Source organism: Shewanella sp. WE21, from assembly GCF_002966515.1.
GTDB lineage: Bacteria > Pseudomonadota > Gammaproteobacteria > Enterobacterales > Shewanellaceae > Shewanella > Shewanella oncorhynchi.
Genome location: NZ_CP023019.1, coordinates 4,670,727 through 4,786,069, shown reverse-complemented (window position 1 = coordinate 4,786,069; position 115,343 = coordinate 4,670,727). Strand labels below are relative to the sequence as shown.

The following is a 115,343-nucleotide window of genomic DNA, read 5'->3' as shown; positions in this document are numbered from 1 at the left end:
ATTACCTACATGGATCACACGAGCGATGAGTTCGGCTAGTGTGCCAGCTGGGATAGGCTTTTTAAAATCAATTCTATCGGAACTCACTGTGACTAAGGTTTTACGGCAGAAACGAGTTGCCGCAATAAAGGCTGTTTCATCCATCCACGCTAAAGCTTCGCCACCAAATAACGTATTGTGATGATTGGTGATTGAGGGGAATACTGCTTTAATCACGCGCGCTTCTGAGGAATCAATTCGAGTTTGAATCGCGTCAGGAAAGGGTGTTTCAGCGGCTTCGATTCGTGAGGTATTTTCGGTGTTTGTGGACATGGGGGTAAGCGACATACAGCAACCTAAGGTAATGCAGCAAAATAAGCTCGAATTATAAAGATTTATGGTGGTTAAAGATAGAAAACTACAGGCTTTAAGGTGCAGTAGGCATATGACTGAGGATAATGTCATGCTTCCAATAAAAAAACCGAAATGAGATCGGTTTTTTATTGGACGATTTATTTTACTTCAGATTTATTTGGTTAACAGTGCTTTTCTTTCGCGGGAAGCCGCTGCGAGCTTACGTAGCAGAATTTCAGAGTCGTCCCAATGTAAGCAGGCGTCTGTGATACTTTGGCCATAACAGAGTGGCTGGCCTTCAACGACTTTTTGATTACCTTCTTGTAAGAAGCTTTCAGCCATAATACCTGCGATGGCAGTGCTGCCAGCACGCATTTGAGTCATAATTTCATCGGCGACCATCAGCTGTTTGAGATGGTTCTTCTCACTGTTTCCGTGGCTGAAATCGATAACCATACGTTGAGTTACCCCAACAGATGCAAGCTGTTGACGCGCTTCTTCGATATCTTGTGCGTGATAATTAGGTTTTTTACCACCACGTAGGATGATATGGCCAAACGGGTTACCGTGGGTGCGATAGACCGCCATAGCGCCATCTTTATCTGGTGAATAGAAAACATGTGGCACTTGTGCGGCACGCACTGCATCAACGGCAATATTGATGTTCCCATCAGTACCATTTTTAAAACCAACCGGGCAGGACAGTGCTGAAGCCATTTCACGGTGGACTTGGCTTTCCGTAGTACGCGCACCAATCGCACCCCAAGTAATGAGATCCGCTATGTACTGACCGTTCACCATATCTAAAAATTCGGTGGCGATAGGCAATTTTAATTCAGTGATTTGTTGCAGCAACTCGCGGGCAATGCGTAAACCTTTGTTTGGTTCGAAACTGCCATCGAGATCGGGATCTGAAATTAATCCTTTCCAACCGACAATTGTGCGGGGTTTTTCAAAATAGACGCGCATTAAGATACACAAGTCATCTTTCAATTCCTGGTGTAACGCGGCTAAGCGTTGAGCATAATCTAATGCCGCTTTAGTATCGTGGATTGAACATGGGCCTATGATCACTAATAGACGTTGGTCTTCACCCATAATGATGGCTTCGACTTCACGACGTTGCTGAACCAGATAATCGGCTGCATCTTGAGTTAATGGGAACTCAGATGCCAGTTGCGCAGGTGAGATGACTTTTGCTAATAAGGAAGTGCGTAGTTCGTCTGTTTTTATGGTCATTCAAAATACCGAGCTTGCGTGCGGCGCTTTTCGCCAGATTGCCTCGGATTATAACGAATCGAACCGAGTTGCACAGTGCCAATTGCGTTAATTGTCGGCAACTGTGCAATGAATTTGATTTAAGTTAGTTTCTTTTAGACTAAATTCACTCGGTTTCTTTTGCTGATTTTGGCTTATTAGGCTTAGAACATATGCCGTTCTAGGCCCGTGACATCTAATATTTTAGTGGCAATTTCTTCCACGGAATGATTAGTGGTGTCTATGTAAGGAATGCGTTCGCGTTTAAACAGCATTTCCACTTCTTTGACTTCTAAGCGGCACTGTTTGAGCGATGAATAGCGGCTATTCTCCATTCGACTCTGACGGATTTCATGTAAACGCACGGGATCAATCGTTAAACCAAACAGTTTTTTCTTATTGCGTTTCAGCGCTTCAGGTAACTTAAGGTTATCCATATCATCTTCGGTGAAAGGGTAGTTTGCCGCTTTTATACCGAACTGCATTGATAAATACAGGCTCGATGGCGTTTTGCCACAGCGAGAGACCCCAAGTAAAACCAGATCGGCTTGATCCATATGTTTCATGGTCTGGCCATCATCGTTATCCATGGCGAAATTAATGGCATCAATACGCGCTTCATAGCCGTGATTCGCTTTTCCATGGGTTCTATGTACAACTGGAGAGGCAGAAACACCTAAATGTTGTTCGAGTGGGGCCACAAAAGTATTCAAAAAATCATAATCAACCCCTTCACTCGAGTAGATGATGTCGCGGATCTCGGCTTTTACGATGGAATGGAATACTAACGGCCGCTCACCTGTTGTAATAAAACAATCATTAATTTGTCGCTTAACTTGCTCCGCTTTCGTCAGAGTTTCGACAAATGGAATCGTAAGTGACTCAAATTCTAATGGAAATTGCGAGAGAACCGCATGACCAAAAACTTCAGCTGTGATCGCTGTCCCGTCGGAGATATAGAATACTTTTGGTGCCATACTGACCTCTTGTAGTAATAAAATTACAAATAAAATTATAGATTTACGCGTGTTCGACAGGAGTGTAAAATGCCGCTGCCCTCGTGTGAAGGGGCCACTGAAATAAACTTGCGGAGATAGAACTGTGCAGCAATACGTACTCTGGTATCAAGAATTAGGCATGGGTGACGTCAACTTGGTTGGCGGTAAAAATGCTTCTCTAGGCGAGATGATCAGCAATCTGGCCAATGCCGGTGTTCAAGTACCTGGCGGATTTGCGACAACTTCCCATGCGTTCAACGAGTTCCTTGAACAAAGCGGAGTTAACCAGAAGATTTATGACATTCTAGCCACACTGGATGTAGATGATGTCAATGCGCTGGCTAAAGTAGGTGCACAGATCAGACAGTGGGTTATCGACACTCCATTTCAACCAGCATTAGAGCAAGCGATTCGTGAAGCTTACGATAAACTTGCCGCTGAAACTAGCGAAGCGTCATTCGCGGTACGTTCTTCTGCAACAGCTGAAGATATGCCAGATGCCTCTTTTGCGGGTCAGCAAGAAACCTTCTTAAACGTGAAAGGATTTGAATCCGTACTGACAGCGATCAAGCATGTGTACGCTTCACTCTTTAACGATCGCGCTATTTCCTACCGTGTGCATCAAGGTTATGAGCACCACGGTGTTGCCTTGTCTGCTGGCGTACAACGCATGGTTCGTTCAGATAAAGCGGCTTCAGGTGTGATGTTCACTATGGACACTGAATCTGGCAATAACGATGTGGTGTTTATCACTTCATCTTTTGGTCTGGGTGAAATGGTTGTTCAAGGCGCGGTAAACCCAGATGAATTTTATGTTCATAAACCTATTTTAGCCTTAGGTCACAAGGCTGTTGTGCGCCGTAATATCGGTAGCAAGCTCATCCAAATGGTGTATTCAGATGATGCTGCTCACGGCAAACAAGTCAAAATTGAAGACGTGACTGCTGACAAACGTCGTCAATTCTCTATCAATGACGCTGAAGTCGAAGAATTAGCCAAACAAGCCATGGTGATCGAAAAACATTACGGTCGTCCAATGGACATCGAATGGGCAAAAGACGGCAACGATGGCAAATTGTATATCGTTCAAGCGCGTCCAGAAACGGTTCGTAGCCGTGAAGATGTGCAATTGATTGAACGTTATCACTTAAAGAGCCGTGGCGCTGTGATCTGTGAAGGTCGCGCTATTGGCCATAAAGTGGGTACTGGCGTAGCCAAAGTATTAACGTCAATCGCCGATATGGATCAAATCCAACCTGGTGATGTGTTAGTGACAGACATGACAGATCCTGATTGGGAACCTATCATGAAGCGCGCAAGTGCTATCGTCACAAACCGTGGCGGTCGTACCTGTCATGCGGCGATTATCGCCCGCGAATTAGGTGTGCCAGCGGTGGTGGGTTGTGGTGACGTGACTGACCGTATCAAGAATGGTCAAATCGTGACTGTTTCTTGCGCCGAAGGTGACACTGGCTTTATCTACGAAGGTAAACAAGAGTTTGAAGTGATTTCAAACCGTGTTGACTCTCTGCCTGCATTGCCAATGAAAATCATGATGAACGTGGGTAACCCTGATCGTGCATTTGATTTTGCCCGTTTGCCAAACGAAGGTGTGGGTCTAGCGCGTTTAGAATTCATCATCAACCGTATGATCGGCATCCATCCAAAGGCACTGCTCGAATTCAATCAACAGGATGCAGCGCTGCAAACTGAAATCAACGAAATGATTGCTGGTTACGAATCACCCGTTGAGTTCTACATTGCCCGTCTGGTTGAAGGTATTGCGACTATCGGTTCAGCTTTCTATCCGAAGAAAGTGATCGTACGTATGTCAGACTTTAAGTCTAACGAATACGCAAACTTGGTTGGTGGTGACCGATACGAGCCAGAAGAAGAGAACCCAATGCTGGGCTTCCGCGGTGCGAGCCGTTATATCTCTGAATCCTTCCGTGACTGTTTTGCCCTTGAGTGTGAAGCGATTAAACGCGTTCGTAATGACATGGGTCTGAAAAACGTTGAAGTCATGATCCCATTCGTTCGCACAGTGAAAGAAGCTGAGCAAGTGGTCGGCTTGCTCAAAGAGCAAGGTTTAGAGCGTGGTAAAGACGGTTTACGTGTCATCATGATGTGTGAAGTGCCTTCAAACGCCCTGTTAGCAGACCAATTCCTTGAGCATTTCGATGGCTTCTCTATCGGCTCAAACGATTTAACTCAGCTGACACTTGGGCTTGACCGTGACTCAGGTATCATTAGCCATTTATTCGATGAGCGTGATGAAGCCGTTAAAATGCTACTTTCATTAGCCATTAAAGCGGCTAAAGCGAAGGGCGCTTACATAGGTATTTGTGGTCAAGGTCCTTCAGATCACGCTGATTTTGCAGCTTGGTTGGTAGAACAAGGCATAGATACAGTGTCATTAAACCCTGATACTGTGATTGATACTTGGTTGTATTTAGCCGAAGCGCACGGTTGATCTAGATAGTAATTTTATAAACTTGTTAAAAAAGCCGCTTTTTAGCGGCTTTTTTTTGTTTATAATGGCGCCATAACGATAATTGACAGAAGCCATCTATGCTACCCCTGCTATCACATCAACAAACATTAGAGCCAGTGTATTTGGCATACCTTGATGCACTGGAGCAAAGTGAGTATTCCGGTGATATAGACAAACGTTACAGCGCCCGTTTAGTGCAAGCAACGGACAACTCTGTATATCAATTTTTGCCTCAAGCTGTGTTATATCCTAAAAATCAGCAGGATATCCAAATTGTATTGACGCTGGCTGCCACGGACGCATTTCGCAGCGTGACCTTCAGTGCGCGGGGCGGTGGTACGGGCACCAACGGACAATCACTGACCCATGGTTTGATTTTGGATGTGTCGCGTTACATGAACCGTGTGCTCGAAGTGAATGCTGAGCAAGGTTGGGTTCGAGTCGAAGCTGGCGTGATTAAAGATGCGCTTAACGATGCATTGCGTCCCCATGGATTCTTTTTTAGTCCCGATTTATCCACTTCAAACCGCGCCACGATTGGCGGCATGATCAATACCGATGCCTCGGGTGCGGGCTCACTGGTCTATGGTAAGACGTCAGATCACGTGCTGGCGCTGCGCAGTGTGCTGATCGATGGCAGTGTGCTGGATACGCATCCCCTAGATGCGGGACTACTGTGTAACCCCGATAATGTCAGTGATAATCCGCTGGGGCAGAAATTGATTTCTGCTGTGGCGGCGGTCTGCCGTGAAAAGCGTACTCAGATTGAAAACCAATTTCCTAAGCTCAATCGTTTCCTCACTGGCTATGACTTAAAACACGTGTGGAACGACAACCTGACGCAATTCGATTTATCACGAATTCTGACGGGCTCAGAGGGCACGCTTGCGGTGATAACCGAAGCCAAACTTAATCTCACCCCGCTGCCGACTGAGCGCGCTATGGTAAACATTAAGTACGATTCGTTCCAATCGGCATTGCGTCATGCGCCATCCTTAGTTGCCGCGCGGGCGACTGTGGTCGAAACCGTCGATTCAAAAGTGCTTAACTTAGCCCGTGAAGATATTGTCTGGCATTCGGTGGCTGATCTTATCCAAGAAGTGCCAGGTAAAATTATTGATGGCCTCAATATGGTCGAATTTGCAGGTGACACGGTCGAAGTTGAGCAAAAGCTCGCGAGTCTGGAAGCTGTGTTAACTGAGCAGATCAGCAAAGGCGAGTGCGGTGTATTGGGTTACCAAGTGACGCAAGATAAGCCGAGTATCGAAAAAATTTACGGCATGCGTAAAAAAGCCGTTGGCTTACTCGGCGCCACTAAAGGTCGCCGCAAACCCATCGCCTTTGCAGAAGATACCGCGGTACCGCCCGAAAAACTCGCCGATTACATTATGGAGTTTCGCGCCTTACTCGACGGGCATAATCTGCAATACGGTATGTTCGGCCATGTGGATGCGGGCGTGTTGCATGTTCGTCCAGCGCTCGATATGTGCGATGTTGAAGATGAAAAATTACTACGAGTCATTTCTGATCAAGTCGCGGCACTGACGCTTAAATACGGCGGCCTAATGTGGGGCGAGCACGGTAAAGGCGTGCGCGGTGAATACGGTCCAGCTGTCTTTGGTGATGAACTTTTCGGTGTATTGCAAGATATCAAAGGTTTGTTCGACCCTGATAACCGACTAAACCCCGGCAAGCTGGTGGCGCCTAAAGATACAGGTGCCCTCTATTACGATGTTGACAGTGCTAAGCGCGGTAAGTTTGATCGACAAATCCCCGTTGATGTGCGTGATGAGTTCCCCGATGTGATGAATTGTAACGGTAATGGCCTGTGTTTTAATTACAGTAGCTATTCGCCCATGTGCCCATCGTTTAAGGTGACGGGTGACAGAGTGCAGTCGCCTAAGGGGCGTGCAGGGCTCATGAGAGAGTGGCTAAGGCTGCTTGAGGCTGAAGGGGTTGATGTTAATGCCCTCGCAAAAGCGAAACCTTTTGGTATATTGCAGCGCATACAAAATACCATCAATGCCAAACGTGATTATGATTACTCCCACGAGGTGATGGAATCGCTCAAGGGCTGTTTGGCCTGTAAAGCCTGCTCTGGACAATGTCCGGTAAAAGTGGATGTGCCTAAGTTTAGGGCGCAGTTCTTCAATATATACTATCAACGCTATTTAAGACCCGCGAAAGACTATCTCGTTGCAGGGATTGAAGATAGCTTGCCATTGATGGCCGCGGCACCGCGTCTCACTAACTTTGTCGCACAAAATCCATTGAGCCAATGGGTGATTAAACAGGCGATTGGTTATGTGGATGCGCCTGCGTTATCTGTGCCGACTTTGAAGCAAAGACTCGATGGTCATGCAAGCCGCGGTTACGACTTAGCTGCGTTGCAAGCGATTCCAGAAGAGAAGCGCTCGCAGTTTGTGTTGGTGGTACAAGATCCCTTTAACAGTTTCTATGACTCAGGTCTTGTGTTGCGCTTTATCCAATTAATTGAAAAACTCGGCTTAAAGCCGGTGTTATTGCCCTATAAACCCAATGGTAAGCCAACACATATCAAGGGATTTTTAGATAAGTTTGCTAAAACGGCGCAGTCGAGTGCGGACTTTCTGAACCAAGTCCATAAACTGGGCATGCCCATGGTCGGTATCGATCCTGCCTTAGTCTTGTGTTATCGCGATGAATACCGTGAAGTCTTAGGGGCTAATCGCGGTAATTTTGAGGTCAAGTTAGCCAACGAATGGCTACTGAATGTCATCAAAGATTTACCTGCAAAAGCTGCGCAAGATAAGCAATATACTTGGTTTAGTCATTGTACCGAATCGACTGCCAAGCCAAATACCGCCAATGAGTGGACTAAAATCTTTGCCCATTTTGGCGCTAAGTTAACCGCAGTCAATTTAGGTTGTTGTGGTATGGCGGGAACTTATGGTCATGAGGCGGAAAACCTCGAGAGATCTAAGGCCTTGTTCGACATGTCTTGGCAGCAAACGTTAGCAAAAATTGAGCAGCCGCAAGTGTTAGTGTCTGGCTATTCGTGCCGTAGCCAGGTAAAACGTTTTGCTGGTTACAAGCCAAAGCATCCACTTGAGGCCTTACTCGAGTTAGCAAATATCTAGTGGTGTTTATATCGTTTTGATTGCGTTAGTCAGATCGTAATTATCCTCACTGGTATATCCAAGTGTTGAATGTCACACTAAAGCCAGCCGCAAGGCTGGTTTTTTTATGGATGATGGAGGCCTAGATGGAAAAGATGACTGACAGTATTCAGCACACACTCAAACAATTCGCCGCCGATAGTAAGCTAACCTCGGTTGCGCCATTGTGCAGTGAAGCCCCATTGTTTGACATTAACGCCTTGGGTGATTGGACCTATCTAGGCACATCGCTGCCAGCAAAGTTTGCTAAGTTGTTCGCCAGTATTTTACATTGCATTGATGATGAGTATTTCTTAATTACCCCAGTGGAGAAGGTGCGAGTGCGGGTTGAAGATGCTCCCTTACTGATTGTCGATTTCGAGCGAGCGCAACCCCATTCGCTGCTCAATGTAAGAACCAGTATTGAAACACAGCACCATAAAGTCGATATAAAACAGATGAAGCTCACCGATGACAGTGTTTATTTGCCGCTTGAGCGCGGTTTATGGGGCAAATTAGGTCGGGCCTGTTACTATAATTTTGTGAATGAATTCAATTTATCTGATCTAGATGAGGAATGAGCTCGTAGGTTAATCACATAATTTGCTGTGGTCTAAGCTAGTTTATTATGGGTTAAGTGGTAGTATTAAAACTAACTCTGGGTTCCTATGATGGCGTGCAGAGTAAGTGAAAACGCGTTAAACCTTTGCTGTAGGAGGTGCTGTTTGAATCGTTATGAAAGCTTAGGCTATCTTGTATCCCACTTAAATATCGAGCTGCAAAATGAGCTTGATCTGCATCTTAAGCGATATCAACTCGATATAAAACTGTGGCCTGTGCTGTTTGCTTTGTGGCAAGAAGAGGGCATAAGCCAAACTGAATTGTCTAAGCGTTGCGATGTGGCAAATTACACTATGACGCGCTTACTCGATCAGTTGCAGGTGCAAGGTCTTATTACTCGCCATCAAGAAGTCGATAATCGGCGTGCCTTCCAAATCTTTTTGACCGATGAAGCCAAAGCATTAGAGCAAGATCTTATTTGCGAAGCTGAGCGGGTCAATGAAAAATTCCTGTCAAATCTAAGTGAAGATGAACAACAGACATTCATTTTACTATTAAATAAAATCAACCGTTTGGCTTGAAATTTTGAATCTAATGGGTATGGCGGAAAACTGTGGTTTAGCCGTTTTTACTTCTATCTGTATGTGGTTATCTCAATTCATTTTCCCAGTTTAATCCCACCCACTATGCCTCACTTTGCGGGATTAAACTGGTTTGATTAATTCAAGTAAAGTGCAAAGACGCAAAGCAGACTTACGGCTATCACTGAGTGCTGTAAATAACGCCGGCTAGCTAATAAATTTTCTTTACCTTGTTTTAGGCTAGCGACGAGTCTATGTTGCTTATAAATTCGGCACATGAGCTCATCGGTTTGGGGATCGATAAGTAGTTCAAACTTGCAAGGCGCGCCGTCTTTAAGCTGAATGGTATGTTCGCTTTGAGGCTTAAAGTTAAGCTTGTGCGACACCATCTGGCCATTCACGAAGACCCGCTCTAAACCACTCCAATTGCTGGCTTGCAGTTCTACCACATCTTGGTTGAGATCATATTTGAAACGGATCATAGCGCTATCCTGTGCTGGGACCTGATGGACTAATTCAAGCAGACAAATATGACGTTTTCCAGCGTGATTAAATGAATATTCTGTGTCGAAATTAAAAGCGCGGTTAAACCATGAGCTTAGTGATAGATTAAATTTTAGATAACAAAAAAGCGACCAGAGGTCGCTTTTTTCAATATTTGACGGGCATAAAAAATAATAAACGCGTAGAAAAATTACTGCTTAGCGGCTTCGATAATGGCTTTCGCCATTTCATCAGCCACGGCGCCGGTTGTACGGTTCTGCGCATCGGCTTGGCTGAATATTTTCAGCAGCGTGTTGTAAATTTCTTCTACTTTAGCCGTCGATTTTGCTGCGTCGTAATCTTTTTCGAACGACACGTTGATAATGCCGCCTGCGTTAATCACATAGTCTGGCGCGTACAGTATGCCCATTTCTTTCAGTTGTTCACCGTGGCGTACTTCGGCTAATTGGTTGTTGGCACAGCCAGCAACAATTTTGGCTTTCAGTTGCGGTAAGGTTGCATCGTTTAAGGTTGCGCCAAGGGCACAAGGGGCATACACATCCACATCTTGCGCGTAGATTTCTTGAGGCGCGACAACAATGGCACCAAAGTCGGTAGCGACTTTGTCTAATGAGGCTTGATGAATGTCAGTAACAATCAGTTCTGCGCCTTCGTTATGCAAGTGTTTGCACAGGTAATAGCCAACGTGACCGACGCCTTGAACGGCGATTTTAAGGCCTTTAAGGCTGTCTAAACCAAGTCTATGTTTAACCGCAGCTTTGATGCCTAAATAAGTGCCAAGGGCTGTGAACGGTGATGGATCGCCACTTTTACCTTCAAGACCCGCCATATAAGGGGTTTCTTCATGGGCGATCATAATATCAGCCGTAGTAGTGCCAACATCTTCCGCTGAATAGTATCGGCCACCTAGGCTGTTAATCAAACGGCCAAAGGCGCGGAATAGGGCTTCGCGATCTTGTCTTTTCGGATCGGCAATGATCACGGATTTACCACCGCCCATGGTTAAACCTGCTAGGGCATTTTTATAAGTCATGCCACGAGAAAGGCGTAATACGTCAGTCAGGGCTTCATCATCCGATTGGTAGTTCCACATCCTACATCCACCCACGGCAGGACCAAGGTTAGTGTTATGGATGGCGACAATGGCCTTTAAGCCACTTTCTTTATCATGACAGAATACAACCTGTTCATGTTCGTCAAAGGATACATGATTAAATACAGCCACGTGAATTTCTCCGCTATACACAATGAAAAAGCCGACGAGGTGAGCCTCTATCGACTGCTTGTTATATTTATTGCAGAACCATAGCATTTAGCGATACTCTCAACCATGCATAATGACCGAATAAATACATTATTTGTGGCAATTTAGCTTTCCACTTTACGTAAACGTAAGCTTTGCGATTAAGAATGGATTGTACTGAATTTAACGTAACGAATAGAATGAATCGCGCACTGATCCCAAGAATTAGGCTCGCGTTATAACAATAAGATAGGACGGAAGTATGACTGAACAAGCTGTCGACCAAACTCAACAAAATTTATCAGCTGAAGAAATAGACAAGCTGCGTCAAGAGTGGGTCAGAACTCAATTTCAAAAAGCCAATCGTTTTCTCGCTGAAAAAGGCGTGATCCCAAGCAAAGTCCTAGCCGATGAAAGCCGTTATCTTGCGCCTTATATGGCGATTTGGAAGATGGAATCAAAGCGTCCAAGCAACAAAACCTATTGGGTGATGTCAGGTGATTTACCGTCGGATTTTGTCGATGTGAAAGTGGCGGCTACGGCCCGTGATGCCGTGCGTCATTTCTCTATGATGTGGCAAATGCAGGCGGAAAACTTAGTGCGTTCGGGTGCAACCCGTGATGCCACTCAGGCTAAATTTGCTCAACTATTAGTATCGCGTGCCGAGAGTTTATATCGTATGCACAACGACGATAAACTGTGGAATGCTTAAACTCAAATGAGTTGAGGATTGTATTTAGATAGTATTGAGTTAATACAGTCACTTGTGTTGATTGATACTGATAATTGAAATAACAATAAGGCACTCAGTTGAGTGCCTTTTTTATTGTCATCCCAAAACCACCGCCTCTGGCGGTGGTGATTGTTCCTTGAGGCTATAGCCTGAATTACGCCCATGCTAAAAGAGACTTCTTATTCACCACAAGTAAGAGGAAACGAAAAGCATGGGCGATTATAGAAGTTCATCACATGTTTATTGGCGTTGCAAATATCATATTGTTTGGACTCCGAAGTACCGTTTTAAAATATTAAAAGGAAACCTTGGTAAGGAGTTATACAGGTCAATTTATATCCTTTGCAATATGAAGGGTTGTGAGGTTTTAGAATTAAACGTTCAGATAGACCACGTTCACTTGGTAGTCATAATCCCGCCGAAGCTGTCAGTATCAACGCTGATGGGAGTATTGAAAGGAAGAAGTGCGATAAGGCTATTCAATAAATTCCCTCATGTACGTAAAAAGCTATGGGGCAATAGCTTTTGGGCCAGAGGTTATTTTGTAGATACAGTAGGTGTTAATGAAGAAATCATTAGACGATATGTGCGCCATCAAGATAAACAAGATCAGGAACATGAGGCTCAATTGTCGTTGCATATGATGTAGGTTCTTGGAATAGCCCCTTCCAGGGGCAAGTCAAAGCCGCCTTCTAAGAAGGCGGATTCTTTACTTTTATGTTGATTTCCTATGTTAAGAACAAGGTCATCGAACAAAGTCGATAGGGCTTATTCTTCGCTGTCGCTCAAGTAGTAGAAACCTTGATTGATGAGTTTCAACAGTAAGGCTTGGACTTCTTCATGCTGACATATTTCAGTCGCTTCATCGGCGCTTAAGCTCACGTTATCGCTCAACTGTGCGATAACGTCTGCGGGTGTTTGGGGTAGTTCGTGCACATCACCATTGATGAATAATCGCGGCGTGGTGTCATTTTCAAGGCGCAATACTTTCAAACCGCCGATACGGCTGACGCCAGCACCTTGGGCGAAGGCATCTTGCAAATCTTCAATGCTGTAAGCTTCTTCGCCTTCACACAAATCAAGTTCGAAACGGTTTTGACTGAGCAGTTTACCTAACACGATTTGGTAGCTATTAGGATCTTGGCTCAGCTGGCTCAAGAGTGACATGATGCCCACTTGATGGTCTTGGCTGACGATACCGGCTGAACTCGGCTCAGTTTGCGACGTGAAACGCTGCTGACCTAAGTTATTGTCGAGCAAATAATCGGCGACTTCACTGACCAATTCTTGCTGGCTAGGAGCGCGGAAACCAATCGAGTAACTCATTGCCACAGTTAGGGTTTCGCCGCAATGCGGGTAACCAGGTGGAATATAAAGCATGTCGCCTTTTTCTAACACTACATCGATAATGGGCGTAAAGTCTTCAACCAGCGGCGAGTTGGGATTGCCACCACGGCGTTGTTGCGGGGTATTGTCACCCACAGTCCAGCGACGCTCACCTTCGCCTTGAATGATAAACACATCGTAGTTATCGACGTGCGGGCCGACACCGCCACTTGGGGTTGCAAATGAGGCCATCAAGTCATCGAAGCGCCAGTCAGGTAAAAAGCGCAGCGCTTCAACTAACGGCTGTGAATCGGGATACCAGTGGTTGACTGCTTGCACTAATAGCTGCCAATGGGTTTCGCCATAGCTGTCGTAATCTTCAAACGGACCTTGCACTACTTCCCAATCATTGTCTTTGGTGACGACGATGCGTGAAGAGATTTCTTCTTCACAGGCAAGGCCTGCTAATTCATCGGCGCTGATAGGATCTTCAAATTGCGGAAATGCTTTTTTGATCAATAGGGGTTTCTTTTGCCAGTATTCACTAAGAAACTGGGCGATATCGAGATTGAGTGTATACATAGTGTTAAAAAAGGCGACCACATCACGGTGATGTGGGTCGCCTTAATCCTTATTTCTGTTTAAGAAAGAGTATTGTCCGTCGCCAACTTCAGTTAATAACTAATTTCAGTCAATAGCTTAATATTAGTTAATCGCCAATTTTAATTAATAACTTACTTCAGTTCGTCGACAAACGTTTCGGCACGACCAATGTAGTTGGCTGGCGTCATTTTCTTCAGTTCAGCTTTCACTGAGTCTGGTAATTCAAGTCCGTCAATAAACACTGACAGTTGCTGCGCGTCGATACGTTTACCGCGCGTCAGTTCTTTTAATTTTTCGTATGGCTTTTCAATACCATAACGACGCATTACCGTTTGTACGGGTTCTGCTAACACTTCCCAGTTGTGATCTAACTCATCACGCAGATGCGCTTCGTTAACTTCTAACTTGCTGATGCCTTTTAAGGTCGCTTGATACGCGATCAACGCATGGGCAATACCCACACCTAAGTTACGCAGTACAGTCGAGTCAGTTAAGTCACGTTGCCATCTTGATAACGGTAGTTTAGACGCTAAATGTTGCATCAGTGCGTTAGCGATACCTAAGTTACCTTCAGAGTTTTCAAAATCGATGGGGTTAACTTTGTGCGGCATAGTCGATGAACCGATTTCACCGGCGATAGTGCGTTGTTTGAAGTGACCTAGGGCGATGTAACCCCAAATATCACGGTCAAAGTCAATCAGCACAGTGTTGAAACGGGCAACCGCATCAAACAATTCGGCAATGTAATCGTGTGGCTCGATTTGCGTCGTGTAGGCATTCCAGTGCAAGCCAAGGCTAGTCACAAAACGCTCAGACAGCTCATGCCAATTAACTTCAGGATAGGCTGACAAGTGAGCATTGTAGTTACCAACGGCACCATTCAGTTTACCCATGATTTCAACATTGGCGATTTGTTTGATTTGACGTTCAAGGCGCACTGCGACGTTCGCCATTTCTTTACCGAGCGTCGAAGGTGACGCGGGTTGGCCATGGGTACGTGACATTAATGGCACAGAGCGATATTCAATCGCCAGCTTTTTAATTGCCGTCAGCAACTCATTGCAGTAGGGCAGTAAAACATGCTCACGGGCTTCAGTCAGCATTAAACCGTGGCTTAAGTTGTTGATATCTTCAGAAGTACAAGCAAAGTGAACAAACTCACCCACAGCGGCTAATTCGCTATTGCCTGCGATTTTTTCTTTAATGAAGTATTCAACCGCTTTTACATCGTGGTTAGTGGTGCTTTCGATAGCCTTAACACGCAGCGCATCTTGTTCGTTGAAATTGTCTTTAATGCCATCGAGTACGGCGATAGCTGACGCGCTCAATGTTGGCACTTCGCTAATGTCTAGACAGTCGGCTAACAGTTTTAGCCAATTGATTTCAACCTGAACACGGTACTTGGTAAGACCGAACTCGCTGAAAATCCCTCTCAATGACGCGGTTTTACTACCATAACGACCGTCTACCGGAGAGATAGCAGTTAGTGCGGAAAGATCCATGTGTAGCTCCTTGATGAACGCTAATTTTATTATAGGGTAAGACTTTTCTTGGCTGTATCGACGATGGCTTTGCGGGCGAAGACTAAGTGTCGACGTTTACCGCCCAACTGACGCCACAGTACTGCGCTGCGTATAGCGGCAAGCAGCAGAGCACGAATTTTATGTTGTACAATAGGGCGCTGCAAACACACAGGATTACCCGATATTTGGATTTTTGGCCCTAAATTACTGATGATGTCACTGTAAATGCTGGCAAGATTGGCAACAACTTGCTCATCTGTGATGGCAAAATGATGTAGCTGGCGATTCACTTGATTAATACGTTCAGCCAACATGCCTAAGCCACTGTTAGAGCGCACGAGTTTACGCTCTAGGGCAAGCACGCCCACTAAATAGCGGGTGATTTCAACATCTTTTTGGCTGCTGTCACCGAGCTGGTTCAGGATCAGCTTATAGCCTTTTTGCAATACGATTTTATCTTGGTAGACATCGGGCGTATTGTCAGGATTGGTGACGAGAATGGTGTTTAAGCTCGCTGCGAGCTCGGCATTATCCAATTCGCCATGGCGCGCTAAATGTTGAACTTGGGCAATGGCTTGCAGTATGCCTGCAAACGCCATCGTCCGATTAATGAGTTGCTCGTTCACGCTTTACCCTCGGATTAATTGATCTATGATGCCGCCACCTAGGCAGACCTCACCATCATAAAATACCGCAGACTGTCCAGGCGTCACCGCCGCAACAGGTTCATCGAAGACCACGCGCAAGGTGTGTTCATCTGTGTAGGTTAATGTACAAGGCACATCTTGTTGGCGATAACGGGTTTTCACTGCGATATGACAACCATCGACAGGCCCAGTTCTATCTATCCAATGCAGTTGGTTAACTGTCATGCCGGTCGACATCAAACGGGGATGGTGTCCGCCTTGACCCACGATCAATACGTTACGCTCAAGATCTTTATCGACCACATACCAAGGATCGTCATTGCTGTTTTTCATGCCGCCAATGCCTAAGCCTTTACGTTGGCCTAAGGTGTGGTACATGAGTCCTTGGTGCGTGCCTATGACTTCACCTTCTGGGGTTTCAATATTGCCAGGCTGCGCCGGTAAATAAGTCCCTAGAAATTCAGTGAACTTGCGCTCACCGATAAAGCAGATGCCAGTACTGTCTTTTTTGTCATGAGTGATTAAGCCCATTTCTTTCGCAATTTCACGAACTTGATGTTTTTCGAGCTCACCGACAGGGAACAGGCTTCGGGCTACTTGCTCATGGCTAAGGGTGTAGAGGAAATAACTTTGATCTTTATTGCCATCAACGCCACGGAGCATTTGCGTACTGCCGTCGCTGTTATCGCGACGGCGAACATAGTGGCCCATTGCGATGTAATCGGCGTCGAGGATTTCGTCGGCAAATTCTAAAAATGCCTTAAATTTGATTTCTTTGTTGCACATGATATCGGGATTTGGCGTGCGGCCCGCTTTGTATTCGGCGAGGAAATACTCAAATACATTGTCCCAATATTCGGCAGCAAAGTTGACTGTATGTAGCTTGATCCCAAGCTTGTCGCACACGGCTTGGGCATCTTTTAAATCTTCTGCGGCCGCGCAGTACTCGTTGTTGTCATCTTCTTCCCAGTTCTTCATGAAAAGGCCTTCAACCTGATAGCCTTGCTGCATAAGCAAATAGGCTGAAACAGATGAATCTACACCGCCGGACATGCCGACAATGACTTTTTTTCCTGTATGAGTGGGTTCGATTGATGTCATAAATCCTAAAAACCATTGAGTATGTGTGTTGGCTAGGTGGATGAATTTAAGCCGCGACATTGAGCGCGTAACAAAAATACCTAACCTAACTAAAAATATGGGCTAACTAAAAATCCAAGCTAACTTTAAATTCAAGCTAACTTTACATCTAGGTGCTGTGCTGCTGATTGCTAAATCAAACTTTGCCAGCGCTATCAAATAAAATGAGTCCGCAAACTGTCTGTAAACCTCGCATTTACGGCCAACTATTTATTTGCTGTACAAGGCCTCTGCAGTAGCACACGCATTAAGCTTAGCCAGCCGTTTATGCGGGGCGGTATTCTATCACGCCTTGCTCGCTTGGGCTATCGTGAGGCGGTCACTATTGAGTAGGCTAAGGGGATAAGTTTGGCCATTTTGTGCCTGATTGAGATAGTCTTTTAAGCAATCGAGTACTAAGGGACTGCGCAGTAAAGAGGACTTGGCTTCTATCTGCGCAAGACTTAACCAATGCGCACTATGGATCGCTTTGTCCTGCGGCGCAGGTGAGGGCATATCATCTAACTGCACGAAAAAAGTAAAGCGCACAAAGGCTAAGTCTTCACTGGCGCTGAGTTGATAAATACCGACGAGTCCTTGGGCTTTGAGTGATAACCCCGTTTCTTCAAACACTTCGCGCTCACAGGCTTGGATCAAGCTTTCATTCGCTTCTAAGTGACCCGCGGGTTGATTAAAGCGTTGCTCGCCTTCAATCCACTCTTCTACCATCAGATATTTGTCCTGTGAAGTTGCATGAACAATACAAGCGACGGTCACATGGGGTTTATATCTTTGACTCATTGAGCCTCCTTTGAGTGGATTGGAACGCAAAAATTAGGCTGAAATTTAGACTTCATCACCGAGACGGATGCATTTGTGCTCACCCGATGGCAAATTATCTAGACTCCATTGGCCTATTTTATAACGGATTAATCTTAAGGTCGGAAAACCGATATGCGCTGTCATGCGTCTGACTTGGCGGTTGCGGCCTTCATGAATTTGGATTTCTAGCCAAGTTGTTGGGATATTTTTGCGCTCTCTCACCGGTGGATTACGTGGCCAAATGTCGGGTGAATCCATGATTTTGACTTTAGCAGGCAGCGTTATACCATCATTTAATTCAACACCTTGGCGCAGTTTTGTCAGTACATCTTCCGTCGGAACGCCTTCTACTTGCACCCAATAGGTTTTAAAGGTTTTCTTTTTTGGCTCTGTCAGCCTTGCCTGTAATTGACCGTCATTAGTCAGCAACAACAAGCCCTCACTGTCTCTGTCTAAGCGGCCTGCGGCATACACGTCAGCAATGGGAATGTAGTCTTTTAGGGTTTTACGACCTTGTTCATCGGTAAACTGGCAAAGTACATCAAAAGGCTTATTAAACAGCACGATAATTGGTGCGAGCGTTTGACTCTGCACCGGTTTTGCCGCCGCAATTGCGCGTCGATTAGGATTTTTAAAGGGTTCTTTCTTTAAACTGCCATTGGCATTTCGTGCTGGCGCCACTTTGCTATCTACGGCGGTAGCGCGGTTGGCAGGGCCTCTGCTGGCGGGCTTAGCGGGTTTAATCGGGCTCTTGGCTGGGGAACTTGCGCTGGCATTGGCACCTTTAGGTTGAAACTTGTTTTTGTTCATACTTTTGCTAACAGGAGGTTGAGACACGCTTACCTGACTTGATTGAGTCGTTAATGTGGTCATAGTGTACTTGGCATTCGCCGTTAGTGGAATTTGAATATTATTGCGAATGCTCTATGATGTCGGCCAGAAAATGTGATCTGTGCCTAAATGTTTATTAGGTTTTAATGAGTCGTTGTAACAAATTTTAGCTTGCGCGCAAAGACAGAAGGGCATTGAGAATTTGAAAGATGAGGGCGTGGTCGATTGCCTTGATTGATATTTTCCCTGTGCTCAGATTTGTTCGCCATGCTATAAAATTATTATAAAAAATATTAAATTTTACAATAATGTAGGATGTAACATGAAAGATAACTCATCAACAATTATTTACACTGAAACAGACGAAGCGCCAGCACTGGCCACCCTCTCACTCTTACCTATTATCAGAACGTTTACCGACGCCGCGGGCGTTGCGGTTGAAACCCGTGATATCTCGTTATCGGGCCGTATTATTGCCAGTTTCCCTGAGCAACTGACCGAAGCACAAAAGATTGGCGACCATCTGACAGAGCTTGGCGAGTTAGCGAATCAGCCAGAAGCGAACATCATCAAGTTACCGAATATCAGTGCTTCGATCCCACAATTAAAAGCCTGTATCCTTGAACTGCAGCAAAAAGGTTACGACATCCCTAATTATCCGGATGAGCCAAAAACCGACGCTGAAAAGTCAATTAAAACCCGTTACGACAAGATCAAAGGTAGTGCGGTAAACCCAGTACTGCGTGAAGGTAACTCAGATCGCCGTGCCCCATTATCGGTGAAAAACTTCGCCAAGAAAAACCCGCATTCCATGGGGAAATGGGCCAAAGATTCCAAGTCACACGTTGCTCACATGACTGACGGCGATTTCTACGGCAGCGAGCAGTCTGTCACTTTATCTGATGCGGGCAGCGTGAATATCGTGCTGACCCAAAAAGATGGTCAAGAAGTGGTGCTCAAATCGGGTCTTAAGCTGCTGGCTGGCGAAATCATCGATGCTGCGGTGTTGAGTAAAAAAGCCTTAGTGAGCTTCTATGAGCGTGAAATCGAAAACGCCAAAGCAGAAGATGTGCTGTTATCGCTGCATCTGAAAGCCACTATGATGAAAGTGTCTGATCCTATTATGTTTGGTCACGCTGTGAAGGTATTCTTCAAGCCAGTATTTGACAAACATGCGGCGCTTTTCGCTGAATTAGGCGTAGATGTTAACAACGGTTTTGGTGATGTTTATGCCAAAATAGCGACATTACCTGCTGATAGCCGCGCCGAAGTCGAAGCCGATATCGCCGCCGTTTACGCTGCGCGTCCCGCATTGGCTATGGTTGATTCTGACAAAGGTATCACCAACTTACACGTGCCAAGCGACATCATTATCGATGCGTCTATGCCTGCTGCGATTCGTTCATCTGGCCAAATGTGGGGACCAGACGGTCAACTGCATGACACTAAAGCCATGATCCCAGATCGTTGTTATGCCGGTATCTACCAAGAAACGATTGCTTTCTGTAAAGAGCACGGCGCTTTTGATCCTAAAACCATGGGCAGCGTGCCAAACGTGGGCTTGATGGCGCAAAAAGCCGAAGAGTACGGCAGCCACGATAAGACCTTTGAAATTCCTGCTGACGGTGTGGTCAACGTTGTTGATGCCAGCGGTAAGGTATTGATGAGCCATAACGTCGAAGCGGGCGATATCTGGAGAATGTGTCAAGTTAAAGACGCACCTATCCGTGATTGGGTCAAACTGGCCGTGCGCCGTGCCCGTTTAAGCAATACTCCAGCGGTATTCTGGTTAGATAGCAAACGTGCCCACGATGCGCAAATCATTGCAAAAGTGCAGCAGTATCTGCCAGAGCATGATACTGATGGCTTAGACATCAGCATTATGTCTCCAGAAGATGCTACGCGTTTGTCTTTGGCTCGCATCAAAGAAGGCAAAGATACCATTTCAGTTACGGGTAACGTTCTACGTGACTACCTGACTGACTTGTTCCCCATCCTCGAGCTAGGCACCAGTGCCAAAATGCTGTCAATCGTTCCATTAATGAACGGCGGCGGTCTATTTGAAACAGGTGCTGGCGGTAGTGCACCTAAACACGTGCAACAGCTTGAGAAAGAAGGTCACTTACGTTGGGATTCGCTCGGTGAATTCTTGGCTCTGGCAGCGTCTCTTGAGCATTTAAGCCAAACCGTGGGCAATCCAAAAGCCCAAGTGTTAGCCGATACGTTAGATCAAGCCATTGGCCAATTCTTAGATAGCAATAAATCGCCATCAAGAAGAGTCGGTGAGCTGGATAACCGTGGCAGTCATTTCTACTTAGCCATGTACTGGGCACAAGCCTTAGCAGCGCAAACGGGCGATGAGCAGTTACAAGCTCACTTCATTCCGTTAGCGCATGCGCTAGCGGCGAATGAGCAAGTGATTGTGGCTGAATTAGCGACGGCACAAGGTGCACCAGTCGATTTAGGCGGTTACTACCGTTTAGATGCGGCTAAGGCTGAAAAAGCCATGCGCCCAAGCGAGACGTTGAACAAGCTGTTGATTGCTTAATCCCGCTCGTTATCACTTTTAGATGGCGTGCGCGTCAGTGTGGCCATCTAAGTTGATGTAAAGTTGTAAGTCATTAGACTGATTTTAAAAAAGGGTCTGCATTGCAGATCCTTTTTTATACCCTAAATTTGCTGTCGAGACCGATGATAAAATCTTTTTGCTGGGATGCAATGGGTGATGTGCGGCGATTGAACTTGAATTAAATTCATGCGAAATGATGATGAGCGATGCAGTATTAAGTGGTGAGAATTGATGAAACACGCAGCAATAAAAAGGCAGGGACAAGTCCCTGCCTTTTTGATCATTGGCCTCACCAAACGTTATTTTGTTGGTGAAATGGCTGAAGCGTGCATCCCTTTTGGACCGGCTTCTACTTCAAATTGAACGGGTTGGCCTGCTTTTAGAGTTCGATAGCCTTCCATTTCAATGGTAGAATAGTGTGCAAAAACGTCCTCACCACCTTGATCAGGGCAAATAAACCCGAATCCTTTGGCGTTGTTGAACCATTTAACAGTTCCGCTTGCCATACTTCCACTTCCTTCTGTTGTCTACTTACCAGTAAGATAGTAAAACCTGTATAGACGGGTATTCGTTCACCGTCTGCACAACAGAATGTAAGGAGTAAATGCGGAAGTCAAGCTAAAATTAACAAAGGGGTAACAACTGATTAATTTGAACGGATCAATTGGAAGAGGCCAACACGAGAGGCTAGTATTAAAAAATGGCAAAGATAGGAAATATTGAACACGTTGAAGAACGGATTGAATCAGAGTTAATGCCGCCTTCGATGTATAAGGTGGTACTCAATAATGATGATTACACCCCAATGGATTTTGTGATTGAAGTTTTGCAGGTTTTCTTTCGCAAGAACGAGCAGGAAGCGACCGATATCATGTTGACGATCCATCACCAAGGAAAAGGGATTTGCGGTATTTTCCCGTTTGGGATTGCAGAAACTAAGGTGATACAAGTAAATCAATTTGCAAGACAAAACCAACATCCGTTACTGTGTTCGTTAGAGAAAGCATAAAACCGCTTTACTCTGTAGTCTGTTGTTAATTTTGGGGGTGCTTATGCTGAACAAAGATCTGGAAGTCACCTTAAATCTGGCGTTTCAGCAAGCCAGAGACGCGCGTCACGAGTATATGACAGTGGAACATCTGTTATTAGCTCTGATCGACAATCCTGCGGCTCAAGAAGCGTTAATCGCCTGTGGAGCGAATCTAGATAAACTCAGAGATGAAGTGGCAAGCTTTATCCAACAAACAACCCCAATCATTGCCGATATTGATGATGACAAAGAAACTCAGCCGACGCTTGGGTTCCAGCGAGTGCTGCAACGGGCAGTATTCCATGTGCAGTCATCGGGTCGCAATGAAGTGAACGGCGCTAACGTGTTAGTCGCCATTTTCAGTGAGCAAGAATCCCAAGCTGTGTATTTACTGCGCCGCTGCGACATTAGTCGCCTAGACGTAGTGAATTTTATTTCCCATGGTTTCGCCAAAAATGATGATGCTGAGTCACATCAAGATCAAGAACGTGTTGAAGATCAGGGCGAAGGCAGCGAAGAGCGCAGTATGTTGTCGCAATTTGCGTCCAACTTAAATCAACTTGCAAAGCAAGGGATCATCGACCCACTGATTGGTCGCGACCAAGAAATTGAGCGCGCGATTCAAACCCTGTGCCGTCGCCGTAAAAATAATCCACTGTTAGTGGGTGAGGCGGGTGTAGGTAAAACGGCGATTGCCGAAGGGTTGGCGTATCGCATTGTCAATAAACAAGTACCCGATGTAATGCTTGAAGCGACAGTGTATTCCTTAGATTTAGGTTCACTGCTGGCGGGAACTAAGTATCGCGGTGACTTTGAAAAACGCTTTAAGAACCTGTTAAAAGAACTGGCGGCGGATAAGCATGCCATCCTATTCATCGATGAGATCCACACCATTATCGGTGCGGGCGCGGCCTCTGGCGGCGTAATGGATGCCTCTAATCTACTGAAACCTTTGCTATCTAGCGGTAACTTGCGCTGCATGGGCTCGACAACTTTCCAAGAATATCAAAGTATTTTTGAGAAAGACCGCGCACTTGCACGTCGTTTCCAAAAGGTGGATATTAATGAGCCTTCAGTGGAAGAAACCACTAAGATTTTGATGGGGCTTAAGTCTAAATACGAAGAATATCATGGGGTTCGTTATACTCAGGCCGCGATCAGCTGCGCTGCAGTATTGTCGGCCAAGCACATCAACGACAGGCATTTACCCGATAAAGCCATCGATGTGATTGATGAAGCGGGTGCGCGTATGGTGATGCTGCCTATGAGTAAACGTAAAAAGACCATAGGCCAAGCCGAGATTGAGTCGATTGTGGCGAAAATGGCACGTATCCCTGAGAAGTCGGTATCCGCTACTGATAAGGACTTACTGCGTAACCTTGAGCGTAACCTTAAGATGGTGGTCTTTGGCCAAGATAAGGCCATTGAGAGTCTGAGTTCGGCCATTCGCTTATCGCGCAGTGGCTTAGGTGCTGACCGAAAACCTGTGGGGAGCTTCTTATTCGCGGGTCCCACCGGTGTGGGTAAAACCGAAGTCACTAACCAACTGGCTAACTGCTTGGGGATGAAACTGGTGCGCTTTGACATGTCTGAGTACATGGAAAGCCATACAGTGTCACGCCTGATTGGTGCGCCTCCTGGTTATGTGGGTTATGACCAAGGTGGCTTGCTCACCGATGCTGTGATTAAAAATCCGCACTGTGTCGTGCTATTGGATGAAATTGAGAAGGCCCACCGTGATGTCTATAACCTGCTGTTGCAGGTGATGGATCACGGTACTTTGACCGATAACAATGGTCGTAAGGCTGACTTCAGACATGTGACTTTGGTGATGACCACTAACGCGGGTGTACAGGAGACTATTCGTAAGTCTATTGGCTTTACCCAGCAAGATCACACCCAAGATGCATTATCTGAAATTAATCGAGTATTTTCGCCAGAATTTCGAAATCGTCTCGATTCCATCATTTGGTTCAATCATTTGGATATGACGATTATCGCCAAAGTGGTCGATAAATTCTTGGTGGAATTGCAGGCTCAATTGGATGCAAAACACGTGACTTTGGAAGTCAGCGACGAAGCCAGAACCTTGTTGGCAGAGAAAGGCTACGACAAGAACATGGGCGCACGTCCAATGGCTCGGGTCGTGACCGAATTGATCAAACGTCCATTGGCAGACGAGATCTTATTTGGTGTCTTAGAGTCCGGCGGTGTTGCGTATGTGGATGTGAAGGAGGGCGAGATTGTCATTCGTACCGAACGTCACGAAAAAGCGACAACAAAAGCTTAACGCTTGATTATCCATTAGTTTTAGACATAAAAATGGCTGCAATTGCAGCCATTTTTTTCATCTTTCGCAAACAAAAAAACCCGGCCTTGCCGGGTTTTTAAATCTAAGAGGCTATATCAGCGTGCGCGGAAGACAATGCGACCTTTGGTCAGATCATAAGGAGTCAGCTGGACGGTAACTTTATCGCCAGTGAGGATCCGGATGTAATTTTTACGCATTTTGCCTGAAATGTGGGCTATCACCACATGACCATTTTCAAGCTCTACACGAAACATTGTGTTTGGCAAGGTTTCAAGGATAGTGCCTTGCATTTCAATGTTGTCTTCTTTCGCCATTAATTAATTATCCCATTAGCCTTCGAATATAAAAAACGGGCGTATCATGCCCCAAATTCCCCCCGCTGTAAAGGGGAAGTACTTAGCAAACTTGGGAATACTCCCAGCCCGTCGGTGTCAGAATTTGATAAGGGCGATACAAACGCTTGTAAGACATCTTACGGTTTTCATCTATTTGATATCCGAGATAAACAAATTCTTTATTCATGAGTTTCGCCAGTCGACACTGAATTAAAATTAACAGTGCGCCGAGGGAGCGATGTTCTTCGTCGGGGTCAAAATAGCTGTAAATTGCCGAAAGACTATTGGGCAAACTATCAGTGACCGCAACTGCCAATAATTTATTTCCATCATAGACTTCGACAAACGTTGGCGGTAACCAATGGCAAAAAAGAAAGTGATTATATTGATCTTCACTCGGGGGAAACATGGGGCCGTCAAAATGTCGCCCACGAATGTAATGTTCATACAGGGCATATTGTTCGGCGGTTTGCTCCGATGTTATACGCCAGGTCAGATCTTGGTTTTTTGCTAAAGTGCGTTTTTGGCGTTTCGATGGGACAAATTCATGCGTTGGCACACGGATTGGTTGGCATGCACTGCATCTAGGGCAGCGAGGTTTGTAGATAGAGCTACCACTGCGGCGAAAACCCACCGCGAGCAAACGCTCAAATAAAATGGGATCGAGCGTATCTTCTTGGATGACGAGTAGCTGCTCCTGCTGGCCATCAAGGTAGCTGCAGGGAAATATTTGACTGATACCGATAGCGATCGACGCTTTACTCGAGTTCAAGGATGACCTCTTTAGTGGCCCAAGTATTTGGGTCCACGGGATTGTTTCTCAGTTCGCTCAGTAACGTTATAAAATCAATGCGTTTAATAGCTTTAGCTCCCAAACTTTCTAGGTGGGGATTCATCACTTGTGCGTCGATGAGTTTGAATCCCATCTTGAGTAAATGTTGTTGCAGTGCGGCAACGGCGGCCTTGGACGCATTGGTTTTACGGTGAAACATGGATTCGCCGCAAAATACTTGGCCGATCGCTAAGCCGTAAAGCCCACCGATTAAACGTTCACCTTCCCACACTTCAATGGAGTGGGCATGACCTGTGTGATGCAATTCGCGATAGGCCATTTGAATTTCTTGGGTGATCCAAGTGCCGCTCTGTTTTTCTCTTGGCTGCGCACATCCCGCCATCACATCGGTGAAAGCGTGATTGATTGTGATCCGCCAAGGTTGTTTTTTTAAGTATTTACGCAGGCTGGTGCTGATGTGAATTTCACCTAGAATAAACACGGCGCGGGGATCCGGTGACCACCATAGGATGGGATCGTCAGAATTAAACCAAGGAAAAATACCGTTGTAGTAAGCAGAGAGTAAACGTTCAGGACGTAAGTCGCCGCCGATAGCCAATAAACCATTAGGATCGGTCAAGGCGAGCTCGGGCGAAGGAAAAGCGTCAAATTCGTGATTCAGGAAAGACAGTGACTTCACAATTGAGTATGATTTAGTTATAGACCTTATTATTAAGTTAGCGGAAATTCAGATATGTGGAAACCTACTCTAGCAAGCTTTATGTTTATTTTTGCTTTTATCATCAGCCCCGCTAATGCTGGCTATGATCGCAATCAAGCCGTGCCAGTTGAGAAAGTACTCTATGGCGATATCACTTCGGTACGTAATATCACCGAAACCCAGTTAATTGAAGACCGTAATCAAGGTTGGAAAACCTTCGGTGGCGCCTTAGCGGGTGGGGTGATTGGTAATCAGTTTGGTGGCGGGTCGGGTCGAGATGTGGCGACGATTTTAGGTGCCTTGATTGGTGGGGGTATCGGTAACCGTTATGGTAGCGGTACTAGCGTGCAATCGCTTAAGCTGGTGGAACTGATGATCAATCAAGAAGATGGTACTCAGGTCATGGTGATCCAAGATTACGATGCTGGCATGACGTTTAACGCGGGTGACAGAGTTCGAGTTGTGTACCTGCAAGGTGGCGTGCGTGTTGATATCGCGATGTAAGCGATTGTCTCATCTTGAATAAGTGCTCATCTTCAGTAACGGACGGTAATGCAATGACACGGACAGAACTAAGCCAATATTTAGCCGATTTTTTACATGTGTCGGCCTTTAAGGATTACGCACCCAATGGGCTGCAGGTAGAAGGCAAGAATGAGATCCACACCTTAGTCACGGGCGTGACAGCGTGTCAGGCCTTGATCGATGAAGCGATTCGATTAAACGCCGATGCGATATTGGTTCATCACGGCTTTTTTTGGAAGAATGAACCTGAAGTGATCACAGGCATGAAACAACGCCGAATTAAGGCGCTGCTCAAGCATGATATTAGCTTGTTTGGGTATCATTTACCCTTAGATGCCCACCCAATGCTCGGTAATAACGCGACTTTGGGGAGACAGCTTGGGATCGTCGACGCAGAAGCCATCGAAGAGGTGGCTCAGGGGCTACTGTGGCGTGGAAAACTTGATCTTGCAGTCAGTGCTAGCGAATTTTCTCACACTCTTGAGAATGCGTTAGGCAGAGCCCCACTGCACATTGGTGATCGCGATGCTAAGATCCAACATGTAGCTTGGTGTACTGGTGGCGCACAGGATTATATCGATGTTGCGGCGAGTTTAGGTGTGGATGCGTTTATCAGTGGTGAAGTGTCCGAGCGAACGTTCCATAGTGCGGTAGAGCAGGGCATACATTATTTTGCGGCGGGGCACCATGCGACAGAACGTTTTGGCATTCAAGCCTTAGGCCGTCACCTCGCCCGCGAGTTTGATCTCGTGCACCATTTTGTGGATATCACCAATCCGGTCTAATCCATTCATAAAGCGGCTTATGATGACCATCTAACTGTTTTATTCCTAAACGAAAGGCGAGCATGGCTCGCCTTTTTTATTGTGGTTTATTATTACTTATAGTCACTCAAATCCGTTTCTCTAGCGTTTGTGCAATCAGCTCTTAGCCTTTAGCTGCTAGATCAGCCCAAAAGTGGACAATACAAAGATGCCTAAGGTGCACGTGATCAGCGAGCAGACTGTGGTTAGCGCAATAATATTGGCCGCAAGGGGCGCATTGCCACCCATGGCGCGCGCCATCACATAGCTTGCGGCTGCGGTGGGTGCAGAACTCATTAAAAAGACCATTGCTAACTCAATCCCTCGATAACCCAACATCAAGGCCCCAATAGTGATAAAAAGCGGGGCAAAGATCAGTTTCAATGCGGTCGAGAACCAAGTTGTATGCTTTTCATGTTTGAGTGAACCAATATCGAGCGAGCCGCCGGTACACAGTAGCGCTAATGGCAGGGTCATATTGGCAAAGTATTGTCCCGCATCGAGCACCATTTTCGGTACTGGAATAGCAAGCAAATAGAAAAAGATGCCGGCCATAATGGCAATGATCAACGGATTTTTGGTGATGGTCTTGATGATCACGCCAAATGCACGTTGGCTGGATTCTTCACCTTTAGGGCTTAGGCAAATAACCGCTTGAATGTTATACAGCAGCGTCATCGAGGCAACATAGACTGCGGCTAAGGCAACACCAGAACTCCCATAGGCGTTGGAAACGTAAGCTAAGCCAATAATCGCGGTATTGGCCCTAAAACCCCCTTGAATGATCACACCTTGGTCTTTGTGCTTGGGAAATAGCCGCCCAGTTGCATAGGTGGAGAGTATAAAAAACAGGAAATTGGCCGCTAAACCATAGCCAATCAAGGGCGCACTGGAGGCGAGATCGTGATTGGAGCTAATGATGCTAAGGAACAGCAAGGCTGGCAGCGTCACGTTAAAGACTAATCTTGATGCGACATCAATAAAGTTTTCATTGATGATTTGGGTGCGTTTTAGGATCACACCGAGCGCTAACATCAAACAGATGGGGCCCGTAATCGAGGCCGAAAACAGCAACTGCTCAACGATATTTCCCATAACGACTCCTCGAGTTATTCATTTAGCACTGCGTCGATTTTAGACTTGTCACTGATATGAATGTCACATTGCCGTGAATATCTTGTCGATAGAAATACGAGTTTTAACTCGGTCTCTTAAACCACTCAGTTAAAATTAAATGGCTTAAACTCAGTCTTTTAAAAGACTGCGTGACACTTGCGACCACGAATCGGCTCAAACAATCGATATCAACAAATAAGGCCACATAAAATGCGGCCTTATTGATTTTTCGAGCACTATCTAGCTAGCGCTGATTACTTAACCCGCATGCCAGGCTGTGCGCCTTCATGGGGTTCTAAAATCCACAGGTCGCTGCCACCAGGGCCAGCGGCCAAAACCATGCCTTCTGACATACCAAAACGCATCTTACGTGGCGCTAAGTTAGCCACCATCACAGTTAGTTTGCCTTCAAGGTCTTCTGGCGAATATGCCGATTTGATCCCTGCAAACACTTGGCGTGTTTCGCCACCGATGTCGAGCTGCAACTTCAGTAACTTGTCAGCGTCAGCAACATGCTCGGCTTTCACGATACGAGCGATACGCAGGTCGATTTTCGCAAAATCATCAAAGTTGATGGTTTCACTAATAGGATCGTTAACCAGAGGCTCACTGCTGACATTAGATGATTCAACCGTTTTTTCAGGCGCAGCCGTCTTTGGTGCATCGGCCGTGACTTGCAGGTTATCCTTGGAGTCGGCAACCATAGCATTGACTTTATCCAGCTCAACACGTTGCATCATGGCTTTGAATGGCGCGATTTCATGACCCGCTAAATCTTGGTTCAATGCACTCCAAGTGAGCGGTAGTTGGAAAAAGGCTTCCACATCTTGGGCTAAACGTGGCAATACAGGTTTGAGATACGTCACTAGAATACGGAACAGATTCAAGGCATTTGAACACACTTGATGGGCCGCTTCCTGTTGATCATCGTGTTTTACCATTTGCCAAGGCGCAGCATCGGCTACAAAACCGTTAGCAATATCCGCCAGTGCCATGATTTCGCGCATTGCTTTGCCGTATTCGCGCGACTCGTAAAATTCGGCAATCACCTCTTGCTTGGCTAGAAACGCCTCAGTCAGTGTGGTGTCGTTAATTTTCGCTAGCTTGCCATCGAAACGTTTAGTGATAAAACCTGCGGTGCGCGAGGCTAAGTTCACTAGCTTACCGACTAAGTCTGAATTCACGCGCTGGGCGAAATCTTCGAGATTTAAATCTAAATCGTCGATACGGCTGCTGAGTTTGGCGGCGTAGTAGTAACGTAAATATTCAGGATCTAAATGATCTAAATAAGTTCGCGCTTTGATGAAAGTGCCTTTGGATTTTGACATCTTAGCGCCGTTGACCGTCACATAGCCGTGGGCATAGACGCTGTTTGGCTGGCGGTAACCAGAGCCGTGTAACATGGCTGGCCAAAACAGACTGTGGAAGTAGACTATGTCTTTACCGATGAAGTGATAAACCTCGGCGGTTGAATCTTTGCCCCAGAATTCCTCAAAGCTCAGCTCAGGGCGTTTGTCACAGAGGTTTTTGAACGAACCCATATAACCGATAGGCGCATCTAGCCAAACGTAGAAATACTTGCCTGGCGCATCGGGAATTTCGAAACCAAAATACGGTGCATCACGGGTGATATCCCATTGCTGCAGACCTTGCTCGAACCATTCGTCGAGTTTATTGGCCATTTCGACTTGCAGGGCACCAGAGCGAGTCCACTCTTTTAGCATGCCTTCGAAGGCGGGCAGGTCGAAGAAAAAGTGCTCAGTGTCTTTCATCACTGGTGTCGCACCCGATACTGCTGATTTTGGATTGATGAGCTCAGTTGGGCTGTAAGTCGCGCCGCAGGCATCACAGTTATCGCCGTATTGATCCGGTGACTTACACTTAGGACAAGTGCCTTTTACGAAGCGGTCTGGCAGGAACATGGATTTCTCAGGATCGAACAGCTGAGAAATACTCTTGCTCTTGATATAGCCATTCGCACGTAGCTTGAGATAAATATCACTCGCCAGTACGCGGTTTTCATCGCTGTGGGTGCTGTGATAGTTATCGAAGGCGATATTGAAATCGGCAAAATCCTGCTGATGTTCTTTGTTCACTTGGGCAATCATGTCTTCTGGCGCTATGCCTAATTGCTGTGCTTTAAGCATGATTGGCGTGCCATGGGCGTCATCGGCACAAATATAGTGGCACTCATGTCCACGAAGCTTTTGATAACGCGACCAGATATCTGTCTGTATGTATTCCAGCATGTGACCTAAATGTATCGGTCCGTTTGCATAGGGAAGTGCGCTGGTCACGAGAATTTTACGTTGTGAAGTTGCCATCTTGTCTCAAATATCGTGGTGGGCCAAAAATATTGGTAGAGATACTAACCGATTACAGGATGATTTTCATCAAAACCTGAGCCAATTGAGCTAAATCTGCGCTAATGTTTTCTGCATTATCTGGTACACTTGGGCAAATTTATTGGTGGGGGTAATTCTTTTGTCTTCAACTCAAACTGATTATCGTCTGAATGACGATCTTCTCGGGCCAGTTCTGGCTATTCTCGATTCATTTGTTGACCCGTATCTCGCGAAAGGGTTAGTGAGCGCAGGATGCGTAAATAAGCTGGCATTGGAAGGTAAGCGTTTGCAGCTTGGCTTAGTCTATCCATACCCTTGTATGACTCAGTATCGCGACACTGTCATGGCGCTGACGAATAAGTTAGCGGTGCTCGATGCTATTGATGAAGTCGAGTGTGAAATCGATTTTCAACCTAAAGCCTACTCAGCGTTATCTTCTATTGCGCCGATTGCCAATGTGAAGCAAGTGATTGCCGTAGCCTCAGGTAAGGGCGGCGTGGGTAAGTCAACCACAGCGGTGAACTTAGCTTTGGCATTAGCGGCCGAAGGTGCGCAGGTGGGTATTCTCGATGCCGATATTTACGGCCCGTCAGTGCCTATGATGTTAGGTATCCCTAATTTCAGACCGCTTTCCCCCGATGGCAAACATATGACAGCCGCCAGTGCCCATGGTATTGCCGCGCAGTCGATTGGTTTTATGCTCAGTGGTGATGAAGCTGCCGTGTGGCGTGGCCCAATGGCCGCGGGCGCGTTGGCCCAGTTACTGAATGAAACCCAATGGCCAGAACTGGATTATTTAGTCGTTGATATGCCACCAGGCACAGGGGATATTCAGCTCACGTTATCGCAAAAAGTCCCTGTGAGCGGCGCTGTTATCGTGACTACACCGCAGGATATCGCGCTGGCCGATGCCAAGAAGGGCATCAATATGTTCCAGAAAGTGAACATTCCTGTGCTGGGTATAGTCGAGAACATGAGTTTCCATTTATGTCCTGAGTGTGGTCATAAAGAACATCCATTTGGAACTCACGGCGGCAGTAAAATCGCTGAACGCTATCAAGTTCCACTGTTAGGCGCTTTGCCGCTGCACATCAATATCCGTGAAGCCATGGATAATGGTGCGCCGACCGTCGTTGCCGATCCTGACAGTGAAGTCGCAGCTCTTTATCGGGAAATTGCCCGTAAAGTGGGCGCAGAATTGGCTTTAAAGCAAAGCCAGAAAACAGTTTCTATTAGTGTTTCAGATGACGAGTAAGGTTTAAGGGTATGAATTCTCAGCAGTGTGTCATTATTGCAATTGCTGGCGCGTCAGCATCGGGCAAAAGTTTAATTGCCAAAACGATTTTTGACGAATTGCGCCGCGATTTAGGCACAGATCAAATTGGGGTAATTAATGAAGACGCGTACTATCGCGATCAGAGTCATTTATCCATGGATGAACGGGTATTAACGAATTACGATCATCCAAAAGCGCTGGACCATCAATTGTTGTGCACGCATTTACAGTTGCTCAAGTCTGGCGAAGCTGTTGATATCCCTTGTTATAGCTATACAGAACATACACGCACTGCAGAAACCTTAAAGATGACACCGAAAAAGGTGATCATTTTAGAAGGTATCTTATTGCTGACCGATCCTAAGTTACGTGCCCTGATGGACGCGAGTGTGTTTATGGACACGCCGCTGGACATTTGTTTCCTACGTCGCTTAACTCGTGATGTGGCCGAGCGGGGCCGTACTATGGAGTCTGTGATTTCACAGTACAAGAAAACCGTGCGTCCTATGTTCTTACAGTTTATCGAACCCTCGAAACAATACGCCGATATTATCGTTCCCCGTGGCGGCAAAAATCGTATTGCGACCGATATTTTAAAGACTCGTATCCAACATTTACTGGCAAAATAACGACATAAAAACTCAAGGAGTAATAGGCAAGATGCGCTTAACCGATATCGAAATTGAACAGGCCCTTGATAACGGCACTATCGTAATAGAACCTCGCCCAGGCATAGAAGCTATTTCAGGCGTCAGTGTTGATGTGCGCTTAGGTGGACAGTTTCGCGTCTTTAAAGATCATACCGCGCCTTTTATCGACTTGAGTGGTCCAAGTGCTGAGATGCAAGCGGCGCTCGATCGGGTGATGAGTGAGATTATCGAAATCCCCGATGGCGAAGCATTTTTCTTGCATCCTGGCGAATTGGCTTTGGCTGTGACTTACGAGAGCGTAACTTTACCTGCTGATATCGTCGGTTGGCTTGATGGCCGTTCGTCTCTAGCGCGTTTAGGCCTGATGGTACACGTAACTGCGCACCGTATCGATCCGGGTTGGCAAGGTAAAATTGTGCTCGAGTTTTATAACAGCGGCAAGTTACCTTTAGCTTTGCGTCCACGCATGACTATAGGTGCGCTTAACTTTGAACGCTTAAATCATGCGGTTGCACGTCCTTATAACACCCGTAAGAGTGCCAAGTACAAAGATCAGCAAGAAGCGGTGGCTAGCCGTATCAGTCAGGACTAACACGCGTGTTCTGGGTGAATGGCGCATCGCAGGCAAGTGTCGACCCTTCCGATCGAGGGCTTGCCTACGGTGATGGTCTGTTTGCAACGATGCGAACGGACGCTGAGGGGATTATGTTTTTTGAAGCCCACCAAGCCCGTTTAACCGCAGGCGCCGCAAGGCTTGGATTTCAATGGCAAATGAGTGAAGCATTGCAACAGCAACTGAATACCTTAGCCATTGAATATCCTCATCATTGCATTAAGTTAATCGTTTCCCGTGGTGCTGGTGGCCGTGGCTATACACCGCCAGAAATGGTTAATCCTACCGAAATCGTCTCAGTTCATACTATCCCCGGCCATTATGCTCAGTGGCAGCAACAGGGTATTAGCCTTAAAACTTCGTCGGTACGATTGGGTTTGCAGCCTCTGTTGGCAGGGATGAAGCATTTAAATCGACTCGAACAAGTTTTGATTAAATCGCACTCTTTACCGCAGGGATTTGATGACTGGTTAGTCAAAGATATCGAGGAGAATGTGATTGAATCTTCGATGGCGAATGTGTTTTTTATCAAAGATAATCGCATTATCACGCCTTCATTAGCCCTGTGTGGCGTGGCGGGTGTGATGCGCGAACAGATAATGTTGGCCTTGCTTGAACAGAACATGAATATCGAATGTTTGCCCGTTGGCGCCGAGCGTTTAATCGAATTTGACTCAGCGTTTATCACTAACAGCGTTTTAGGGATTGTGGATGTACTGGCGATAGACTCGCTCAAGTTCACCCGTGCTCCGATTACCGCGCAACTTAGACAGACACTTTCACTCACTCTATGAAAAAAATCATTATTATCGCCAGTTCAACCCTGTTGACCTTGCTAACCTTAGTCTGTTTGGGTGCCTTTTGGGGCTATCAAACAGTTGTCGAATACAGTCAAACGCCGCTGAGTCTCAGCGAGCCTAAAGAGTTGAAGGTTGAACGTGGCACCAGTGTAAATCAACTGGCGCAGCAACTTGCCGATGACGGCGTTATTCAAGATACGTGGAAACTCAAATGGCTGCTTAAGTTCCGTCCTGAGCTTGCCAAAATTCGCACGGGACTTTATGAAATATCACCTTCACAAACGATTACTGATTTACTTAATGATTTGATCGCCGGCAAAGTAAAAACCTTCAGTTTGACCTTAGTTGAAGGTAAAACTATTGTGGAATGGGAACAACAGCTTACCAGTGCACCGCATTTACAAATGTCACCAGAAGCATTTGCAGCGGTATTGATGGCACAAGGCGATGATTCTGGTTTGCCTGAGGGAAAATTCTTCCCCGACACTTATCATTATACCGCCGAGGCGGATGCTAAAGTCATGCTGACTCAAAGCTATAAAATGATGGAGCAGGAGCTTGCCAAAGCGTGGGCGGAACGGGCGCCTAATTTACCGTTAAAATCGCCCTATGAAATGCTGATTTTGGCATCGATAGTTGAAAAGGAAACCGGCCAAGCCCATGAGCGTGAGCAAATCGCCGGTGTATTTGTTAATCGTCTTAACCTAGGTATGCGTCTGCAAACCGATCCGACCGTTATTTACGGTATGGGCGATCGCTATAAGGGCAATATCACCCGCAAAGATTTAGTTGAAGAGACGCCTTTTAATACTTATCGCATCTTTGGATTGCCGCCGACGCCGATAGCTGCACCGAGTAAAGCCTCATTGATGGCCGTGTCTAAGCCCGCCAGTGTGAGTTACCTTTATTTTGTATCGCGCAACGATGGCACCCATGTGTTTTCAACCACGCTTGAAGAACACAATCATGCTGTAGACGTCTATCAGCGTAAGACAAAACCAGCGACGCCAGAAAAATCACCAAAGTAAAAATGCAGAGAAAGAAAATCCAATGTCAGTTTTTGCAAAATTTATCGTTATTGAAGGCTTAGAAGGCGCAGGTAAGTCGAGTGCGATTAACCTTATTCGCGACTTTATTGAAAAGCATACGGGTAAAGCACCGATTTGCACCCGCGAACCGGGCGGTACACCATTGGCTGAACGTATCCGTGATTTAGTTAAGATTGCCGATGCGAACGATCCCCTGTGTGATGAGGCCGAGTGTTTACTCATTTATGCTGCCAGAGCTCAGTTAGTTGCCAATGTCATAAAGCCCGCGCTTGCGCAAGGGCAATGGGTATTGGGTGATAGACACAATCTATCGTCATTAGCTTATCAAGGTGGTGGCAGAGGGTTAATGCCGTTAGTGGAAGCGGTGAGCACTGCAACACTAAAGGGATTTAAACCCGATCTTACTTTGTACTTAGATTTAGATCCTAAGCTTGGGCTTACCCGTGCAGCTAAACGTGGTGAGCTTGATAGAATTGAGCAACAAGCGATTGATTTCTTTGAGCGAGCACGCGCTACATATCTCAAACTTGCCAGCGAAGACGACAGTATTGTGGTTATAGACGCGAGCCAAACGATGGCCGAAGTGCACAAAGATATCTTAGCCGTGCTTCAGGCGATGGTATGGTAGCCGAGTCCGGATTTACGGCTGAGCAATTACCTTGGCTCGAAGGGCCAAGACAGGCATTTTTAGCGCAATTAGCGTGTCAAAAAATACCTCACGCACAACTCGTGGGCATTGATTCAGCCTATGGCGGTGAGTTGCTGAGTGTGTTTATGGCACGCGCGGCTATGTGTTTGCAGCCAACGCCTGTGGGAGCGTGCGGTTTTTGCAAGTCTTGTCAGCTCTATGATGCGGGCAATCATCCTGATTTTTATCATATCGCCGCCGATGGCAATCAAATTAAAGTCGATCAAATTCGTGAGCTGTGTACGCGTCTGACAGCCACCGCACAGCAAAGTGGCAGGCGTGTAGCGATTATCCACCACAGCGAGCGTCTTAACTCCGCTGCCGCGAACGCACTCCTTAAAACCCTTGAGGAGCCAGGTAAGGACACCTTACTGATTTTGCAGTCGGATACGCCAGCACGTTTGATGGCGACGGTTAGCAGTCGTTGTCAACGCATTCCTTTTGTCGTTCCTAGTCGAGAGGTCATCAAAAACTGGCTTGCCCAGCGATGTGGTATTCAAGAGGATGTAACTTGGTGTTTGAGTGTGGTGGGTGGGCCGTTAAAGTTGGCTGAGAGCTTGCAGTCTGAGGGTAGCCAACAGAGTCGGTATCAATCCTTGCTACAATTTCGCAAAGATTGGGCACAAAGTTTGTCGTCTGGTCATCTGTGTGCTAGTTTGTTAATAATAAGTGAACAACAAATAATTGATGTTCTTAAGGTTTTGTACCTACTTATACGACAGGTTTTACTGAAAAATAGCCATCAAGATGCGTTTGTTCATGCGCAGCTCGGGAATTTGGCGGCTAAGATCATGGGAATGTGTCATAGCTTAAGCACAATGCCGAGCGTCAATTATCTGGCCCTGTGTCAAAGTTATGTCTTAGAATATAGAGAGATAACAAATAAGTAATATGCCATGGTAGATCTCGTCGTTAATTTTGATACCTTACATCAGTTATATCGTGCCTATATGCCTTTTATTAAGCCGGCAGGATTATTTATTGCGACTAGTGAAAGTCATTATCTTGGCCAACCGCTGACGATTGCGTATCGTTTACCCGGCGCAACCCTCACTAATGAATTTCGTGGTGTTGTGGTGTGGATTAATCCCTTAGGAGCGTCGGGTGGCCGCCCTGTGGGGATTGGCATTAAAATTATTTCTGAGCCAGATAGCCATAAACACCATATCGAAAAGTTACTGTCCCGCGAACTCGCTTCTGGCGATCTAACCTGCACTATGTAAGTTGGCCCGCATTATTGCTCTGGTTTAAACGTTTGCTCACTGCCTAAACTGGCTATTTACTTCTGTTGAATTTGACCTCGATCTCTTGGCTGGGTATCCTTGTCGTCCTTTGTTACTCTGCTTGGAAATCCTTGTGCTTATTGATTCACACTGCCATCTCGATCGCCTCAAAGCGGCGCCTGATCAACAAACCTTAGAACAGATTCTTGCTAATGCTAAAGCTCGTGGCGTGGACTATATGTTGTGCGTGAATGTACGCCAGCAAGGATTTGAATCGATGCGAGATAAAGTTGCAGCCTTCGAACAGGTATTTTTGTCATCGGGTGTGCATCCATTAGACGTTAAAGAAGGCCTCGATGTTCAGCAAATTCGTCGCTTTGCCACCGATCCTAAAGTGGTCGCGATTGGTGAAACGGGGTTAGATTATTTTTATGCCGACGAAACTAAACTGCTGCAACAACAATGTTTTGAGCAGCAGATTGCCCTTGCTGTCGAAGTGAATAAACCTCTAATTGTCCATACCCGTGATGCACGTGAAGATACGATCAATATGCTTAAGCAGGGTAACGCGGATAACGTTGGCGGCGTGCTGCATTGCTTTACCGAGAACTGGGAGATGGCGAAAGCGGCGATTGATCTCGGCTTTTATATTTCGGTTTCTGGCATAGTCACTTTTAAAAATGCGGGTGATCTGCGAACCGTTATTCGCAAAGTGCCTCAGGATCGTCTGCTAGTTGAAACGGACTCGCCTTATTTGGCGCCGATCCCACACCGTGGACAAGAAAATCAGCCTGCCTATGTGCGTGATGTGGCTGAGTTTGTGGCAGAGCTTAGAGGTGAGCGTTACGAAGATCTTGCTGAATACACCAGCAATAACTTCTTTAATTTATTCAAAGATGCAGCGCGTTTAGTTGGCCGTTAGCTGCAAGTGCTTTGAATCACTTTATGCGATTGTGTGATTGTTAGCGTACAGGCATAAAAAAAGGCCCAAAACGATTAAAGCTGTTTGGGCCTAGGGGAATGGCTCATTGAAGAGCCGTGCGCTACAGGTGAAAGCGCCATGCAGTGCGCTTTACAATAGACTCAGTGTAGTCGAGCTTTTGTCTTATAGTCGCGCTCACTTTCCTCTTTTTTAGGTTATTTATCGCTAAAAAACAGCGAAATTATAACGATTTTGTCTGTTCTGGTAGCAGTAACACTTTATCTTTCACTAAGTCTCTGGGTAGATTGTTTTTTAACTTATTGCCTAAATGTTTCGCCATGCCTAATGGTGCTCCGCCATAACAGACGATCACTTCACCTTGAGCTTTCACTGCGGTGTTTAGGGCAATATCTCGCCCCATCAAATACTCTTTCGCTTCAACATCGCTCACATTGACCGTTTTTGCGGTTGGGCTGAGCTGTTTTCCTGCTAATGCAATAATCGCTTCATGGCGGACTTTAAAGCCGTGTTTACTGTTATCGGCGAGTTTAATGCCAATACGCTGAAAGCGCATACGGCCGATAAAAGCGTTGAATTCATGCGGGAATAGCCAGAATTCATCATCGCGAACCATGATGAGTTCGTCCGGTAAGCTGATGCCTAAATCCTGCTGAAAATAGTCTTTGATCCCTTGGGCTTGTTTCGCTGATGCGGGCGTGAAGGGAAAGTTTTTCTGTAGTGTAGGCTCTGGTTGTAAACGCGGCACTGAGGCCGTTTTTGTCAATTTAGCGACAAAGAAACCTTCACTGTCGTAAATCTGTGGCCAGACATGTAAGAAGCCTTCGGGCGTTGTAGCTCGATCTGCACCATCAAATAAATCGCTTAAGGATTCAAATTGCACCGCATTGCCGTAGACTTGTTTTAAATACTCGCACACGCCTTGGTTTTCGAGGCGGTTTAAGGTGCAGGTTGAGTAGACCAAACTGCCACCGGGTTTCAGGGCGAGAAACGCCGATTCGATTAAGGCTTTTTGGGTTTCGCTAATCGCCAGCACATCGTCTAGGCTCCAGTGTTTTAGCGCATCGGCGTCTTTACGCACTGTACCTTCACCGCCACAGGGTGCATCGATAAGCACGGCATCAAAACTTTCGTACAGGTATTCGCCAAATACACGGCCATCGAAATGGGTGAGGGCGCAGTGGCTCGCGCCCATGCGCAGCACATTGGCGTGCAATACTTTTACGCGGCTCGCCGAATACTCATTAGCCACCAATAAGCCTTGGTTTCGCATCAATGCGGCCATTTGAGTGGTTTTTGAACCGGGTGCGGAGGCGAGATCGAGTACGCACTGCCAATGTGCATTCGGTGTAAAAAGTGCGGTCGGCGGCAACATAGAGCTGGCTTCTTGAATGTAGAATAGGCCCTGAATGTGCTCTAAGGCATTGCCGAGTTGTTCTTCTTCGTCGTAACTGATCCAAAATCCGTCTTCACACCAAGGAATAGGATCGAACGTCCAGCCCTTAGGTTGCATCAAGGTCTTAAAGTCGTCACTGCTGATTTTTAAGGTATTGACCCGAATTGAACGTCTAAGCGGCCTGTCGCAGGCGGCAATAAACTCGTCCATGGATAAATGGGCGGGGAGTTCTTGGGTGATTGTATCGATAAAATTTTGATTTAATTGGACCATTGATTTCATTGAACCATAGGAAAATAGACTGTGTATCAACTGGCGCGAGTATATCATAATCCCTTATTGGGTCTGAGATTTTCTCCCGAGCAGCCAAGGCTGCTATTGTGATTTAATGTTTATACTTTGACGATTTCAGCGATATCAGAATGAGTCGCCATAAAGCTAGCACTCAGTAGCCATGAGCTAATAGAATAAAAACAAATAAAAATAAGGGGATTAGCGTGCTGAATCGTGTGTGGTTGGCTTTTTTTATCACGGCATTGCTGGCAATAGCGGTGCAACTGTTCAATGGGTACATAGAAGTCCTATCGGCTTCGGTCGTCGCATTATTTGCTAGCGCTAAGCTTGCCGCTGAAATTTCCCTTGGGCTGATTGGCGTGCTTTCTCTGTGGATGGGATTGATGCAGGTAGGAGAAAAGGCTGGCGTTGTCGGCGCTATTGCCTTTGTGTTTGAGCCATTACTGCGCCGTTTGATGCCTGAAGTGCCCAAGGGGCATCCGGCCTTTGGCAGTATTACGATGAATTTAACAGCGAATATCTTTGGGTTAGATAATGCCGCCACGCCACTTGGTCTAAAGGCGATGCATGATTTGCAGAGTTTAAATCCGCTAAAAACCGTGGCGACCAATGCGCAAATCTTATTTTTAGTACTCAATACTTCCTCTGTGACCTTAGTGCCTGTGACGGTATTCCTTTATCGTGCCCAGCAAGGTGCCGCTGCGCCTGCGGATATTTTCTTGCCGATTTTACTGGCCACTTCAGCATCGACATTGGCGGGTTTGCTGGTTGTGGCGTTAGTGCAGCGAATTTCATTATTAAACTCAGTGGTGCTCGGTTATGGTGCCTTGATGCTCTCAGGGTTAGTGGCGAGTGGTTTTTATCTGATGACTTTAAGTGCTGATGCCATTGGCACAGTGTCGACGGCAATGGGCAATGGTATCTTGCTGTTATTGGTATTTACCTTCGTGATTGTTGCGGGCATCCGTAAGGTGGCGGTTTATGATGAGTTTATTGAAGGGGCGAAGGCGGGTTTTGCTCAATCTATCCAGTTGATCCCTTATTTGCTCGCCATGTTATTAGCGATTGGTTTACTGCGCGCATCCGGCGCCTTGGATTATCTGTTGCACTTGATTGCCACTGGTGTGCGGATATTGGGTTTTGATACGCGTTTTGTCGATGCAATGCCGACCGCACTGATGAAACCTTTTAGTGGCTCAGGCGCCAGAGCTATGATGCTTGAGACAATGGATCACCACGGAGTAGATTCCTTTGCGGGTCGATTAGCGGCGATTTTTCAGGGTAGCACTGAAACCACTTTCTATGTTCTCGCTGTGTATTTTGGTTCTGTGGGTATTCGCCATGGACGCCACGCCTTGGCTTGCGGTTTAACTGCGGACTTTGCTGGGATCAGCGCCGCGATTGCTGTTTGCTATTGGTTTTATGGTTAACAGGATGGCAAGTGTCTTGAGCACCCTAGAATGTGCCAATAACAGTTCGAGAAGCTAAAAATAAATCAGGCGCATTATGCGCCTGATTTATTTGTAAGAGCTTTAATATTAGTGCGTTGGTGTAAGTATTTTGATGAAAAGAATTACTGGGCTGGTGCCCATTGCTGCCATTCGTTTTCGGCTTTGTGTTGTAATCTTAATACTGTGCCAGTCGCTAAATGATTACCCTCTTGAGTCGTGTCCTTAGTCGCCACATTGATGCCGCCAGCGAGTAAGGTTTCCAGCGAGCCCGCTTCGATTTGGGCACCAGAGAAGAGGCCTACATCGACTTTAATCCCTGAGGCATCCCAGAACTGACTGCTTTGATTCACTAAGTGACTGTACTGTGCCTCGATATGGGCCTGCATCAATACACTATTCCCCTGTGTCGATAGGCTATAACCGTCGATTTGACCGACTTTAATCCCTCGGAAGAAGATAGGTGTGCCGACTTTCATTGAGCCTAGGCTAGTATCTTCTAGAATGAATTTCAGCGCATCTTCGGCAACATTGGCATAGCTGCTGGCAGCGAGGTTGGCAACAAACTGGGTCGCTTTTTGACTACTCTTACCCGGTAAGACTCCTATGTAAGGACCTGTGATCAGCGTTTCTGGCGCTTTGATCCCCGCCAGAGAAATTTGTGCATCCACTAAATGATATTCACAGTCACTGCGGCTGAAATGTTCGGCATATTCCCCGTAGAGATATGCGCTAGCTGTGAGTGTATTAAGATCCGCATTGAGCTTCACCTGCGACACTTCACCCACTTGATGACCTTGATAACGAATCGCGGCCTTGGCCGTAAGCTTGCTGGAGGCGGGTAATGTGAGGCGAATTGCCTGCGCCTGACTTAATGCCAACTGCTTGCTCTCATAGAGTTTTAACGGGATTGTATTGCTCACTTTGTCATTGCTATCAAGCAATCCCAGACTGATGCTGCCCTTTAATGCCCCTTGTAGCGGGGCAACGGCGACATCAATACCGGCAAGACTGGCACTGATATCCACAGCGCTGTTACGCCAGAATACTTTTGGCATTTTCAGCAAGGGTTGAAACTGTTTGTCGATAGCGAGCTTGATAGTGAAGTCTTCGGTTTTGCTTTGCCAGTTCACTGAGTCAACTGTGCCAATTTGCATTTTTTTATAGTAAATCGGTGAGCCTTGGCTGACATCGGCGCCATCTTGACTGATTAACGTTAAATGCACTTGCTGCTGACGATCATAAAAAGCTGTCGCGGCATCCACAGAGCTAAAGAGGGTCAGAGCGCTGTTAGCAGCTAAAGGTGTGTCGCTGTGACCTTGGATCAAGCTAACTGCACCTTGAGTGAGCGTTGTAAAATCCCTTGCTTTGACTGATACACCGTCTAACGATGCGTTTACCGTTAATGCTGACTCAGGCACAAAATAGCTGTCGCTGCGAATTAGACTGGCAAACTCAGGTTGTAGCTCGAGTTGGTATTCCACTGCCGATAAATCTTTGGTTAACTTAACCGCAAGCACTGAACCGATGGGTATTTGCTTGAAGCGAACTTGAGCGCCCGCTGAAATGCCCATGTTTTCGGCTGAGGTTAAGGTCAAGAAACGCTTCTTCGATTGCAGTAAATCAGGTGCCTTTGATTGTAAGGCAAAGCTGCTTGGTACCGCGCTTTTGGTGTTTATGCCTGGCAGGAAGTTGATCACGCTACCTGTCAGTAAGCGTTCTGGATTCTTAATGCCTGAGAGGGAAATATCAGCACCTTCAAGCCAAAACACCCCGTCGTTAGTTAACAGTGAACCGTATTGAGGTTCAAACTTAGCCACGGCTGTAACACCATTGGACGTGAGTTGTTTACTTAAAATACTGCCAATGCTCATGCCGCGATAAACGATGCGGGTACCTTTGTCGACACCGTTAGCATCAGCCATGGTTAGGTTTATTTCTATGCCGCCAAGGGCGGTGGTTTCTGAATCATAAAGCGAAAAAACGTCACCGTTTTTAGCTATGTCTGCTTTATCGTCAGAGCTGAAACTCACGCCGCCAGCCAGAATGGACGCCAAACTCTCTGAACTGACTTTAACCCCAGTTAGTGAAGCATCAATTTTGACGCCAGAAACATTCCAAAAGTGAGAGTTTTTCTTCACTAATCGCGCGTATTGCTCTTGAATGAAAGCGCTGATAATGACTCTTTGATTGCCATCTAAACGATAGCTGACCACGCTACCCACGGGGATTTGGCGGAAAAATATTGGCGAGCCAACATCGAGCGAGCCGAGTTTATCGGAGGTCAATTCGACCATCACACCTTCTGAGCCGATTTGCATCGGCGGCGGTTGGCGTTCTGCTTCAAAAAATGTCGAGGCATTACCTTTCCCTGGTTGGATAGCAATATAGTTACCCGAAAACAGCGCATCTAAGCCTTCAACACCTGTAATACTTGCTTTAGGTGTGACAAGCCAGAAGAGGGTTTCTTTATTCAAGAAAGGCTTAGCACGGTAGTCCATCATGACCTTGACGTTCACGCCTTTGAGATCTTCATCTATGCCAATGTCTTTCACTTTACCGACAGCCAAACCTTGGTATTTGACTAAGGTTTTACCTACATCAATCCCAGTGGCGCTCGGAAAGTGAATTTGAATTTCAACCCCCGATTCTTTAATGCTCTTAATGCCCAGCCAAGCACCTAATGCCAACGCGACAATAGGAAGCAGCCAAATGGGCGAAAAGAGTTTTTTCTTTACAACTTTCGGCGATTCAATTTGTGTCATCTTGAGGTTCCAATCGATCCCAGAGTAAACGAGTGTCTAAAACTTTTGCGGCTAACTGAGTTAACAGAATAACCAAGGCAAATGCGGTAGCCGCAGGCGCGGGTTTCGCGTCGAGTAATTGTCCCATGTTCACTAATGCCACTGTGATTGAGATGACAAATAAATCGAGCATTGACCAGCGGCCAATCCATTCGATGATGTGAAAACCCACCATCAATTTCTTTTTTGAAATCGGAATGTCAAAACTGATCGCACACAGATAAATGGATAAGCCGATGATTTTAATCCATGGTACTAAAATACTGGCGGTAAACACTATGATGGCAATAGGCAGCATATCTGAATGCACTAAATGCAAAATGCCCGAAAAAATTGTGTCGTGCCGCACTTGCCCTTGATTGGTCAGCATAGTGATAGGGTAAATGTTGGCTGGCACCAGTAAGATGGCAGCGGTAATCAACAAAGCCCAACTTTTTTGCAGGCTGGAATAGTCTCTGACGTGCAACTCAGTTTCACAGCGCTGACAGTGCGTGAGTTCACTGCTGTTGAGTTGGCGACACACTTTACAGAGACATAGGCCGATATCTTTACCTTGTTGTTTCATATCAGCTATGACCTTCCAATAACGTCCACATATGTTCTAAGTCGTATTCTCTTTGTAGAAACAAGGTCACGAGAAACAGCATAGTGAAGCAAAATGTGCCCATACCAAAATAAATGTCCGAAAAATCAGATAGCTGAAATGATGAAACTAAGAAGCTGATCACATAAATTTCCAGCATAGTGAGTTGCGATAAGACGCCATGAAATTTTAACAACTGCTTCAATGAGTTACGCCAAAAAAGGCTACTCAATCCCCATTTCACAATTAAAATCTGTGTCAATATCGATAACAGTAATAAGCCTGGACCTATCACAGCTGCGGCAAGTACGGCGACACCTACAACCCAATAGCCTTGGTCAAATACTGCAAATGCCCCTTGGAAAACCGTAGTAGTACGAATACTACCGAAAAAGTGGATCTCGAGTACGGGTAAAAAATTGGCAGGGAAATAAAACACTAATGCCGAAATACATAGGGCTAACATACCATTCACAGAGCAGTATGGCGTGTCATAAAGTGCAGTGCTGCAACGAGGACAGATTGCTCTAACGCCGCTAGGCAAGGCACGTTTGCGGACTGCTAAATCGCAGGAGCGGCATAGGATTACTGAATTTTCTGCTGCGTTTTCATGCATATAAAAATATATATTAGCCTAATAGGAGTAATAACAGCGAGAACGGTGCAAAGTGTCGTGCTAGTTAGCTGTTAAGCCACGTCTAGCGCTTTATAATCTTGGCAACGAAAGTACGCTAATAATATCAGATTAATCAGAACACTTGCATCACAAGTTCAATCTATGTCACTCTAGTTACTGTATATAAAAACAGTGCGAGGGCAGTCATGGCAGTAATAACACAGTTTGTCGTGGTCAGAGAAGGGGTTGAAAAGATGACATTCACATCTAAGAAGGAGGCTGATGCCTACGATAAGATGCTCGATATCGCCGATAACCTTATCCCCTTCATTCAAAAAGCTGATTTGGGTATAGATGAAAGTGTGGGCGAAAAGCTCGCATTCTATTTTGCTAACAATAAAGATGAGCTGACGAACTTGCTTAAAGGCGCCGTTCAGGTTAATAGTACGCCAACGAATCCGCCTGCAGCGAAAAAAGCGGCTAAAAAGACCGAAGCAGCAGAATAAAATTGTTAGGAAATGTAATGAAATCGAAATTTTATGAGTCACTTAACCGTCAAGCCTTGGCCTTGTTGGAAGGGGAAGATGACCTTGTTGCAGCGATGGCGAATTTTTCAGCCTTGCTCAATGATAATTTAACTGAGCTGAACTGGGTGGGATTCTACGTCATGTGTGGCGAACAACTGGTACTTGGCCCGTTTCAAGGTAAAGTGGCTTGTACACGCATTCCGTTAGGAAAAGGTGTGTGTGGTACAGCAGCATTCACTAATCAAACTCAGCGAGTGGCTGATGTCCATCAATTTGATGGTCATATTGCCTGTGATTCTGCCAGTAATTCTGAAATCGTTGTGCCAGTTCGTGCGCAAGGTAACGTGGTTGCCGTGCTCGATATTGACAGTCCTATCTTCGATCGTTTCGATGAAGAAGACCAAAAGGGGCTGGAATTACTGGTTAAAAGTTTTGAAAACTGCCTATTTGATTAATTTGCGTACAATAACGCATAATTCATAGTCGCAATCGGTGGCGTGCGCCTTATAATATGCGCCTGCACGCATTAAGCTGGTTTGATTGGCATGCAATGAATAAGCTTAGTGTTTTGAGCTGTCAAAATTTGTTAAGGTATATTTTTTAACTTTAGTAAACGCGGCTAGGATGCTAATTTGTACGTTGACTCAATATTGAGTTTAACGAAGATAAACGACATGTAAGAAGCTGATATATATCACCTCGAATCGATGTCCCTTTTTGACTGTGGAAGTAATGATGGAATCAACAGAAAAGTTGACCGACACCAATGCAATTTTGGCGTATTTGTATGAAACATTTCCTTTGTGCTTTATTGCTGAAGGTGAAACTAAGCCATTAAAAATCGGATTGTTTCAAGATTTGGCTGAAAGGTTGGCTGATGATTCTAAAGTCAGTAAAACTCAGCTCAGAGTTGCCTTGAGACGTTACACCAGCAGCTGGCGCTATTTAAAGTGCGTTAAAGCAGGCGCACAACGCGTAAACCTGGATGGCGAACCTTGCGGCGAGTTAGAGCAAGAGCACATTGATCATGCTCAAGCCATGTTGAAAGAGAGTCAGGATAAGGCCAAAGCGAAACGTGCAGCACTTGCACCTAAGCCTGCGGCGAAGAAAGCACCTAAAAAGGTGGCCGTTCCTCAGCGTCCTAAAACTGAGCGTCCTGCTAAGCCTGCACCAAAAGCTGCAGCGCCAGTCGTCAATTATGTTCAAGCACAATTGACTGATTTAACGAAAAAACAACGCGTCAATGTTAAATTAGGTATGACACCCGTAGCCGGTGTGATTACTGACATTAACAAGGAAGATATTCATGTTCAGCTTGATAGTGGCCTAACGATTAAAGTTAGAGCAGAACATATCCTGCTGTAATCATTTATTAAAACGGAGTAACTTGTTGATGCGAAAACTCACTTTGGCTACCTCGATCGCCACTGTTTTTGTCGGATTTTCGGCTTGGGCCGTACCACCCACGATTCAAATCAGCGAGTTACCCACTCTCAAGCAGGAAGCGCAACATAAGGTTGCGAGCAAAAGGGTAACGGACTTATACACTCGTTCGCACTATCATAGATTCAATCTCGATGACGCCTTTTCTGCGCAAATTTTCGATCGTTATCTACAGCAGTTGGACTATCGCCGCAATGTGTTAACCCAAGCGGATGTCGATAGTTTTAAACCTTATGCTACCCAATTCGATGACATGCTTAGTTCTGGTGAACTTGAGCCTGCCTATAAAATGTTTGATATCGTCCAAAAGCGCCGCTATGAAGGCTTTGTCTATGCTTTATCTCTATTAGATAAAGAGATGGATTTTTCTGCGCCCGGTGATGCCTATGAGTACGACCGCGATGAGGCCGCATGGCCAAAAGACCAGACAGAAATTAATGAGTTATGGCGTCAACGTGTTAAATACGATGCACTAAATCTTAAACTCACAGGTAAGAAATGGCCTGAGATTGTTGATATCCTCCAAAAGCGTTACAACAACGCGATTAAACGGTTGATTCAAACTAACAGTGAAGACGTGTTCCAAGGCGTGATGAATGCCTTCTCGCGTAGCATTGAGCCACATACAAGTTACCTTTCACCACGCAATGCTGAACGTTTCCAAATGGAAATGAACTTGAGCCTTGAAGGTATTGGTGCTCAACTGCAACTCGAAGACGATTACACTGTCATTAAAAGTTTAATTACTGGCGGTCCTGCTGCGGGCAGTGAAAAACTGTCGCCGGAAGACAAGATTGTCGGTGTCGGTCAAGAAGGCGGCGAGATTGTTGATGTGATTGGCTGGCGTTTAGACGACGTGGTCGACCTGATTAAAGGTCCTAAGGGCAGTAAAGTTGTTCTGCAAATTTTACCGAAGAAAGGCGGTTCCAATGCTAAGCCATTCGACGTTACCTTAGTTCGCGACAAAATTCGTCTTGAAGACAGAGCGGCAACCTCTAAGGTGATTGAACCTAAAGACGGTGAGTATGCTCATCGCAAAGTCGGTGTGATCCAAATTCCTGGTTTTTATATGAATTTGTCGCAGGACGTTGAAAAAGAGCTCGTGAAGTTAAACGACGCCAAAGTAGAAGGCATAGTCATCGACCTTAGAGGTAACGGTGGTGGTGCATTAACGGAAGCCGTGCTACTGACGGGACTTTTTATCGATATGGGCCCTGTAGTACAAATTCGTGATGCCGATGGACGAGTGTCTGCGCATCGTGATAACGACGGTAAAACCAGTTACGCTGGACCATTGACTGTGATGGTTGACCGTTACAGTGCTTCAGCCTCTGAAATTTTTGCTGCCGCATTGCAAGATTATGACCGTGCACTGATCGTCGGTGAGTCGAGTTTTGGGAAAGGTACAGTACAGCAGCATAAGAGCCTAGGCCGTATCTACGACATGTATGAGAAGCCAATTGGCCATGTGCAGTATACGATTCAAAAGTTCTACCGTATTAATGGTGGTAGTACACAGATTAAAGGTGTGACCCCCAACATTGCTTACCCAAGTGCGTTGGAGCCGGGCGAGTACGGCGAAGCTGAAGAGAAAAATGCATTGCCTTGGGATAAAGTGCCAATGGCGCAATATGGCACGCTTAATGATGTTACGCCTGAGTTAGTGACTAGCCTTGAATCTAAGCACCTTAACCGTATAAAAAACAGCGTAGAGTTTGCCTATATCAATCAAGATATTGCCGATTTTAAAAAGCATCACAAAGAGAAAACTGTGTCTCTGGTTGAAAGTGAGCGTATTGCTTCCCGTGAAGCCGATGAGAAAAAAGTCCTCGACAGAACAAACGAGCGTCGAGTCGCCAATGGTTTAGCACCGGTTAAATCAATGGAAGACATTAAAGACGACGCTGAATTGCCAGATGCATTTTTAGACGAAACCGCTTATATCACCTTAGATATGGCTGATGTGCAAAAAATGGCTAAAACTAGTGCTAAGTAGGCGCTAGTCGAGTCGATTTATCCGATATCAAAACGCGCTTATGGCGCGTTTTTTCTTATTTAGATCAGCGTTAAAGGGATCGAAATGACACAAGCTCAAGCAAAATACTTAAAAGATTATCAAGCGCCACTTTTTACGATAGAGACTATCGATTTAGCGTTTAATTTGGCTGGCAATGAAACCCAAGTGCAGGCGATCAGTCGTATAAAACGCACTTCAAAACATGCACAAGCCTTAGTGTTGGATGGCGAAGATTTGACCATTGTTTCACTGACAGTCAATGGTGATGCTGTGCCTTACCATGTTAGTGCAGGTCAATTAGTTCTAGAAACTGAGCTTGATGAGTTTGAGCTTAACATTATCACTAAGCTCGATCCTGAAGCTAATTCGAGCCTTGAAGGGCTCTATATGTCCGATGGTGCCTACTGCACGCAATGCGAGGCAGAGGGCTTTCGACGTATCACTTATTTCCTTGATCGCCCTGATGTATTAGCTAAATACACAGTTCGTATCGAAGCCGATAGCGCCGCATTCCCGTTTTTACTGAGTAACGGTAATTTGATTGATCAAGGTGAGTTAGATGGTGGACGCCATTATGTTTGCTGGCAAGATCCATTTCCAAAACCAGCGTATTTATTTGCCTTAGTCGCTGGCGATTTTGATCTATTGCAAGATGAGTTCATTGCTCGCAGTCGCCGTAAAGTGATCCTGCAAGTGTTCGTTGATAAAGGTAATTTACATAAAGCACACCATGCGATGGCATCACTTAAGAAATCCATGGCATGGGATGAGAGCCGTTTTGATCTTGAGTATGATTTAGATATTTACATGATAGTGGCCGTCGACTTTTTCAATATGGGTGCGATGGAAAACAAAGGCTTAAATATCTTTAACACTAAATATGTGCTTGCAGATACCTTAACGGCCACCGACGAGGATTATCACGGCATTGAATCGGTTGTAGGCCATGAGTATTTTCATAATTGGACAGGAAACCGCGTAACGTGCCGCGATTGGTTCCAATTAAGTTTAAAAGAAGGCTTAACGGTTTTTCGCGATCAAGAATTTAGCTCAGATTTAGGCTCTCGTGCTGTGAATCGAATTCATGCAATTAAAGTGATAAAAAATCAGCAATTTGCAGAAGATTCTGGCCCTATGTCCCATCCTATTCGTCCAGAATCTGTCATTGAGATGAATAATTTCTACACTGTGACTGTGTATAACAAGGGCGCTGAAGTCATCCGCATGATGCACACTTTGCTCGGCGAAGAAAAGTTTCAGGCGGGAATGAAACTGTATTTTAAACGCCACGACGGCCAAGCTGTCACCTGTGATGATTTTGTGGCGGCAATGGAAGATGCCAGCGGAGTGGATTTAACCCAATTCCGTTTATGGTATAGCCAAGCCGGTACGCCGATTGTGACTGCGATGGACAGTTTTGATGCGCAAACGGGCGTTTATCAATTGACCCTTAAACAAAGTCTAGTGAACTGTGCATCACCGCTGCATATTCCGTTTAGCTTAGAGCTCTTAGATGCGAAGGGCCATTCTTTAGTGAATGAGATTCTCGATTTTACTCAAACTGAACAAGTGTTTAGCTTTGATGGACTCACTCATAAACCCGTCGCTTCGTTACTGCAAAACTTTTCCGCTCCCGTCAAATTACAATATCGATTCAATGTGGATCAACTCGTTCACTTGATGCGTTTTGCTAGCAGCGAAGTGGCGCGTTGGGAAGCTTCTGTGACCTTAGTGAGCCAAGCTATTTGGCAAAATGTGGCGAGTTTACAACAGCAACAAGCTATGGCTCTCGATCCCCGTGTGCGCGATAGTTTTAAAGGTGTGTTGTTAGACACTGAGCTTGATCCGGCATTGATCGCCGAAATATTAGCGATACCTACGGCTTCGGCTTTGATTGAGCAAACAGAGAATGTTGATCTAGATGCGTTAGCTTTAGCACGTGAATTTGTACTAATAGAGCTCGCTTCACATTGTGAAGATGAATTGATTGCGCTATATCGTTCTTTAGTCGCAGTAGAGAATACGCAGGCAAGAGCCCTTAAAAATCAGTGTTTAACTTGGTTAGCTCGGGTGTCGGATGAGGCTGAGGGGTTAGTGATTTCTCAGTTCGATAACGCCAGTAATATGACGGATTCTCTTGGTGCGTTGACTGCTGCCAATGTTGGGAATTTACCTTGTCGTGATGAACTGATGACGACATTTGAGCTACGTTGGCAGGATACACCATTGGTGATGGATAAATGGTTTATGTTGCAAGCGACCCGTGATGCAGATGATGTGATTGAGTGTTTGCGTCTGTTGCAGCAACACAAGTGCTTTAGTATGAGTAATCCAAACCGAGTGCGTGCTTTAGTGGGCAGTTTTGCTGCCGGTAATATTTATCAATTCCACCGTAGAGACGGTAAGGGTTATGCTTTCTTAACCGAATGCTTAATGACCCTTAATAAGCTCAATCCGCAGGTTGCGGCCCGTATGGTGACGCCATTGATCCAGTATCATAAATTCGACTTAGGCCGCCAAACCTTGATAAAAGCCTGTTTAGGGCAACTTTTGGCTCTGCCTGACTTATCTAAGGATATGTACGAAAAAGTCTCTAAAGCATTGGCAAAATAGCAGTTTGTAGGAGGAGGGCAGCAGTCTGTGCTGCCCTGATATTATGGAACTGTATTTCAAACTATCGATCAGCTATCGAGATTTCTTACCTTATTATCAAGGGCTTGCCGATAAAGTCGAGGTTCGTGAAACTCAAGGGCGGATTTTGTGGATTAATGGCCGTCATTTTAGGCGTTTTTTAACCGAAAATGGCATTCAAGGCTATTTCAAATTGGTTTTAGATGACAAGGGACAATTTGTTTCATTAAATCGAGTTTAGTCTTAATTTGTTTATCTTTACTTAGAGCAATTACTTTAAACGGTCGGCTGATTACTAAGCTCGCTTTGTGATATTTTATTTTTAAATATGTTAATGAATTATATGATTTTTTAATGTGTTTTTATGTTTCATTCCTATTCCGCTTTTCGCTAATTTAAATCTCTCCTTTTTAGTTATCGGTACAAATGTACCTACATGCTTAATTCTTTAGAAAATTTTCTCTAACTGCGCCTTGCTCAAGGGGATTAATTGCTGTAACAATGATGTTACCTGTGAGCTAACAAGATGTTGGTTGTAATTCCTAAAACAAAGAATCCAGCAGGGTACGGAGAGCTAAAATGAAAATTGTTAAAAATAGTTTTAACAAATCGGCGCTTGCTTTGGGGGTGGCGTCGGCATTGAGTTTGTTAATGATCCCAAGCGTTAATGCAGTATCTTTTAATTGGGGAGAGGTTGAGGGCACATTTGACTCAACTTGGACTGCTGGTGCGAGCTGGCGTGTAGGGGAGCGCGATTGGGAAGGTCAAATTGGTAAGGTTAATCAACCCCAATTTGATTGGTCTAATTACAGCGCATTTGGCAATACTAAATACACTTCTGCTGAGATTTGGGCCCAGCCCGGATCGTATTCCAGTAACAATGACTTAAGTAATTTACTTTATTCTCAAGGCGATACTACATCCGAAATCGTTAAAGGTTTGCATGAATTGTCATTGAAATACAAAAACTACGGTTTATTCGCTCGTGGTATGTATTTCTATGATCGCAAACTCAATGACGGTAATTATGATTTTAATGATCCGATAACGGGCAAAGAGTTTGACCCTTGCGAAGATAACCGTGCTTCAGAAGTTCAATGTAAAGATATTCGCTTACTCGATGCGTTTGTGTATGGCAACTTTGACCTCAACGATGGCGCTAATCCATTATCTATTCGTGTAGGTAATCAAGTGGTGTCATGGGGTGAAAGTACACTGATTGCCCATGGGATCAGTGAAATCAACGCCGTTGACTTGAACATACTTAATGCGCCAGGTGCTGAACTAAAAGAAGCGTTCAGACCTCAAGGTATGGTGTGGGCTTCCCTTGGTTTGACGGATTCATTAACGGTAGAAGCATTCTATCAATATGATTGGCAACCTATTTGGGTACCAACACCGGGTTCTATTTTTGCGACTAACGATTTTGCGGGTTTCGGTGGTTACGCTCAAAACGCTCAGCTTGGGTTTAATGCTAACCCTGACATCAATTTAGACTTTGTGATGCAAGAATACGAGCGTTTAGCGGGCATGATTGCCAGCGGCCAATCTATTCCGACACAGCAATTGGTTTCTATGGCCTTAGCTTACCCAACAAAAGTGACGCTAGTGCAGGATGAGGCAGAGCCAAGCAATGATGGCCAATATGGTATTAAGCTGGGTTATTACGCGCCTTCACTGGGTGAAACCGAATTTGGTTTTTATTTCATGAATTACCATAGCCGTCGTCCTCTTATCAGTGGTACAGCCGCCGATTTTAGCACGGGTGCACTTTTGTCTGATCTGGCGACCATAGGTCAAAACTCGGGTAACATTGATCGTGAATTGTTGCTCAATTTGAAGAGTTTCTCTAAGGCGCAAATCGTTTATCCAGAAGATATCAAGCTTTACGGTTTCAGTTTCAATACCTTGGTTGGTGATACCTCTGTCGCGGCTGAAATTGCCCATCGTCAGGATGAACCACTGCAAATCGATGACGTAGAATTGTTGTTTGCCGGTATGCCACAGCAGTTAGCTAACGCTGGTCTTCGTCCAGATCTCGATGGTATTTCACAGATTAAAGATGTTAAGCCGGGTGAAACCGTGGATGGCTTTATCCGTCTTGATACCACTCAGGCGCAGATGACTTTCACCCATTTATTTGGTCCAACGTTAGGTTTAGATAACTTGACTATGTTGGCCGAAGTGGGTGGCGTGTGGATCCATGATATGCCAGGTTTTGATGAGCTACGTCTCAATGGTCCAGGTACGTCACGTTCTGGCGGCAACCCAGATATGCCCGGCATCATTCAAGCCTTGCACAACGGTCCTGAAACTAACCCGTTCCCAACCGACTTTGCTTGGGGATACCGTTTAGTTGGAAAGGCGGATTTCAACAACGTATTTGCTGGGGTCAATATGTCTCCACGGGTGATTTTCTCCCATGACGTTGATGGTATTACACCTGATCCTATGTTCCTGTTCACGGAAGGACGTAAGTCTGTCGCGCTAGGCGTTAACTTCGACTATCAAAACCGTTGGGGTGCAGATATCTCCTATAACAATTTCTTTGGCGGTGTCGGTACGACGAATGCGATGGCAGATCGTGATTATGTTTCATTCAATATCAAGTATTCGATCTAAAAGGACTCAAACAATGAAGAAACTGACGATATTGGCGAGTGCAGTCATGCTGGCGTTCGCAGCGCCAGTCGCTATGGCTAAGATATCAGAAGCTGATGCGGCAAAACTTGGCAATGAACTTACCCCTTTAGGTGCTGAAAAAGCAGGTAATGCTGATGGTTCTATTCCTGCGTGGGATGGTGGTATCACTCAGCCTGTGGCGGGTTATACCAAAGGGATGCATCACCCAGATCCTTTCCCTGAGGATAAGATTGAATTTACTATTACCAATGCTAACAAAGCGCAATATAAAGATTTTTTAACGCCGGGTCAGATGAAGTTGTTCGAACTTTATCCTGATACCTACAAGATGAATGTGTACAAGACTCGCCGTAGCGCCTCTGTACCACAGTTCGTTTACGATGCGACTAAAGTTAACGCGACTCGTGCTGAACTGATTGCACAGGGCAATGGTATTTCTGGTGCGGCTATTGGTATTCCATTCCCGATCCCTGCAAATGGTTTAGAAGCCATTTGGAACCACATTTTGCGTTTTCGTGGTATCGATATCGAAACTTCCCGTAGCCAAGCTGCACCGACAGCCGATGGTAGCTATAGCTTAGTGGAAACGGCTGAGGAAATTCGCTTCGAATATTCTCGTCCAGAAATTACCTTAGATCAGCTTAAAGCCAGCAATACGCTGTTCTACTTTAAGCAAGTGGTGACTCAGCCTGCACGTTTAGCAGGTACAGCCTTATTGGTTAAAGAAACCATGGATCAAGAGGCGCTTCCCCGCCAAGCTTGGACCTATAACACAGGTCAACGTCGAGTACGTAAAGCGCCGAACGTGGCTTTTGATACACCGGGTACAGTGTCAGATGGTCTGCGTACGACAGATGATTTCGATATGTTTAACGGCTCCCCAGTGCGTTACAACTGGGAACTGGTTGGCAAAAAAGAAATTTATATCCCGTACAACGATTACAAACTGCATTCGGATAAGCTGAAATATGACCAAATATTGAAACCTGGTCATGTGAATCCTGAGTACGTTCGTTGGGAAAAACACCGCGTATGGCAAGTGAGGGCGACGCTGAAAGACGGTATGCGCCACATTTATAAAGTGCGCGATATGTACCTTGATGAAGATTCATGGCAAGTGTCAATCGCCGATCTCTACGACAACCGTGATCAGTTGTATCGTGTGGCCGTTGCACATGGCTTGAATTATTACGAAGTACCTGCACAGTGGGATACTTTAGAAGTCTTCCATGATTTGCAATCCCGTCGTTATCTCGCCATGGGCTTAGACAACCAAAGTGGCATGTATAACTTCGATGCCAAACTGACTGAAGCTAACTTTACCCCCGATGCATTGCGTCGTGAAGGTATCCGTTAATAGGCCACGTACAAAGGGGCGCTTAGCGCCCCTCATTAGTTAAGGAAGTTTGTATGTCGTTTCGCATCCTTCAGTGTGTCGCTGTATTAAGTTTCGGTGGCGCTTTTTTTCCTTCTACATTATCTGCAACGCCCTCTGATCCGATTTTTTCTCAAGTTCAACCTCTTGCTGCTTCATCTTTGATTTTAGATATTGCCAACGTAGGCGCAGGTTTAGTGGCTGTGGGTGAACGTGGCCATGCTCTGGTGTATGACGGCAGTTGGCATCAAGTGGCAACGCCCGTGAGTTCACTGCTGACCAAAGTATTTTTCCTCAATGAAAAACGCGGTTGGGCTGTAGGTCATGATGCAACCATTTTACAGACTCAGGATGGCGGTCAAACTTGGCAGCAGCAGATGCATTCGCCCGAGATTGAAAAGCCATTCCTCGATGTGGTGTTTTTAGACGAAAACAATGGTATTGCCATTGGTGCTTACGGTTTGTTTTATCGCACCAACGATGGCGGTGCCCAGTGGCGCGAGGAGTTCCATGAGGAGCTTTTAGCTGAAGAAGATGTGGCTTATTTGGCGGAGTTAAAAGGCAGCGATCAATCGGCCTATTTGAGTGCGCGCGCTTCATTATTGCCGCACTTTAATCGTATTTTAACCTTAACCGATGGACGTTTATTATTGGTTGGCGAGCTGGGCTTAGTCGCTGTTTCTGGCGATCAAGGTAAAACATTTACGCGTACCAATTTTGATTACGATGGTTCTATGTTTAACGCCGTAGAAACGAAAAATGCTGTGTATGTGATGGGCCTTCGCGGTCATATATTCAAAGCTGATGTGAGTTTAAGCCAATGGAATCAAATAGAACTGCCTGTGCAATCCTCAATCAACGGTGCCATGGTTGTTTCTGACGACGCGCTATATTTAGTGGGTAATGCGGGGATAGTGATCAAGCTAAATGAGGACGACACTAGCAGCATCGTGACTCGTCGCCAAGGGGAAAACTTAGTGTCTATTGCGAAGGATAATCAAGGGAATATGTGGTTATCTGGCAGCCAAGGGCTGTTTATTCTTAAGCCATAAAATTTTAAAACTACAATAAATAATAGGGCCGAGAAGATGTTAGAAAAACTGGTCAACGGATTTGAGTCATTTTTGTTTCGCAATCGCGCATGGGTCGTCGGCATTTTTGTGTTTTTGACGTTGTTTTTTGGCTATCAGGCCAGTCAACTCAAAATGGATGCGGCTTTTATCAAAAATATTCCACTGCAGCACAGTTATATGCAGACCTACCTGAAACACCAAAAAGATTTTGGTGGTGCCAACAGCATCATGGTGGCGGTTGAGGATACCAGCGGTAATATTTTTAATGCTAACTATTTTGATACCTTAAAAAATGTGCATGATCAGCTGTTTTTTATTCCAGGGGTTGACCGTGCGCAGGTGAAATCAATTTTTTCGCCTTCCACTCGTTTTACTGAAGTCGTTGAGGATGGTTTTGCTGGCGGGCCTGTTATTCCAGCGGATTTTTCAACTTCAGTGTCTGGGTTAGAAACGGTTCGCGATAATATTGAAAAAGCAGGGATTGTCGGCCGATTAATTGCCAACGATTACAGTGCGGCTATGGTGTCGGCTCAATTAATGGATTTTGATCCACAGACGGGTAAACCGCTTGATACCATTGCTTTTGCTGCACAATTAGAAAAAGAGCTTAGGGGCAAGTTCGAAACCGATAAGGTTAAAATTCACATCATAGGTTTCGCCAAAATGGCGGGGGATGTGGCTGATGGTGCTAAGGGTGTATTGCTGTTCTTCGTGATCGCGATTTTGGTCACTGCCATCATGGTTTACCTCTTTTCTAAATCCATCATCTTGACCATGCTGCCACTGGTCTGCAGTTTAACGGCTGTGGTCTGGCAGCTTGGTTTATTGACTGTGATAGGTTTCGGTCTCGATCCTATGTCGATTCTGGTACCGTTTTTAGTCTTCGCCATCGGTGTGAGCCACGGGGTGCAGATCATCAATGCTGTACGGCGCCGAGTGCTCGACGGGCAAACGACAAAAGCGGCTTCGGCGTCTGCATTTCGTAGTTTATTAGTGCCGGGTGGTGTGGCATTACTGTCTGATACTGTTGGTTTTGTTACCCTGTTATTTATCGATATTGGGATTATTCGCGAACTGGCGATTTCCGCCTCGCTCGGTGTTGGCGTGATCATTTTCACTAACCTTATCCTGTTGCCTTTGGTGATTTCTTTTACTGAAATCAAAGTCAATAAACACGCAGAACCGACCGCTGAAGAAGTGCGAACTGAGGCTATTTGGCGCTTCATGGCGCGTTTTGCAACACCTAAATATGCTGTGGTAGTCATTATTGCCACTGTGGTGTTGTATTTTGTGGGTCTGCAACAAGCCAATCAGATGAAGATTGGTGATCTACAGGGCGGCGCGCCAGCGTTACATCAAGATTCGCGTTATAACCTCGATACCTTCTTCATCACAGATCATTTCTCTATCACCACAGATGTGATGACTGTGATTGTTGAGGCAGCACCTGAAGCCTGTACTTACCACGATGTGCTCACTCAAATTGATCAGTTTGAGTGGTTAGTGCGCAATACCCCTGGGGTGGAGTCGACTGTGAGTTTGGCGTCAGTCGCTAAAAAAGTGAATGCAGGCTTCAACGAAGGTAATCCAAGATGGGAAGTGTTGCCGCGTACAACGGCGAGCTTAGTACAGGCTATTGGCCAAATTCCCACGACTTCAGGTTTATTAAATGGCGATTGTTCTGTCATGCCTGTGTATCTGTTTATGAAAGATCACAAGGCCGAAACCATAGAAACTGTGGTCGCTAAGGTCAAAGCCGTCGCCGCGAAAATGGACAACGAGAAGTTGCAGTTTAAACTGGCGTCGGGTCCTGTGGGTGTAATGGCAGCGACTAACGAAGCGGTGGCTGAGGCGCAGTTACCTATGATGATATACGTCTATGGTGCCGTGTTTGTACTCTGCTTAATCAGCTTTAAATCTTTTAAAGCCACTGTGGCGGTCATTATTCCGTTATATGTCGTGTCGACACTGGCACAAGCCTTGATGACTCAGCTCGATATTGGCTTAGCTGTCAGTACCTTACCTGTCATTGCACTGGGGGTTGGTATTGGTGTGGACTATGGTATTTATATCCTCTCGACTATGTCATCTAAGCTATCAAATGGTATGCCAGTACAACAGGCTTACTATGAGGCGTTGGTCGAACGGGGCAGTGCAGTGATCTTTACGGGCCTGACTTTAGCGATTGGTGTCAGTACTTGGTTCTTCTCGGCGCTTAAATTCCAAATGGATATGGGAATATTGTTAACATTCATGTTTGTGGTAAATATGCTCGGTGCCATAATTATCCTACCTGCATTGGCCGCCATTTTCTGGCGCCAGCCTAAGTAGAGTCTACAAATGGGGAGCTAAGCTCCCCATTTACTTTTGAATACTTAGTCTGCTTTATCGATTGTTTGGTCATTTGTCATTCCTTGTTTACGCCAATACTGGATTTCAAGAGGATGTACCACTAAAATTTTCCTCGAAATACAGCGGTTTTAGTAATAAACTTCGCGCGACGATCTAGATCACATTAATTTATCTGCGATTGTTAAGCCGAAGCATCCAAATAATGAAAAAAGCGCTGCCATAGACGCTTAAGGAAACAGCAACATGGCCTTGAAAGATGCAATGCCTTCAGTACTACTTGAAAATGTAGTCAGTTTAATTCACGCTAAAGTCCCTAATTCACAAGCCAAGCAAGTTGAACAGTTCGCCACCTGCCTTTATGCCCACATGTCGAAAGACGATCTCAATGCGCGTAATGACAGTGATTTATACGGTGCGGTTCTCAGTTTATGGAACGCCCTGAACAAAACACCAAAAGGTAACACTCATCTGAGAGTGTTCAATCCTAGCCAAGCCAAACACGGCTGGCAATCGACTCACTCGATCATTGAAGTTATCCAACCTGACATGCCATTCTTGGTCGATTCAGTTGGTATGGCATTGAATCGTATGGGTATTACTGCTCACATGATGTTGCACACTCCACTGGCGATTGAGCGTTCAGAAAGTGGTGTGACGAATGTCACTTATCTTAATAAGAGCCCTGAAAGTACTGAGCATGTCGCCGTATTTTTGATTGAAATTGACCGTCAAAGCAGCACGGTCGATATTAAAGCATTAGAGCGCGAAATTCAGTCTGTGCTTGCCGATGTTGCTTCATCAGTTAACGACTGGGAAGTCATGTCTGCCAAGTTGGCTGAGATGATCAAGGAATTGCCAAAACGTCCGTTCCCGGGCGATAAGCAAGAGTTAGAAGAAGCGATTAACTTCCTGACTTACTTGAATAATCATCACTTTACGCTATTAGGTTACCGTCAATACGATTTGAAACGTGTCGAAGGTGATGTTGAGTTAGTGCCTAATATCGCCTCTAGTTTAGGTTTGATGAACAAGCACACTAAAGCACAACCTGAGCAAGGTTTGTTGTTATCTAGCTTCTCCGATAGTGCCCGCAAAGAAGCCTTAGATCACAGCTTACTGATCCTCACTAAGAGCAGTGCTAAGAGCCGCGTGCATCGCCCAGCTTATGTCGATTATATCGGTATTAAGCGTTTCGATAAGAAAGGCAATGTGATTGGCGAAGATAGATTTATCGGTTTATATGCGTCAAACCTGTATAACCGTAGCCCACGTGAGATCCCACTGCTGAATGAAAAAGTGCAGCGTGTGTTAGATCGTTCAGGCTTGACCCCACGTTCACACGACTATAAAGCCCTGCTAAACATCCTTGAGAATTTACCTCGTGACGAGCTAATTCAAGCCAATGTTGATGATTTATCGCACATGGCCCATGGCGTGTTAGAAATGCAAGACAGAGACAAGCTGAAACTCTTTGTACGCAAAGATGGCTTTGGCCGTTTCTTATCCTGTTTAGTGTACGTTTCTAAGGATCGTTACAACACTAAACTCCGCCAAGATACTCAACGTATTCTGGCCCAGCACTTTAACAGCAAAGAAGATGTAGAGTTTACGACTTATTTTTCCGAGTCGACGCTAGCCCGCACTCACTACATAGTCAAAGTTGATAACAATAATATGGATGTAGATGTGGCTGCCATAGAGAACAACTTAATAGAAGCGGCACGTTCGTGGGAAGATAAGTTAAGCACTGCGCTTAACAGTGCACTCGGCGAAGAAGCTGGCACTCATCTGACTAAGCGTTATTTCAATGCGTTTGAGCAAAGCTATAAAGAAGACGTATTGCCAAGTTCTGCCGTCGTCGACATGCAACAGCTCGAAGCACTGGATGATGAACACAAGCTCGGCATGTTGTTCTATCAACCGCAGGAAGCGGCGCTGAACGACAATAAAGTGCGTTTAAAGCTATTCCATAAAGATGAGCCTATTCATCTTTCTGATGTGCTGCCAATGCTCGAAAACTTTGGTCTGCGCGTGATCAACGAGCGTCCATATGAAGTCACGACTTCAGACGGTTCTACCTTCTGGATCTTAGACTTCTTGATGACAGTTAAAGTCGTCAACACAGATAACATCGCTGATAGCCAAGACAGATTCCAAACTGCACTGTCACAAGTGTGGCAAAAGAAGTTAGAAGATGACGGCTTCAACCGCATTATTCTGGCGTCAGGTTTAACGGGCCGTGAAGTCTCTGTATTGCGCGCTTATGCGAAATACATGCGTCAAATCGATGCAACTTTCAGTCAGTCATATATTGAAGAAACCTTCGGTCGTTACCCACAAATCGCTGATTTGTTGGTGAAGATGTTCATCCGTAAATTTAACCCTAAACTGAAAACCCGTACTCTGGGTAAGTTTTTGGAGCAGATCAATTTACGTTTAGACGAAGTGTCTAGCTTAGATGATGACCGTATTATTCGTCGTTATTTAGACTTGATTAACGCCACTCTGCGTACCAACTTCTACCAACTGGATGCCAAAGGCGAATCTAAGAGTTATATCTCGTTTAAATTCATGCCTTCACTGATCCCTGAAATGCCACGTCCACTGCCGAAATTCGAAATATTCGTTTATTCGCCACGGGTTGAAGGTGTGCATTTACGTTACGGTAAAGTGGCTCGTGGTGGTCTGCGTTGGTCAGATCGTCGTGAAGACTTCCGTACCGAAGTATTGGGTTTGGTAAAAGCACAGCAAGTGAAAAACACTGTGATTGTGCCTGTGGGTGCTAAAGGTGGCTTTGTTTGTAAACAATTGCCAACTGAAGGCGGCCGTGAAGCTTTCTTCACCGAAGGTCAAGAATGTTACCGCATCTTTATCCGTGCATTGCTCGATATTACCGATAACATTTTGAACGGTGAAATCGTCCATCCATTGGATGTGGTTCGTCACGATGAAGATGACCCCTATTTAGTGGTAGCAGCCGATAAAGGCACAGCGACTTTCTCTGATATCGCGAACTCGATTTCCCTCGAATACCGCTTCTGGCTCGGTGATGCATTCGCATCGGGTGGCAGCAACGGTTATGACCATAAGAAAATGGGTATCACGGCCAAAGGCGGCTGGGAATCGGTTAAGCGTCATTTCCGCGAAGTCGGTATTGATTGCCAAACTACAGACTTTACCTGTTTAGGTATAGGTGACATGGCGGGCGACGTATTCGGTAATGGTATGTTGTTGTCTAAGCACACTAAACTGGTTGCAGCCTTTAACCACATGCATATCTTTATCGATCCAAATCCGGATACGGCATTAAGTTATGATGAACGGGCGCGTTTATTCGCTCTGCCACGTTCAAGCTGGGAAGACTACAGCAGCAAGTTGATTTCTAAAGGTGGCGGTATTTTCCTCCGTTCATCTAAATCCATTCCATTATCGGCAGAGATGAAGCAAATGTTGGCCACAGAGAAAACCTCTATGACCCCAACTGAGCTGATGAAAGAACTGTTGAAAATGCCAGTGGATTTGATCTGGAACGGCGGTATCGGTACGTATGTGAAATCTTCACGTGAAACACACGCTGAAGTCGGCGATCGTGCCAACGATGCTCTACGTGTCAACGGTGGCGAACTGCGCGCTAAGATAGTCGGCGAGGGTGGTAACTTAGGTTGTACTCAGTTAGGTCGTATTGAATATGCGTCTAATGGCGGTCGCATCAACACTGACTTCGTGGATAACGTTGGTGGTGTGGACTGTTCCGACAACGAAGTGAACATCAAGATTTTGCTGAACGCTATGGTGACTGAAGGTGAACTGACGCTTAAGCAGCGTAACCGTTTACTGGAAGAAATGACTGAAGAAGTCGGCCAAATCGTACTGCAAGACTGTAAAGATCAAACTCGTACTATCTCTGTGACTCAAGTGCGCGGTGCTGAGCAGTTAAAAGAGCAGATCCGCTTTATCCAGTACCTGGAAAAAGAAGGCAAGTTAGACAGAGCGTTAGAGTTCTTACCGTCTGACGATGAGCTAGCTGAACGTTTAGCCAGTGGTCGTGCATTAACGCGCCCAGAGCTATCAGTATTGGTTGCTTATGCGAAAATGGTGCTGAAAGAGCAATTAGTGACGCCAGAAATCACTGAAGATACTCTGTTAAGCCAACTGCTTATCGCGTATTTCCCGAAAAAACTTCAGGAAAAATACAGCGACAAAATGGCAACCCATCCACTGCGTGGCGAAATCATTGCGACCTCACTCGCCAATGAACTCGTCAACGACATGGGCTTGAATTTTGTTCAACGTATGCAAGATGAGACTGGTGCCTCAGTTGCCGACGCGGCAATTTGTTACACTATGGCTCGCGAAGTATTTGGTTTAGCTGAATTAACTAAATCGATCACTGACTTAAACGGCATAGTTCCGGCTGTGGTTCAAGGTGAAATGCTGCATCAGTTACGCCGCAATATGCGTCGTGCTAGCCGCTGGTTCCTACGTCACCGTAACCGCTCTTGGAGCATCGAACAAACCGTTGCCTTCTTCAAACCGGTATTTGAACAAATTAAAGATAATGTTCATTTATATCTGGTCGAAGAAGAAGCTAAAGGTATCCAATCTGAGATCAATGCTTTGGTCAAAGAAAACGTACCACAAGCTGTTGCAACGATTGTGGCTAACATGAGCACCTTGTTCTCTGCCTTAGACATTGCCCAAATTGCGCAAACAGAAGATAAGACAGTGGCATTAGTGGCTGAAACTTACTTCAAACTCGGCGCCCGCGTTGAGCTGCACTGGTTCTTAGAACAGATCAGCGCTCAACCTGTAGCGAACCATTGGCAAGCACTGGCTCGTGCCGCCTTTAGGGAAGAGTTAGATTGGCAACAACGTGCATTGAGTTCAGTGGTCTTAAGAACCTGCAGTGCAACCTGTGATGCCGAAAGTGTGATTTCTCAGTGGATTGAGATAAATCAAGGCTTATTGGAAAGATGGTTCCATATGCTAGCTGATTTTAAAACGTCGCAAATCCATGAGTTTGCTAAGTTCTCTGTCGCCCTACGTGAACTTAACCTTCTGATCCTTCATTGCGAAGGCCAAAAGTAAACTTATTATAACAATCAGAAGCCCTGGCGATCGCCGGGGCTTTTTTTAGGTCGAGGAAAGTACATGTTTTATAAAATCGCACAGAAAGTCATGTTTCAGATGGATCCTGAGCGAGCTCACCATCTTGCTATAGGCAGTTTAAAAGTGACCGCCAATAGCCCGTTAACATGTCTATATGGACAAACGATTGCACCCGCTCCTGTCAGCTTTATGGGGTTGACCTTTCCTAACCCAGTGGGACTCGCTGCCGGTATGGACAAGGACGGCGAATCGATTGATGCCTTTCATGCGATGGGATTTGGTCATATTGAAGTGGGTACAGTTACCCCAAGACCACAGCCTGGTAACGATTTACCCCGTCTATTTAGATTAAAGCCTGCCAAAGGCATCATTAATCGCATGGGGTTTAATAATAAGGGTGTCGATAATCTGGTCAAAAATTTGATCGCTAAAAAGACCAATATCATGGTTGGCGTCAATATTGGCAAAAATAAAGACACGCCAGTAGAACAAGGTAAAGACGATTATTTGATCTGCATGGATAAAGTTTATCTCCATGCGGCTTATATTGCGGTGAATATTTCATCACCCAATACCCCAGGATTACGATCGCTACAATATGGCGATCTATTAGATGAATTATTAAGCGCAATTAAAACCAAGCAACTTGAGCTGGCCGAAAAGCATAAAAAATACGTGCCCATCGCGCTTAAAATTGCTCCAGATTTAACCATCGAAGAAATTGAAAATATCGCGCAAGCTTTGATTAAAAACAAATTTGATGGCGCAATTGCGACCAATACTACTTTAACACGTGATGGTGTTAGCGGTCTTGCCAACGCCAATGAAAGCGGCGGCTTAAGTGGCAAACCTTTAACTGAGCTGTCTACTAAAGTGATTAAGCAATTGGCAATTTGTTTGAAAGGGCAGATCCCGATCATCGGTGTGGGCGGTATTAATAGCGCTGAAGATGCTTTAGCCAAATTTGATGCGGGCGCGACTATGGTTCAGATTTATTCAGGTTTTATTTATCAAGGTCCGAAGTTAATTAAAGAAATAGTGAATGCATACCGCTTGAAATAATGATCTTAGGATTAATATAACGATCTAAAATAAGATCTTATTCTTTAACAGCGATCTAAAACGATCCTTAGATCGCTGTTAAGATCTTACAATAGATCGACTAAGTAACTGTTAAATAATTTGTATTTTATTATTTTTATTTTGATATTGGATAAAATATCTACTATTATGTCCCAGTGTTCAAATATTGGGTCACCGTTATGTTATTAATGCCGCAAAAAGATTGGCAATGGAAATATAACGATTCGTATGGTGTATTAGGCGTATCGTTAGGTTCCGAGATAGAATTTCTGACGTCTTATAAAGCAAAATTACTCATTCCAGATGCCTTATCAAGCATGGAATTTAATATTGCGCACGCCAAATTCTATATGAACTTACTCGATAGATTGCCTAAAACCCTGTCTTTGTCCGATGCCGCTATTGTTCAAATTGCCCTCAATGCCACCGCCGCCCATTTTATGTTGACACCGCAAATGCCTAAATCATGGTTTTTTGATACCAGTGATGTCTGTGTTTATAGCGATGTAGGTAAAGTATTTGAGCTTAAATGCCAAAAGCAAAGAGTGCTCGCCCTCGTGGTTGAAAATACCCTACAGTCCGCGCTAGTGATGTTATTGTCACCCGAATGTGTTTTGTCTGGCGCTAAAACTATGGTGCAGTTTGAGACCATTAAAGTGATGCATAATCGCTTACACCCACTACGTGCACAGCGCCACGTGGTTGCGGCATAGCTCATCATTGGTTTTTGATATTAACCACTTACCGATAATTCGTGAGTCTTAGTTTTCTCTATTTGGCCCTGCTTTTAGTATTAAACTCACTACGCAGTCTGGTTTGCCATGGTATTCACTCGTCGACTCGCAGCCAGTCCGTCCTTGGATGCTCGACCGCCCCGTCCATGGGGCGGACGGTCGTCTCGCCAATCACCATGGCGCACCTTTCAGCATTTGCGTAGTCTGTAGATGCAAAAGATTAGAGATTACATTTAACGGTGATTTGTTTTGATTTTTAGTGTTGTCTGTGGAGCGCTAAAAGCAAAAAGAGTTATGGGTGTCCGGTCTTTCTACGCGAACAACGCGCGCCGCATATTCAAATAATTAGGTGGTAATGGAGTAGTAAGATGGATTTCAGTTCCCAAATTATACTGGCTGTCATAATTTTGTTTGCTAATTTATTGAGCGGAAATCACGATTTAAAACGCTGGGAAATTGTAACAGCAGTTTTTGGTTGGGCTGCGATTGTTAGTTTTATAGGCTATGTACTTTTTGTTATGGTCGTACCGGAATCGCAAATTTCGAATTATTTGCTTCAAATAGCTGGCTTCAGCTTACTGTCTGCGCTTGCAAGAGATTATGAGCGAATATTAAAGCCATTTTTTCAAAGCAGTAAAAAGTAATGTTTCACGTCACAGCGCATAACAAAGTGTGGCATTCTGGGCTCCTGCGACGCTCACAAGTTATCGCGCATGCGCACGGTGTTATAAGTTTGAGGATATATGGCAACAATCAGTGAAGTTTTAGTTCGTACAGAGCAAATGTTAGAAACAGCAAAACATGGTTTTGATGACCTAGTTTCATTAAACAAAACTCGACGTTTTACTGGTTTAAGGAATCTTATCGTGTTTGGTCGCTCGGTAACTTTTGTGCTTCAAAATTTAAGGACCGCTGTTGGTAAAGAAAGATTCGATGCATGGTATGAACCTCATCAAGAATCGATGAAGCAAGATGTAGTGATGAGATACTTCGTGAAACTAAGAAATGAACTTGAAAAACAAGGACGTTTACCTGTCTCAACATCAGCGCATATCCATCATTTTTCTTCTGATATGATCTCGCAATATAAGCAGCCACCGGGTACTGTTGGTTTTTTCATCGGTGACCAACTTGGTGGTAGCGGTTTTGAAGTTGAGCTTCTAGATGGCAGTAAGGAAAAATATTACGTTGAAATACCAACCAGTGTTGCGGAAGTAACACAACATTTTAACGAATTGCCAGTGCCTGATGACGATGAACTAAAATTAAAGACTATTGAGCAGCTTTCTGAATATTTCCTCAATTTTTTAGAGACTCTGTTGGATAACGCTAGAAAAGAGTTTCTTGACCAAGAGACTCAAATCGTAAATGGACGTCGGTTGCCACCATATATGAGAGTGGTGAAATAAAACTTATAACAAATAAGGATAGGCCGCGCGTAAACTCACTGGGAATTTTACTCGTTGGCCTTCAGAATTTAATAAGACCCCCATTGTTAAATTTGGTTACCCAGTATACACCGGGGTTGATTAGATTAAGCACTGTCATGGAAGTGACCGTCCGTGACAGGGATGTCACGGTCGAGCATACACGGATGTACTTGCTGCGAGTCACTGGAATGACAGTGCTTAACCAAACACTATCAAACAATCTCAAATCTAGATCCTCGCTCAAAGGTATTGGCCAGCAAATCATTCCCTTTATCGACCACCAATGAAAACGCCTGCTATTGCAGACGTTTTGTTTATGTCTATTCGTTTTGCTTTTATGCGCTAGAGCGCTTTAAAAGCGGACTACTTTTTAATCCATTTGCCTTTGGCATCTTGCACATAGTTGCCTTTATCTGTGGCGGCTATGGCTTTTTCGCCTGCGAGTTTAGCGACATCGGCTGGGGAGAGTTTGTTCTTCTTGGCGATGGTTTCGTAGTGGGCACGACGTTTGTTATTTACGTCGTCCATCACGGCTTTGGCTTCGGGATTGGCTTGCACTAATCCTAAGTAGCCGTTGGCTTGTTCGCCTAAATAGCCCTGTGACTTAGCTTCTTGCAGTGACATGGCAAAAGCACTGAGGCTTAAGACGCTGAGGGTTAATAGCAATAATAACTTTGTTTTTAGTCGGATTGATTTCATGGTGATTCCTCAATTCTTATTTAATTAGAACAGCTTATCGTCTGATAGGAGTTGGTCTAATTCCTTATCTACTTTGATCCGTATCTCATGTTCAATTTTCACATTGAGATTGATAACGATAGGTTTATCCGGCGGTTCTATTTTGACTGTGGGCGTACAGCCCTGCAATGAGGCTAGGGCTACCAATGCGATAAGTGCGCTTCGGGTACCTATGCTAATTTGCTGTAATTGAATTATCTTCACTGAGGTTTCCTTGTTACTTCACTGATTTTTCGATTCTGTCCTGCAAGTCATTACCAATTTGCAGACTTCTAAATAATTGCAGCATGTTCTCTTCGTGGGAGTAATTCAAGTGGATAGGGCGTTCAATCCCTTCACCGCGGCCTTTTACTTCGACGAGTAGTTTAGCATCACCAGCTTGGTCCATATCAAAACTGCTTGATAATTGGCTGTATTGTAAGTGTTCTAACGTTGAAAAGACAAAGTCTAGATACGGTTGGGATTGGCGCATCTGCTCAACGGCGGGGTTGCCTGAGATAGCGATGAGGCCGCCGGGTGCGCGCGCGGCTAATTGCCCGCCAGTGATCGACACTTTGCCGTTGATTAAATCGACGGGCAACACGCCATCGAATATGCCGTCGGCATAGATGCCAATTTGTGGTTGAATGCGCAGGACCTCTTCCAGACTCATGGCCTGCAGCAGCAGATAGGCATGGGATTTATCCTGCAATTTAAGATTAAATTCTGGCAGCAGAAACTGGCCGCTGAGCACTTTGCCTTTGGCGGTCATGGAAACATCGGTGTCACTTAAGCCTGTGAGTTGTTGTATCCAATTGTCGGGCAATTTCTCGGCATCTTTGCCAAGGACGATATCGGCTTCCACTTCAATATCAGTCAGTGGGAAGCCAGGATCAAATAAGTTAAAGGTCATCAGCGTCTGCGGGCAATTGAGCTTACTGAGGCTGCTAAAATAGCCTTTATCCTGCGGCTTGTTATGAGACTCTTTTTTATAAGATTGCCCCCAAGTGAACTCACATTGCGCTTGCAGTTTTCCCCCCTCAAAAATGATGTCTTTATAAAAGCCTTCAAGTTCTGTCATCGATTGAGTTATTTGCATGGCAAATTGGGTCTGATCGCGCCTTTGCGTTAGGTTAAACTGCGCCTGTAATTGGTTATTACCTGTGACATTAAGCTCAGATGGTAAGGGTTGGGTTTGATTGAGCAAGGCCAGCGCCTCGGTCATGCTAGTGTTGACTACCCATTGGCCCGTTAACACTAAGGGATTGTTCGCGGTGGCAAGGTTCAACTTGTGTTGGCTTTGCAGCTCAACTGTGCCCACTTGCCAATGCTCATCACCAAAGAGCGTGTTATTTTTCCAATCTAAGCTTTGTGCCAGCGTTAACTTGTCCAGCTTAAGTACGGTTTCTTTGCGGCTGCGGCCTTTGCTGCTGAGCTGTTTTTCGATATTAAGCTGACTTGCTTGCCATGCGAGTTGATTACGCCAAGTGGTAGCGAGTAGTGAGTCGAACAGCGCTTCGATATCAGGTTTAAGCTCAAATGACATGGCTTTTTGTAATGCAATCGAGAAACTGCCCGCATTCATATCGGTTTTCGTTATGATGCTAGTGCTAGCATTTTTATCCGCATTAGCCTCAGTGACTACATCATCTGTCACTAAAGTCTGTTTGGTCTGCGAAAAATGCAGTTGCTCCAGTGCTAAGTTTAAAGGTGGTATGGCAAGGGTTAACCTGTTTGCGGTATCAGATGTGGGCACTGAGCTTTGCGCTGGACTGGCTTTTTGAATGCTAGCGTTTTGAATACCAGAACTCTGAGTATGAGTGCTTTTCTGCGAGCTTATGTTCAGCGGTGCGAGAGCATTTATCGCGATACTACCAAGGCTAAACTCTGCATGTTTAGCCGCATTTTTATTTTGCATGCTAATACGCTTAAGCTCACCCACGGCGAATTGTAGCGTGTTGCCAGTATTTTGTTTTGTTGATTGAGTCAGTTCAGTCGATTCGGTAGTGGCAGTGATAAATTGCCAATCGGTTGAACTTGGCGTCTGAACTAAGTTAAATGTGCCTGCTGTCGTTAACTTACTATTATTCCAGCTATAGTCCTGCGGCGGATTTGCCCACAATTCAGATAATTGCATTGAGCCTGTTTGCCTCGTACTAAGGCGCCAATCTGTTTTGAAGGACAGTGCTTCGGTTGATTTTGTGATTTCAACATTGGCCAAATCGACTTGGGTATCTAGCTTACTGCCTAAGGTCTTAAGCTTCACTCGAGGAAGTTTAATCGCAAGGGGATTAGCTAAGTGCACATCTTGCGGAATTTGAGTCAGCGGGTAATGCAGGGCTTCAGGCAATGTCAGTGCGATCCCTACTGGTGCATCTGTACTTTTGAGCCCCGATAGCAGCTTAGCGATTTGACTCGCTAGCGGATCAGGCACTTGCTCAGCTATCGGTTGAGATACTGGTTCAGATACTGACTGAGATGAAGGTTTAGCCAGCGTCTCATCGAGCAGTTGCATCAATCGCTGTTGCTGGGCGGTATTGGGGCTCACAGCTAAGCTAAAGGGCTCTAGTTTTAGGTCAAGTTCTGCTAAATGCCCTGCAATCTTAAATGCGAGCTCAGGTTTTGGCGCAAGCTCGGGTTTAGGTGCAAGTTGCAGCGCTGCCAACTGATTAAAGGTCAGCTTTGGCTCGATTAACTGATGCTCACTGATAAGCTCGCCTGAGGTTATTGTAATACTGCTGTTGGATACCAATTGGCCTTGTAAATCAATTGCTAACGCTTGCCACTCTTTATCAAGCTCAGTTAACGGGCTCAGCACACTGTCTTGCGTTTGCCTTAGGCTGATTTGATGCAAGCTCGCAAGCAGCGGCGCGAGCTGGATTTGACTCATGAGTTGCCATTTGTTGGTTTCTAGTGTGGCTTTCAGTGTGGCGATGCTTTCGCCTGCATGGCTAAACTCGCTGTTGATTTCCCCCGCGCCGTTGAGGCTCAACTTGTCCATCACCAAACGATAGGAGGGTAAATCATTTTGGGTGTTGAGATGCTGGGCTTTGAGAATAAGACTGGTTTTTCCGATATCGATGAGTGGTAGTGATTTGATATCTAAGGCCAATGCGGGGCCTTGTTCATCGATGGCATTTCGATTGGGTAAAAACAGTGATTGCCCTAACTCGACTTCAATATCACCTGTGGATATTTGGGTGATTTTTTGAGTGAGGTAAGAGGCTTGGCTGAACTGTTTAAGTTCGGCAAAACTCTGTGGCCAGTCAATTTTTAGCTGAATATTCAAATCATTAAGTCTGATATGGCTATCATGTACCCTCAGATTGGCAGAGGTAATTCGCCAATGTTCTAACTGACTTTGCCCTAATTCAATGTCAATCAGTTCGCTGTCCATACCTGTGAGGGCAAAATTTGCCGCCCGTATGATGAGTTGTTCAGCCTGGGTATTCACAATCCAAACAGTTAACGCCACGCCCGCCAAGATGCCCGTTAAGCTGGTCGCCAATAAGGTTTTTTTTAGGGGGAATTTATGGCGATTTTGCGCAGCAATATGGGGATCCGTTCCAGAACCTAAAGCACCACTGCGAGGGCCAGCGGATATCTGCGTTGCCTCGTGCTGAAGTGCCTTGCTATCAGAGGCATTGCCACGGCTTGGCTTGTTGTGGATTGGCATTGGGTTTGATATTTATCCTTTATTGACTGAGCCCTGATCAAACTCGTGCCTTAGCAGTGCACAAATACACGAATGTGTATATTTCATCGGCATTTTTACTTCGGAGCGTTTGATTCGGAGCTGTTGCTCCGGAGGTATCGCATTGGAGCTTTTATATCGCGCACGAGCACCTGAGGCAGTTTAACACTCAAGGGCTTAGCTGACTAATGTGAAAGGATCATTGAATAGACAAGAGCCTGATGTCAATAGTTGAGGTTTTACAGGCTCTTGTACTTAATCTGTTATTCGGGCTAGCTAACTTTTAGTTCACTCACTCTTGGTGAGTGAATTGCGGCTAGCTAAATATCTGGGCGGCGATCACCACAATTCCGCAAAGTGTGGCGAGCATTAAGGCTAACTTTCCGCCCGCAACGCGGTAACCCGTCGGCATATTGGCAGCGTCTCGCATCTGGCGTTGTGTCCACACCATGGCCACAGGTAAAAAGATGGCGAGGATCACCAGCGCAATCGCCGCGTAACCCAGCGCTGTGATAAAACCTTGAGGGTAGAAGAGGGCAAAACCTAAGGGCGGTAAAAAGGTGATAGCCGCAGTTAAGCTTCGACCTGTTGCATTATCTTCTTGCCTTAAGCTTGAGGCCATAAAATCGAACAAACCTAAACTCACCCCTAAAAACGAGGTCGCAAGGGCGAGATCGGCAAATAGACTTATAGTGCTACTTAAGTATTCACTGTGCAGCACACTTGCCAGTTGATTGATAAAGCTCGATAAACTCTGGTTTTCGAGCAATTGACTTTGGCTCAATACGCCTTGACTGCCCAGTTGCCACAAAAGGTAAATCACTAATGGCAAAGCCGAGCCAAACAACATGATCCTGCGCAGGGCTTTGACTTCAACGCCTAAGTAGCGCACCACTGATGGAATCGAACCGTGAAAACCAAAGGAGGTAAAAATCACTGGAATAGCCGTGATAATTAGGCCTTGGTTGAGCGGGAGTTCGAGCAAATGTGGGCTTTCAACCTGCGGCAGTAACAAGGCCAACATAAGCAATAATGCCAATAGCTTAAGGGCAAATAAACCGCGATTGATGAGATCCACACAGTGGGTTCCCATGCCCACAATGGCGCCAACCAGCAGGGTGAATAGGATTGCACCCGCCTGCGGTGGCAAATTTAGTCCTAGCCAAGTGCTCAGCTTTTGGTTCACTTGCTCGCCGCCGCCAGCAATGTAGGCGGCGCAGAGGGCGTACAGTAAAAACATTAGGGCGCTATTGGCGATCAACTGGCCCTTACGACCCAATAAGCGTTGCGCTAAGTGATTAAGGCTGGCATCGCTGGGGGCGAATTGATGGATTTCCACCATAAGCAGTGCCGTGTAGGCCATCAGCGCCCATAGGATGAGCATAATGGCGGAGGAGGTGCCAAAACCGAGTCCAGCCGATGCGATAGGCAAAGCCAGCATACCCGCGCCGATTGTGGTGCCGGCGATAAGCAGTAAACTGCCGAAAATTTTATTCTGTGTCATAACATGATCTCAAAAGCGTGTTGCAAGAAAAAGAGATAAAGACTTGATCCTAAAGCAACCGTCTTAAAGGATTTTGATGCGATTCAAGCACAAAATGATTTAAGCAAATGAGACAGTGGCGCTCAGCGGATCCGAAAGGATATGGCCACAATGGAAGGTCAGGCGAGGTGCCTTTATACCCAAACAACCTGAAGATGCAGGATTCAGAGGGAGTTTAACGCACTTTAGGCAAGGCGGTTATTTGCAGACCTAGCGGGCTAAGTTAAAAATAACCAACACCGCATAAAGTGCGTTAAAACCCGCCGGGACGGAGCGTCTAGGGTACTCCACTCCCGTGTTGCATCAATTCAAAAGGTGGTCGACATTCTGTCATTGATGCGCCTTGAATTGAAGCCCCCTAGGCGCTCTGAAACTCGTATCTTCAGGTAGCTTGGGTATATCCATTGCGGCTACAGATAGGGATAATAAAAGGGTGTGAAACACATAAAACTTGCCTTAGCGTGTGTTGAGTAAAAACGGATAAGTGTTTTGATGCCTTGCCTTAATAACCTAACGGCAACGGAGGTTACCATAGGGAACCGAACTGTACTTGTCAACCATTACAACAGTATTTTGATTATTTTTTGTTATAGGATTAAGGCGCAAGATATTCATTGATCACATTGCGGCAATGGCACTTGAGGGAATCGCGCGATAAAAAATGCCGCCGACTTGATTTAAGCGGGCGGCATTTTTAGCGGTAAAATCGATAGTAAGACATCAGGAACAGTGAGCAGATTATGCTTTGCTCTGCAGCGCCTTTTCATGTCTTGCCAACAAATTTGCTGTGATGTCACTGAGGCTTAAGTGTTGATCCTCAAGCAATACCAGTAGGTGATAGATAAGATCAGAGGCTTCGTTAACCAACTCTTCCTTATCGTGGGTCGCAGCGGCAAGGGCGGTTTCAAGACCTTCTTCTCCGACCTTTTGGGCGATACGTTTTGTGCCGCGCGCAAACAAAGACGCCGTGTAACTGGAATCGGCACTTTGCCCTTTACGTGAGGCGATTAAGCTGGCGAGGTTGTTCAAAAAGGGGTGCGCATTGTCATCTAACCAGCAACTTTCGGTGCCTTTGTGGCAGGTTGGGCCGTTGGGGAGCACTTGCACTAACAGGCTATCGTTATCGCAGTCTTTATCGATAGCGACCAATCTTAGCGTATTGCCAGAGGTTTCACCCTTGGTCCATAAGCGCTGTTTTGAACGGCTGAAAAAGGTGACATCACCTGTGCTCAAGGTTTTTTCCAGCGCGGCCTTATCCATATAACCGAGCATTAATACCTTGCCCGATAAATGGTTTTGGATAACGGCAGGAATAAGCCCATCCTGTTTATTCCAATCCAGCTCGCTAAAATCCGATTTAGTGTGTGTTTGCGTTGACATAGTGTTCACTCTTAATTTGTTGATGCTTTTTAGCGACGTATTGTGGTTGCTAGCTCTTACTCATGCTCTTACTGTAGCGGTAGGCGCCATTAGCTCGCTATAAACGATTGACCGCGAGCGGCTAATTGCAATAGCTAGCGCCTAATCGCAATGCCTTCGGCCGCTAAATAGGCTTTTAATTCACCGATGTTGATAATCGCCTTGTGGAATACGCTCGCCGCCAGCGCCGCATCGACCTTAGCTTCAATAAATACATCGCGAAAATGCGCCATAGTCCCTGCACCGCCAGAGGCAATTAAAGGTACGTCACAGATGGCACGAACAAGACTTAACTGCTTGATATCATAGCCGCCGCGCACGCCATCTTGGTTCATCACATTGAGCACGATTTCACCACAACCTCGTTTCTGTACTTCTTCAACCCAGTCTTGGGTGAACCACTGGGTATCCTTAGTTGCCGCTTCATCGCCGGTAAATTGCTTTACCTTATAGCTGTTGCTGGTGGCATCGAAAAAGGAGTCGATACCAATCACGATACATTGGCGGCCGAACTCGTCCTGCAGGCGCGAGATCAGACTCGGATCAGTTAAGGCGGGCGAGTTAATCGAAATCTTATCCGCCCCAAAGGCTAATAATTCACGGGCTTGGCTAATGGTTTTAATGCCACCTGCCACGCAGAAGGGAATATCAATCTGCTCCGCCACGCGGCTCACCCACGATTTATCGACCACACGTTCGTGGGCGCTGGCGGTAATGTCATAAAACACCAGCTCATCGGCGCCTTCTTCGGCATAACGCGCGGCTAAGGGCACGATATCGCCGACAATTTCGTGGTTACGAAACTGCACGCCTTTCACTACTTTACCGTCTTTTACATCTAAACAGGGGACTAGTCGTTTGGCCAGCATTGGATTGCCTCCGCCACGTTAAACTGATTGATAAGCAAGGCTTTACCGATAATGATGCCCGCAGCGCCGCTGTCTCGCACGGCGCTCACATCATCAAGGGTCGCAATACCGCCAGAGGCTTGCCAAGCGATGTCGGGATAGATGGCTGCAATTTCTTGATAAAGCGCGGTATTGGCGCCCGTTAAGGTGCCATCACGGCTAATGTCAGTTACAAGCGCGTGCTTTAAGCCGACCGCGCTAAAGGTTTCTACAAGGGATTCTAAACTCTTACCGCCACCACTTTGCCAACCGGATACGGCGACCATTTTCTCACCGCTCTGGTTGATATTGACATCGAGTGCAAGGCAAATCGCTTCGCTGCCGTATTTGATAAACCATTGTTTGACTAACTCAGGTTCTTTCACCGCAAGTGAGCCAATTACCACTCGTTTTACACCGATAGCTAATAATTCAGTGACTTGCTCTTCTGTACGAATGCCGCCGCCCACTTGAATATTGGCGTTTAGTCCCGCCACTAATTCACTGATAAGGCGAGTTTGGCGTTTAGCGGGATCTTTCGCGCCCGTTAAATCAACGATATGCAACCATTTCGCCCCTTGTGCCTCGTAGGATTGCAACTGCGCCAAAGGACTTAAATCAAAGGTGGTCTGCTGGCCGTAATCGCCTTGATAAAGGCGGACGACATTGCCATCAATTAAATCAATCGCAGGAATAATCATAAGCTCATATCCTTGATTTATTTTTAAGTTGTTCATTAGTATTTAGTTTTTTATTGAGTAATTTATTCATTGGTCAGCCTTCTTTACACCAGCTTGGCCATCAGCAGAGTTGCTTCGCAGCGCTTTGTTCATCAGCGCTTCGTTCATCAGCGCTTCATCCATCTGTAAAAAGTTACGCAGAATTTGCGCGCCCACGGCGGCACTTTTTTCGGGGTGGAACTGCACGCCCATAAAGTTGCCTTTGCCAATGGCGGCGCTAAAGCCTTCACCATAGGAACATTGGGCTAAGGTAAATTCACTCAACGGCGCGCGGTAACTGTGGACGAAATACACATAACTGCCATCTTCAATGCCCGCAAACAGCGGGTGAACGCTAGGGGTTTTGGCTTCTTGTGAGTTTGTCGTTAGTTTAAGTTGGTTCCAGCCCATGTGCGGTAAAGGTAAGCCTTCAGCTTTGAGTAACTGCGTATCCAGTTCACAAATGTTGATTGGGATTATGCCTAAGCACTCGCAATCTTGACCTTTTCCGCCGCGCTCCTTAGAAATCGCCGCGAGCATTTGCATGCCAAGGCACACGCCTAGCACAGGTTGAGTCAGGCCTTGAATGAGTTCGACCAAGCCTTTTTCATGTAAGGACGCCATGGCGGCACCCGCTGTGCCCACACCCGGCAGTACCACACGTTTTGCCGCTTTGATTTTGGCTTTATCGTCTGTGACCAATACCTTAGCGCCTAAACGCTCGAAGGCGAAACGTACTGAGTTTAAATTGGCACAGCCCGTGTCTATGATGACGGTTTCAGCATCTAGTGATGCATTTGCTGTTAATTGCTGGCCAGCTATTAATAGAGTGTCTTGTTGCATCCTAACCTCTTAAACGATTTATGCTGATGCCTTAAAGCACGCCTTTGCTCGATGGCAGAATATCGCCTTCGACTTTAACCGCTTGGCGTAGCGCGCGGCCGAGCACTTTAAACAGGGCTTCAACCTTATGGTGATCGTTATCGCCTTCGGTTGACACATGCAGCGTACAGCGCAGGCCATCGGCAAAGGAGCGGAAGAAGTGTGGCACCATTTCTGTGGCCATTTCGCCCACATGCTCACGCTCAAAATCGGCCGAGAACTTGATAAAAGGGCGGCCAGAGATATCCAGCAGGCATTCGCCCTTGGCTTCGTCCATCGGCAGACTAAAGCCGAAACGGGCAATGCCGCGTTTGTCACCGAGCGCTTGGCGCAGGGCATCACCTATGGCTAGCGCAGTGTCTTCGACGCTGTGGTGATCGTCGATTTCTAAATCGCCATCGACTTTCACATCCATTCTAAAATTACCGTGGGTGGCAATTTGATCGAGCATGTGGTCGAAAAAGCCAATGCCTGTGTCGATTTTGCCTTTAACGGGGCTGTCGAGATCCACTGTCACGCGAATATCGGTTTCTTTGGTGGTACGTACGACCGTGGCGGTGCGGCCTTTATTCAGCAGCGCATCAGCGATGGCATTCCAGCCCAAAGTGTCGCGTTGATATTTCAGACTTTTAATGCCCATGGCATTGCCGAGTTCCACATCGGTTTCGCGATCACCAATTACAGCTGATTGGGTGAAATCGATGCAGCCTTGGGTGAGGTAGTCTTTTACTAGCCCCAGCTTAGGTTTACGGCAGCTGCAATTTTCATCGTTAAAATGCGGGCAAATCACCACATCTTCAAAGTTAACCCCTTGGCTTTTGAGGATTTGCATCATCATATTGTGGGGCGCGTCGAAATCTACCTGCGGGAAAGACGGTGTGCCAAGGCCGTCTTGATTGCTGACCATGACTAAACGAAATCCCGCCTTTTGCAGACGTAGCAAAGCGGGGATCACCTGTGGCTCAAATACTAATTTAGCCAGACTATCGACCTGTTTGTCGGTGATGGGCTCTTCAATCAAAGTGCCATCGCGGTCGATAAACAGAATTTTTTGTGCAACGTTCGGGACAAATTGTGGGTTCATGGCTCTACCTTCAAATTCAATTCGTTTAGCTAATGCTTAAGCTGATTTAACTTTCAGCGTTGCATTCGCTTTTTATTAGTTTTTTATGATCAGAGATTTATTATCAGTGACTTATTATTCGTTTTCTGATGACTGCTCAGTGCGTTGCGATTCAAATAAATTCACTAACACATCGGTATCCGCCTTTGAACTAAAGCTAAAGCGGATAGCTTTGGCAAGCCTTGGGTCTTTGTAAGCGCGGGCGACAACACCGCTGCCTTGCAGTAACGCAGCGACCTTGGCGACATCATCAAATTCTCCCAATACGTAGTTGCCATAGGGAGTTAGCACTCTGCCGCCCCATTGTTCACAGTAAAGATTGAGTGCCGCGGCAAGTCTTTTACCCTGTTGATTGAGTTCTTTTACCTGAATTTTCATCCGCGCAACGCCTGCGCTCGATAGCGCCTGTGTGGCGACTTCACTCACGGGTAGCGGCACAGGATAGGGGGCAATCACGCGCATAATGATTTCGACTACGGCCTCGTTTGCCAGCATAAAACCACAGCGTGCGCCGGCGAGTGCGAAGGCTTTTGACAGGGTGCGCAGTACCACTAGATTCGGATAGCTTTCCAGCAAATCCGCCACACTGTATTCAGGGCAAAACTCAATATAAGCTTCGTCGATGACCACAAGCGCGTCGGGCAAGGCTTTGATTGCTTGCTCGATAATGGCTTTGTCGATCACTGTGCCCGTCGGATTATTGGGATTGCAGATAAACACCAGTTTTGCGCCGCGAACGTCCTCGGCATAGCTTGACGGCAAGCCATATTCCGCGCTGAGATTTAATGCTTTAACGTCCACATTAAAGGTGTTCGCGCTGATGGCATACATGCCGTACGTCGGGCCAAAGCAGGCGATGCTGTCGATGCCAGGTATACAAAAGGCGCGAATTAACAGTTCAATCGCTTCATCGGCGCCGCGGCTGGCAACTATCTTGCTGGTGCTCACGCCGCAGTATTCGCAGTAGGCACTGATAAGCTGCGGCGGTTGGCATTCAGGGTAACGATTCAATTTTGATAAATCGAGCGCTGCCGTATCGACATTATTGAAGGGCGACTCGTTGGCATTGATCCAAATATCACCACGACCGCCCAGTCTGCGGGCACTCTGGTAGGGCGTTAAATCCAGTAATTCAGGGCGCGCTAGGCGCTCAGCTAACGTTAGCGGCGCCGGTGCTAACGTCGATGCTAATGCTACGGGTTCTGCTGTCTTTTCCATGCTGCTCACTTGGCTCATTTTCTTCACTCACATCTCATTAAGCGGATCATTTCTCTAGGCCAGCTAAACGTACTGCGACGGCATTTTTGTGCGCATCGAGCAATTCGTTACTGGCTAACGTCATGACCGCTTGCCCCAATCCGATTAAGCCCTTAGCACTGAGTTCCTGCACGGTAAAGCGGCGGCTAAAGTCGGCTAATGACAGGCTCGACACGGCGCGGCTGTAACCGTAAGTCGGCAGCACGTGGTTGGTGCCACTGGCATAATCGCCAACTGATTCAGGTGTATAAGCGCCTAAAAATACCGAGCCCGCCGCGCGAATGTTTTTCAGTACCTCACGGGGAAAGCGCGTTTGAATGATCAAGTGCTCAGGCCCATATTGATTGGAAACCTGCGCGGCTTGCTGCATATCGTCCACAACAAAAGTGCGACTGCTGAGGAGCGCCGTTGTAGCTATATCACAACGCGGCAGGGCAGCAAGTTGTCTTGTCAGCGCGTCATTGACGCCATTGGCGATCGCTTGCGAGTCTGTCACTAAAATCACTTGTGAATCAGGGCCGTGCTCCGCTTGCGAAAGCAAATCGGCGGCGATAAATTCGCAATTGGCGTCGCTATCGGCAATCACCAACACCTCAGAAGGACCAGCCGGCATATCGATACACACAGTGCAGCGGCCATCCTGTGACACTAAGCGTTTAGCTTCAGTCACGTAGCGATTACCTGGGCCAAAAATCTTATCGACCGTGGGAATCGTTTCTGTGCCAAAGGCCAGTGCCGCAATGGCCTGCGCGCCACCCACTTGATAAATTTCAGTGATCCCGCAGGCATTGGCGGCATAGATAATGGCATCGTTGATCGGCGGTGGGCTGACCAATACTCTTTGTTCGCAGCCGGCGATCTTGGCGGGCAGGGCGAGCATCATCACGGTAGAAATTAATGGCGCGCTGCCACCGGGGATATATAAACCCACTTTTTCAATCGGTTCGCTACGTAGCTCGCAACGTACTCCCGCCTCGGTTTCCATATCAATCGGACGAAATTGCTGGGCGCTGTGAAACACATCTATATTCGCCATGGCTTTGGCGATCGCCGCTTTCAGTTCTGGTGATACCCGTGCGCTTGCCGCAGCAATCTCGGCTTCATCCATGCGCAGCTCGCCACTTCCTTGTCCATTTAAATTTTTGGTCGCGCTATTGAAGCCATCAAACTTTTGATTAAATTCGGCAATGGCGGCATCACCCCGTGTTGCCACCGCATCGATAATGGCGCGAACGCTTTGCTCTAAACCGCTATCACCAATTAAGGGCGAGCGTTTCAGCGCCGTTTTCTGCTCGGCGGTTGATAAGGTTGACCAAGTTAGGATTTCCATAGATTACCCCATCATTTTTTCGATTGGCATTACCAGAATCGAGCTGGCACCGAGTGCGGTCAACTGTTCCATGGTATCCCAGAACAAATCTTCGGTACTGACTGCGTGGATAGCAACGCGGTTAGTATCATCATTTAATGGCAATACGGTTGGGTTTTCAGCGCCGGGCAGCAGGGCGACGATTTGATCTAAGGTTTCAGTTGGCGCGTGCAGTAGGATGTACTTGCTCTCACGGGCGCGGATAACGCCGTTGACGCGGGACAGAATTTTGTCGATGAGTGCTTGTTTAGTCGGCGATTGGGTTTGGGTCGATTGAATAATGCAGGCCATAGAGCGGTAAATCACTTCGGTTTCGTATAAACCGTTGGCCTCTAAGGTGGCGCCCGTCGACACGAGATCACAAATCCCATCGGCAAGGCCGGCACGCGGGGCGACTTCAACCGAGCCTTTTAACATACAGTCGCGATAAGTTATGCCTTTTTGTTGCATAAAACGGCGCAGCAGGTTCGGGTAAGACGTGGCGATGCGTAATCCTTCTAACGAGGAGGCATCGGCGTAACTGAATTCTGTTGGTACGGCTAACGAGAGGCGACATGATCCGAAATCTAACTGACGCAGTTTTAGGCACTCTGCGGGTTTGTTCAGAGTTTGACGCTCGATTTGTTCCTCTTCGAGCACATTTTCACCTATGATCCCCATATCAACCACGCCGTCCATCACCAATCCTGGGATATCGTCATCACGAACGCGCAGTAAATCGATAGGCATATTGTCAGCATGAGCGATAAGGCGTTGTTCATTAATGGAAAACTTAACGCCACAGCTTTTTAGTAGCTGCTGAGAATCAGTAGAAAGACGGCCAGATTTTTGGATGGCGATGCGTAAACGGTTCGATTCAGTCATAGTGTTATCTCGCTCAAAAGTATCAAAATTAAAAGATTCAAAAGTGTGTGTTTAATCGGTTTAATACGCCTTGCCATTCAATGGGCTCTAGCTAAGGTCTTTAGTTAAGTGCTCTTTGCTAACGTATTGATAATTTATTAAATATCTAAAGTTGCTTATTTAAATTAAAACCAAAATTAATGCCTAAATGCAAAAACCCCCGGAATTCCTTCCAGGGGTTTATGATCATCTTGAATCAGTCCGCCAGAAGGATATAGTCCTCCGGCAGTGAGCGTCCGAAGGCTACCGCATATGGTGGTGATGGTGGTGGATAGCGTTCAGTAGTGGGCTCATTTTACTCTCTCGGTATTTAACTTTATTAGCTTAACTGTTCGAAATACAGTGAAGCGTTGAATTCGTTGTTACGGACGTCTATCCGTATAAGTGGATTTAAACTAACCGCTTTTATGAGCCTTTGCAACAGCCAATTTGAATTAAATGAGAATATTTATGCGTTTTTGTGAAAGGCAGAAGGTTATCGTTAAATAAAGTTATTGAGCATTTTTGTTGGGTGGATGTTGAAAGTAGATGGAAATGTGTTGGAAGTAGTGTAGGGGAACTGTAACTTGAGTTGTGCGGTGCGTTTGCTGCTTCAACTCACGTAGGCTTGCCATGGCGCACCTTTCGAGCATTCGCATAATCTGTAGATTTACAAGACATACGCAACATACTTTTGGACAAAACTGTACTGGGACTGATGATTTAATTGGTATATTTCGGATTAATATTTGTAGGGATTAGCGCCGCAATAAGCGGCTGTAATACGTAGACTAAAATAGGAGATAGGCGACAAAGCCTACGTGTTAGCTTACTCATTAACTTCCATTATCTCAATGACTTGGCTTACACATGATGGAAGATAAATCTGTTTAAAACTCTCAGGATCGTTTCTCAAAGAGAATAAATCATTGGTGAGCGTTTCGGTTGTTTTTAAAGACTTCTTATACGACTCTCTAATCTCAGCTATTTGTTGTTCTGACATTACAATAGACTTAAATTTCGCGATTGCAACTGACCTATTGATTACGTCATCAATTACTTCTTCCTCTTGTTTATTAAAGAGAAATCTATCAACTATAGCTTGCCAACTGATCATGCAGTTCATTTCTGCATGTATCAGCATTTCATTTTTCAGAGGATTAATGTTTTCAGTCAGATTCACAGCACTTGGCGAACTTATACTATTGCCAAAATATTGGGGAGTATTTATACGACAGATTTTGTCCCAAGAAATACAAGAGTTTCCACAAGGCTGTCCTTTACTACAACTTTTTGCGTTTGCATTAAAGGAAAACACAAGTGTAACAATTATCAAAAATCTAAGTATCACAAAACTATCCTTAGTTAAGCCAACAGCTAGTATTAAATCAAACCATCCATTTAAAAAAATCTGGCCATCCATTTTAGATCAACAACATAATGCACTTTCTATTTGTCTACAACTTGTACTAGCTAAAATTGCTTAAAAGTATTTCTAAGCCACCCATGATGCGAAACATAACCTACAACACCAAGTCGCATTTACCAAAGGTATTTTTACTGAGGTTGAAAGTCACATTTTCGAGGTTTTTTGGTCGTTTTGTATTAATTTGCCGATAGTTAGCTGAAATTGGATGAATTAAGTTCGAGCCATATTCTCCACTGCGGTGGATTAATCAATTTGAGCACTAAATTATCTCAGCTTCGGTCAGCTTGCCATTAAATGCTGGCAGCTGTGTCGATAATGCCTTCGTCGCTTTTCAAGGTGTTCGTAGTAACAAGTGAGTTCTTGCAAAGTACCCACGGGACCTTTAAATAGCTGCCCGAAATGGTGAGCTTAAGCCAATGCTCAGGTGGAATATTAAGGCGACTCAGTAAGCTAGCGGGGTTTCCAAGCCACCCATGATGCGAAACATAACCTACAACACCAAGTCGCATTTACCAAAGGTATTTTTACTGAGGTTGAAAGTCACATTTTCGAGGTTTTTTGGTCGTTTTGTATTAATTTGCCGATAGTTAGCTGAAATTGGATGAATTAAGTTCGAGCCATATTCTCCACTGCGGTGGATTAATCAATTTGAGCACTAAATTATCTCAGCTTCGGTCAGCTTGCCATTAAATGCTGACAGCTGTGTCGATAGTGTCTTCGTCGCTTTTCAAGGTGTTCGCAGTAACAAGTGAGTTCTTGCAAAGTACCCACGGGACCTTTAAATAGCTGTCCGAAATGGTGAGTGAGCTTAAGCCAATGCTCAGGTGGAATATTAAGGCGACTCAGTAAGCTAGCACTGCTCGAACTGATACTCCCGCATTTATCATCGCGAATAATTCTGCCGGTATCGTCGACCAGTTGCAGATAATCTTGTAAATCAAAGTGCAGCCCTTTAGACATATTGTCCCGCTCATTACCGATAAAGGGCAATAATGTTTGAGGTTGTTTGCCTGCGAGTGCCGCGCGGATACGCCGTTGAATACTGGTGAAATCCGAGGTTTCTGGTGTTGTGGCGAGATGCGCGCGGATAGGATTGAGGTCAACATAGGCCATACATGCGAGTACTGCCGCCTCATCAAGTAGGGCTTGGGATTTAAAACGGCCCTCCCAGAAGCGCCCAGTGCAGTTATCCTCTTGATTTGCCTTACGGGCGATAGGTTCATTTAACGCGCGCATAAACCAAGAGATATCACTTAAGCGACTGCGATATAGGGCAATATGGTGTTTAAGGTTAGCCACGTCATCGGCTTCAACAACGTGCCCTTTGACAAATTGTTGTGTTAATTCAGTGCCTTTAAATACTTGATGCCAATGCTCAAGCACTTCTCTATCACTCCATTGATTGGCTTGGTAAATATCCACACAGAGTACCAAGTGCAGATGGTTGCTCATCACTGCATATGCTGCAACATCAATAGCAAAGACCTGAGCCAGTTTAAGTAATTGCTGCTCTACCCACTCGCGTCTATGGTCGTAATTTTTACCTGAGAAAAGGTCTTCACCACACAAATAGGCACGTCTGACTACTCGACTAGAGCAGTGATAAAAAGGCGTATCTTCCAAACTGACTTGAGTTCTCCTTGGCTGTGGCATCATCACACTCCTTGTGCAGGGAAATAGACACTAAGCCTAGTTGCTAATTTGGTGACTCACCAAGAAGCACCATCAAATTCACAATAATTAACAATGGGTGGCTTAGAAAAACTGCTTAGAGAAACTTGAACAACATGGATTGTTAGATGTGTTCATTTATGATGAATGTATAAAACGGCGTAGTTTCATCCTCGATTAACTCACGTACTGAATTAAGCTGTAATCGTTTTGATACCGCTTTAAAAAAGCGCAAAGCCAGTTCATTTTCTTTGAACGTAGCGACCAGTATCGGTGTGCTAATCTGCTCAAATATTTGACGGACTACTTCGAGCGCAATCCAACCACCGCGATATTTAGGAAGAATAAAGAGGTCAGCCAGTTCCCAGATAAGCCTTTTTTCATCTTCAACCCATTCTAGTAGAACAAAGCCTATCAATACTTCATTTACCCAAATGAGGTAGGCTTTTGCCTCTTGTGAGTTAACATAGGATTCAAGATCTGAGGCTGTAGATCCATCATATAACCCATCAATGCCTATATCTTCTTTACTCCAAGATGTTGAATCAAAATAATAAAGTTGGAGCAGACGTTGTAGCGTTGTGGTGTCACTTGTTTTTAAATTGATAAGACTAACGTTTGACATCATTCATCCTGATTACCTGCGTCTTAGTATTGATGCTTGGGCACTGAAACATCCTGTTATCGAGCGTATATAATGGTATAGAGTTTTGCTTTGCTGAGGTAGCTTATTTATTTCAAATGGTTAGTGGCGGGCTGAAATCGACAGAAGTTTGCGAACCGTTATAGCTAGCGCACATGCTTTGGCGGATGCTAGCAAATACCGACGTTTAAATTGGCGTTAATTACGCGGCTAACTTGTAGTCTTATCTCAAATCAGCATAATGCTTCGAGCTGTTAAGCTTAACGCTATTGTTTACGGCAGTGGCATGCGGTACTAACTATTGTTTGTGCTTATAAAGTTTCACTATGCATTCGCTCAGTAATTTATTGTGTGGACTTGCAGTACTGTTTTCACTGACGTTCCTAACACCTTGATAAAGGATTGATTTTCCCTTTGACTCGCTCCCGCCAACCGACATCAAAGCATGTTTCCTCTAAAGAAACCGTCGCTAAGCCTTCTGCCTTAAAAGGCGCCGCTGCGGTGAGTCGACTCGCGTCCGAAGTGCAACGCGCATTTTTGCCCGATGGAGTATTGTCTAAACATATTCAAGGGTTTAGTGCGCGAACAAGCCAGATGCAGATGGCACAGGAAGTGAGTGAGGCGATAGCGGCGAAGGGCAATGTGGTGATTGAGGCGGGTACGGGGGTAGGTAAAACCTTTGCGTATTTGATCCCCGCGATATTGAGCGGTAAGCAAGTCATCGTCAGTACGGGCAGTAAAAACTTGCAAGAGCAGTTGTTTTTTAAAGACTTACCCGCGCTGGTCGTCATGTTGGGGATTGAGCCTAAACTGGCTCTACTAAAGGGCCGCAATAATTATCTGTGCCAGTGGCGACTCGATAAGCAAATGAGCGAGGCGACACATATCGATGCGCGTTTGTTAGATGATTTGTTGAAAATCAATCAGTGGGCGAGCACCTGTAAAGATGGTGATATTGGTGGTTTAACCTCAGTGCCTGAGAATTCCTCGGCGCTGCCGCTCGTGGTCAGCACTAAGGAAAGCTGTATTGGCAAGCGCTGCGACTTTTACGATGTCTGCTTTACTCGCAAGGCGCGCAGCCGTGCCCTGGATGCCAAAATCATTGTGGTTAACCACCATTTATTTTTCGCCGATAGCGTACTGAAAGACACGGGCTTTGCCGAGTTATTACCCGATCCTGATGTGGTGATTTTCGATGAAGCGCATTTATTACCCGATATTTGCGTTAACTATTTTGGCCAGCAATGTTCGAGTCGTACTATCGATGATTTTATTCAAAAGCTACTCGCTATTTATCAGACTGAACTCAGTGATACTGGGCAACTCGCCCAATTTTGCCAGCGTTGCCTCGCTAAATTAAGTGATTGGCATAATCAGTTATATTCCTGCGGCGAATCCGATTGGCGTTTAGTGCTGGGCAATAAAGCGCTCGCGGCGGCGTCATGGGATTTATTAGCGGAATTAACCGCGCTGCAGAATTTATTAATGGCCCATATTGGGCGTAGTGAATTGTTAGATGATATCGCCATTAAGTTGGCGGAGCTGAATAACAAGCTCAGTGTGTTTTTTAACTGCGATAATAATCTGGCGGCCTACAGCATCGAATTTGGTAGTCGCTTTGTGGTGCTGCGAATTTCACCAATCAATATTGCCCGTGAGTGCCAACAATTATTTGTGCCCGAAACCAGCTGGATATTTACCTCGGCAACTTTGCAGGTTAACCGCAGTCTTGTTCATTTTGCCCGAGAAATGGGTATCGTCGATGCGCAGCAAAGCATTCTCGACAGTCCCTTCGATTATCCCCGCCAAGCGGTATTTTGTGTGCCTAGACAACTTGGGAGCGTGACCAATCAACAGCAAGCGTTAAAGCAGCTGGTGGATGTGTGCGTGCAAGCGATAGATACGGCGCAGGGACGGACTTTTATTTTATTTACCAGCCATAAAATGCTCGAACAAGCGGCGCTGGCACTGCGAACTCGCACTCAGTATCCGCTGCTGGTACAAGGCCAAGCGGGTAAACAGAGTCTGCTGACTAAGTTTCGCCAACTCGGCAATGCGGTATTGCTCGGCACCAGTAGTTTTTGGGAAGGGGTGGATGTGCGCGGTAAATTGTTAAGCTGCGTGATTATCGACAAATTACCTTTTGTGTCGCCCGATGAGCCCCTGTATCGCGCCCGAGCCGACAATGTGAGTCGTCAGGGACTCGATCCTTTTACTGAAGTGTCGTTACCGCAGGCGATTATTTCGCTGAAACAAGGTGTTGGCCGTCTTATTCGCGATGAAAAAGATCGCGGTGTGCTGATCCTTTGCGATAATCGCATTGTGAATCGCTACTATGGCCAAGCCTTTTTAAACTCGCTGCCGCCGATGGCACGCACCCGTGACCTAGAAAAGGCATTGGCATTCTTGAGAACAATCCCCTGAGAGTCGTCTATGGCTTACCTAGCATAATTAAACTTGCCCTATTTGCCTGACATGGGATTCTGAGCTAAGTATTGAGCCGTTACACATATTGTGAGGATATAAAAACGGAGGTAAAAATTGCCACCTGTGAGCAATAGATGGCAAACACCCTTGGAGGTTGGGTCAAGTGGCATCCTGCCTAATGGTTCCATTCAAAATAAATAATTCTTCGGCCTTTGGTTTTAGATTTTTAGTGAATTAATGGCATTCTTTGCAAGCATCTGCTGGTGCTTTCTCTTGATGAGCTATGTGGCAATTGGTGCATGTTAAAACGCCATCATGTTTAGTATGAGCTTCGCCTGCGAGTGTTTTCATTTCTCCATGGCATGATACACATTGCTGATTTTCAAAAACATAATCCGCTGAAGGTTTTTTATCTTTATGGCAGGATTCACAGTCAGATCTTTCAGAATGACTGTCGGCAAGTGATACCGCCATTAAATTAGTTGAAAAGCACAGTGCGCACATTAGCATCATCTTTTTAAGCATGTTATTTTCCTTTTTTATTGTTGGTTAAATCATCATTCTGAAGCGAGTAAATCACATATCTAGCTATGAAATATGTAACTTGAAGTTGGAACTGTATTTTTCTCGCTGTTTTATTAGTGATATAAACGGAAAGATAATATTGCTTTTGCTTGGTGCGTAAGTTTAATAATCGAGAATTTTACACCTCAAGCTTTAGCAGTCTTGCGTGTGTATAATAGTTTTTTAATATGACAAAACCTTGATCGTTATCAAAGGTTAACGGGTGAGTTATTTTTTAGCGTTAAAGTATGATCAAGGTTATATTGCGGAATGTAAAAGACTAATGATTTAAATCTGGATTATGTAATTTATATTTTTGATGTTTATTTAAAAATTCTATATTTTAGAAAATATATTTATTTTACTTTTTCTAGTCGAATGTGTGATATTTATTTTGGTCTTAAAACAATAGGCGAAGCCAAAACGGGCTTCGCCTATGATGTTTAATGTTGAGTAGCAGAGCTATAATTACACATTAATTTCTGGCTTGTAGAGCTTAGAAACTTGCAGTTACCCCAGCATAAATACTGCGACTCTTTTGAATATAATCAAGGTCGGTGGCAACTTGGTCACGTTCAGAATCCGTTAGGTTAGTCACGCCAAGCTTCAGTCTAAACATAGGATTAATTTGATAATTCGCACCTATATCGAGCGAGCCATAACCCTCTGATTTGACATTGGCTCGCAAATACTGCTCGCCAGTATAATGGTAGGCGATAAAGGTGGATAAACCATCAAATGCCTGCCATTGCAGTTTTAGGTTATAGCTGTCGTCCGGTGTTAAGGTAAAAGGCGCGCCATTTTGCTTATCTTCGGCATCGGTTTTACTGTAATTACCGTTTAGGCTGAGATCTTGAGTTAAATTGTACCAAGCTTGTAATTCCCAACCAGTGATCTTAGCTTCGTTCACGTTTTGGTAAGTTAATACTGTACCTGGGACTCTATTCCAAGTTTCGGTGATAATTTTATTTTCTACATCGTTATGGAAGTAGGTGATCGAGCCACCAAAATCCGTGGTTTGATATTGGGTCGATAACTCGTAGTTCACTGAGGTTTCGGGTTGAAGATCAGGATTTCCCGCAACGGTACAGGCGCCACGACAAGCGGGGATAATATAATCGGCTTGGGATTGCGCCATATTTGGCGCTTTAAAGGCTTTGCCGCCACCACCTTTAATGACCCATTCAGAGCTTAAGTTATACACTAAATACAAGCGTGGGCTAAATTCGGTGCCGTACACATCGTGGTGATCGACGCGCCCACCTAAGGTGATATTGAGTTCGCCTAAGCTAAATTCATCTTGTAGATACAATGCCGATTGGCTGTCGTCTAAGGTGCCATCACCTAAAATATTGCGGCTATTTTCGAGCTGGGTCCAACGGTATTCTGCACCGCTGGTTAACATGTGATCGCCAAGCAGGACAGTGGTTTGACCGTCGAGATTGTGGTTGGTTTGGGTGATATTACCTATCTCGGCGATTAACGCTGAGTCGTCAGTCACCTCAACATTTTCATAGTAATAGCGCAGGCGAGTGTCGCCCCAGTTCCAGTGGCCATTATGGGTCAGACCTGAACTTATCCGCTCCGCTTGTTGGTTATTGGTGAGAATCGTGCCGTAGTTATTCCAATCAGACTCGCGTTCATCGTTGGCGTAACTTAAGTCAAATTGCAGATCTTGCTGGTTATCAATCAGCCATTGTAAATTGGCGAGGGCGCTGATTTCATCTCTGTCTTCTAGCGCATCAATAGTGGGTTTTAAGTCCGAGCGCCATGCATCGCGTTTATTGCTGTCGACGATTAAGTTTGCCAGTAATTTATCTTTGATCAGCGCGCCACTGCTGTAGAAATTGTACTTAGTGCTATCGCCACCCTTGCCACTGGTAGGTGCATCGTATTGCACGCCAACGCTGGTTTGCCAGTCTTCAGTCGGTTGACGCAGTATGACGTTAACCACACCGCCTAAAGCTTCTGAGCCGTATAGGGATGACATAGGCCCACGCACAACTTCGATACGTTCAATGGCAGACATTGGAATAGAGGACAAGTCAAAATCGTTGCCATAACCAGAGGTTAATGCTTCGCGGGAGTTAATGCGGCGGCCATTAATCAAGATTAAAGTGTAATCTGAATCTAAACCTCGCAGGCTGATCTCATTGCGGCCATAGGGCGTGCCTTCGCTGATGTTCACACCCTGTAAATAACGGACTGCGCTAGCAAGATCGTCTATGACTAGCGCTTCAAGTTCACTGCGGTTAATCACGGACACTGAAGCGGGCGCCGAAAGCTCCGAGTGTTTAGTTTGTGTTGCTGTGATCACCATGCGCTCCATTTCTGGAGTGGTATCTTGCGTGTTTGCAGCGCTAGCCCATGCTGCAGGTAATAACAAACATAAACCAATAGCGCGTGATAGCTGGCTCAACATAGGTGTCTGTGTTGCATGAGATAGATGCGAGGTTTGGCGAGTGCGACGGATAAAGCGGGGCATATCATTCTTCCTTCGGTAATTTTGGCGAATGATAATTATTCTTAATTATAGCTTCAAGCTTGGATGTCTCTCTTTTGTGTAAAGGCAGTGTAAATTTTTAGTGTTTAATAACAGCGTGATAGCCCGTATATTCGATGTGTTGCTCGCTAGCATAGTCATCCTGATTGAGCGCATTGCGCATAAGGCACTGAGTATGACGATCTGAGTCTGACTGTCGTCGGATAAATCACTAAAAAATAGTGAGAATAATCAGAAACTATCACCGCACAAAACTGCATAACGTAATATGAAGCCATATCAATATGATTAATATGGATATTTTAACTGGCATAAGCTTTGCTGGCGATGTGACTTTATGTTTCGTGGTGCATTCATGTTTGTGATGTGAATCGTCGCCATACAAAATGTATTGCCAATATTTACGGAGAGAATATGAATCCAGCATTTTATAGCCTAGCCACAGTCGCTGTTTTAACTTTGTCACTCGCCACTACCGAACTTGCTGTTGCCACAGATGCGCCCGCATTAGCTAAAGCAGCATCAGTTAAAACGGCTGGGGCTCCACAAACTGACATTGCTCAGCCCGCTGCTGCACTTACAGATACTTTATCTACCCAAATTGCAGCGGTGGATTTTGCTGTGTTCGACAGTTTCAATAAGTGTTCAGCCCCTGCTGAACTCAAGAAACACGCTGACTTTTTCACTGAAGATGTAGAGTTTTACCACGACACGGGTGGCGTCACTTGGAACCGCAAGGACATGATCGCTAATACCGAAAAATATGCCTGTGGCCATTACCGCCGCGAGTTAGTTGCGGGCACGATGAAAGTGTTTCCGGTGAAAGAGTTTGGCGCGATAGAGCAAGGCGTTCATCGTTTTTGCAGCTTTGAAACAGATAGTTGTGATGGCCTAGCCGACTTTGTCATTGTGTGGCGCAAACAGAACGAACAGTGGAAAGCTACCCGAGTACTGAGCTATGGACACAAAACCGCCGAGGCCAAAACGGACTAAACCATTAAACTAAAGCTAGCTTTTAACAAAAAATGAGTCTTTAACAAAATGCTAGCCTCTAACAAAATGCAGTAGTCGATTATTGGCGGGCATAGCCACATCTTGCTTCAGTGTTAAGCTTTGCTCGCTGGCTAAACTGCAAATCCATTCAATATCACGAATGCCGCTGGCGGGATTGTGTTGTTTTAAAAAGGCATCGAATTGACGATTGCTGTCACTGCTAAATTCGCCTTGGTAGTTAAAGGGGCCGTAAATGCACAGGGTCTTGAGTTGGGGAAGATACAGACCAAGGCCAGTAAAAAACGCTTCAACCATATTTTTGCTCATAATATGCAAAGTGTTTGCAGTAAATACGCCATCAACATGAGGTGTTAATCCCTTCACCGGCCATGGCGCGGTAACATCAAGGGTAAGTGGTAAGCGTAGGTTTGCCGCTGCATTGGGTAGCTTGCCTTCATGCATACACCTTGCGGTAATGACCTCAATATATTCAGCTTGATCGCTAGTTTGCCAGATTAAATGGGGAAGATTTGCTGCAAAATACACAGCATGTTGCGCTGTGCCACTGCCGATTTCGAGTACATGTTGGTTGAGTGAGAATGCTTGTGTTAATACCGCTAAAATCGGCGCTTTGTTGTTTTCACACGCTTGGGAAAACGGCAATTGGACAAGTGGCTGGGTAATTGGGATTAGTGGCATAATGGACTCTAGGTTGCTGAGATTAAAAGAGGATGACGCCGCACAAGCCTATCTTAAACCAGCAAAAAGTATAAGACTTAAAAGAGAAAATGAGCCGCGCCTTAACATTCGGAGTCTCTATCTTAGATAACTTAATCTTAGATAACTTAATCTTAGGTGCCTTAATTTTAGTGCCTTAATTTTAGGTACCGCCATTTCAGAAGTTTCCATCTCAAGCTCCTCCATTTCAGGTTCTTCAAGAAGGAGCCTGCAGTCAGCTCAACTTCCTTTGTCCTGTCCTGCAAATAGTTATCGCAATTCACTGTTGATCTCGATCTCAACTCAGATATACTCACAAATTCTGAACGCTTGTAAAAAATATAAAACAACGTCGGTATAATGCCGCGTTAAAACGAGTGTCCAGAACTAAGACTCAACGCTCACTTTCAGCCATCAACTTTCAACAGTTAACTTTCAACATCAAGGAATGACCATGCCAGCAGAGCGTTGCGCCTCCTACTACAATGCCACCATTGACCAAGAGTCAGATTATCCTGCGCTTGAAGGCGACATTCGAGTCGATGTGGCGATTGTCGGTGGCGGTTTTACTGGCGTGGCAACGGCGTTGGAATTATCTGAGAAGGGCTACAAAGTGGCGCTTATTGAGGCCAATAAAATTGCGTGGGGCGCGACCGGACGCAACGGCGGGCAGGTGACGGGCAGTTTGTCCGGCGATGTTGCGATGACAAAACAGCTGCGCCGTCAAATCGGCAATGAAGCTGAAGATTATGTGTGGAATATGCGTTGGCGCGGCCACGATATAATTAAAAATCGGGTGGCCAAGTACGGCATAGACTGTGATTTAAAGTTTGGTCATATCCAAACCGCTTACCAGCCAAAGCACATGCAGGAACTTAGGGCTATGCATGATGAGGCGCAGCACCGCGGCATGGGTGAATTTATGACGTTGGTATCCGCCGATGAAATGCCCGCCTATTTAGGCTCGCCCTTGTATCACGGTGGCTTAGTCAATCGGCGCAATATGCATTTACACTCTGTTAATCTATGCCTTGGTGAAACCCGCGCCGCAGCAGGTCTTGGGGCGTTAATCTTTGAACACTCACCTGTGCTCGATATTGAAGAAGGCGATGTGGCGACTGTTGTCACTGCCAAGGGAAAAGTGCGCGCCAACAGTGTGCTGATCGCCGGTAATGCTTACCATAAACTCGCCCGTCCAAAACTGCGCGGTATGTTATTTCCGGCGTCCTTAGGCAATTGCGCCACTGCGATTCTGCCCGATGATATCGCTTTGCAAATCAATCCGCAGGATTTAGCCGTGTACGATTGCCGCTTTGTACTGGATTACTATCGCCTGACCGCGGATAAACGGCTGATGTTCGGCGGCGGCACTAACTACAGCGGCCGTGATCCTAAAAATGTGGCTGCGGAATTACGGCCTGCGATTGAACGTACATTTCCACAATTAAAGGGCATTAATATCGAATTTGCCTGGGCCGGAATGGCAGGAATTGTGATTAACCGTATCCCGCAGCTCGGCAAAGTGTCGCCTAATGTGTTCTATTGCCAAGGATATTCTGGGCATGGGGTGGCGACATCGCACATTATGGCCGAGATCATGGCCAATGCGATGGATGGGCAATTGCGTGAATTTGGTTTGTTTGCCGCCATGCGCCATATCCGCATTCCGTTAAATGAATGGTTCGGCAATCAAGCGCTGGCGTTAGGCATGTTATATTACACTTTGCGGGAAAACTGGCGCTAGTTTGCGCCGTGTTATCTGCTACCAATCAATCTGCTCAAACAGTATTTAATCCTGTTCGATGAGTTTTTCGGCAAGATAATCGACCAATACGCGGATCTTGGCCGACAGGTGGCGGTTTTGCGGATAGAGTGCCCAAATGCCTTCTTTGGCTTCGCGGTGAGTGTCAAGGAATGAGAGCAACTGTCCGGCTTGAATATCTTCTTCAATATAATAATCAGGCAGTTGAACTATCCCTATGCCCTTTAGTGCCGCATCCCTTAATGCGTAGCCGCTGTTACAATTGAGATTGCCGCGGACTTTAATATTGCGCTCGCGGCCATTTTCTACAAAGCGCCAGTAATTATGATTACCGATCAAACAATTGTGCTGGCTAAGTTCTGATAAGGTATGGGGCTGACCGTATTTTTCCACATAGCTTGGTGAGGCAGCGACATAGTGAGTGCGGCTGCTGAGCGGTTTGGCCATCAGGCTCGAATCTGCGAGTTTTCCGAGGCGAATGGCCAGATCATAACCGCCTTCAATCAAGTCTAAGGTGCGATTGGTCAAGTCGACGCTAAACTCAACGCTGGGATATTGCACCATAAAATCATTGAGTAATGGCATGATAAATTTCTCGCCATAGGCGACGGGCGCTGTGAGTTTCACTAAGCCTTGGGGTGAGTCCTTTAGGTTTGAGATGGCGCGCTCGGCTTCTTCTAACCCAGTTTGTAATTGGCGGCAATGACGATAATAAATTGTGCCTTCTTCGGTTAACGACACTTTGCGGGTAGTGCGGTAAAAGAGTTTTGTGCCAAGGCGGTTTTCTAAGGTGCTCACTTGGCGGCTAACGTGGGCGGTGGAGATATTCAGCCGCTGCGCTGCTAGGGTAAAACTTTCGGCCTCAGCCACTGCGACAAATTCAGAAATGCCGTCCCAGAGATACATTGTTGTTACTCAGTAAAAATGAATTGCTTGAATACTAGATTGTCTCTCGCTGAGAAACAAATACAATCCTCCTATTCAGTAGCATTAGTGCAATGGGCGCAAGAGTTTGCTTGGCCTGAATTGAATCTATGATACACCAATGACTTACTCCTATTACCTATTCAAGGGACGTAACAATGTCGAACGAAAAACCGCAGTTTATTAAATCAAAGGCAGCTGTTGCTTGGGGACCAGGACAACCGCTTAAGATTGAAGAAGTGGATGTGATGTTACCTAAAGCGGGCGAAGTCTTAGTGCGCATTGTGGCTACGGGCGTGTGTCACACGGATGCCTTTACCCTGAGCGGTGATGATCCAGAAGGCGTATTCCCAGCGATTCTAGGCCACGAAGGCGGCGGTATCGTTGAGCAAGTGGGCGAGGGTGTGACCAGCGTACAAGTGGGCGATCATGTGATCCCACTTTATACTCCTGAGTGCGGCGAGTGTAAGTTCTGCCTATCGGGCAAAACTAACCTGTGCCAAAAAATTCGCGCGACCCAAGGTAAAGGCTTAATGCCCGATGGCACCACGCGTTTTTATCTCGATGGCAAGCCTATTTTCCATTACATGGGCTGCTCGACCTTCTCTGAATATACCGTGTTACCTGAAATCTCATTGGCTAAAGTCAATAAGAGCGCGCCATTAGAAGAAATTTGTCTGTTAGGTTGCGGCGTAACCACAGGTATGGGCGCAGTGATGAACACGGCCAAAGTGGAAGAAGGTGCGACCGTGGCGATTTTTGGCCTCGGCGGTATCGGTTTATCGGCGATTATCGGTGCTACTATGGCCAAAGCCAGTCGCATTATCGCGATTGATATCAACGAATCTAAGTTCGAGTTAGCCAAAAAACTCGGCGCGACCGATTGCATCAATCCTAAATTACTCGATAAGCCCATCCAAGAGGTGATCGTTGAAATGACTGACGGTGGCGTGGATTACTCATTCGAGTGTATCGGCAACGTCAACGTGATGCGCAGCGCCTTAGAGTGTTGTCATAAAGGGTGGGGTGAGTCGGTGATCATAGGTGTTGCCGGTGCCGGTCAAGAGATTTCAACCCGTCCATTCCAATTGGTGACTGGCCGCGTTTGGCGCGGTTCTGCCTTTGGCGGTGTGAAAGGGCGTTCTGAACTGCCACACATTGTTGAGCGTTACATGGCGGGCGAATTTAAGCTCGATGATTTTATCACCCATACTATGGGACTTGAGCAAATCAATGAAGCATTCGAGCTGATGCACCAAGGTAAGAGCATCCGTAGCGTGATCCATTTTGATAAATAAGCGATTTTGCACGCTAAGTTGATGCTTCAGCTTGATGTGACAAACCGGCAGACAGGTGCAAATCTGTCTGCTGTGTTGTCAACTGAGCTGACGATAAGCGCCATGACTAACGTTATAAATAGCGCTAAAAGATTGAGCTTAAAAGGACTTGTATGACCATAGAAAATATCAGTTGTAACAAGAGTTTTGGCGGTTGGCATAAGCAGTATCGCCATCAATCTCAGTCGTTAAACTGCGAGATGCGCTTTGCCATTTATTTGCCACCTGAGGCGGTGAATAAACCTGTGCCTGTGCTGTATTGGCTTTCAGGTCTAACCTGTACCGATGAAAACTTTATGCAGAAGACGGGTGCACAGCGCATGGCAGCGATACTTGGGATGGCGATTGTCGCCCCTGATACCAGTCCTCGCGGTGACGATGTGCCCGATGCGGCTGATAAAGCTTACGATTTAGGCTTAGGCGCGGGTTTTTACCTCAATGCGACAAAAGCACCTTGGAATCGTCATTACAAAATGTACGATTACATAGTCCATGAGCTGCCTACCTTGATTGAAGCGCATTTTCCTGTCACTACTCAGCGTGCGATATCCGGCCATTCGATGGGCGGTCATGGTGCTTTGGTGATTGGTCTGAGTAATCCGCACAGATACAGCTCAATTTCAGCCTTTAGCCCGATTTCGAATCCGAGCAATGCGCCTTGGGGTATTAAAGCCTTTAGCGAGTACTTAGGTGAAAATCGTGAACATTGGCGCCAGTATGATGCCTGTGAGTTGCTTAAGCTCGCGATTAGCGAAGTGCCAGTACTGATTGACCAAGGTGAAGCTGACAGCTTTTTAGACACCCAATTGATGCCACAATCGCTGGTGGATATCGCCCATGCCAAGGGTTATCCCTTGGATGTGCGGATGCAAGCGGGGTACGATCACAGCTACTACTTCATCGCGAGCTTTATTGAAGAGCACCTTAAGTTTCATAGCTTGTACTTTAAGCCTTAAACCCATTTAAGATATTGATACAAAAGGCGCAGTGATATTGTTTTATCACTGCGCCTTTTGTTTACCCAATACTGTCTCTTGGTCGTTGGATAGCTTAGAAATATGTCACGCTTGCACATTAATTTGGTTGAATAAAACATTTATCAACAGTAAGTTAGTATTCAATATTTAGGGGTTTGAAACGTATTTAAAGGAGATTTGATGAGGATCGTTAAACTTGCCATGTTAGGCGCATTGTTGATATTAGCGGGATGTGCATCGTACACCACCCCAGGTGGTAGTGTGCAGCTGAGTTCGTTAGCTGAATCGGATATCAACTTACTTATGTCCAAAGAGCCTGCTGCGGTGTTTCCTGCAAATATTTCGGTAGCGCGTATTCAAGCTCCCGGTTATTTATCCTATCGAGTAAGCAGTTTTGGTACAGGTCGTTATAGCGTGGTGACGACCCGCGAAGTTGAGACGGAAGCCGACTTTGCTAGGCTAGCTAAAATGCCACAAGTGTCAGGTATTGCACCATTAAATCGCATTTTACTCCCAGAGAATTTGGACTCGATAAAATCCTTACGAGAAGCCGCTGCGAGATTAAAAGCGGATATCTTACTTATCTATACCTTCGATACTTCATTCCATGCGGGTGAACAACAGTTTGCTCCACTCAATGTGGTGTCTTTGGGTTTCTTAAAGAATAAAGAGATCAGTGTAACGACGACTGTTTCTGCTGCATTTTTTGATGTTCGGACTGAATATCTTTATGGACTTGCCGAATCTACCGCGAAAGAGACGGGAAATGCTAGCGTATGGGGAACGTCTGAAGCGGTAGATGATTTGCGTGTGATTACCGAAAAAGCGGCATTTACGCAGTTAATCCCTGAAATAGAAAAAGCTTGGGCGGGTATTATTTTGCAGTATTCCCAGAAAAAATCGTAATCCAGTTAATGCAATAAGAATTCAAATACTGACTGAAAAATGCCGCAACTCACTGAGTTGCGGCATTTTTTATGGTGCAATTTAAACGATTAGTGGGAGTGAACTAACACTCGGCACTTAGCACTCAACAATGTTGACTGCTAGGCCGCCTTTGGCGGTTTCTTTGTATTTGCTGCGCATATCTCTGCCGGTATCCATCATGGTTTTGATCACTTTATCCAGTGAAACCTTATGGTTACCGTCACCGCGTAGGGCCATACGAGACGCGTTGATCGCTTTGATTGCGCCCATGGCATTACGTTCGATACAAGGCACTTGCACTAGGCCGCCCACAGGATCGCAGGTTAGACCTAAGTTATGTTCCATGCCGATTTCAGCCGCGTTTTCAACATGCTCAACCGTACCGCCCATGATTTCAGTCAGAGCACCAGCTGCCATAGAACAGGCCACGCCCACTTCACCTTGGCAACCAACTTCGGCGCCCGAAATTGAGGCATTTTTCTTGTACAAAATACCAATTGCAGCGGCAGTTAATAAATAACGGGCGCAGACATCAATATCCACTTCTTGTACGAAGGTATCGTAATAACATAATACGGCAGGAATAATTCCCGCAGCACCGTTTGTTGGCGCAGTCACGACGCGATCACCGGCCGCATTTTGCTCGTTGACCGACAGTGCGAATAAATCGACCCAATCCATAGCGGTTAATGGATCGACATTGTTACGGCCTTCGGCTTTCAACCGACGGTACAGTGCAGGTGCACGACGACGCAGTTTTAGGCCGCCAGGTAAAATACCTTCCTTCTGATAACCGCGTTCGATACAGGTTTTCATCGTTTGCCAAATATTCCACAGCTTGGCTTTGACTTCATCTTCAGTGGCTAAACTCAGTTCGTTCGCCATCATTAAAGAAGAAATGCTGAGACCTTGCTCGCCGCATAATTCCAGTAAGTGAGCTGCACTCACAAAATCAAAAGGAGCCGATTCAATTTGTGAGGCTGGCGATGCATTACGTTGGCTAATTTCATCTTCATCTAAAATAAAGCCGCCACCCACTGAGTAGTAAGTGCGATCAAAAATGCATTCTCCTTTACAGTAAGCGTACAAGGTCATGGCGTTAGCATGTGCAGGTAGCGTTTTGCGTCTGTGATAGGTAATGCCTTGCTCACGGGTAAACTTAACTACTTTGCCACAGTGCAGCGTTAAGGTTTCGTCCTTGGAGACGTGTTCTAAAATACCGTCGATACTGTCAGTGTCCACGGTTTCGGGATCTTCGCCCATTAAGCCTAAAATTACTGCTTTGCCCGTGCCGTGGCCTTTGCCTGTTTGGCCGAGGGAGCCAAAGAGTTCGGCTCTTAATTCATCAATCTGGGTCACGAGTCCTGAGTCAGTCAGGTTTTGCATAAAGATTTTGCCCGCTTTCATTGGGCCGACGGTATGTGAACTCGATGGACCTATGCCGATCTTGAACATGTCAAATACGCTAATCATGATAGAAGTCCTGTTGTGTCTTGTTTATTATTTTAGTCTGAGTGCATGGGATTGCTCGCTCTGCAGATTGAAGCACGCTAATCTTGCGCGTGTACTCTGGTCAGTGGCGGCGTTCTTTCATGCGAAATCTGCTTGTGTGATACTCTAACGCCAGTATCCCATAGATTAGTGTGACAATTCACATTAGTTTTTTTTATTCATAATAGTTCGGATAAGCTGAACTTAATTGGGACTTTTTTACAGGCCATTTTATGGCCAAGAATACAGGCTTCGACAGCGCTACAAGAGTAGGTGGCTCGCTTTTTTTAGCTTTTTTGTGAGCGTGGACTACTTATGGCTTGAGTGGTTATTTTTTGAGTATTAATGAATATTTTTAGGGAGAAGTATGAGCTATTTAATGTTGGATTTACTGTCGTTGGACGTCAGTGAGGCTGAATCTGAGATGCTACGCCATCCACAGGTGGGTGGTTTAATCCTATTTTCCCGCAATTTTTCGAGCCGTGATCAGTTGATCCGTCTGGTACAACAGATACGCCAAATCCGCCCAGAAATATTAATCGCCGTCGATCATGAGGGGGGCCGAGTACAACGTTTCCGTGATGGCTTTACCATTATTCCTGCCATGGGCGACATTCTCCCCGCAGCAAAGGGTGATATGGTATTGGCCAAGCGTTGGGCCTGTGAGCTCGGTTTCTTGATAGCGATTGAATTACTGGCTTGCGATATCGACTTAAGTTTCGCGCCCGTGTTGGACTTAAACGGCGTGAGCCAAGTCATAGGTAAACGCAGCTTTAGCCCAGAGCCCGCCGAGGTTATTACATTGGCCGAAAGCTTTATTGCTGGCATGGCCGCAGCTGGCATGGGCGCCGTGGGTAAACATTTCCCCGGACACGGCAGTGTAGTGGCGGATTCGCACTACGAGAAACCAATTGATGAACGTGATGCCGAGGCGATTTTTGCAAAGGATATCCTACCGTTTAAAGAATTGATCGCAAAAGACAAGTTATTAGGCGTGATGCCCGCGCACGTGGTTTACCCTAAAGTCGACCCTAACTCTGCGGGCTTTTCCGAATACTGGCTAAAACAAGTGCTGCGTAAAGAACTTGGCTTTAACGGGGTGATTTTCTCTGACGATCTCGGCATGCAAGGCGCAGGATTTGCGGGCGATTACCGTGCAAGGGCCAGCGCCGCCTTAGCCGCAGGTTGCGACATGATTTTAGTGTGTAATGACAATGCGGGCGTAATGTCGCTACTCGATGGCTTTACTTGGCCTGCGAGCGCGCCACAGTATCCTGCGAGTTTACTTAAACCCAATGCCGCGCAAACGGCAGCTGCGCTCGATAATACGGCTCGTTGGGAAAATGCCAAGCAGCTTGCCGAGCAAATTTGTTTGGCTCAACAGGCGAAAGTTTGATGTAGCGCAAGGTGTGAGATCACTCTTTTGCTAGGGTTAGTTAATTCACTGTAATCAAAAATGATTAAAAGGCCTTGATATGATTTTCTATCTTCATGGATTTGATGCTACTAGCCCAGGTAATCACGAAAAAATGCGTCAGTTGCAATTTATTGACCCTGATGTGCGTTTGATCAGTTACAGCACCTTGCACCCTAAGCACGACATGCAACACTTGCTCAAGGAAGTCGCTAAGCAAATGCAGCATTGCGACGATCCCGCGCCGTTAATGGTTGGCGTAGGACTCGGCGCTTATTGGGCCGAGCGGATTGGCTTTTTAAATGGGCTTAAATCTGTACTGATTAATCCTAATTTGCACCCAGAAAATAATATGCAGGGCAAGATTGACCGCCCAGAAGAATATGCCGATATTGCCAATAAGTGCGTGTCGCAATTTCGTGAAAAGAATACCCACAAGGCCATGTGTATATTTTCGGTTAATGATGAGATGTTCGATAATCAGCAACTCGCCAGTGAATTAAGCGCCTATTATTCGATTGATTGGGATGACGTTCAACCCCACAAATTCCCCCAACTCGCCGCCCATCTCCCCAAAATAAAAGCCTTTAAGTTGGCTTGATTGATATCGATTGAATAAAAGTATCACTCCTCTTTTTATATTTAAGAGGGGGAGTGGATTTATCTCATCGGCTATTTCGCCTTATGGTTTGGCTTTCGTACTTCATGTGGCGGACATATGACTGTGACTATTGGGGATAGATTAAGTAGGATTTTAGTGTTGGCTGATATCCCCGCATATAGGCTTGCCATGGTATTTACTCACCGACGCGCTGCTAGTCCATCCTTGGATGCTCGACCGCCCCGTCCATGGGGCGGACGGTCGTCTCGCCAATCACCATGGCTCACCTTTCGTGCATTCACGTAACCTGTAGATTTAAAAGACATACGCAACACACTTTTGGACAGAAATGTGTTGGAAAGTAGTGTTTGGGGAGCAGTAATTTCAGTTGCTAGAAGTTTAGCGTTTACGGGTATCCACTAGCACAGGCTTGCCATGGCATTTGCTCGTCGACTCGCAGCAAGTCCGTCCTTGGATGCTCGACCGCCCCGTCCATGGGGCGGACGGTCGTCTCGCAAATCACCACGGCTCACCTTTTTGGCATTAGTGGAACATGCGGGTTTGAAGGAGATACCCAGCACGCTTTGGGACAATAGCTTTTTAGCTAAACGAACTGCGAAAGTGATAGTTAAGATTGGCATTGTTGTACCAATGACCGTTGGCGGCATGGATGCCGCCGTCGAGCCTATAGGGATACTTCTTATTAAATAATCGGCGAGTCACTGGGAAACAATGACAATTAATGCAGCACAGCTAGCTTTTTGCATCAGTTATTGATGCCGGAATTCGTCATTAAAAACTTACCTAAGATTGGTATTGCAGTACCTGTGACTATCTAAAAAGGATGCTTTAGTCGCGCATTAAGGTGTTGTGCTGAACTGGCATAAATAGCAAAGCATTTTATTTACTGGGCATGAAAGGGCATAATGCGGCGCTTACTATTTGAGATACAAGGAATAACCATGAAGTACTTGGTTAGCGTAGTTGCATGCTGTTTATTATCGGCCTGTTCTTTTGGGGATGCTGATGTTGAGTTTACGCCTGAAAAAGGGGAAGAGCGCTCGTATCAGCTGTATAGCACCACTAACATCACTGTAGACAATGGTCAGCGTACCGAAACGGTTAACGCCACGTCACATCAATTGCTGCGTTATAAGGTCCTCGAAACAGGCAAAAACAGTCGGTTTCAAGTGCACGTCGATTATATGAACATGCGCGATGGTCAAGGGAGTGGCGTCAGTAGTGGCCAGCGGGCCGATCGTAATCCAGAAATGCACGCTATTTTCTCGCAGGGGTTTGAATTTTCTTTAAATCTAGACGATGGGAGCGTTAAAGAATTCAGTGCACTGAACAAACCTGTATGGCAGGCGCTGTTGGCTGAACGCGGCGCAGAGCTTGAGCAGGAACTGAAAAAGCTCTTTAGCTCATCGGCCTTCCTTAGCACCATACCCGCCAAAGCGGGGGCGGTCGTCGCACTTCCTGCCTATCAAGGCCACGCAAATGCAAAACTTACCGTCTTGCAAGTCACTGATACTCATGTGTTAGCCAAAGTTGAAAGTGGCGGCGAGCAAGCCAAAATATACGGTCAGCTGATGTTAGAACGTGAGCGGGGTTGGTTAGCGCAGTTAGCCTTAGTGGCAGAAGCGCCGTTTGAGCGCTACGGCTATAAGGGCACAATGCGCAGCAACGTTATTATGTTGCCGCAGGAGCGCCAGTTGGGCGATCTGACACAGCATTTAGATTTTTATGATTTCCCAGTATTTGAGTATCAAACACAACCTGACGTTGTGTTGGATAACGTCAATAAGACCTTAACCCAAGATGCTGTATTTGCCTATGATGCGGGCTACTTTTACCAGCAAGATGATTTATTAAAGCTGACTTATCAGTATGACTTTTCAGGTTTTAAACCCGAAGGCGGGTTTAGCTTAACCGATATCACAGCACACAGTGCGGATGGCACAGTACTGCCGCTGCAATTGAGCAAGGTAGGCAGTTACAGTTATCCAGAACAGGATGGTTTCCATCAGTCTGAGCAGCAGAATTTGCTTGTCGGTTGGAATGCGCCGAATGACCTCTTAGCTCAGGTTGCGGAGTTTCGCGCGACTGCCCATTATCGCGGCGCGAAATTAGTCAAACTTAACCTGACCCCCGATCCCAGCAAAACTGTGGCCTTGCAGTATGAAGATATACAGCTGGAACTCTCGCCAATCCCAGATAAACCATTCAGTTATTTGCTGAAATCGCGAGGCAGCACTGACAAATCTTGGTTATACCGGCGCTTTGACGGTGCCGAAGGCGCTATGGTGAAATATCTTTCACCGCCGCCCACTGGGCCGGATTGGTTAACCCCGGCAGAGCAAAATATGCTGGCGTTGGCCTCATCGACACAATATGAATCGATCACACAGTTTACCTTTCCCGCAGCGCCGTCCACGCTGACACTCTATGTGAATACTGTGGTTGACAGTGGTGAACTGACTAAGAACATTCGTTTTATTCCGACTCAAGATTACGCGCAAAATGTCGCCTATCCGCCGGCGCAGCAACAACTGCTTTATAGTGATGATATGTATGCGTCCTATGTTAATCAGCCGCAAGTTACTGCACCTGAAGACCCCGCCTTACTTGAGCCGCAAGTCGTGGCCAAATACGGCGTCAGTTTGCTGTTAACTTCCGAGCAGGCAGCGGTGTGCACGCTCAGTGTTGTCGATGCACCTAAGGTCAACGGGCACACACTGCAATGGACAAACACAAGCACTAACAACACGGGTTTTGGTGGAGGGCTGGATAAGTTTGTGCTGTACCAACTGACTAGCGCCGATGGGATCCGCCGCAATTTTTACGACATCAATGTCAGCAGCACTTTGGCCTGTACCGGTACGCCCAAATGGCAAGCGCTAGCGTATCAACCCGAGCAAAGCTGGTTGATTGATATCACTCAGTTGCCGAATGTTGATACCCATCAAACCGTGGCCGACTTTATGCGGCGCTATCGTTTTTTAAATGCGCAAAATTTACAGCTAGCTCCTGCGATTCAAGGTGACAGTAGTGATTTTTATCAGCGTCCGTTGCAGCAAGTATTACGTGAGGAACGCTGGTTTGTACTGGCGGGGCGCGCAGCACAGATAGAGCAGCTGATGATAAGCGGCGAACCGGTCAATAAACAGTGGGTTAATATATTCCCTGCGTTACCTTAAGGAGCAGAATATGAGAGTCTTATTACTATTATCTGCGCTACTTATGTCGTTTAATCTGTCGGCTGAGCGAATTTTACTCGACGAACTATGGCGGCTTAGCGATGTGCCTGGTGAAGCCATTTATTATCAGGAGCAAGCACCAACAGAGAAAGATGGCGTGTGGCCGCTACAACTCTTTTATCTGGAGACGGATAAACCCGTTTTTAAGGGCAGCGTCAACAGTCCCAATTTAGCCGAGAGTTTTATCGTTGGTGATTTCGAGTTTTTCTACCCCGATGGTCAACTGTCTCGCAAGGGCAGTAGCGATGCACAAGGGCGTTATCAAGGCACGCATCTGCATTATTGGGAAGACGGAGCGCTCTCGGGAGAGTACCACTACCAGAATGGCCAGTTGCATGGAGATCAGAAAAGTTACCATACCAATGGTCAATTGAGGGAGCTTCAGCATCGTGTGAATGGGGCTGAATTAGGATTATCGCAAAGTTATTTTAACAATGGCCAGTTGCAAACACGCGTAACCTACGGCGCTAACGGTATGGAAGGGCTATATGAAAGCTTTCATAACAATGGTCAGCCGGAGCAAACCGTTAATATGGTGGCGGGAAAAAGAGAAGGTGAGCGACTGTATTGGACAAAAGAAGGCTGGTTATACACTAAAGAGTTTTATCTTAAGGGGAAAATACACGGCGAAGTGTTGATTTACCGAGCTGCCGATGTGCTGCAAGAGATTAAACACTATGAGCATGATAAACAGGTGGGAAACCAGCAGCGTTTTGATGAACAAGGGCGGTTAGCAGAGCTGCAAAAGTATGATAAGGATGGTCGTGAAATTCAACATATTACCTATGATAATGCCGGTAACGTTGCGACCCAAACCGACACGCAATACCTCGCTAAAGGTCAGACTAGCACTGAACAGCGCTTCGATTCTACGGGAAAGTTAACTTATCAATATCAGCAAGATACTACAAAAGACTGGAGCTTACGTCAGCGTTTTGATGCAGCAGGTGAGCTGATTGAACGTGATGAACAACTCAAGGGGCGATACGATGGCTTGTATATCGGTGCTGGCTGGAACGGTTATATCAGGCGGATAAACTACCGCAAAGGTCAAATGCACGGTGCATATCGAGAAGATAAGGCCGAGGACGGCGGTTTTGTCAGCGGCCAATATCACTTAGGGTTAAAGTCCGGCAAGTGGGTCACAAAAAACGCGGATACGACGCGCAATGAGCAGTTTAACCAACAAGGTGAGCTGAGTGGTGAACAAACAGAAATCGCAGCCGATTGCACGATAATGCGCCGAGAGTTTTATAAAAACGCTAAGTTACATGGCGCGTATTTACTGCGTGGCTTTGATAAACAACTGCAAGCCCAAGGTCAGTATGTTAACGGTCAGCGCGAAGGCCAATGGCTGCTGCAAGATGAAAGCAGCTACAGCATGGTTAAGCTCTGGCATGGCAACTATAAAGCAGGACACGAAGTGGGTCACTGGCAAGCCTTTTCCGCCAATGGCCATTTATTAGGGCAGGCCCAGTATGATGATCAAGGTCAATTGCAAGGCAAAGGCTATAGTTTTAACGAAGATGGCAGCCTGCTGCAAAGTGATGAGTATCTTGATAATCAACTGCACGGCAGGTCGGTGTACTACTTTAATGGTGAACCCTCATCCGAGTATCGCTATCAAAATGGTCTGATGATCAGCGAGTAGCACTTCATCACCTACCCACACAATCAAGCAAAAACCGGCTAATTAGGCCGGTTTTTTTGCTTTTTTGCATCTAGTTTGCTTGCCTTGCTTTATCGTCAGGCATACGCGCCTCTTGTCATTAGAGGGCTCACTTCTCAACCCCTCGTTTCGTGTTTACTAACTTGCCAGAACAAACACAATCTCAGCGTTAAACGTCAATACGCCTTTATACTTCTTCGGCTATCACAGGGGATGTTTTTAAACATGAACAATGCAGATGGGTGTACGAGCTGATTTTCAGCTAAAAGCATTATATTCATTCGGGATGGATAGTTTTACTTTTCAAACTCTTGAAAATAATTATTTATTGTGTAAAGTAGCGACCCTTGCTATTTTGTAACAAAATGATACAGAATTGCTGTTTTATTTGTCCATTTATTGGATATCCCTTTGCGTATGTCGCCCGACACAGCTAGCAGCAGTCTTGTTAGCTGTTTTTTTTGCCTAAATTTAAATATTGTTTGTTTTTTGCTCTACAAATCCATAGGTTAACACTTAGCCTTTGGATAATTGCGGCTATGCTTATTTCTATAACAAGGTTCCGTGAAAAAGGAGCGTGAGATGAAGCGAGTATTAATTAATTTGACGGGAAAAGTGCAAGGTGTTGGTTGCCGTCATGCGACCTTGACTAAGGCCAGAGCCCTTGGTGTGACAGGATATGTAACCAATTGCCGCGATGGCAGTGTTGAAGTACTTGCCCAAGGCAGTGACATTGCCGTTAATGCTTTAATTGCTTGGTGCGAAGTAGGTGTGCCTTGTACCGAGGGATTAACAGTAACAGTAGGAGAAGACGAGGCTGATGATATCTACCTCGATTTCTCCATCGTTCAGTCTTAATTTAAACGTACAGTGTTAACTTAACTGCACCGTTTTAACTTAAGAATTGTGCGGGTTGTGCGTTTGTTCAGTATTGGCCAACAGTCTGTATTGATTCGGCATTCTGATTATTTTGCATTGCACTGGGTTGCGCCATCTTGCGGATTTGGATCACCATGCCCATTTCGGGATGATCTAAATAATGGATTTCTTCACTCTTCACACGGCGGTTTTGCTCCAAAGGCACAGACATTAAAAATGGTGTCATGACTTTGGGCGCCGTGAGCGTTGCGTTGGTATCGGTCGCATCACTGGGTACGGCTGGCATTAATTTTCTGCCTTCTTTGCGCAAGTGCAATGCGGTTTCAATATACAAATAGTGGCTTAAATAGATATTCAGTGTGCCATCTAATTCCCATACTGGTGATACAGCAGGTGCAAGCATTGGCGTGCCATCGGCATTAGTCATAGGCTCTGCTTGAGCTTGCTTAATGATTTTTCTGCCATCGAAGTGATAAGTACCTGAGAAATCTTTACCCGCAAATAAGCGTATGGGTACTGAGCCACTCTTACCACGCATAGGTTGTTGCCAAGCCATGTGCAGTAAACTGCGCGTGCCACGTTCGCGGGATATGCTATTAATAATACTCGCGAACTGACTTTGGCTGCGGGTTAACAACACTGGGCTGCCATTGGCTGTAGGATAACTGATCTGTGCGCTGCTGATTTCTGATGGGATCACCGGCGGGTAACGATATTCCACACTCGCAGTCGCGGCAGGCATAGGTTCTGACGTCGAGGTACCGTTTAAGGTTTCAGCGCAGTGGCTATTTGCATCGGCATCAAAGACCAGTGTGCAAGGCGCAGATGCGCTGGGTATCGGCGTGATTGCTTGCGCGATAGCGGGGGAGATTAAGTCTATTGCGTTATCGGTTTTCGTCTTGTTCGGCGCATCAGGCCATTGTTCACTTGACTGGCTTTGGCGTTCAAACACATAGACTTCAACCTCGAACCAAGCTTCTGCTTGGACGACCTGACTGTGTGATAGTGCAATGAGTGTAGCGATAGAGACCGCGAGTTTACGTAACACTATTTATCTCCAAGACGATGTTGCGATAATTGTTCTAGCAAGAGTTTCACTAAAGCGAGCCTGTCTTTACTGGTTTCGGCTGCAAGGCTGAACTTTAACTTATTCGGTCCTTCCATTCGATAGATTTGTGGCTGGCTTTGGAGTAATCCAATAATAAACACAGGATCTATGACATGATCATCACTAAATTCGATGCTGCCACCTTTACTGTGCACTTCTATTTTAGTCGCACCTAAGCGAGTCGCCTCATGTTTATAGAGGGTCATTTCCATTAAGTTACGCGTCGGTTCAGGTAATAAGCCAAAACGGTCGATCAATTCGACTTTTAACTCATCCAGCGCCGCCTGTGTTTCGCACCCTGCGATGCGTTTATAGAGCGACAGACGAATATTTACGTCGCTCACATAGGCTTCAGGCAGTAGGGCGGGGATACGCAGTTCAATTTCGCATTGCTGATTGAGCATTTGCGCCAGTGACGGTTCTTTGCCTTGTTTTAAGGCTTTGACTGCCGCTTCGAGCATTTCCATGTACAAGCTAAAACCAATTTTCGAAATATGGCCACTCTGTTCATCGCCCAAGAGTTCACCTGCGCCGCGGATCTCTAAATCTTGGGTCGCCAGCATAAAGCCCGCACCGAGATCTTCAAGAGCATCAATGGCTTCTAAACGTTTGCGCGCATCTGGTGTCATACGTTTGGGATGCGGCGTCATCAAATAGGCATAGGCCTGATGGTGCGAGCGCCCGACGCGGCCACGCAATTGGTGTAACTGTGCCAGACCAAAGGTATCGGCGCGCTCAATAATAATGGTGTTGGCACTTGGGACGTCGATACCGGTTTCGATAATAGTGGTACAGACTAACACGTTGAATCTTTGATGGTAAAAGTCTGACATTACCCGTTCTAGATCGCGCTCACGCATTTGACCGTGGGCAACAACGACTCGCGCTTCAGGCAATAAATCGATAATGCCTTGGGCACATTTCTCAATACTTTCAACATTATTGTGCAGGTAATACACTTGGCCGCCACGGAGAATTTCCCGCAAAATGGCTTCGCGCACAGTCGCGGGATCCGATTCCCGTACAAAGGTTTTCACTGCTAAACGTTTGGCGGGCGGGGTGGCGATAATTGATAAATCGCGCATACCCGACATGGCCATGTTTAAGGTGCGCGGAATAGGCGTCGCGGTCAGGGTTAAGATATCCACGTTGGCGCGCAGCGCTTTGATTTTCTCTTTTTGACGCACACCAAATCTGTGTTCTTCGTCGATAATCAATAGGCCTAAGTTTTCAAACTTGGCCTCAGATTGCAGTAACTTGTGGGTACCGATCACGATATCGACTTTGCCTTCTTCCAATTGCTGCAGCACTTGGGCTTGTTCTTTGGCGGTACGAAAGCGTGACATAACTTCAGTGACCACGGGCCAGTCGGCAAATCTGTCTTTAAAGTTTTCATAGTGTTGCTGGGCAAGCAGTGTGGTCGGAACTAGCACGACCACTTGTTTGCCAGCGTTGACGGCCACAAAGGCGGCGCGCATGGCTACTTCGGTTTTACCAAAGCCCACATCGCCACAGACTAATCTGTCCATTGCGGTCGGCGATTGCATATCGGCTAACACGGCGATGATGGCGCTTTCTTGATCGACGGTTTCTTCGAAGGGGAAGCCACGGGCGAATTGAGCGTATTCTTCTTCGTCAATTGCGCAGCTTTCGCCAGGACGTGCTTGGCGACGTGCATAGACATCGAGCAGCTCGGCCGCGACGTCGCGGATTTTTTCAATCGCCTTTTTCTTGGCTTTAGCCCACGTCTCATTGCCGAGTTTATTTAAGTGGGCGTCTTCATCGGCGCCAACACTGTAACGGCTGATGAGATGCAATGAAGACACTGGCACATACAGTTTGTCACCGCCAGCGTATTCTAATTGCAAGTATTCTGCGACCAATCCACCCGTATCTAGGGTGACTAAGCCCCTATAAAGTGCAACGCCGTGTTCTAAATGCACTATGGGCTGGCCAACTTTGAGTTCGGCCAAGTTTTTAATCAGAGCATCATTACTGATCTGACGCTGTTTCTCACGGCGGCGTTGCTGGGAAATTCGATGGCCGAAGAGTTCAGTCTCACAAATGATACTGATACTATCTTTGGCGCTGATCTGCAGCAAACAACCGCGTGACAGCGGCGACACGATAAGGCCTAACTTGGCATCACTTTGAATAAACTCATCAAAATGGTTAAACAGTGCAGGTTTTAACTGAATTTTAGCGAGCAATTCAAGCAGCGCTTCGCGGCGCCCCTCGGACTCCGCGCTAAACAACATGCGTTTGGCGCTGCTGGCATAATCTTGCAGCGCTAGCAGTGGTTGCTTTAATTTATGATTGGCGCTGATGTCGGGCAGGGTGCTGGCGGCAATAACAACCGCTTTCGTTGTTTCAATGCCATCTGTTGGCACTTGCATTTGATAACGTGGCAGCGGTTTAAAGGCGGCAAATAACTCTTCTATGAGTAAATACAGCTCTTTAGGCGCCAGTAATGGCCGCAGTGGATCGACGCGTCTGTCTTGATAGCGATGTTCGACTTCTTGCAGATGCGCACGCGCCGACTTTTCGATATCGCCTAAGGTGACGAGTTGAGTGTCCTTGGGCAAGTAATCGAATAGGGTGGCGGTGTCATCAAAAAATAGCGGCAGGTAGTTTTCGATCCCCGCCGGCATCAAGTTACGGCTCACTAGCTGATAAACCGATTCCGGCTCTTTGACTATGACCTCGAAACGGCGGCGGTATCTTTGCCTAAAACCTTCGATGGCCGAACTGTCGGTTGGGAATTCCTTCGCGGGCAATAGGCGAATCGAGTCGACAGGTTGCAATGAGCGTTGGGTTTCTGGATCAAAATGGCGAATGGTTTCCACTTCTTCATCGAATAGCTCGATGCGCAGTGGCATATTCATCCCCGTTGGGAAGATATCCAGAATCGAACCGCGAATGGCAAACTCGCCATGTTCATACACTTGCTCCACCGAATGGTAGCCAGTGTCGGTTAAATGCTGGCGTACATCGTGTAACTTGTAGCTATCACCCTTTTTGAGCACAAACACGTTGGCGCTTAAATAGGCCTTAGGTGGCAGGCGTATCATCAAGGTGGTGACGGGCACGATAACGATATTTTGCTCAATCTGAGACAGCTGCGATAGCGTTTCGAGTCGCTGGGAAATTAAATCCTGATGGGGCGAAAAACTGTCGTAGGGCAAGGTTTCGCGGTCAGGGAATAATCTGACCTTAATGCCTGTTTTACTGAGCAAATAACTCAGTTCTAACTCTAAGCTTAAGGCGCTTGGCGTGTCACTGGTGACGACTAAGGTCGTTCCCTTATGTTGACGCGCTAAATTGGCGAGTGTAACGGCTTGGCAAACGCCGCCCACGGTGGACAGAGTCTGAATTTGAGTGCCATTTTTGACGGCTGGCGGCGTTAGGGCTGATATGTGAGTCATTGGCGTGCGATAAACTGATTCATTCACAAAGAGTTGCAGACATTGTAGAGACTTGATGGCGTAGGTGCCAGAGAAAAGTCAGCGGCTATTGACGCTCGTCTCTGGCGAGTTTGCGTAACTTGAGTTGTTTCTGTTGCACATTGAGGCTAGCTTTGACTAATTGCTCCACGTCAGATTCAAGAATTTGACTGAATTCAAAGTCGGTTTGCCATTGTAGATGTTCAGGTTGAGTATGTTGTTCTGTTCTGTTATTACGACTCATATCGCCTTCGGCTTGTGCTATTTTTTGTGCTTGAGTGGCGATGACTTTGCCAAAACAGAGAATGGCAACTAATTCGTCGTGAATAAACAGAGTAATTTTATAGTGGGAGCCAATGTCTAAGGCTGTTGGGGTGAGTAATCTCAGGCCACTACCACCAAATTGGTTACCAAAGCATTTTTCGCCCTCTTGGGTTTCTTTTTCTAATACATGTTGCAGCACTAGATCTACTTTGCGGGATTGCAGCTTTAAAAAATCCACGACAACTTTTGCCTCGTTATCTAAATGGCGCAGTTGTAGCAAGCAGTTAGCTTCGAGTGTTTTGACTTCGCTGAGCAGTTGAATGCCTAATGATTGCATTGATCTCAGTGCCATTTCTGAGGGTAATGGCTGGGAACTCGGCCATTGGCTTAGGTAGGCGGTAAAGTGGTGAGGCACACTAAAATACGGATTGGTGTCAGTGAACAAGGCTTGCCTCTTTATTTATAGGACCAATACCCCTATTATCGTGCCCATCTTCATGATTTAGCAAGTTCAGCACACAGGACGCAACCCTCTTTCAATGAATCCAGGATTCCCTTTCTATATTGGTTACCGTTATTGGCGGGCCAAAAAAGCGAACGCGTTCGCGTCGTTCATTACCTTATTTGCCGTGTCGGGCATTTTTTTAGGCGTTGCAGCCCTGATCGTTGTCAGCTCAGTGATGAATGGCCTTGAAGGCCAACTTAAGCAACGTATCTTAGGTGCAGTACCGCAATTAACTATTTATAGCGAAGCGCCGTTAGTCGATTGGACAAAGCAGGCGAGTGCGCTTAAAGCCTTACCGGGTGTGTTAGGCGTTACACCGAGCGTGTCGACGCAGGCCATGGTGCAATCTGCGTCGAATATTCGCGCTGTGCAGGTTTATGGGGTGTTTCCCGAATTAGCGCAAAAGTTATCCTCCGTTGCGCAGCACACTTACTCAGGTGCATTTGAACAGTTGGCGAGTGGCGACTTCAAGGTGATTTTAGGATCTGAGCTCGCACGGCAACTCAAAGTCGCTCCCGGTGATACGGTACGATTATTGAGTGGCGATGGTGTGGTGTACTCCCCATTAGGCCCAGTGCCGAGTCAACGTAAGTTCTTGGTATCTGGCATTTTTGAAATGGGCTCTCAGGTTGATGCTGGCGTTGCATATATCCATTATCAAGATGCAAAGCGTTTGATGCGCCAACCGAGTGAGGCTATTGATCAGCTTAGACTCTATTTAACCGATCCCTTTAGCGCGCCCGCTTTAGCGTCTAAAGTGCAGGATGTTCTCGCTAAACAAGATATTAAGGTAACAACCAGCGATTGGCGTGATACCTATGGTCACTTGTTTGGTGCGGTAAAAATGGAAAAGAACATGATGTCACTGATGCTGAGCCTGATTGTGGCCGTGGCCGCATTCAATATCGTCTCGGCGCTGGTGATGATGGTGGTCGATAAAACCACGGATGTGGCAGTGCTAAAAACCCAAGGCGTAACCACGCCCGCCGTGATGGGCATTTTTGTGGTGCAGGGTTCGCTCAATGCAGTACTTGGTTTAGTGCTTGGGCTCGCGGTAGGTATACTTATCACTTTGAATCTGAATGGCATTATGACGACCTTAGGCATTTCGATTTTAGGTGCGGGACAGAGTTTGCCAGTAAAACTGGAGTTGATGCAGTTGTCAGTGATCGTGATAGGCACACTATTGGTCACCTTGTTGGCGACCTTATATCCCGCGCTGCGTGCGGCCAGTGTGCAACCCGCAACTGCGCTGAGATACGAGTAAACCCGTGAGCTTTTACGAATAGTCGTCACCCATGGGTATT

Annotated in this window: 94 protein-coding genes and 1 pseudogene (1 of these 95 only partly in view); 49 read left to right on the top strand and 46 right to left on the bottom strand. The window is 45.9% G+C overall.

Annotated elements, in window-relative coordinates:
- The 3 genes from CKQ84_RS21360 to CKQ84_RS21350 all read right to left on the bottom strand — a co-directional run.
- A protein-coding gene (locus tag CKQ84_RS21360; RefSeq protein ID WP_168825401.1) for an acyl-CoA thioesterase crosses the window boundary here: on the bottom strand, nucleotides 1–327 show its 5' portion. Its footprint begins 138 nt before the window's first position; 327 of the gene's 465 nt are visible here — the first part of the coding sequence; it begins with the start codon at nucleotides 325–327; its stop codon lies beyond the left edge, outside the window.
- Nucleotides 328–507: 180 nt separating this feature from the next.
- On the bottom strand, nucleotides 508–1,572 hold the full coding sequence (locus tag CKQ84_RS21355) for a 3-deoxy-7-phosphoheptulonate synthase (protein ID WP_028759724.1): 1,065 nt from the start codon (nucleotides 1,570–1,572) through the stop codon (nucleotides 508–510).
- A 182-nt stretch (nucleotides 1,573–1,754) separates the two neighbouring features.
- Nucleotides 1,755–2,567: a pyruvate, water dikinase regulatory protein gene (locus CKQ84_RS21350; protein WP_028759725.1), complete on the bottom strand. Its 813-nt coding sequence runs from the start codon at nucleotides 2,565–2,567 to the stop codon at nucleotides 1,755–1,757.
- Between the two features lie 124 nt (nucleotides 2,568–2,691).
- Here CKQ84_RS21350 and ppsA point away from each other — a divergent pair, with 124 nt between their 5' ends.
- The 4 genes from ppsA (at nucleotide 2,692) to CKQ84_RS21330 (ending at nucleotide 9,361) form a co-directional block, all read left to right on the top strand.
- Nucleotides 2,692–5,061 carry a phosphoenolpyruvate synthase gene (gene ppsA, locus CKQ84_RS21345; protein WP_028759726.1) on the top strand — a complete coding sequence of 790 codons (2,370 nt, stop codon included), beginning with the start codon at nucleotides 2,692–2,694 and terminating at the stop codon, nucleotides 5,059–5,061.
- A 98-nt stretch (nucleotides 5,062–5,159) separates the two neighbouring features.
- On the top strand, nucleotides 5,160–8,201 hold the full coding sequence (locus tag CKQ84_RS21340; RefSeq protein WP_105252681.1) for an FAD-binding and (Fe-S)-binding domain-containing protein: 3,042 nt from the start codon (nucleotides 5,160–5,162) through the stop codon (nucleotides 8,199–8,201).
- A gap of 125 nt (nucleotides 8,202–8,326) precedes the next feature.
- The gene (locus tag CKQ84_RS21335; protein ID WP_105252680.1) at nucleotides 8,327–8,800 is read left to right on the top strand and encodes a DUF1285 domain-containing protein; all 474 of its coding nucleotides are present in this window, start codon (nucleotides 8,327–8,329) and stop codon (nucleotides 8,798–8,800) included.
- 144 nt (nucleotides 8,801–8,944) lie between these two features.
- Entirely contained in the window at nucleotides 8,945–9,361 is a 417-nt protein-coding gene (locus tag CKQ84_RS21330; protein ID WP_105252679.1) for a MarR family winged helix-turn-helix transcriptional regulator, read from the top strand.
- A 137-nt stretch (nucleotides 9,362–9,498) separates the two neighbouring features.
- On the opposite strand, the gene CKQ84_RS21325 is transcribed toward CKQ84_RS21330, so the two are convergent.
- Nucleotides 9,499–9,843: a hypothetical protein gene (locus CKQ84_RS21325; protein WP_011789104.1), complete on the bottom strand. Its 345-nt coding sequence runs from the start codon at nucleotides 9,841–9,843 to the stop codon at nucleotides 9,499–9,501.
- Between the two features lie 212 nt (nucleotides 9,844–10,055).
- Entirely contained in the window at nucleotides 10,056–11,090 is a 1,035-nt protein-coding gene (locus tag CKQ84_RS21320; RefSeq protein WP_028759730.1) for a Glu/Leu/Phe/Val dehydrogenase dimerization domain-containing protein, read from the bottom strand.
- A 280-nt stretch (nucleotides 11,091–11,370) separates the two neighbouring features.
- On the opposite strand from CKQ84_RS21320, the gene CKQ84_RS21315 reads away from it, so the two are divergent.
- Both CKQ84_RS21315 and tnpA read left to right on the top strand, forming a co-directional pair.
- Nucleotides 11,371–11,820, top strand: coding sequence for a DUF4826 family protein (locus CKQ84_RS21315; RefSeq protein ID WP_105252678.1), 450 nt, complete (start codon nucleotides 11,371–11,373; stop codon nucleotides 11,818–11,820).
- 232 nt (nucleotides 11,821–12,052) lie between these two features.
- The gene (tnpA, locus tag CKQ84_RS21310) at nucleotides 12,053–12,490 is read left to right on the top strand and encodes an IS200/IS605 family transposase (protein ID WP_105252677.1); all 438 of its coding nucleotides are present in this window, start codon (nucleotides 12,053–12,055) and stop codon (nucleotides 12,488–12,490) included.
- Between the two features lie 119 nt (nucleotides 12,491–12,609).
- Here tnpA and CKQ84_RS21305 read toward each other — a convergent pair whose 3' ends face one another.
- The 6 genes from CKQ84_RS21305 to rluE form a co-directional block, all read right to left on the bottom strand.
- Nucleotides 12,610–13,749: a cupin domain-containing protein gene (locus tag CKQ84_RS21305; RefSeq protein ID WP_105253131.1), complete on the bottom strand. Its 1,140-nt coding sequence runs from the start codon at nucleotides 13,747–13,749 to the stop codon at nucleotides 12,610–12,612.
- Between the two features lie 152 nt (nucleotides 13,750–13,901).
- A complete protein-coding gene (purB, locus tag CKQ84_RS21300) occupies nucleotides 13,902–15,272 on the bottom strand; it encodes an adenylosuccinate lyase (protein ID WP_105252676.1) in 1,371 nt (456 codons plus the stop codon).
- 29 nt (nucleotides 15,273–15,301) lie between these two features.
- Nucleotides 15,302–15,919 (bottom strand): high frequency lysogenization protein HflD, encoded by a 618-nt coding sequence (gene hflD / locus CKQ84_RS21295; RefSeq protein WP_028759733.1) that lies wholly within the window; start codon nucleotides 15,917–15,919, stop codon nucleotides 15,302–15,304.
- A 3-nt stretch (nucleotides 15,920–15,922) separates the two neighbouring features.
- Nucleotides 15,923–17,041: a tRNA 2-thiouridine(34) synthase MnmA gene (gene mnmA, locus CKQ84_RS21290; protein WP_105252675.1), complete on the bottom strand. Its 1,119-nt coding sequence runs from the start codon at nucleotides 17,039–17,041 to the stop codon at nucleotides 15,923–15,925.
- Nucleotides 17,042–17,365: 324 nt separating this feature from the next.
- The gene (locus CKQ84_RS21285; protein ID WP_105252674.1) at nucleotides 17,366–17,860 is read right to left on the bottom strand and encodes an NUDIX hydrolase; all 495 of its coding nucleotides are present in this window, start codon (nucleotides 17,858–17,860) and stop codon (nucleotides 17,366–17,368) included.
- Nucleotides 17,861–17,905: 45 nt separating this feature from the next.
- The gene (gene rluE, locus CKQ84_RS23905; protein ID WP_254053145.1) at nucleotides 17,906–18,691 is read right to left on the bottom strand and encodes a 23S rRNA pseudouridine(2457) synthase RluE; all 786 of its coding nucleotides are present in this window, start codon (nucleotides 18,689–18,691) and stop codon (nucleotides 17,906–17,908) included.
- A gap of 343 nt (nucleotides 18,692–19,034) precedes the next feature.
- On the opposite strand from rluE, the gene CKQ84_RS21275 reads away from it, so the two are divergent.
- Nucleotides 19,035–21,260, top strand: a complete 2,226-nt coding sequence (locus tag CKQ84_RS21275; protein WP_105252673.1) for an NADP-dependent isocitrate dehydrogenase — start codon at nucleotides 19,035–19,037, stop codon at nucleotides 21,258–21,260.
- A 320-nt stretch (nucleotides 21,261–21,580) separates the two neighbouring features.
- Here CKQ84_RS21275 and cspD read toward each other — a convergent pair whose 3' ends face one another.
- On the bottom strand, nucleotides 21,581–21,787 hold the full coding sequence (gene cspD / locus CKQ84_RS21270; protein WP_006081937.1) for a cold shock domain-containing protein CspD: 207 nt from the start codon (nucleotides 21,785–21,787) through the stop codon (nucleotides 21,581–21,583).
- Between the two features lie 194 nt (nucleotides 21,788–21,981).
- On the opposite strand from cspD, the gene clpS reads away from it, so the two are divergent.
- Both clpS and clpA read left to right on the top strand, forming a co-directional pair.
- Nucleotides 21,982–22,290: an ATP-dependent Clp protease adapter ClpS gene (clpS, locus tag CKQ84_RS21265; RefSeq protein WP_105252672.1), complete on the top strand. Its 309-nt coding sequence runs from the start codon at nucleotides 21,982–21,984 to the stop codon at nucleotides 22,288–22,290.
- A gap of 43 nt (nucleotides 22,291–22,333) precedes the next feature.
- Nucleotides 22,334–24,601 carry an ATP-dependent Clp protease ATP-binding subunit ClpA gene (gene clpA, locus CKQ84_RS21260; protein ID WP_105252671.1) on the top strand — a complete coding sequence of 756 codons (2,268 nt, stop codon included), beginning with the start codon at nucleotides 22,334–22,336 and terminating at the stop codon, nucleotides 24,599–24,601.
- Between the two features lie 116 nt (nucleotides 24,602–24,717).
- On the opposite strand, the gene infA is transcribed toward clpA, so the two are convergent.
- The 3 genes from infA to aat all read right to left on the bottom strand — a co-directional run bounded on the left by infA (nucleotide 24,718) and on the right by aat (nucleotide 26,429).
- Nucleotides 24,718–24,936: a translation initiation factor IF-1 gene (gene infA / locus CKQ84_RS21255; RefSeq protein ID WP_006081934.1), complete on the bottom strand. Its 219-nt coding sequence runs from the start codon at nucleotides 24,934–24,936 to the stop codon at nucleotides 24,718–24,720.
- An 82-nt stretch (nucleotides 24,937–25,018) separates the two neighbouring features.
- Nucleotides 25,019–25,729, bottom strand: coding sequence for an arginyltransferase (locus CKQ84_RS21250; protein ID WP_105252670.1), 711 nt, complete (start codon nucleotides 25,727–25,729; stop codon nucleotides 25,019–25,021).
- Nucleotides 25,716–26,429: a leucyl/phenylalanyl-tRNA--protein transferase gene (gene aat, locus CKQ84_RS21245; RefSeq protein WP_105252669.1), complete on the bottom strand. Its 714-nt coding sequence runs from the start codon at nucleotides 26,427–26,429 to the stop codon at nucleotides 25,716–25,718. The genes CKQ84_RS21250 and aat overlap by 14 nt, the downstream gene beginning before the upstream one ends.
- A 54-nt stretch (nucleotides 26,430–26,483) precedes the next feature.
- On the opposite strand from aat, the gene CKQ84_RS21240 reads away from it, so the two are divergent.
- Nucleotides 26,484–26,954: a glycine zipper 2TM domain-containing protein gene (locus tag CKQ84_RS21240; RefSeq protein ID WP_105252668.1), complete on the top strand. Its 471-nt coding sequence runs from the start codon at nucleotides 26,484–26,486 to the stop codon at nucleotides 26,952–26,954.
- Between the two features lie 53 nt (nucleotides 26,955–27,007).
- Nucleotides 27,008–27,760: a Nif3-like dinuclear metal center hexameric protein gene (locus tag CKQ84_RS21235; RefSeq protein WP_105252667.1), complete on the top strand. Its 753-nt coding sequence runs from the start codon at nucleotides 27,008–27,010 to the stop codon at nucleotides 27,758–27,760.
- 156 nt (nucleotides 27,761–27,916) lie between these two features.
- Here the strand turns inward: CKQ84_RS21235 and CKQ84_RS21230 are convergent, their stop codons facing one another.
- Both CKQ84_RS21230 and metG read right to left on the bottom strand, forming a co-directional pair.
- On the bottom strand, nucleotides 27,917–28,873 hold the full coding sequence (locus CKQ84_RS21230) for an AEC family transporter (protein ID WP_105252666.1): 957 nt from the start codon (nucleotides 28,871–28,873) through the stop codon (nucleotides 27,917–27,919).
- A gap of 275 nt (nucleotides 28,874–29,148) precedes the next feature.
- Entirely contained in the window at nucleotides 29,149–31,218 is a 2,070-nt protein-coding gene (gene metG / locus CKQ84_RS21225; RefSeq protein WP_105252665.1) for a methionine--tRNA ligase, read from the bottom strand.
- 160 nt (nucleotides 31,219–31,378) lie between these two features.
- Here metG and apbC point away from each other — a divergent pair, with 160 nt between their 5' ends.
- The 9 genes from apbC (at nucleotide 31,379) to CKQ84_RS21180 (ending at nucleotide 38,460) form a co-directional block, all read left to right on the top strand.
- Complete coding sequence (gene apbC, locus CKQ84_RS21220; protein WP_006086266.1) at nucleotides 31,379–32,494, top strand: iron-sulfur cluster carrier protein ApbC; 1,116 nt, start codon at nucleotides 31,379–31,381, stop codon at nucleotides 32,492–32,494.
- 11 nt (nucleotides 32,495–32,505) lie between these two features.
- Complete coding sequence (udk, locus tag CKQ84_RS21215; RefSeq protein ID WP_028759746.1) at nucleotides 32,506–33,144, top strand: uridine kinase; 639 nt, start codon at nucleotides 32,506–32,508, stop codon at nucleotides 33,142–33,144.
- 31 nt (nucleotides 33,145–33,175) lie between these two features.
- A complete protein-coding gene (gene dcd / locus CKQ84_RS21210) occupies nucleotides 33,176–33,757 on the top strand; it encodes a dCTP deaminase (RefSeq protein WP_028759747.1) in 582 nt (193 codons plus the stop codon).
- Nucleotides 33,758–33,762: 5 nt separating this feature from the next.
- The gene (gene pabC, locus CKQ84_RS21205) at nucleotides 33,763–34,572 is read left to right on the top strand and encodes an aminodeoxychorismate lyase (protein WP_105252664.1); all 810 of its coding nucleotides are present in this window, start codon (nucleotides 33,763–33,765) and stop codon (nucleotides 34,570–34,572) included.
- Complete coding sequence (gene mltG, locus CKQ84_RS21200; RefSeq protein WP_105252663.1) at nucleotides 34,569–35,606, top strand: endolytic transglycosylase MltG; 1,038 nt, start codon at nucleotides 34,569–34,571, stop codon at nucleotides 35,604–35,606. The genes pabC and mltG overlap by 4 nt, the downstream gene beginning before the upstream one ends.
- A gap of 22 nt (nucleotides 35,607–35,628) precedes the next feature.
- Nucleotides 35,629–36,255, top strand: coding sequence for a dTMP kinase (tmk, locus tag CKQ84_RS21195; protein ID WP_028759750.1), 627 nt, complete (start codon nucleotides 35,629–35,631; stop codon nucleotides 36,253–36,255).
- Nucleotides 36,249–37,205, top strand: coding sequence for a DNA polymerase III subunit delta' (gene holB, locus CKQ84_RS21190; protein ID WP_105252662.1), 957 nt, complete (start codon nucleotides 36,249–36,251; stop codon nucleotides 37,203–37,205). The genes tmk and holB overlap by 7 nt, the downstream gene beginning before the upstream one ends.
- Nucleotides 37,206–37,211: 6 nt before the next feature.
- Nucleotides 37,212–37,538, top strand: a complete 327-nt coding sequence (locus CKQ84_RS21185) for a PilZ domain-containing protein (protein WP_028759752.1) — start codon at nucleotides 37,212–37,214, stop codon at nucleotides 37,536–37,538.
- 133 nt (nucleotides 37,539–37,671) lie between these two features.
- Nucleotides 37,672–38,460: a TatD family hydrolase gene (locus CKQ84_RS21180; RefSeq protein WP_105252661.1), complete on the top strand. Its 789-nt coding sequence runs from the start codon at nucleotides 37,672–37,674 to the stop codon at nucleotides 38,458–38,460.
- A gap of 241 nt (nucleotides 38,461–38,701) precedes the next feature.
- On the opposite strand, the gene rsmF is transcribed toward CKQ84_RS21180, so the two are convergent.
- A complete protein-coding gene (gene rsmF, locus CKQ84_RS21175) occupies nucleotides 38,702–40,147 on the bottom strand; it encodes a 16S rRNA (cytosine(1407)-C(5))-methyltransferase RsmF (protein ID WP_105252660.1) in 1,446 nt (481 codons plus the stop codon).
- A gap of 224 nt (nucleotides 40,148–40,371) precedes the next feature.
- On the opposite strand from rsmF, the gene CKQ84_RS21170 reads away from it, so the two are divergent.
- A complete protein-coding gene (locus CKQ84_RS21170; RefSeq protein ID WP_105252659.1) occupies nucleotides 40,372–41,598 on the top strand; it encodes a nucleoside recognition domain-containing protein in 1,227 nt (408 codons plus the stop codon).
- A gap of 143 nt (nucleotides 41,599–41,741) precedes the next feature.
- Here CKQ84_RS21170 and CKQ84_RS21165 read toward each other — a convergent pair whose 3' ends face one another.
- Genes CKQ84_RS21165 through CKQ84_RS21155 form a run of 3 tightly spaced genes read right to left on the bottom strand, consistent with a single transcriptional unit; the run spans nucleotide 41,742 to nucleotide 45,619 of the window.
- The gene (locus CKQ84_RS21165; RefSeq protein ID WP_105252658.1) at nucleotides 41,742–44,381 is read right to left on the bottom strand and encodes a PqiB family protein; all 2,640 of its coding nucleotides are present in this window, start codon (nucleotides 44,379–44,381) and stop codon (nucleotides 41,742–41,744) included.
- Nucleotides 44,368–44,985 carry a paraquat-inducible protein A gene (locus tag CKQ84_RS21160; RefSeq protein ID WP_105252657.1) on the bottom strand — a complete coding sequence of 206 codons (618 nt, stop codon included), beginning with the start codon at nucleotides 44,983–44,985 and terminating at the stop codon, nucleotides 44,368–44,370. Before CKQ84_RS21160 ends, CKQ84_RS21165 begins: the two co-directional genes overlap by 14 nt.
- Before the next feature lies 1 nt (nucleotide 44,986).
- The gene (locus CKQ84_RS21155; protein WP_105252656.1) at nucleotides 44,987–45,619 is read right to left on the bottom strand and encodes a paraquat-inducible protein A; all 633 of its coding nucleotides are present in this window, start codon (nucleotides 45,617–45,619) and stop codon (nucleotides 44,987–44,989) included.
- A 206-nt stretch (nucleotides 45,620–45,825) separates the two neighbouring features.
- Between CKQ84_RS21155 and CKQ84_RS21150 the strand changes: the two genes are divergently transcribed.
- From CKQ84_RS21150 to CKQ84_RS23820, 16 genes are all read left to right on the top strand, one after another.
- Nucleotides 45,826–46,125, top strand: coding sequence for a YebG family protein (locus CKQ84_RS21150; RefSeq protein ID WP_105252655.1), 300 nt, complete (start codon nucleotides 45,826–45,828; stop codon nucleotides 46,123–46,125).
- Between the two features lie 17 nt (nucleotides 46,126–46,142).
- Complete coding sequence (locus CKQ84_RS21145; protein WP_105252654.1) at nucleotides 46,143–46,601, top strand: GAF domain-containing protein; 459 nt, start codon at nucleotides 46,143–46,145, stop codon at nucleotides 46,599–46,601.
- A gap of 280 nt (nucleotides 46,602–46,881) precedes the next feature.
- On the top strand, nucleotides 46,882–47,511 hold the full coding sequence (gene proQ / locus CKQ84_RS21140) for an RNA chaperone ProQ (protein WP_028759761.1): 630 nt from the start codon (nucleotides 46,882–46,884) through the stop codon (nucleotides 47,509–47,511).
- 28 nt (nucleotides 47,512–47,539) lie between these two features.
- Nucleotides 47,540–49,585, top strand: coding sequence for a carboxy terminal-processing peptidase (prc, locus tag CKQ84_RS21135; RefSeq protein ID WP_173913204.1), 2,046 nt, complete (start codon nucleotides 47,540–47,542; stop codon nucleotides 49,583–49,585).
- A gap of 84 nt (nucleotides 49,586–49,669) precedes the next feature.
- A complete protein-coding gene (gene pepN / locus CKQ84_RS21130) occupies nucleotides 49,670–52,219 on the top strand; it encodes an aminopeptidase N (RefSeq protein ID WP_105252652.1) in 2,550 nt (849 codons plus the stop codon).
- Between the two features lie 43 nt (nucleotides 52,220–52,262).
- Nucleotides 52,263–52,478 (top strand): DUF2835 domain-containing protein, encoded by a 216-nt coding sequence (locus CKQ84_RS21125; RefSeq protein WP_028759764.1) that lies wholly within the window; start codon nucleotides 52,263–52,265, stop codon nucleotides 52,476–52,478.
- Nucleotides 52,479–52,816: 338 nt separating this feature from the next.
- On the top strand, nucleotides 52,817–54,859 hold the full coding sequence (locus CKQ84_RS21120; protein ID WP_105252651.1) for a DUF1302 domain-containing protein: 2,043 nt from the start codon (nucleotides 52,817–52,819) through the stop codon (nucleotides 54,857–54,859).
- 13 nt (nucleotides 54,860–54,872) lie between these two features.
- Nucleotides 54,873–56,237 (top strand): DUF1329 domain-containing protein, encoded by a 1,365-nt coding sequence (locus CKQ84_RS21115; RefSeq protein WP_105252650.1) that lies wholly within the window; start codon nucleotides 54,873–54,875, stop codon nucleotides 56,235–56,237.
- Nucleotides 56,238–56,290: 53 nt separating this feature from the next.
- A complete protein-coding gene (locus CKQ84_RS21110; protein ID WP_028759767.1) occupies nucleotides 56,291–57,307 on the top strand; it encodes a YCF48-related protein in 1,017 nt (338 codons plus the stop codon).
- A gap of 36 nt (nucleotides 57,308–57,343) precedes the next feature.
- A complete protein-coding gene (locus tag CKQ84_RS21105; RefSeq protein WP_028759768.1) occupies nucleotides 57,344–59,659 on the top strand; it encodes an RND family transporter in 2,316 nt (771 codons plus the stop codon).
- Between the two features lie 264 nt (nucleotides 59,660–59,923).
- Nucleotides 59,924–64,768: an NAD-glutamate dehydrogenase gene (locus tag CKQ84_RS21100; protein WP_028759769.1), complete on the top strand. Its 4,845-nt coding sequence runs from the start codon at nucleotides 59,924–59,926 to the stop codon at nucleotides 64,766–64,768.
- Between the two features lie 63 nt (nucleotides 64,769–64,831).
- Nucleotides 64,832–65,851, top strand: coding sequence for a quinone-dependent dihydroorotate dehydrogenase (gene pyrD / locus CKQ84_RS21095; RefSeq protein ID WP_028759770.1), 1,020 nt, complete (start codon nucleotides 64,832–64,834; stop codon nucleotides 65,849–65,851).
- A gap of 200 nt (nucleotides 65,852–66,051) precedes the next feature.
- Complete coding sequence (locus CKQ84_RS21090) at nucleotides 66,052–66,585, top strand: cell division protein ZapC (protein WP_105252649.1); 534 nt, start codon at nucleotides 66,052–66,054, stop codon at nucleotides 66,583–66,585.
- Between the two features lie 389 nt (nucleotides 66,586–66,974).
- A complete protein-coding gene (locus tag CKQ84_RS21085) occupies nucleotides 66,975–67,250 on the top strand; it encodes a hypothetical protein (RefSeq protein WP_105252648.1) in 276 nt (91 codons plus the stop codon).
- A gap of 99 nt (nucleotides 67,251–67,349) precedes the next feature.
- Nucleotides 67,350–68,015, top strand: a complete 666-nt coding sequence (locus CKQ84_RS21080) for a hypothetical protein (RefSeq protein ID WP_105252647.1) — start codon at nucleotides 67,350–67,352, stop codon at nucleotides 68,013–68,015.
- A 137-nt stretch (nucleotides 68,016–68,152) separates the two neighbouring features.
- Nucleotides 68,153–68,323, top strand: coding sequence for a hypothetical protein (locus tag CKQ84_RS23820; protein ID WP_158683087.1), 171 nt, complete (start codon nucleotides 68,153–68,155; stop codon nucleotides 68,321–68,323).
- A gap of 76 nt (nucleotides 68,324–68,399) precedes the next feature.
- On the opposite strand, the gene CKQ84_RS21075 is transcribed toward CKQ84_RS23820, so the two are convergent.
- From CKQ84_RS21075 to CKQ84_RS20995, 16 genes and pseudogenes are all read right to left on the bottom strand, one after another.
- Nucleotides 68,400–68,735, bottom strand: a complete 336-nt coding sequence (locus CKQ84_RS21075) for a YdbL family protein (protein WP_006086285.1) — start codon at nucleotides 68,733–68,735, stop codon at nucleotides 68,400–68,402.
- Nucleotides 68,736–68,759: 24 nt separating this feature from the next.
- Nucleotides 68,760–68,978 carry a YnbE family lipoprotein gene (locus CKQ84_RS21070; RefSeq protein ID WP_028759774.1) on the bottom strand — a complete coding sequence of 73 codons (219 nt, stop codon included), beginning with the start codon at nucleotides 68,976–68,978 and terminating at the stop codon, nucleotides 68,760–68,762.
- A gap of 13 nt (nucleotides 68,979–68,991) precedes the next feature.
- Nucleotides 68,992–72,429 (bottom strand): YdbH domain-containing protein, encoded by a 3,438-nt coding sequence (locus tag CKQ84_RS21065; RefSeq protein ID WP_105252646.1) that lies wholly within the window; start codon nucleotides 72,427–72,429, stop codon nucleotides 68,992–68,994.
- A gap of 334 nt (nucleotides 72,430–72,763) precedes the next feature.
- Nucleotides 72,764–73,951 (bottom strand): aromatic amino acid transport family protein, encoded by a 1,188-nt coding sequence (locus CKQ84_RS21060; protein ID WP_105252645.1) that lies wholly within the window; start codon nucleotides 73,949–73,951, stop codon nucleotides 72,764–72,766.
- A gap of 777 nt (nucleotides 73,952–74,728) precedes the next feature.
- Nucleotides 74,729–75,370, bottom strand: a complete 642-nt coding sequence (gene hisIE / locus CKQ84_RS21050; protein ID WP_105252644.1) for a bifunctional phosphoribosyl-AMP cyclohydrolase/phosphoribosyl-ATP diphosphatase HisIE — start codon at nucleotides 75,368–75,370, stop codon at nucleotides 74,729–74,731.
- A gap of 134 nt (nucleotides 75,371–75,504) precedes the next feature.
- A complete protein-coding gene (hisF, locus tag CKQ84_RS21045) occupies nucleotides 75,505–76,278 on the bottom strand; it encodes an imidazole glycerol phosphate synthase subunit HisF (RefSeq protein ID WP_006081894.1) in 774 nt (257 codons plus the stop codon).
- Nucleotides 76,260–76,997 (bottom strand): 1-(5-phosphoribosyl)-5-[(5-phosphoribosylamino)methylideneamino]imidazole-4-carboxamide isomerase, encoded by a 738-nt coding sequence (gene hisA, locus CKQ84_RS21040; protein WP_105252643.1) that lies wholly within the window; start codon nucleotides 76,995–76,997, stop codon nucleotides 76,260–76,262. Before hisA ends, hisF begins: the two co-directional genes overlap by 19 nt.
- Nucleotides 76,998–77,063: 66 nt before the next feature.
- Nucleotides 77,064–77,858, bottom strand: a complete 795-nt coding sequence (gene hisH, locus CKQ84_RS21035; RefSeq protein WP_105252642.1) for an imidazole glycerol phosphate synthase subunit HisH — start codon at nucleotides 77,856–77,858, stop codon at nucleotides 77,064–77,066.
- Nucleotides 77,859–77,889: 31 nt separating this feature from the next.
- Complete coding sequence (gene hisB, locus CKQ84_RS21030) at nucleotides 77,890–78,981, bottom strand: bifunctional histidinol-phosphatase/imidazoleglycerol-phosphate dehydratase HisB (RefSeq protein ID WP_105252641.1); 1,092 nt, start codon at nucleotides 78,979–78,981, stop codon at nucleotides 77,890–77,892.
- Nucleotides 78,982–79,095: 114 nt separating this feature from the next.
- Nucleotides 79,096–80,256, bottom strand: a complete 1,161-nt coding sequence (gene hisC / locus CKQ84_RS21025; protein ID WP_105253129.1) for a histidinol-phosphate transaminase — start codon at nucleotides 80,254–80,256, stop codon at nucleotides 79,096–79,098.
- A gap of 28 nt (nucleotides 80,257–80,284) precedes the next feature.
- Complete coding sequence (hisD, locus tag CKQ84_RS21020; RefSeq protein WP_105252640.1) at nucleotides 80,285–81,607, bottom strand: histidinol dehydrogenase; 1,323 nt, start codon at nucleotides 81,605–81,607, stop codon at nucleotides 80,285–80,287.
- Nucleotides 81,608–81,610: 3 nt separating this feature from the next.
- Nucleotides 81,611–82,510 (bottom strand): ATP phosphoribosyltransferase, encoded by a 900-nt coding sequence (gene hisG / locus CKQ84_RS21015; RefSeq protein ID WP_105252639.1) that lies wholly within the window; start codon nucleotides 82,508–82,510, stop codon nucleotides 81,611–81,613.
- Between the two features lie 847 nt (nucleotides 82,511–83,357).
- Entirely contained in the window at nucleotides 83,358–83,951 is a 594-nt protein-coding gene (locus tag CKQ84_RS21010; protein ID WP_254053144.1) for a hypothetical protein, read from the bottom strand.
- A 285-nt stretch (nucleotides 83,952–84,236) separates the two neighbouring features.
- Nucleotides 84,237–84,412 (bottom strand): annotated as a pseudogene (locus tag CKQ84_RS24110) (transposase); the annotation flags it as partial.
- Nucleotides 84,413–84,632: 220 nt separating this feature from the next.
- Entirely contained in the window at nucleotides 84,633–85,610 is a 978-nt protein-coding gene (locus CKQ84_RS21000) for a transposase (RefSeq protein WP_105252638.1), read from the bottom strand.
- Nucleotides 85,611–85,752: 142 nt separating this feature from the next.
- Nucleotides 85,753–86,253, bottom strand: a complete 501-nt coding sequence (locus tag CKQ84_RS20995; RefSeq protein ID WP_158683085.1) for a GNAT family N-acetyltransferase — start codon at nucleotides 86,251–86,253, stop codon at nucleotides 85,753–85,755.
- Nucleotides 86,254–86,685: 432 nt separating this feature from the next.
- On the opposite strand from CKQ84_RS20995, the gene CKQ84_RS20990 reads away from it, so the two are divergent.
- Nucleotides 86,686–88,695 carry an ATP-dependent DNA helicase gene (locus tag CKQ84_RS20990; RefSeq protein WP_173913203.1) on the top strand — a complete coding sequence of 670 codons (2,010 nt, stop codon included), beginning with the start codon at nucleotides 86,686–86,688 and terminating at the stop codon, nucleotides 88,693–88,695.
- A 237-nt stretch (nucleotides 88,696–88,932) separates the two neighbouring features.
- Here the strand turns inward: CKQ84_RS20990 and CKQ84_RS20985 are convergent, their stop codons facing one another.
- Complete coding sequence (locus CKQ84_RS20985) at nucleotides 88,933–89,223, bottom strand: cytochrome c3 family protein (RefSeq protein ID WP_028759787.1); 291 nt, start codon at nucleotides 89,221–89,223, stop codon at nucleotides 88,933–88,935.
- A gap of 535 nt (nucleotides 89,224–89,758) precedes the next feature.
- Nucleotides 89,759–91,747 carry a TonB-dependent receptor gene (locus tag CKQ84_RS20980; RefSeq protein ID WP_105252636.1) on the bottom strand — a complete coding sequence of 663 codons (1,989 nt, stop codon included), beginning with the start codon at nucleotides 91,745–91,747 and terminating at the stop codon, nucleotides 89,759–89,761.
- Nucleotides 91,748–92,179: 432 nt separating this feature from the next.
- On the opposite strand from CKQ84_RS20980, the gene CKQ84_RS20975 reads away from it, so the two are divergent.
- Entirely contained in the window at nucleotides 92,180–92,758 is a 579-nt protein-coding gene (locus CKQ84_RS20975) for a DUF4440 domain-containing protein (protein WP_105252635.1), read from the top strand.
- Between the two features lie 51 nt (nucleotides 92,759–92,809).
- Here the strand turns inward: CKQ84_RS20975 and CKQ84_RS20970 are convergent, their stop codons facing one another.
- Entirely contained in the window at nucleotides 92,810–93,457 is a 648-nt protein-coding gene (locus CKQ84_RS20970; RefSeq protein ID WP_105252634.1) for a DUF938 domain-containing protein, read from the bottom strand.
- Nucleotides 93,458–93,929: 472 nt separating this feature from the next.
- Between CKQ84_RS20970 and CKQ84_RS20965 the strand changes: the two genes are divergently transcribed.
- The gene (locus tag CKQ84_RS20965) at nucleotides 93,930–95,219 is read left to right on the top strand and encodes an FAD-binding oxidoreductase (protein WP_105252633.1); all 1,290 of its coding nucleotides are present in this window, start codon (nucleotides 93,930–93,932) and stop codon (nucleotides 95,217–95,219) included.
- A 45-nt stretch (nucleotides 95,220–95,264) separates the two neighbouring features.
- On the opposite strand, the gene CKQ84_RS20960 is transcribed toward CKQ84_RS20965, so the two are convergent.
- Nucleotides 95,265–96,143, bottom strand: coding sequence for a LysR family transcriptional regulator (locus tag CKQ84_RS20960; RefSeq protein WP_105252632.1), 879 nt, complete (start codon nucleotides 96,141–96,143; stop codon nucleotides 95,265–95,267).
- 176 nt (nucleotides 96,144–96,319) lie between these two features.
- On the opposite strand from CKQ84_RS20960, the gene CKQ84_RS20955 reads away from it, so the two are divergent.
- From CKQ84_RS20955 to CKQ84_RS20945, 3 genes are all read left to right on the top strand, one after another.
- The gene (locus CKQ84_RS20955) at nucleotides 96,320–97,459 is read left to right on the top strand and encodes an S-(hydroxymethyl)glutathione dehydrogenase/class III alcohol dehydrogenase (protein WP_014610474.1); all 1,140 of its coding nucleotides are present in this window, start codon (nucleotides 96,320–96,322) and stop codon (nucleotides 97,457–97,459) included.
- A gap of 152 nt (nucleotides 97,460–97,611) precedes the next feature.
- Entirely contained in the window at nucleotides 97,612–98,454 is an 843-nt protein-coding gene (fghA, locus tag CKQ84_RS20950) for an S-formylglutathione hydrolase (protein ID WP_105252631.1), read from the top strand.
- A gap of 201 nt (nucleotides 98,455–98,655) precedes the next feature.
- Nucleotides 98,656–99,381, top strand: coding sequence for a hypothetical protein (locus CKQ84_RS20945; protein ID WP_105252630.1), 726 nt, complete (start codon nucleotides 98,656–98,658; stop codon nucleotides 99,379–99,381).
- Between the two features lie 117 nt (nucleotides 99,382–99,498).
- Here the strand turns inward: CKQ84_RS20945 and CKQ84_RS20940 are convergent, their stop codons facing one another.
- Nucleotides 99,499–100,875, bottom strand: a complete 1,377-nt coding sequence (locus tag CKQ84_RS20940) for an L-serine ammonia-lyase (RefSeq protein ID WP_028759794.1) — start codon at nucleotides 100,873–100,875, stop codon at nucleotides 99,499–99,501.
- 385 nt (nucleotides 100,876–101,260) lie between these two features.
- Here CKQ84_RS20940 and nagZ point away from each other — a divergent pair, with 385 nt between their 5' ends.
- Both nagZ and ycfP read left to right on the top strand, forming a co-directional pair.
- Nucleotides 101,261–102,289 (top strand): beta-N-acetylhexosaminidase, encoded by a 1,029-nt coding sequence (gene nagZ / locus CKQ84_RS20935; RefSeq protein ID WP_105252629.1) that lies wholly within the window; start codon nucleotides 101,261–101,263, stop codon nucleotides 102,287–102,289.
- Nucleotides 102,290–102,368: 79 nt separating this feature from the next.
- Nucleotides 102,369–102,908: an alpha/beta hydrolase YcfP gene (ycfP, locus tag CKQ84_RS20930; protein ID WP_105252628.1), complete on the top strand. Its 540-nt coding sequence runs from the start codon at nucleotides 102,369–102,371 to the stop codon at nucleotides 102,906–102,908.
- A 419-nt stretch (nucleotides 102,909–103,327) separates the two neighbouring features.
- Here ycfP and CKQ84_RS23815 read toward each other — a convergent pair whose 3' ends face one another.
- The gene (locus tag CKQ84_RS23815) at nucleotides 103,328–103,576 is read right to left on the bottom strand and encodes a hypothetical protein (RefSeq protein ID WP_158683083.1); all 249 of its coding nucleotides are present in this window, start codon (nucleotides 103,574–103,576) and stop codon (nucleotides 103,328–103,330) included.
- Between the two features lie 294 nt (nucleotides 103,577–103,870).
- Between CKQ84_RS23815 and CKQ84_RS20925 the strand changes: the two genes are divergently transcribed.
- From CKQ84_RS20925 to CKQ84_RS20915, 3 genes are all read left to right on the top strand, one after another.
- Nucleotides 103,871–106,108 carry a hypothetical protein gene (locus CKQ84_RS20925; protein WP_105252627.1) on the top strand — a complete coding sequence of 746 codons (2,238 nt, stop codon included), beginning with the start codon at nucleotides 103,871–103,873 and terminating at the stop codon, nucleotides 106,106–106,108.
- 10 nt (nucleotides 106,109–106,118) lie between these two features.
- Nucleotides 106,119–107,819, top strand: coding sequence for a toxin-antitoxin system YwqK family antitoxin (locus CKQ84_RS20920; RefSeq protein ID WP_105252626.1), 1,701 nt, complete (start codon nucleotides 106,119–106,121; stop codon nucleotides 107,817–107,819).
- Nucleotides 107,820–108,419: 600 nt separating this feature from the next.
- Nucleotides 108,420–108,695, top strand: coding sequence for an acylphosphatase (locus tag CKQ84_RS20915; protein WP_028759808.1), 276 nt, complete (start codon nucleotides 108,420–108,422; stop codon nucleotides 108,693–108,695).
- Nucleotides 108,696–108,762: 67 nt separating this feature from the next.
- Here the strand turns inward: CKQ84_RS20915 and CKQ84_RS20910 are convergent, their stop codons facing one another.
- The 3 genes from CKQ84_RS20910 to CKQ84_RS20900 all read right to left on the bottom strand — a co-directional run bounded on the left by CKQ84_RS20910 (nucleotide 108,763) and on the right by CKQ84_RS20900 (nucleotide 113,976).
- The gene (locus CKQ84_RS20910) at nucleotides 108,763–109,764 is read right to left on the bottom strand and encodes a peptidoglycan binding protein CsiV (RefSeq protein WP_105252625.1); all 1,002 of its coding nucleotides are present in this window, start codon (nucleotides 109,762–109,764) and stop codon (nucleotides 108,763–108,765) included.
- Nucleotides 109,764–113,249, bottom strand: coding sequence for a transcription-repair coupling factor (gene mfd / locus CKQ84_RS20905; protein ID WP_105252624.1), 3,486 nt, complete (start codon nucleotides 113,247–113,249; stop codon nucleotides 109,764–109,766). The genes CKQ84_RS20910 and mfd overlap by 1 nt, the downstream gene beginning before the upstream one ends.
- Nucleotides 113,250–113,334: 85 nt before the next feature.
- The gene (locus tag CKQ84_RS20900; protein ID WP_105252623.1) at nucleotides 113,335–113,976 is read right to left on the bottom strand and encodes a hypothetical protein; all 642 of its coding nucleotides are present in this window, start codon (nucleotides 113,974–113,976) and stop codon (nucleotides 113,335–113,337) included.
- 94 nt (nucleotides 113,977–114,070) lie between these two features.
- Here CKQ84_RS20900 and CKQ84_RS20895 point away from each other — a divergent pair, with 94 nt between their 5' ends.
- On the top strand, nucleotides 114,071–115,303 hold the full coding sequence (locus tag CKQ84_RS20895) for a lipoprotein-releasing ABC transporter permease subunit (RefSeq protein WP_105252622.1): 1,233 nt from the start codon (nucleotides 114,071–114,073) through the stop codon (nucleotides 115,301–115,303).
- The last annotated feature ends 40 nt before the right edge of the window (nucleotides 115,304–115,343 follow it).

What these genes read in the sequence shown, in the direction of transcription:
- CKQ84_RS21355 (WP_028759724.1), bottom strand. Translation starts at nt 1,572, where the DNA reads ATGACCATAAAAACAGACGAACTACGCACTTCCTTATTAGCAAAAGTC.
- CKQ84_RS21350 (WP_028759725.1), bottom strand. Translation starts at nt 2,567, where the DNA reads ATGGCACCAAAAGTATTCTATATCTCCGACGGGACAGCGATCACAGCT.
- CKQ84_RS21340 (WP_105252681.1), top strand. Translation starts at nt 5,160, where the DNA reads ATGCTACCCCTGCTATCACATCAACAAACATTAGAGCCAGTGTATTTG.
- CKQ84_RS21335 (WP_105252680.1), top strand. Translation starts at nt 8,327, where the DNA reads ATGGAAAAGATGACTGACAGTATTCAGCACACACTCAAACAATTCGCC.
- CKQ84_RS21325 (WP_011789104.1), bottom strand. Translation starts at nt 9,843, where the DNA reads ATGATCCGTTTCAAATATGATCTCAACCAAGATGTGGTAGAACTGCAA.
- CKQ84_RS21315 (WP_105252678.1), top strand. Translation starts at nt 11,371, where the DNA reads ATGACTGAACAAGCTGTCGACCAAACTCAACAAAATTTATCAGCTGAA.
- tnpA (WP_105252677.1), top strand. Translation starts at nt 12,053, where the DNA reads ATGGGCGATTATAGAAGTTCATCACATGTTTATTGGCGTTGCAAATAT.
- CKQ84_RS21305 (WP_105253131.1), bottom strand. Translation starts at nt 13,749, where the DNA reads ATGTATACACTCAATCTCGATATCGCCCAGTTTCTTAGTGAATACTGG.
- purB (WP_105252676.1), bottom strand. Translation starts at nt 15,272, where the DNA reads ATGGATCTTTCCGCACTAACTGCTATCTCTCCGGTAGACGGTCGTTAT.
- mnmA (WP_105252675.1), bottom strand. Translation starts at nt 17,041, where the DNA reads ATGACATCAATCGAACCCACTCATACAGGAAAAAAAGTCATTGTCGGC.
- CKQ84_RS21285 (WP_105252674.1), bottom strand. Translation starts at nt 17,860, where the DNA reads ATGAGTCAAAGATATAAACCCCATGTGACCGTCGCTTGTATTGTTCAT.
- rluE (WP_254053145.1), bottom strand. Translation starts at nt 18,691, where the DNA reads ATGAACAAAAACAAGTTTCAACCTAAAGGTGCCAATGCCAGCGCAAGT.
- CKQ84_RS21275 (WP_105252673.1), top strand. Translation starts at nt 19,035, where the DNA reads ATGAAAGATAACTCATCAACAATTATTTACACTGAAACAGACGAAGCG.
- cspD (WP_006081937.1), bottom strand. Translation starts at nt 21,787, where the DNA reads ATGGCAAGCGGAACTGTTAAATGGTTCAACAACGCCAAAGGATTCGGG.
- clpS (WP_105252672.1), top strand. Translation starts at nt 21,982, where the DNA reads ATGGCAAAGATAGGAAATATTGAACACGTTGAAGAACGGATTGAATCA.
- clpA (WP_105252671.1), top strand. Translation starts at nt 22,334, where the DNA reads ATGCTGAACAAAGATCTGGAAGTCACCTTAAATCTGGCGTTTCAGCAA.
- infA (WP_006081934.1), bottom strand. Translation starts at nt 24,936, where the DNA reads ATGGCGAAAGAAGACAACATTGAAATGCAAGGCACTATCCTTGAAACC.
- CKQ84_RS21240 (WP_105252668.1), top strand. Translation starts at nt 26,484, where the DNA reads ATGTGGAAACCTACTCTAGCAAGCTTTATGTTTATTTTTGCTTTTATC.
- CKQ84_RS21235 (WP_105252667.1), top strand. Translation starts at nt 27,008, where the DNA reads ATGACACGGACAGAACTAAGCCAATATTTAGCCGATTTTTTACATGTG.
- CKQ84_RS21230 (WP_105252666.1), bottom strand. Translation starts at nt 28,873, where the DNA reads ATGGGAAATATCGTTGAGCAGTTGCTGTTTTCGGCCTCGATTACGGGC.
- metG (WP_105252665.1), bottom strand. Translation starts at nt 31,218, where the DNA reads ATGGCAACTTCACAACGTAAAATTCTCGTGACCAGCGCACTTCCCTAT.
- udk (WP_028759746.1), top strand. Translation starts at nt 32,506, where the DNA reads ATGAATTCTCAGCAGTGTGTCATTATTGCAATTGCTGGCGCGTCAGCA.
- dcd (WP_028759747.1), top strand. Translation starts at nt 33,176, where the DNA reads ATGCGCTTAACCGATATCGAAATTGAACAGGCCCTTGATAACGGCACT.
- mltG (WP_105252663.1), top strand. Translation starts at nt 34,569, where the DNA reads ATGAAAAAAATCATTATTATCGCCAGTTCAACCCTGTTGACCTTGCTA.
- tmk (WP_028759750.1), top strand. Translation starts at nt 35,629, where the DNA reads ATGTCAGTTTTTGCAAAATTTATCGTTATTGAAGGCTTAGAAGGCGCA.
- holB (WP_105252662.1), top strand. Translation starts at nt 36,249, where the DNA reads ATGGTAGCCGAGTCCGGATTTACGGCTGAGCAATTACCTTGGCTCGAA.
- CKQ84_RS21185 (WP_028759752.1), top strand. Translation starts at nt 37,212, where the DNA reads ATGGTAGATCTCGTCGTTAATTTTGATACCTTACATCAGTTATATCGT.
- rsmF (WP_105252660.1), bottom strand. Translation starts at nt 40,147, where the DNA reads ATGGTCCAATTAAATCAAAATTTTATCGATACAATCACCCAAGAACTC.
- CKQ84_RS21165 (WP_105252658.1), bottom strand. Translation starts at nt 44,381, where the DNA reads ATGACACAAATTGAATCGCCGAAAGTTGTAAAGAAAAAACTCTTTTCG.
- CKQ84_RS21160 (WP_105252657.1), bottom strand. Translation starts at nt 44,985, where the DNA reads ATGAAACAACAAGGTAAAGATATCGGCCTATGTCTCTGTAAAGTGTGT.
- CKQ84_RS21155 (WP_105252656.1), bottom strand. Translation starts at nt 45,619, where the DNA reads ATGCATGAAAACGCAGCAGAAAATTCAGTAATCCTATGCCGCTCCTGC.
- CKQ84_RS21150 (WP_105252655.1), top strand. Translation starts at nt 45,826, where the DNA reads ATGGCAGTAATAACACAGTTTGTCGTGGTCAGAGAAGGGGTTGAAAAG.
- CKQ84_RS21145 (WP_105252654.1), top strand. Translation starts at nt 46,143, where the DNA reads ATGAAATCGAAATTTTATGAGTCACTTAACCGTCAAGCCTTGGCCTTG.
- proQ (WP_028759761.1), top strand. Translation starts at nt 46,882, where the DNA reads ATGGAATCAACAGAAAAGTTGACCGACACCAATGCAATTTTGGCGTAT.
- prc (WP_173913204.1), top strand. Translation starts at nt 47,540, where the DNA reads ATGCGAAAACTCACTTTGGCTACCTCGATCGCCACTGTTTTTGTCGGA.
- pepN (WP_105252652.1), top strand. Translation starts at nt 49,670, where the DNA reads ATGACACAAGCTCAAGCAAAATACTTAAAAGATTATCAAGCGCCACTT.
- CKQ84_RS21125 (WP_028759764.1), top strand. Translation starts at nt 52,263, where the DNA reads ATGGAACTGTATTTCAAACTATCGATCAGCTATCGAGATTTCTTACCT.
- CKQ84_RS21120 (WP_105252651.1), top strand. Translation starts at nt 52,817, where the DNA reads ATGAAAATTGTTAAAAATAGTTTTAACAAATCGGCGCTTGCTTTGGGG.
- CKQ84_RS21115 (WP_105252650.1), top strand. Translation starts at nt 54,873, where the DNA reads ATGAAGAAACTGACGATATTGGCGAGTGCAGTCATGCTGGCGTTCGCA.
- CKQ84_RS21110 (WP_028759767.1), top strand. Translation starts at nt 56,291, where the DNA reads ATGTCGTTTCGCATCCTTCAGTGTGTCGCTGTATTAAGTTTCGGTGGC.
- CKQ84_RS21105 (WP_028759768.1), top strand. Translation starts at nt 57,344, where the DNA reads ATGTTAGAAAAACTGGTCAACGGATTTGAGTCATTTTTGTTTCGCAAT.
- CKQ84_RS21100 (WP_028759769.1), top strand. Translation starts at nt 59,924, where the DNA reads ATGGCCTTGAAAGATGCAATGCCTTCAGTACTACTTGAAAATGTAGTC.
- pyrD (WP_028759770.1), top strand. Translation starts at nt 64,832, where the DNA reads ATGTTTTATAAAATCGCACAGAAAGTCATGTTTCAGATGGATCCTGAG.
- CKQ84_RS21090 (WP_105252649.1), top strand. Translation starts at nt 66,052, where the DNA reads ATGTTATTAATGCCGCAAAAAGATTGGCAATGGAAATATAACGATTCG.
- CKQ84_RS21085 (WP_105252648.1), top strand. Translation starts at nt 66,975, where the DNA reads ATGGATTTCAGTTCCCAAATTATACTGGCTGTCATAATTTTGTTTGCT.
- CKQ84_RS21080 (WP_105252647.1), top strand. Translation starts at nt 67,350, where the DNA reads ATGGCAACAATCAGTGAAGTTTTAGTTCGTACAGAGCAAATGTTAGAA.
- CKQ84_RS23820 (WP_158683087.1), top strand. Translation starts at nt 68,153, where the DNA reads ATGGAAGTGACCGTCCGTGACAGGGATGTCACGGTCGAGCATACACGG.
- CKQ84_RS21075 (WP_006086285.1), bottom strand. Translation starts at nt 68,735, where the DNA reads ATGAAATCAATCCGACTAAAAACAAAGTTATTATTGCTATTAACCCTC.
- CKQ84_RS21065 (WP_105252646.1), bottom strand. Translation starts at nt 72,429, where the DNA reads ATGCCAATCCACAACAAGCCAAGCCGTGGCAATGCCTCTGATAGCAAG.
- CKQ84_RS21060 (WP_105252645.1), bottom strand. Translation starts at nt 73,951, where the DNA reads ATGACACAGAATAAAATTTTCGGCAGTTTACTGCTTATCGCCGGCACC.
- hisIE (WP_105252644.1), bottom strand. Translation starts at nt 75,370, where the DNA reads ATGTCAACGCAAACACACACTAAATCGGATTTTAGCGAGCTGGATTGG.
- hisF (WP_006081894.1), bottom strand. Translation starts at nt 76,278, where the DNA reads ATGCTGGCCAAACGACTAGTCCCCTGTTTAGATGTAAAAGACGGTAAA.
- hisA (WP_105252643.1), bottom strand. Translation starts at nt 76,997, where the DNA reads ATGATTATTCCTGCGATTGATTTAATTGATGGCAATGTCGTCCGCCTT.
- hisH (WP_105252642.1), bottom strand. Translation starts at nt 77,858, where the DNA reads ATGCAACAAGACACTCTATTAATAGCTGGCCAGCAATTAACAGCAAAT.
- hisB (WP_105252641.1), bottom strand. Translation starts at nt 78,981, where the DNA reads ATGAACCCACAATTTGTCCCGAACGTTGCACAAAAAATTCTGTTTATC.
- hisC (WP_105253129.1), bottom strand. Translation starts at nt 80,256, where the DNA reads ATGAGCCAAGTGAGCAGCATGGAAAAGACAGCAGAACCCGTAGCATTA.
- hisD (WP_105252640.1), bottom strand. Translation starts at nt 81,607, where the DNA reads ATGGAAATCCTAACTTGGTCAACCTTATCAACCGCCGAGCAGAAAACG.
- hisG (WP_105252639.1), bottom strand. Translation starts at nt 82,510, where the DNA reads ATGACTGAATCGAACCGTTTACGCATCGCCATCCAAAAATCTGGCCGT.
- CKQ84_RS21010 (WP_254053144.1), bottom strand. Translation starts at nt 83,951, where the DNA reads ATGGATGGCCAGATTTTTTTAAATGGATGGTTTGATTTAATACTAGCT.
- CKQ84_RS21000 (WP_105252638.1), bottom strand. Translation starts at nt 85,610, where the DNA reads ATGCCACAGCCAAGGAGAACTCAAGTCAGTTTGGAAGATACGCCTTTT.
- CKQ84_RS20995 (WP_158683085.1), bottom strand. Translation starts at nt 86,253, where the DNA reads ATGTCAAACGTTAGTCTTATCAATTTAAAAACAAGTGACACCACAACG.
- CKQ84_RS20985 (WP_028759787.1), bottom strand. Translation starts at nt 89,223, where the DNA reads ATGCTTAAAAAGATGATGCTAATGTGCGCACTGTGCTTTTCAACTAAT.
- CKQ84_RS20980 (WP_105252636.1), bottom strand. Translation starts at nt 91,747, where the DNA reads ATGCCCCGCTTTATCCGTCGCACTCGCCAAACCTCGCATCTATCTCAT.
- CKQ84_RS20975 (WP_105252635.1), top strand. Translation starts at nt 92,180, where the DNA reads ATGAATCCAGCATTTTATAGCCTAGCCACAGTCGCTGTTTTAACTTTG.
- CKQ84_RS20970 (WP_105252634.1), bottom strand. Translation starts at nt 93,457, where the DNA reads ATGCCACTAATCCCAATTACCCAGCCACTTGTCCAATTGCCGTTTTCC.
- CKQ84_RS20965 (WP_105252633.1), top strand. Translation starts at nt 93,930, where the DNA reads ATGCCAGCAGAGCGTTGCGCCTCCTACTACAATGCCACCATTGACCAA.
- CKQ84_RS20960 (WP_105252632.1), bottom strand. Translation starts at nt 96,143, where the DNA reads ATGTATCTCTGGGACGGCATTTCTGAATTTGTCGCAGTGGCTGAGGCC.
- CKQ84_RS20955 (WP_014610474.1), top strand. Translation starts at nt 96,320, where the DNA reads ATGTCGAACGAAAAACCGCAGTTTATTAAATCAAAGGCAGCTGTTGCT.
- fghA (WP_105252631.1), top strand. Translation starts at nt 97,612, where the DNA reads ATGACCATAGAAAATATCAGTTGTAACAAGAGTTTTGGCGGTTGGCAT.
- CKQ84_RS20945 (WP_105252630.1), top strand. Translation starts at nt 98,656, where the DNA reads ATGAGGATCGTTAAACTTGCCATGTTAGGCGCATTGTTGATATTAGCG.
- CKQ84_RS20940 (WP_028759794.1), bottom strand. Translation starts at nt 100,875, where the DNA reads ATGATTAGCGTATTTGACATGTTCAAGATCGGCATAGGTCCATCGAGT.
- nagZ (WP_105252629.1), top strand. Translation starts at nt 101,261, where the DNA reads ATGAGCTATTTAATGTTGGATTTACTGTCGTTGGACGTCAGTGAGGCT.
- ycfP (WP_105252628.1), top strand. Translation starts at nt 102,369, where the DNA reads ATGATTTTCTATCTTCATGGATTTGATGCTACTAGCCCAGGTAATCAC.
- CKQ84_RS23815 (WP_158683083.1), bottom strand. Translation starts at nt 103,576, where the DNA reads ATGCCGCCAACGGTCATTGGTACAACAATGCCAATCTTAACTATCACT.
- CKQ84_RS20925 (WP_105252627.1), top strand. Translation starts at nt 103,871, where the DNA reads ATGAAGTACTTGGTTAGCGTAGTTGCATGCTGTTTATTATCGGCCTGT.
- CKQ84_RS20920 (WP_105252626.1), top strand. Translation starts at nt 106,119, where the DNA reads ATGAGAGTCTTATTACTATTATCTGCGCTACTTATGTCGTTTAATCTG.
- CKQ84_RS20915 (WP_028759808.1), top strand. Translation starts at nt 108,420, where the DNA reads ATGAAGCGAGTATTAATTAATTTGACGGGAAAAGTGCAAGGTGTTGGT.
- mfd (WP_105252624.1), bottom strand. Translation starts at nt 113,249, where the DNA reads ATGACTCACATATCAGCCCTAACGCCGCCAGCCGTCAAAAATGGCACT.
- CKQ84_RS20895 (WP_105252622.1), top strand. Translation starts at nt 114,071, where the DNA reads ATGAATCCAGGATTCCCTTTCTATATTGGTTACCGTTATTGGCGGGCC.